127 protein-coding genes, 1 tRNA gene and 1 pseudogene (1 of these 129 cut by a window edge) are annotated in these 110,311 nt (G+C 58.6%); 60 read left to right on the top strand and 69 right to left on the bottom strand.

The window, feature by feature from the left end; translation table 11 throughout:
* The 21 genes from PMI41_RS12160 to PMI41_RS12055 all read left to right on the top strand — a co-directional run.
* Positions 1-3,966, top strand: partial view of a strawberry notch family protein gene (locus PMI41_RS12160; RefSeq protein WP_008125155.1) — the 3' portion only. It extends 357 nt beyond the left edge of the window; the window shows 3,966 of its 4,323 coding nt (coding positions 358-4,323); its start codon lies beyond the left edge, outside the window; the stop codon is at positions 3,964-3,966.
* On the top strand, positions 3,966-5,003 hold the full coding sequence (locus tag PMI41_RS12155; protein WP_008125153.1) for a toprim domain-containing protein: 1,038 nt from the start codon (positions 3,966-3,968) through the stop codon (positions 5,001-5,003). Before PMI41_RS12160 ends, PMI41_RS12155 begins: the two co-directional genes overlap by 1 nt.
* Positions 5,004-5,297: 294 nt before the next feature.
* Positions 5,298-6,221, top strand: coding sequence for a DUF2493 domain-containing protein (locus PMI41_RS12150; protein WP_008125150.1), 924 nt, complete (start codon positions 5,298-5,300; stop codon positions 6,219-6,221).
* An 84-nt stretch (positions 6,222-6,305) separates the two neighbouring features.
* On the top strand, positions 6,306-6,884 hold the full coding sequence (locus tag PMI41_RS12145) for a hypothetical protein (protein WP_008125148.1): 579 nt from the start codon (positions 6,306-6,308) through the stop codon (positions 6,882-6,884).
* Between the two features lie 224 nt (positions 6,885-7,108).
* The gene (locus tag PMI41_RS25245) at positions 7,109-7,276 is read left to right on the top strand and encodes a hypothetical protein (RefSeq protein ID WP_008125146.1); all 168 of its coding nucleotides are present in this window, start codon (positions 7,109-7,111) and stop codon (positions 7,274-7,276) included.
* A gap of 141 nt (positions 7,277-7,417) precedes the next feature.
* Positions 7,418-7,861, top strand: a complete 444-nt coding sequence (locus tag PMI41_RS12140) for a hypothetical protein (protein WP_008125145.1) — start codon at positions 7,418-7,420, stop codon at positions 7,859-7,861.
* Between the two features lie 564 nt (positions 7,862-8,425).
* Complete coding sequence (locus PMI41_RS12125; RefSeq protein WP_008125143.1) at positions 8,426-8,752, top strand: DUF736 domain-containing protein; 327 nt, start codon at positions 8,426-8,428, stop codon at positions 8,750-8,752.
* 186 nt (positions 8,753-8,938) lie between these two features.
* Positions 8,939-9,196, top strand: a complete 258-nt coding sequence (locus PMI41_RS12120; protein ID WP_008125141.1) for a hypothetical protein — start codon at positions 8,939-8,941, stop codon at positions 9,194-9,196.
* Positions 9,197-9,289: 93 nt separating this feature from the next.
* Positions 9,290-9,556 carry a DUF2285 domain-containing protein gene (locus PMI41_RS12115; protein WP_008125138.1) on the top strand — a complete coding sequence of 89 codons (267 nt, stop codon included), beginning with the start codon at positions 9,290-9,292 and terminating at the stop codon, positions 9,554-9,556.
* Positions 9,557-9,944: 388 nt separating this feature from the next.
* Positions 9,945-10,442, top strand: coding sequence for a DUF2285 domain-containing protein (locus tag PMI41_RS12110; protein WP_008125135.1), 498 nt, complete (start codon positions 9,945-9,947; stop codon positions 10,440-10,442).
* A gap of 136 nt (positions 10,443-10,578) precedes the next feature.
* Positions 10,579-10,860, top strand: coding sequence for a helix-turn-helix domain-containing protein (locus PMI41_RS12105; protein WP_008125131.1), 282 nt, complete (start codon positions 10,579-10,581; stop codon positions 10,858-10,860).
* An 11-nt stretch (positions 10,861-10,871) separates the two neighbouring features.
* Positions 10,872-11,756, top strand: a complete 885-nt coding sequence (locus PMI41_RS12100) for a replication initiator protein A (RefSeq protein WP_040854668.1) — start codon at positions 10,872-10,874, stop codon at positions 11,754-11,756.
* A gap of 208 nt (positions 11,757-11,964) precedes the next feature.
* Positions 11,965-12,603: a ParA family partition ATPase gene (parA, locus tag PMI41_RS12095; RefSeq protein WP_008125128.1), complete on the top strand. Its 639-nt coding sequence runs from the start codon at positions 11,965-11,967 to the stop codon at positions 12,601-12,603.
* Complete coding sequence (locus tag PMI41_RS12090; protein WP_008125126.1) at positions 12,600-12,854, top strand: hypothetical protein; 255 nt, start codon at positions 12,600-12,602, stop codon at positions 12,852-12,854. Before parA ends, PMI41_RS12090 begins: the two co-directional genes overlap by 4 nt.
* Positions 12,851-13,372 (top strand): DUF2840 domain-containing protein, encoded by a 522-nt coding sequence (locus tag PMI41_RS12085; RefSeq protein WP_008125123.1) that lies wholly within the window; start codon positions 12,851-12,853, stop codon positions 13,370-13,372. The genes PMI41_RS12090 and PMI41_RS12085 overlap by 4 nt, the downstream gene beginning before the upstream one ends.
* Positions 13,369-13,914 carry a S26 family signal peptidase gene (locus tag PMI41_RS12080; protein ID WP_008125121.1) on the top strand — a complete coding sequence of 182 codons (546 nt, stop codon included), beginning with the start codon at positions 13,369-13,371 and terminating at the stop codon, positions 13,912-13,914. Before PMI41_RS12085 ends, PMI41_RS12080 begins: the two co-directional genes overlap by 4 nt.
* A gap of 36 nt (positions 13,915-13,950) precedes the next feature.
* Positions 13,951-14,286 (top strand): DUF736 domain-containing protein, encoded by a 336-nt coding sequence (locus PMI41_RS12075; RefSeq protein WP_008125119.1) that lies wholly within the window; start codon positions 13,951-13,953, stop codon positions 14,284-14,286.
* Between the two features lie 114 nt (positions 14,287-14,400).
* On the top strand, positions 14,401-15,066 hold the full coding sequence (locus tag PMI41_RS12070; protein WP_086003525.1) for a lytic transglycosylase domain-containing protein: 666 nt from the start codon (positions 14,401-14,403) through the stop codon (positions 15,064-15,066).
* A 244-nt stretch (positions 15,067-15,310) separates the two neighbouring features.
* Entirely contained in the window at positions 15,311-17,047 is a 1,737-nt protein-coding gene (locus tag PMI41_RS12065) for a VirD2 family relaxase/mobilization nuclease (protein WP_008125115.1), read from the top strand.
* Positions 17,048-17,075: 28 nt separating this feature from the next.
* Positions 17,076-19,070 (top strand): conjugal transfer protein TraG, encoded by a 1,995-nt coding sequence (locus PMI41_RS12060; RefSeq protein WP_008125113.1) that lies wholly within the window; start codon positions 17,076-17,078, stop codon positions 19,068-19,070.
* A gap of 7 nt (positions 19,071-19,077) precedes the next feature.
* Positions 19,078-19,512 carry a ribbon-helix-helix domain-containing protein gene (locus tag PMI41_RS12055; RefSeq protein WP_008125110.1) on the top strand — a complete coding sequence of 145 codons (435 nt, stop codon included), beginning with the start codon at positions 19,078-19,080 and terminating at the stop codon, positions 19,510-19,512.
* A 14-nt stretch (positions 19,513-19,526) separates the two neighbouring features.
* On the opposite strand, the gene PMI41_RS12050 is transcribed toward PMI41_RS12055, so the two are convergent.
* Complete coding sequence (locus PMI41_RS12050) at positions 19,527-20,090, bottom strand: TetR/AcrR family transcriptional regulator (RefSeq protein ID WP_008125109.1); 564 nt, start codon at positions 20,088-20,090, stop codon at positions 19,527-19,529.
* 113 nt (positions 20,091-20,203) lie between these two features.
* On the opposite strand from PMI41_RS12050, the gene PMI41_RS12045 reads away from it, so the two are divergent.
* The 12 genes from PMI41_RS12045 to PMI41_RS11990 all read left to right on the top strand — a co-directional run bounded on the left by PMI41_RS12045 (position 20,204) and on the right by PMI41_RS11990 (position 30,843).
* Positions 20,204-20,860 (top strand): glutathione S-transferase, encoded by a 657-nt coding sequence (locus tag PMI41_RS12045; RefSeq protein WP_008125108.1) that lies wholly within the window; start codon positions 20,204-20,206, stop codon positions 20,858-20,860.
* Between the two features lie 283 nt (positions 20,861-21,143).
* Positions 21,144-22,127 carry a P-type conjugative transfer ATPase TrbB gene (trbB, locus tag PMI41_RS12040; protein WP_008125107.1) on the top strand — a complete coding sequence of 328 codons (984 nt, stop codon included), beginning with the start codon at positions 21,144-21,146 and terminating at the stop codon, positions 22,125-22,127.
* On the top strand, positions 22,124-22,456 hold the full coding sequence (locus tag PMI41_RS12035) for a TrbC/VirB2 family protein (protein WP_008125106.1): 333 nt from the start codon (positions 22,124-22,126) through the stop codon (positions 22,454-22,456). Before trbB ends, PMI41_RS12035 begins: the two co-directional genes overlap by 4 nt.
* On the top strand, positions 22,456-22,737 hold the full coding sequence (locus PMI41_RS12030; RefSeq protein ID WP_008125099.1) for a VirB3 family type IV secretion system protein: 282 nt from the start codon (positions 22,456-22,458) through the stop codon (positions 22,735-22,737). Before PMI41_RS12035 ends, PMI41_RS12030 begins: the two co-directional genes overlap by 1 nt.
* Positions 22,738-22,747: 10 nt before the next feature.
* Positions 22,748-25,186, top strand: a complete 2,439-nt coding sequence (trbE, locus tag PMI41_RS12025) for a conjugal transfer protein TrbE (protein ID WP_008125098.1) — start codon at positions 22,748-22,750, stop codon at positions 25,184-25,186.
* The gene (gene trbJ, locus PMI41_RS12020; RefSeq protein WP_008125097.1) at positions 25,183-25,947 is read left to right on the top strand and encodes a P-type conjugative transfer protein TrbJ; all 765 of its coding nucleotides are present in this window, start codon (positions 25,183-25,185) and stop codon (positions 25,945-25,947) included. Before trbE ends, trbJ begins: the two co-directional genes overlap by 4 nt.
* 10 nt (positions 25,948-25,957) lie before the next feature.
* A complete protein-coding gene (gene trbK-alt, locus PMI41_RS24735) occupies positions 25,958-26,344 on the top strand; it encodes a putative entry exclusion protein TrbK-alt (protein ID WP_008125096.1) in 387 nt (128 codons plus the stop codon).
* 4 nt (positions 26,345-26,348) lie between these two features.
* The gene (trbL, locus tag PMI41_RS12010) at positions 26,349-27,707 is read left to right on the top strand and encodes a P-type conjugative transfer protein TrbL (RefSeq protein ID WP_008125095.1); all 1,359 of its coding nucleotides are present in this window, start codon (positions 26,349-26,351) and stop codon (positions 27,705-27,707) included.
* Positions 27,707-28,390, top strand: a complete 684-nt coding sequence (trbF, locus tag PMI41_RS12005; RefSeq protein WP_008125093.1) for a conjugal transfer protein TrbF — start codon at positions 27,707-27,709, stop codon at positions 28,388-28,390. The genes trbL and trbF overlap by 1 nt, the downstream gene beginning before the upstream one ends.
* Before the next feature lie 2 nt (positions 28,391-28,392).
* A complete protein-coding gene (gene trbG, locus PMI41_RS12000; protein WP_244423934.1) occupies positions 28,393-29,415 on the top strand; it encodes a P-type conjugative transfer protein TrbG in 1,023 nt (340 codons plus the stop codon).
* Positions 29,412-30,620: a TrbI/VirB10 family protein gene (locus PMI41_RS11995; RefSeq protein WP_008125089.1), complete on the top strand. Its 1,209-nt coding sequence runs from the start codon at positions 29,412-29,414 to the stop codon at positions 30,618-30,620. Before trbG ends, PMI41_RS11995 begins: the two co-directional genes overlap by 4 nt.
* 1 nt (position 30,621) lies before the next feature.
* Positions 30,622-30,843 (top strand): DUF2274 domain-containing protein, encoded by a 222-nt coding sequence (locus PMI41_RS11990; protein WP_008125087.1) that lies wholly within the window; start codon positions 30,622-30,624, stop codon positions 30,841-30,843.
* Between the two features lie 38 nt (positions 30,844-30,881).
* Here the strand turns inward: PMI41_RS11990 and PMI41_RS11985 are convergent, their stop codons facing one another.
* The 11 genes from PMI41_RS11985 to PMI41_RS11935 form a co-directional block, all read right to left on the bottom strand.
* Positions 30,882-31,790 (bottom strand): LysR family transcriptional regulator, encoded by a 909-nt coding sequence (locus PMI41_RS11985; RefSeq protein WP_008125084.1) that lies wholly within the window; start codon positions 31,788-31,790, stop codon positions 30,882-30,884.
* Between the two features lie 132 nt (positions 31,791-31,922).
* Entirely contained in the window at positions 31,923-32,483 is a 561-nt protein-coding gene (locus PMI41_RS11980) for a DUF2867 domain-containing protein (protein WP_081497132.1), read from the bottom strand.
* Between the two features lie 7 nt (positions 32,484-32,490).
* Entirely contained in the window at positions 32,491-33,297 is an 807-nt protein-coding gene (locus PMI41_RS11975) for an SDR family NAD(P)-dependent oxidoreductase (RefSeq protein ID WP_008125081.1), read from the bottom strand.
* 90 nt (positions 33,298-33,387) lie between these two features.
* Positions 33,388-34,173 (bottom strand): acetoin reductase, encoded by a 786-nt coding sequence (locus PMI41_RS11970; protein ID WP_008125079.1) that lies wholly within the window; start codon positions 34,171-34,173, stop codon positions 33,388-33,390.
* A gap of 8 nt (positions 34,174-34,181) precedes the next feature.
* Positions 34,182-34,868 carry an NAD(P)-binding domain-containing protein gene (locus PMI41_RS11965; protein ID WP_008125078.1) on the bottom strand — a complete coding sequence of 229 codons (687 nt, stop codon included), beginning with the start codon at positions 34,866-34,868 and terminating at the stop codon, positions 34,182-34,184.
* Between the two features lie 106 nt (positions 34,869-34,974).
* Positions 34,975-35,742: an SDR family oxidoreductase gene (locus PMI41_RS11960; RefSeq protein WP_008125075.1), complete on the bottom strand. Its 768-nt coding sequence runs from the start codon at positions 35,740-35,742 to the stop codon at positions 34,975-34,977.
* 63 nt (positions 35,743-35,805) lie between these two features.
* Complete coding sequence (locus tag PMI41_RS11955) at positions 35,806-36,504, bottom strand: NAD(P)-binding domain-containing protein (protein ID WP_008125073.1); 699 nt, start codon at positions 36,502-36,504, stop codon at positions 35,806-35,808.
* 188 nt (positions 36,505-36,692) lie between these two features.
* Positions 36,693-37,604, bottom strand: a complete 912-nt coding sequence (locus PMI41_RS11950; RefSeq protein ID WP_040854712.1) for a LysR family transcriptional regulator — start codon at positions 37,602-37,604, stop codon at positions 36,693-36,695.
* A 143-nt stretch (positions 37,605-37,747) separates the two neighbouring features.
* Positions 37,748-38,119 carry a DUF427 domain-containing protein gene (locus tag PMI41_RS11945; protein ID WP_008125068.1) on the bottom strand — a complete coding sequence of 124 codons (372 nt, stop codon included), beginning with the start codon at positions 38,117-38,119 and terminating at the stop codon, positions 37,748-37,750.
* Between the two features lie 113 nt (positions 38,120-38,232).
* Complete coding sequence (locus PMI41_RS11940) at positions 38,233-38,643, bottom strand: nuclear transport factor 2 family protein (protein ID WP_008125066.1); 411 nt, start codon at positions 38,641-38,643, stop codon at positions 38,233-38,235.
* Between the two features lie 95 nt (positions 38,644-38,738).
* A complete protein-coding gene (locus tag PMI41_RS11935; RefSeq protein WP_008125065.1) occupies positions 38,739-39,536 on the bottom strand; it encodes an NADPH-dependent F420 reductase in 798 nt (265 codons plus the stop codon).
* A 290-nt stretch (positions 39,537-39,826) separates the two neighbouring features.
* Here PMI41_RS11935 and PMI41_RS11930 point away from each other — a divergent pair, with 290 nt between their 5' ends.
* The gene (locus PMI41_RS11930; RefSeq protein WP_008125063.1) at positions 39,827-41,023 is read left to right on the top strand and encodes an MFS transporter; all 1,197 of its coding nucleotides are present in this window, start codon (positions 39,827-39,829) and stop codon (positions 41,021-41,023) included.
* Between the two features lie 80 nt (positions 41,024-41,103).
* Here PMI41_RS11930 and PMI41_RS11925 read toward each other — a convergent pair whose 3' ends face one another.
* Both PMI41_RS11925 and PMI41_RS11920 read right to left on the bottom strand, forming a co-directional pair.
* On the bottom strand, positions 41,104-42,012 hold the full coding sequence (locus PMI41_RS11925; protein WP_008125062.1) for a LysR family transcriptional regulator: 909 nt from the start codon (positions 42,010-42,012) through the stop codon (positions 41,104-41,106).
* Between the two features lie 49 nt (positions 42,013-42,061).
* Positions 42,062-42,250, bottom strand: coding sequence for a hypothetical protein (locus tag PMI41_RS11920; protein WP_040854660.1), 189 nt, complete (start codon positions 42,248-42,250; stop codon positions 42,062-42,064).
* On the opposite strand from PMI41_RS11920, the gene PMI41_RS11915 reads away from it, so the two are divergent.
* On the top strand, positions 42,249-42,677 hold the full coding sequence (locus PMI41_RS11915) for a nuclear transport factor 2 family protein (RefSeq protein ID WP_008125059.1): 429 nt from the start codon (positions 42,249-42,251) through the stop codon (positions 42,675-42,677). The two genes, PMI41_RS11920 and PMI41_RS11915, sit on opposite strands and share 2 nt — an antisense overlap.
* Positions 42,678-43,452: 775 nt before the next feature.
* Positions 43,453-43,683, top strand: coding sequence for a helix-turn-helix domain-containing protein (locus PMI41_RS11910; protein ID WP_008125056.1), 231 nt, complete (start codon positions 43,453-43,455; stop codon positions 43,681-43,683).
* 358 nt (positions 43,684-44,041) lie between these two features.
* Here PMI41_RS11910 and PMI41_RS11905 read toward each other — a convergent pair whose 3' ends face one another.
* The 3 genes from PMI41_RS11905 to PMI41_RS11895 are packed head-to-tail and all read right to left on the bottom strand — an operon-like array spanning position 44,042 to position 46,349.
* Positions 44,042-45,463 (bottom strand): exonuclease domain-containing protein, encoded by a 1,422-nt coding sequence (locus tag PMI41_RS11905; RefSeq protein ID WP_008125053.1) that lies wholly within the window; start codon positions 45,461-45,463, stop codon positions 44,042-44,044.
* Positions 45,464-45,477: 14 nt separating this feature from the next.
* Positions 45,478-45,999 (bottom strand): ImmA/IrrE family metallo-endopeptidase, encoded by a 522-nt coding sequence (locus PMI41_RS11900; protein ID WP_008125051.1) that lies wholly within the window; start codon positions 45,997-45,999, stop codon positions 45,478-45,480.
* Complete coding sequence (locus tag PMI41_RS11895) at positions 45,996-46,349, bottom strand: helix-turn-helix transcriptional regulator (protein WP_008125050.1); 354 nt, start codon at positions 46,347-46,349, stop codon at positions 45,996-45,998. Before PMI41_RS11895 ends, PMI41_RS11900 begins: the two co-directional genes overlap by 4 nt.
* A gap of 164 nt (positions 46,350-46,513) precedes the next feature.
* Between PMI41_RS11895 and PMI41_RS11890 the strand changes: the two genes are divergently transcribed.
* The 8 genes from PMI41_RS11890 to PMI41_RS25430 all read left to right on the top strand — a co-directional run bounded on the left by PMI41_RS11890 (position 46,514) and on the right by PMI41_RS25430 (position 53,399).
* Positions 46,514-46,735: a DUF2188 domain-containing protein gene (locus PMI41_RS11890; RefSeq protein WP_008125048.1), complete on the top strand. Its 222-nt coding sequence runs from the start codon at positions 46,514-46,516 to the stop codon at positions 46,733-46,735.
* Between the two features lie 83 nt (positions 46,736-46,818).
* Positions 46,819-47,742, top strand: a complete 924-nt coding sequence (locus tag PMI41_RS11885) for an AAA family ATPase (protein WP_008125046.1) — start codon at positions 46,819-46,821, stop codon at positions 47,740-47,742.
* A complete protein-coding gene (locus PMI41_RS11880) occupies positions 47,739-48,215 on the top strand; it encodes a hypothetical protein (protein WP_008125043.1) in 477 nt (158 codons plus the stop codon). The genes PMI41_RS11885 and PMI41_RS11880 overlap by 4 nt, the downstream gene beginning before the upstream one ends.
* On the top strand, positions 48,212-48,712 hold the full coding sequence (locus PMI41_RS11875; RefSeq protein WP_008125041.1) for a hypothetical protein: 501 nt from the start codon (positions 48,212-48,214) through the stop codon (positions 48,710-48,712). The genes PMI41_RS11880 and PMI41_RS11875 overlap by 4 nt, the downstream gene beginning before the upstream one ends.
* On the top strand, positions 48,712-49,608 hold the full coding sequence (locus PMI41_RS11870) for a CBASS oligonucleotide cyclase (protein ID WP_008125039.1): 897 nt from the start codon (positions 48,712-48,714) through the stop codon (positions 49,606-49,608). The genes PMI41_RS11875 and PMI41_RS11870 overlap by 1 nt, the downstream gene beginning before the upstream one ends.
* Before the next feature lie 32 nt (positions 49,609-49,640).
* Entirely contained in the window at positions 49,641-50,366 is a 726-nt protein-coding gene (nucC, locus tag PMI41_RS11865) for a CBASS effector endonuclease NucC (RefSeq protein ID WP_008125037.1), read from the top strand.
* A 28-nt stretch (positions 50,367-50,394) separates the two neighbouring features.
* Entirely contained in the window at positions 50,395-51,585 is a 1,191-nt protein-coding gene (locus PMI41_RS11860) for a DUF2235 domain-containing protein (protein WP_008125035.1), read from the top strand.
* Positions 51,582-53,399 carry a hypothetical protein gene (locus tag PMI41_RS25430; protein ID WP_008125033.1) on the top strand — a complete coding sequence of 606 codons (1,818 nt, stop codon included), beginning with the start codon at positions 51,582-51,584 and terminating at the stop codon, positions 53,397-53,399. The genes PMI41_RS11860 and PMI41_RS25430 overlap by 4 nt, the downstream gene beginning before the upstream one ends.
* 56 nt (positions 53,400-53,455) lie before the next feature.
* On the opposite strand, the gene PMI41_RS11850 is transcribed toward PMI41_RS25430, so the two are convergent.
* The 4 genes from PMI41_RS11850 to PMI41_RS11835 form a co-directional block, all read right to left on the bottom strand.
* Positions 53,456-54,379, bottom strand: coding sequence for an HNH endonuclease (locus PMI41_RS11850; protein WP_008125032.1), 924 nt, complete (start codon positions 54,377-54,379; stop codon positions 53,456-53,458).
* Between the two features lie 45 nt (positions 54,380-54,424).
* The gene (locus PMI41_RS11845) at positions 54,425-55,357 is read right to left on the bottom strand and encodes an HNH endonuclease (RefSeq protein WP_008125030.1); all 933 of its coding nucleotides are present in this window, start codon (positions 55,355-55,357) and stop codon (positions 54,425-54,427) included.
* A 158-nt stretch (positions 55,358-55,515) separates the two neighbouring features.
* Positions 55,516-56,433, bottom strand: coding sequence for a nucleotidyl transferase AbiEii/AbiGii toxin family protein (locus PMI41_RS11840; protein WP_008125028.1), 918 nt, complete (start codon positions 56,431-56,433; stop codon positions 55,516-55,518).
* The gene (locus PMI41_RS11835; RefSeq protein WP_348225800.1) at positions 56,420-57,250 is read right to left on the bottom strand and encodes a type IV toxin-antitoxin system AbiEi family antitoxin domain-containing protein; all 831 of its coding nucleotides are present in this window, start codon (positions 57,248-57,250) and stop codon (positions 56,420-56,422) included. The genes PMI41_RS11840 and PMI41_RS11835 overlap by 14 nt, the downstream gene beginning before the upstream one ends.
* 89 nt (positions 57,251-57,339) lie before the next feature.
* On the opposite strand from PMI41_RS11835, the gene PMI41_RS11830 reads away from it, so the two are divergent.
* Entirely contained in the window at positions 57,340-57,585 is a 246-nt protein-coding gene (locus PMI41_RS11830; RefSeq protein ID WP_008125023.1) for a DUF2188 domain-containing protein, read from the top strand.
* Between the two features lie 40 nt (positions 57,586-57,625).
* Entirely contained in the window at positions 57,626-57,799 is a 174-nt protein-coding gene (locus tag PMI41_RS25050; RefSeq protein ID WP_157179377.1) for a hypothetical protein, read from the top strand.
* Positions 57,800-57,828: 29 nt separating this feature from the next.
* Here PMI41_RS25050 and PMI41_RS11825 read toward each other — a convergent pair whose 3' ends face one another.
* A complete protein-coding gene (locus tag PMI41_RS11825; RefSeq protein ID WP_202949297.1) occupies positions 57,829-59,127 on the bottom strand; it encodes a hypothetical protein in 1,299 nt (432 codons plus the stop codon).
* A 99-nt stretch (positions 59,128-59,226) separates the two neighbouring features.
* Here PMI41_RS11825 and PMI41_RS11820 point away from each other — a divergent pair, with 99 nt between their 5' ends.
* Both PMI41_RS11820 and PMI41_RS24725 read left to right on the top strand, forming a co-directional pair.
* Positions 59,227-59,469 carry a helix-turn-helix domain-containing protein gene (locus PMI41_RS11820; protein WP_040854657.1) on the top strand — a complete coding sequence of 81 codons (243 nt, stop codon included), beginning with the start codon at positions 59,227-59,229 and terminating at the stop codon, positions 59,467-59,469.
* 275 nt (positions 59,470-59,744) lie between these two features.
* Positions 59,745-59,921, top strand: a pseudogene (locus PMI41_RS24725) (JAB domain-containing protein); the annotation flags it as partial.
* Positions 59,922-59,923: 2 nt separating this feature from the next.
* Here PMI41_RS24725 and PMI41_RS11815 read toward each other — a convergent pair.
* The gene (locus tag PMI41_RS11815; RefSeq protein ID WP_008125016.1) at positions 59,924-60,610 is read right to left on the bottom strand and encodes a 50S ribosomal protein L11 methyltransferase; all 687 of its coding nucleotides are present in this window, start codon (positions 60,608-60,610) and stop codon (positions 59,924-59,926) included.
* Positions 60,611-60,761: 151 nt separating this feature from the next.
* Between PMI41_RS11815 and PMI41_RS11810 the strand changes: the two genes are divergently transcribed.
* Entirely contained in the window at positions 60,762-61,472 is a 711-nt protein-coding gene (locus PMI41_RS11810; RefSeq protein WP_008125014.1) for a 3-keto-5-aminohexanoate cleavage protein, read from the top strand.
* An 80-nt stretch (positions 61,473-61,552) separates the two neighbouring features.
* Here PMI41_RS11810 and tig read toward each other — a convergent pair whose 3' ends face one another.
* Positions 61,553-62,977: a trigger factor gene (gene tig, locus PMI41_RS11805; RefSeq protein ID WP_008125012.1), complete on the bottom strand. Its 1,425-nt coding sequence runs from the start codon at positions 62,975-62,977 to the stop codon at positions 61,553-61,555.
* Between the two features lie 610 nt (positions 62,978-63,587).
* On the opposite strand from tig, the gene PMI41_RS11800 reads away from it, so the two are divergent.
* Positions 63,588-64,733, top strand: coding sequence for an efflux RND transporter periplasmic adaptor subunit (locus PMI41_RS11800; protein ID WP_052025888.1), 1,146 nt, complete (start codon positions 63,588-63,590; stop codon positions 64,731-64,733).
* The gene (locus tag PMI41_RS11795; protein ID WP_008125008.1) at positions 64,730-67,894 is read left to right on the top strand and encodes a multidrug efflux RND transporter permease subunit; all 3,165 of its coding nucleotides are present in this window, start codon (positions 64,730-64,732) and stop codon (positions 67,892-67,894) included. Before PMI41_RS11800 ends, PMI41_RS11795 begins: the two co-directional genes overlap by 4 nt.
* A gap of 54 nt (positions 67,895-67,948) precedes the next feature.
* Here PMI41_RS11795 and PMI41_RS11790 read toward each other — a convergent pair whose 3' ends face one another.
* Positions 67,949-68,155 (bottom strand): hypothetical protein, encoded by a 207-nt coding sequence (locus tag PMI41_RS11790; RefSeq protein ID WP_008125006.1) that lies wholly within the window; start codon positions 68,153-68,155, stop codon positions 67,949-67,951.
* A 115-nt stretch (positions 68,156-68,270) separates the two neighbouring features.
* Between PMI41_RS11790 and PMI41_RS11785 the strand changes: the two genes are divergently transcribed.
* Complete coding sequence (locus tag PMI41_RS11785; RefSeq protein ID WP_008125004.1) at positions 68,271-69,155, top strand: LysR substrate-binding domain-containing protein; 885 nt, start codon at positions 68,271-68,273, stop codon at positions 69,153-69,155.
* A 3-nt stretch (positions 69,156-69,158) separates the two neighbouring features.
* Here PMI41_RS11785 and PMI41_RS11780 read toward each other — a convergent pair whose 3' ends face one another.
* The 4 genes from PMI41_RS11780 to PMI41_RS11765 form a co-directional block, all read right to left on the bottom strand.
* Entirely contained in the window at positions 69,159-69,680 is a 522-nt protein-coding gene (locus tag PMI41_RS11780; protein WP_008125002.1) for a GNAT family N-acetyltransferase, read from the bottom strand.
* 73 nt (positions 69,681-69,753) lie between these two features.
* Positions 69,754-69,836 (bottom strand) — tRNA-Leu (locus tag PMI41_RS11775).
* Positions 69,837-69,956: 120 nt separating this feature from the next.
* Positions 69,957-70,532: a GDYXXLXY domain-containing protein gene (locus tag PMI41_RS11770; RefSeq protein ID WP_008125000.1), complete on the bottom strand. Its 576-nt coding sequence runs from the start codon at positions 70,530-70,532 to the stop codon at positions 69,957-69,959.
* Positions 70,529-71,638, bottom strand: a complete 1,110-nt coding sequence (locus tag PMI41_RS11765) for a DUF2157 domain-containing protein (protein WP_008124998.1) — start codon at positions 71,636-71,638, stop codon at positions 70,529-70,531. Before PMI41_RS11765 ends, PMI41_RS11770 begins: the two co-directional genes overlap by 4 nt.
* Positions 71,639-71,892: 254 nt before the next feature.
* On the opposite strand from PMI41_RS11765, the gene PMI41_RS24720 reads away from it, so the two are divergent.
* Positions 71,893-72,039: a DUF1127 domain-containing protein gene (locus PMI41_RS24720; protein WP_081497128.1), complete on the top strand. Its 147-nt coding sequence runs from the start codon at positions 71,893-71,895 to the stop codon at positions 72,037-72,039.
* A gap of 149 nt (positions 72,040-72,188) precedes the next feature.
* Here PMI41_RS24720 and PMI41_RS11760 read toward each other — a convergent pair whose 3' ends face one another.
* The gene (locus PMI41_RS11760; protein ID WP_008124996.1) at positions 72,189-72,752 is read right to left on the bottom strand and encodes a hypothetical protein; all 564 of its coding nucleotides are present in this window, start codon (positions 72,750-72,752) and stop codon (positions 72,189-72,191) included.
* A gap of 132 nt (positions 72,753-72,884) precedes the next feature.
* On the opposite strand from PMI41_RS11760, the gene PMI41_RS11755 reads away from it, so the two are divergent.
* A complete protein-coding gene (locus PMI41_RS11755; protein WP_008124994.1) occupies positions 72,885-73,832 on the top strand; it encodes an aldo/keto reductase in 948 nt (315 codons plus the stop codon).
* Between the two features lie 87 nt (positions 73,833-73,919).
* Positions 73,920-75,365, top strand: coding sequence for a methylenetetrahydrofolate--tRNA-(uracil(54)-C(5))-methyltransferase (FADH(2)-oxidizing) TrmFO (gene trmFO / locus PMI41_RS11750; RefSeq protein WP_040854690.1), 1,446 nt, complete (start codon positions 73,920-73,922; stop codon positions 75,363-75,365).
* A 226-nt stretch (positions 75,366-75,591) separates the two neighbouring features.
* Here trmFO and lpdA read toward each other — a convergent pair whose 3' ends face one another.
* The 5 genes from lpdA to PMI41_RS11725 all read right to left on the bottom strand — a co-directional run bounded on the left by lpdA (position 75,592) and on the right by PMI41_RS11725 (position 82,008).
* Positions 75,592-76,989: a dihydrolipoyl dehydrogenase gene (lpdA, locus tag PMI41_RS11745; RefSeq protein WP_008124990.1), complete on the bottom strand. Its 1,398-nt coding sequence runs from the start codon at positions 76,987-76,989 to the stop codon at positions 75,592-75,594.
* Between the two features lie 5 nt (positions 76,990-76,994).
* Entirely contained in the window at positions 76,995-78,296 is a 1,302-nt protein-coding gene (locus tag PMI41_RS11740) for a dihydrolipoamide acetyltransferase family protein (protein WP_008124988.1), read from the bottom strand.
* Position 78,297: 1 nt separating this feature from the next.
* On the bottom strand, positions 78,298-79,314 hold the full coding sequence (locus PMI41_RS11735; RefSeq protein WP_008124985.1) for an alpha-ketoacid dehydrogenase subunit beta: 1,017 nt from the start codon (positions 79,312-79,314) through the stop codon (positions 78,298-78,300).
* A gap of 3 nt (positions 79,315-79,317) precedes the next feature.
* Complete coding sequence (locus PMI41_RS11730; RefSeq protein ID WP_008124984.1) at positions 79,318-80,568, bottom strand: 3-methyl-2-oxobutanoate dehydrogenase (2-methylpropanoyl-transferring) subunit alpha; 1,251 nt, start codon at positions 80,566-80,568, stop codon at positions 79,318-79,320.
* A 291-nt stretch (positions 80,569-80,859) separates the two neighbouring features.
* Positions 80,860-82,008 (bottom strand): DUF2336 domain-containing protein, encoded by a 1,149-nt coding sequence (locus PMI41_RS11725; protein WP_008124980.1) that lies wholly within the window; start codon positions 82,006-82,008, stop codon positions 80,860-80,862.
* 161 nt (positions 82,009-82,169) lie between these two features.
* Here PMI41_RS11725 and PMI41_RS11720 point away from each other — a divergent pair, with 161 nt between their 5' ends.
* Together PMI41_RS11720 and PMI41_RS11715 are read left to right on the top strand one after the other, a co-directional pair.
* Positions 82,170-82,625 (top strand): MaoC family dehydratase, encoded by a 456-nt coding sequence (locus PMI41_RS11720; RefSeq protein ID WP_008124978.1) that lies wholly within the window; start codon positions 82,170-82,172, stop codon positions 82,623-82,625.
* Positions 82,625-83,494, top strand: a complete 870-nt coding sequence (locus PMI41_RS11715) for a CoA ester lyase (RefSeq protein WP_008124976.1) — start codon at positions 82,625-82,627, stop codon at positions 83,492-83,494. Before PMI41_RS11720 ends, PMI41_RS11715 begins: the two co-directional genes overlap by 1 nt.
* On the opposite strand, the gene PMI41_RS11710 is transcribed toward PMI41_RS11715, so the two are convergent.
* Together PMI41_RS11710 and PMI41_RS11705 are read right to left on the bottom strand one after the other, a co-directional pair.
* A complete protein-coding gene (locus PMI41_RS11710) occupies positions 83,486-84,097 on the bottom strand; it encodes a flavin reductase family protein (RefSeq protein WP_008124974.1) in 612 nt (203 codons plus the stop codon). The genes PMI41_RS11715 and PMI41_RS11710 overlap by 9 nt on opposite strands.
* A gap of 8 nt (positions 84,098-84,105) precedes the next feature.
* Complete coding sequence (locus tag PMI41_RS11705) at positions 84,106-84,699, bottom strand: nitroreductase (RefSeq protein WP_008124972.1); 594 nt, start codon at positions 84,697-84,699, stop codon at positions 84,106-84,108.
* A gap of 123 nt (positions 84,700-84,822) precedes the next feature.
* On the opposite strand from PMI41_RS11705, the gene PMI41_RS11700 reads away from it, so the two are divergent.
* Entirely contained in the window at positions 84,823-85,893 is a 1,071-nt protein-coding gene (locus tag PMI41_RS11700; RefSeq protein WP_008124971.1) for a hypothetical protein, read from the top strand.
* Positions 85,894-86,054: 161 nt separating this feature from the next.
* Here PMI41_RS11700 and PMI41_RS11695 read toward each other — a convergent pair whose 3' ends face one another.
* The 4 genes from PMI41_RS11695 to PMI41_RS11680 form a co-directional block, all read right to left on the bottom strand.
* Entirely contained in the window at positions 86,055-86,897 is an 843-nt protein-coding gene (locus PMI41_RS11695; RefSeq protein ID WP_008124969.1) for a lysophospholipid acyltransferase family protein, read from the bottom strand.
* A gap of 68 nt (positions 86,898-86,965) precedes the next feature.
* Entirely contained in the window at positions 86,966-88,948 is a 1,983-nt protein-coding gene (gene thrS / locus PMI41_RS11690) for a threonine--tRNA ligase (protein WP_008124967.1), read from the bottom strand.
* Positions 88,949-89,223: 275 nt separating this feature from the next.
* Positions 89,224-90,537, bottom strand: a complete 1,314-nt coding sequence (locus PMI41_RS11685) for a replication-associated recombination protein A (RefSeq protein ID WP_008124964.1) — start codon at positions 90,535-90,537, stop codon at positions 89,224-89,226.
* Between the two features lie 20 nt (positions 90,538-90,557).
* Entirely contained in the window at positions 90,558-91,997 is a 1,440-nt protein-coding gene (locus PMI41_RS11680) for a DegQ family serine endoprotease (protein WP_008124961.1), read from the bottom strand.
* Positions 91,998-92,192: 195 nt separating this feature from the next.
* Here PMI41_RS11680 and PMI41_RS11675 point away from each other — a divergent pair, with 195 nt between their 5' ends.
* Together PMI41_RS11675 and PMI41_RS11670 are read left to right on the top strand one after the other, a co-directional pair.
* Positions 92,193-92,987, top strand: a complete 795-nt coding sequence (locus PMI41_RS11675) for an AraC family transcriptional regulator (protein ID WP_040854682.1) — start codon at positions 92,193-92,195, stop codon at positions 92,985-92,987.
* A 75-nt stretch (positions 92,988-93,062) separates the two neighbouring features.
* Positions 93,063-93,674 (top strand): LysE family translocator, encoded by a 612-nt coding sequence (locus PMI41_RS11670; protein ID WP_008124958.1) that lies wholly within the window; start codon positions 93,063-93,065, stop codon positions 93,672-93,674.
* A gap of 46 nt (positions 93,675-93,720) precedes the next feature.
* Here PMI41_RS11670 and PMI41_RS11665 read toward each other — a convergent pair whose 3' ends face one another.
* The 28 genes from PMI41_RS11665 to rpsJ all read right to left on the bottom strand — a co-directional run bounded on the left by PMI41_RS11665 (position 93,721) and on the right by rpsJ (position 110,226).
* A complete protein-coding gene (locus tag PMI41_RS11665; RefSeq protein WP_052025884.1) occupies positions 93,721-94,971 on the bottom strand; it encodes a GGDEF domain-containing protein in 1,251 nt (416 codons plus the stop codon).
* A 627-nt stretch (positions 94,972-95,598) separates the two neighbouring features.
* Positions 95,599-96,027, bottom strand: coding sequence for a 50S ribosomal protein L17 (rplQ, locus tag PMI41_RS11660; RefSeq protein WP_008124955.1), 429 nt, complete (start codon positions 96,025-96,027; stop codon positions 95,599-95,601).
* A 98-nt stretch (positions 96,028-96,125) separates the two neighbouring features.
* Positions 96,126-97,139, bottom strand: coding sequence for a DNA-directed RNA polymerase subunit alpha (locus tag PMI41_RS11655; protein WP_008124954.1), 1,014 nt, complete (start codon positions 97,137-97,139; stop codon positions 96,126-96,128).
* 124 nt (positions 97,140-97,263) lie between these two features.
* The gene (rpsK, locus tag PMI41_RS11650; RefSeq protein ID WP_008124952.1) at positions 97,264-97,653 is read right to left on the bottom strand and encodes a 30S ribosomal protein S11; all 390 of its coding nucleotides are present in this window, start codon (positions 97,651-97,653) and stop codon (positions 97,264-97,266) included.
* 130 nt (positions 97,654-97,783) lie between these two features.
* Positions 97,784-98,152 carry a 30S ribosomal protein S13 gene (rpsM, locus tag PMI41_RS11645; RefSeq protein ID WP_008124949.1) on the bottom strand — a complete coding sequence of 123 codons (369 nt, stop codon included), beginning with the start codon at positions 98,150-98,152 and terminating at the stop codon, positions 97,784-97,786.
* 211 nt (positions 98,153-98,363) lie between these two features.
* Positions 98,364-99,014, bottom strand: a complete 651-nt coding sequence (locus tag PMI41_RS11640; RefSeq protein ID WP_008124947.1) for an adenylate kinase — start codon at positions 99,012-99,014, stop codon at positions 98,364-98,366.
* Positions 99,011-100,351, bottom strand: coding sequence for a preprotein translocase subunit SecY (secY, locus tag PMI41_RS11635; protein WP_008124944.1), 1,341 nt, complete (start codon positions 100,349-100,351; stop codon positions 99,011-99,013). Before secY ends, PMI41_RS11640 begins: the two co-directional genes overlap by 4 nt.
* Positions 100,352-100,564: 213 nt before the next feature.
* On the bottom strand, positions 100,565-101,041 hold the full coding sequence (rplO, locus tag PMI41_RS11630; RefSeq protein ID WP_008124942.1) for a 50S ribosomal protein L15: 477 nt from the start codon (positions 101,039-101,041) through the stop codon (positions 100,565-100,567).
* A 17-nt stretch (positions 101,042-101,058) separates the two neighbouring features.
* Positions 101,059-101,259: a 50S ribosomal protein L30 gene (gene rpmD, locus PMI41_RS11625; RefSeq protein WP_008124941.1), complete on the bottom strand. Its 201-nt coding sequence runs from the start codon at positions 101,257-101,259 to the stop codon at positions 101,059-101,061.
* A 67-nt stretch (positions 101,260-101,326) separates the two neighbouring features.
* Complete coding sequence (gene rpsE, locus PMI41_RS11620; protein ID WP_008124939.1) at positions 101,327-101,893, bottom strand: 30S ribosomal protein S5; 567 nt, start codon at positions 101,891-101,893, stop codon at positions 101,327-101,329.
* A 167-nt stretch (positions 101,894-102,060) separates the two neighbouring features.
* Positions 102,061-102,423, bottom strand: coding sequence for a 50S ribosomal protein L18 (gene rplR, locus PMI41_RS11615; protein ID WP_008124937.1), 363 nt, complete (start codon positions 102,421-102,423; stop codon positions 102,061-102,063).
* A gap of 12 nt (positions 102,424-102,435) precedes the next feature.
* A complete protein-coding gene (rplF, locus tag PMI41_RS11610; RefSeq protein ID WP_008124935.1) occupies positions 102,436-102,969 on the bottom strand; it encodes a 50S ribosomal protein L6 in 534 nt (177 codons plus the stop codon).
* Between the two features lie 25 nt (positions 102,970-102,994).
* Positions 102,995-103,393, bottom strand: a complete 399-nt coding sequence (gene rpsH / locus PMI41_RS11605) for a 30S ribosomal protein S8 (RefSeq protein ID WP_008124933.1) — start codon at positions 103,391-103,393, stop codon at positions 102,995-102,997.
* A gap of 12 nt (positions 103,394-103,405) precedes the next feature.
* The gene (gene rpsN / locus PMI41_RS11600) at positions 103,406-103,711 is read right to left on the bottom strand and encodes a 30S ribosomal protein S14 (protein ID WP_008124931.1); all 306 of its coding nucleotides are present in this window, start codon (positions 103,709-103,711) and stop codon (positions 103,406-103,408) included.
* A gap of 25 nt (positions 103,712-103,736) precedes the next feature.
* On the bottom strand, positions 103,737-104,294 hold the full coding sequence (gene rplE / locus PMI41_RS11595; RefSeq protein ID WP_008124928.1) for a 50S ribosomal protein L5: 558 nt from the start codon (positions 104,292-104,294) through the stop codon (positions 103,737-103,739).
* Positions 104,287-104,598 carry a 50S ribosomal protein L24 gene (gene rplX, locus PMI41_RS11590; protein WP_008124927.1) on the bottom strand — a complete coding sequence of 104 codons (312 nt, stop codon included), beginning with the start codon at positions 104,596-104,598 and terminating at the stop codon, positions 104,287-104,289. The genes rplE and rplX overlap by 8 nt, the downstream gene beginning before the upstream one ends.
* A 10-nt stretch (positions 104,599-104,608) precedes the next feature.
* Positions 104,609-104,977 carry a 50S ribosomal protein L14 gene (gene rplN, locus PMI41_RS11585; RefSeq protein ID WP_008124924.1) on the bottom strand — a complete coding sequence of 123 codons (369 nt, stop codon included), beginning with the start codon at positions 104,975-104,977 and terminating at the stop codon, positions 104,609-104,611.
* An 83-nt stretch (positions 104,978-105,060) separates the two neighbouring features.
* Positions 105,061-105,303 carry a 30S ribosomal protein S17 gene (gene rpsQ / locus PMI41_RS11580; protein WP_008124922.1) on the bottom strand — a complete coding sequence of 81 codons (243 nt, stop codon included), beginning with the start codon at positions 105,301-105,303 and terminating at the stop codon, positions 105,061-105,063.
* Positions 105,304-105,314: 11 nt separating this feature from the next.
* Positions 105,315-105,515 carry a 50S ribosomal protein L29 gene (gene rpmC / locus PMI41_RS11575; protein WP_008124920.1) on the bottom strand — a complete coding sequence of 67 codons (201 nt, stop codon included), beginning with the start codon at positions 105,513-105,515 and terminating at the stop codon, positions 105,315-105,317.
* A gap of 12 nt (positions 105,516-105,527) precedes the next feature.
* Positions 105,528-105,941, bottom strand: coding sequence for a 50S ribosomal protein L16 (gene rplP, locus PMI41_RS11570; RefSeq protein ID WP_008124918.1), 414 nt, complete (start codon positions 105,939-105,941; stop codon positions 105,528-105,530).
* 41 nt (positions 105,942-105,982) lie between these two features.
* The gene (rpsC, locus tag PMI41_RS11565) at positions 105,983-106,693 is read right to left on the bottom strand and encodes a 30S ribosomal protein S3 (RefSeq protein WP_008124916.1); all 711 of its coding nucleotides are present in this window, start codon (positions 106,691-106,693) and stop codon (positions 105,983-105,985) included.
* A complete protein-coding gene (gene rplV, locus PMI41_RS11560; protein ID WP_008124914.1) occupies positions 106,693-107,082 on the bottom strand; it encodes a 50S ribosomal protein L22 in 390 nt (129 codons plus the stop codon). Before rplV ends, rpsC begins: the two co-directional genes overlap by 1 nt.
* A 2-nt stretch (positions 107,083-107,084) precedes the next feature.
* Positions 107,085-107,363 (bottom strand): 30S ribosomal protein S19, encoded by a 279-nt coding sequence (gene rpsS, locus PMI41_RS11555; protein WP_008124912.1) that lies wholly within the window; start codon positions 107,361-107,363, stop codon positions 107,085-107,087.
* A 15-nt stretch (positions 107,364-107,378) separates the two neighbouring features.
* Positions 107,379-108,212: a 50S ribosomal protein L2 gene (gene rplB, locus PMI41_RS11550; RefSeq protein ID WP_008124910.1), complete on the bottom strand. Its 834-nt coding sequence runs from the start codon at positions 108,210-108,212 to the stop codon at positions 107,379-107,381.
* Positions 108,213-108,232: 20 nt separating this feature from the next.
* Positions 108,233-108,526, bottom strand: coding sequence for a 50S ribosomal protein L23 (locus PMI41_RS11545; protein WP_008124907.1), 294 nt, complete (start codon positions 108,524-108,526; stop codon positions 108,233-108,235).
* The gene (gene rplD / locus PMI41_RS11540) at positions 108,523-109,143 is read right to left on the bottom strand and encodes a 50S ribosomal protein L4 (protein ID WP_008124905.1); all 621 of its coding nucleotides are present in this window, start codon (positions 109,141-109,143) and stop codon (positions 108,523-108,525) included. The genes PMI41_RS11545 and rplD overlap by 4 nt, the downstream gene beginning before the upstream one ends.
* On the bottom strand, positions 109,143-109,892 hold the full coding sequence (gene rplC / locus PMI41_RS11535; RefSeq protein ID WP_008124903.1) for a 50S ribosomal protein L3: 750 nt from the start codon (positions 109,890-109,892) through the stop codon (positions 109,143-109,145). The genes rplD and rplC overlap by 1 nt, the downstream gene beginning before the upstream one ends.
* A 25-nt stretch (positions 109,893-109,917) precedes the next feature.
* A complete protein-coding gene (gene rpsJ, locus PMI41_RS11530; protein WP_008124902.1) occupies positions 109,918-110,226 on the bottom strand; it encodes a 30S ribosomal protein S10 in 309 nt (102 codons plus the stop codon).
* Positions 110,227-110,311 lie beyond the last annotated feature (85 nt).

The following is a 110,311-nucleotide window of genomic DNA, read 5'->3' as shown; positions in this document are numbered from 1 at the left end:
GAAGCTGAGACCTTCCAGCAGTTCTCGACGCCGGCCCCGCTCGGCCTGGCCGCATTAACCGCCGGATCGCTCACACCCGCCGACCGGGTCCTGGAGCCCTCGGCCGGCACGGGCCTGCTCGCCGTCCTCGCGGAGATCGCCGGTTCCGATCTCATCCTGAACGAACTGGCCGAGACCCGCGCCGATCTTCTCGCATCTCTCTTTCCAGGCGTCCCCGTCACGCGCTTCGACGCCGCCCAGATCGACGATCATCTCGATCCCACCACCATCCCCAGCGTCGTCATCATGAACCCGCCGTTCTCCGTCATGGCGAACGTCTCCGGTCGCGTGGCCGACGCCGCCTATCGCCACATCGCCTCGGCGCTGGCGCGACTTGCGCCGGGCGGCCGGCTGGTGACGATCACCGGCGCGAAATTCTCGCCCGAGCTGCCGGCCTGGCGGGACAGTTTCGCACGGCTGCAGGAGCGCGGCCGCGTCGTGTTCACCGCGGCGGTCGCGGGCTCGGTCTATGCCAAGCACGGCACGGCCATTGAAACGCGCCTGACCGTCATCGACAAGGCGCCGGCCGAGGACGCCGCTCGTTTCCCCAAATCTCCCGGTGTCGCGCCGGACGTGGCAACGCTCCTCGCCTGGATCGAACGGGGTGTCCCGCCGCGGATGGATGTTTCGCTGCCGAAGGCCGCGCCCGACGCCGCGCCGCGCAGCGAGCGCGGCTATCATGCCCGTGCCGCAGCTACCACGCCCGCCCAGCGCGCGGCTGAGATCGAAGGCGTGTCGCTCGACTATGAGACCGTGGACTGGACGCCGCTCGAGGGTGGCCGCCTGTCGGACTCGATCTACGAGGCCTATGCCCTCCAGTCGATCCGCATCCCGGGCGCGCAGCCCCACCCCACCAAATTGGTGCAATCGGCCGCCATGGCGTCGGTCGCTCCGCCGAAGCCGAGCTATCGCCCGACGCTTCCGGCGCCGATCCTTACCGATGGTCTGCTGTCCGACGCCCAGCTCGAGACGGTGATCTATGCCGGCGAGGCCCATTCCGAGTATCTCGCCGGCGCTTGGACCGTGGACGAGACCGGCGATCTCGTCACCGCCGCGCCGGACGATGCCCCAAACGCCATCCGTTTCCGCCGTGGCTTCATGCTCGGCGATGGCACCGGCGCCGGCAAGGGCCGCCAGTCCGCCGGCATCATCCTCGATAACTGGCTACAGGGTCGCCGCAAGGCCGTCTGGATTTCGAAGTCGGACAAGCTGCTGGAGGACGCGCAACGAGACTGGTCGGCGCTCGGCATGGAGCGCCTGCTGGTCACACCGCTGTCGCGCTTCCCGCAGGGCACGCCGATCCGGCTGAACGAAGGCGTCCTATTTCTAACCTACGCTACGCTACGGTCCGATGACCGTGGGGAGAAGCTTTCGCGGGTCAAGCAGATCGTCGAATGGTTGGGCTCCGACTTTGATGGAGTGGTCATTTTCGACGAGTCCCACGCGATGCAGAACGCCGGTGGCGGCAAGGGAGAACGGGGCGACGTGGCCCCGTCGCAGCAAGGCCGTGCGGGGCTCCGGCTCCAGCACGAGCTGCCGGGCGCCCGCGTCGTATACGTCTCGGCGACTGGCGCGACGACCGTCCACAATCTCGCCTATGCCCAGCGGCTCGGCCTGTGGGGCGGCAACGATTTTCCCTTCGCCAATCGCGCCGAATTCGTCGAGGCCGTTGAGAATGGCGGCGTCGCGGCCATGGAGGTGCTCGCCCGCGACCTGCGCGCGCTCGGCCTCTACACGGCCCGGTCGCTCTCCTATGACGGCGTCGAATATGAGCTGGTCGAGCATCAGCTCACGCCCGAGCAGACCCGCATCTACGATGCCTATGCCGGCGCCTTCGCCATCATCCACAATCATCTCGATGCGGCGATGCAGGCCGCCAACATCACCGGCTCGACGGGGACGCTGAACCGGCAGGCGAAGTCCGCCGCCCGCTCGGCTTTCGAGAGCGCCAAACAGCGCTTCTTCGGTCATCTCTTGACCAGCATGAAAACCCCGACGCTGATCCGCTCGATCGAGCAGGACCTGGCCGATGGGCACACAGCCGTCATCCAGATCGTCTCGACCGGCGAAGCCCTGATGGAACGGCGCCTGGCCGAGATCCCGACCGAGGAATGGAACGATGTGCGCGTAGACATCACACCGCGCGAATATGTCCTCGACTATCTTGCCCATTCCTTCCCAGTGCAGCTCTACGAGCCGTTCTCCGACAGCGAGGGCAAACTGTCGTCGCGGCCGGTCTATCGGGACGGCCAACCCGTGGAGAGCCTGGAAGCCGTCGCCCGGCGCGACGAACTGATCGAGCGGCTCGCATCGCTTGAGCCCGTGCCCGGCGCTCTCGACCAGATCGTCCAGCGTTTCGGCACCGATGTCGTCGCCGAGGTCACCGGCCGGTCGCGGCGGGTGGTGCGCAAAGGCGAGCGCCTCGCCGTCGAGAACCGGGCGGGATCAGCCAATCTCTCCGAGGCGGCTGCCTTCATGGACGACCAGAAGCGCGTCCTCGTCTTCTCCGACGCCGGCGGCACGGGGCGCAGCTATCACGCCGATCTCGCCGCCAAGAACCAGCGCCTGCGTATTCACTATCTCCTGGAGCCGGGCTGGAAGGCTGACGCCGCGATCCAAGGACTCGGTCGCACCAACCGCACCAACCAGGCACAGCCGCCGCTCTTCCGGCCGATCGCCAGCGACGTGAAGGCCGAGAAGCGCTTCCTCTCGACGATCGCGCGCCGGCTTGACACACTGGGCGCCATCACGCGCGGGCAGCGCCAAACCGGCGGCCAGGGCTTGTTCCGGCCCGAGGACAATTTGGAAAGCCCATACGCCCGCGATGCGCTCCGCCAACTCTTCCTGTTGCTCGTCCGCGGCAAGGTCGAAGGTTGCTCGCTCGACCGCTTCGAGTCCGCCACCGGCCTCAAGCTCATGGATGACAACGGCATCAAGGATGAGCTGCCGCCGATCACCACCTTCCTGAACCGGCTCCTGGCGCTGACGATCGACCTGCAGGGCGTGCTCTTCACAGCGTTCGAACAGCTCCTCACCGCCAAGGTCGAGGGCGCGATCCGCAGCGGCGTTTACGACATCGGACTCGAGACGCTGCAGGCGGAGAGCTTCGTTGTTACCGCCAGCCAAGTGATCCACACCCATCCGGGCACCGGCGCGCAAACGCGGCTGCTCACCATCACCCGCCGCGAGCGCAATCGACCGACGAGCCTGGCCGACGCGCTCGACCATCTCTCCGATCCACGCGCGCGGCTCCTGGTCAACGGCCGCTCGGGGCGCGCCGCCGTGCAGATTCCCGCACCGTCGATGATGCTCGACGATGGCGAGATCGAGCGCCGCGTCTGCCTGATCCGGCCGATGGAGCAGCATCACGCGCCGCTGCGCATGATGGACGAAAGTCATTGGGAGGAAGCCGATCGCGCCGCCTTCGCTGCCGCGTGGTGGGCCGAACTGAATGATGTGCCGGAGTTCTCCGACAGCACGATCCATATCGTCGGCGGCCTGCTGTTGCCGATCTGGAAGCGGCTGCCCAACGATTCGACCCGCATCTACCGGCTCCAGACCGATGCCGGCGAGCGGATCATCGGTCGCCGCGTCTCGCCGGCCTGGGCGGCCAATGCCGTCACCACCGGCGCCGCGTCGCTGACCCCGGATCAGGCCTTCGTCGCGCTAATGGACGGCAACACGATCCTCGATCTAGCAGACGGCCTTCAGCTTCGCCGAGCGCGCGTCATGACCGCCCAGCGACTAGAGCTGACCGGCTTCACCGAGGCGATGCGGGACCGGCTGCGGGCATACGGCCTGTTCAGCGAGATCATCTCGTGGAAGCTCCGCTTCTTCGTGCCGGTCGATGCCACCGGGCCGGGCGTCCTCGCCAAGCTGCTCGACACCTTCCCGGTGGCGCGCATCTCCGAGCGGGAGGCTGCGTGATGGCACGTCAGGACGCTTCCGATCTCGCGCACAGTCTCGGCCGGCAGGCCGAGGCGGTGTGCCGGCATTACCTCTCCAGCGGCCGCCGCGAGGGCGGCTACTGGCTGGTGGGCGACGCGCGCAACACGCCCGGCCGCTCGATGTATGTCCGGCTCAAGGACACGCCGAAAGGACCAGCCGGCAAATGGACCGATGCGGCGACCGGCGAGCATGGCGACCTCCTCGACGTCATCCGCGAAAGCTGCGGCCTGATCGACTTCAAGGACGTCGCCGACGAGGCCCGATCCTTCCTCTCGATGCCGTTGCCGGAGCTGGAACCTCGTGAGCACCAGCGGCAAAGCCCGGCGCCGCATGGCTCGCCCGAAGCGGCGCGCCGACTGGTTCGCATGTCGCAGCCGATCCACGGCACGCTCGTACAGGCGTATCTGCAGCAACGCGGCATTACGGATGTGCGCGGAACCGGAAGCCTGAATTTCCACCCGCGGTGCTACTATCGCCCCGACGAGCATTCGCCGACGGAGACCTGGCCGGCGATGGTCGCGGCCGTCACCGACCTCGGCGGCAAGATCACCGGAGCGCATCGCACCTGGCTCGATCCCCACCGCCGTGACAAGGCGCCGATCGACACGCCGAGGCGGGCAATGGGCGATCTTCTCGGCAACGCTGTGCGTTTCGGCATGGGTGGCGAGGTGATGGCGGCCGGAGAAGGCATCGAGACCGTCCTGTCGCTCCGGCAGGTCCTGCCCGACATGCCGATGCTGGCAGCACTCTCTGCAGCCCATCTCGCCGCCATCCTGTTCCCCGACACGCTGCGGCGGCTCTACATCGTCCGCGACAATGATCCCGCCGGCGATGGTGCGCGTGACAGCCTGATCGAACGGGCCAACGGGGTCGGGATCGAGGCGATCGTCATCTCGCCGGAACTGGGCGATTTCAACGAGGATCTCCGCACTCTCGGCCTGGACGCTCTGAGGACGGAAGCCCGGCTGCAGGTCGCGCCGCAGGACGTGGCCCGCTTCATAGCGCTGGCGGCATAGCCGGCAGGAGAACGGGGCTACGGGACGCCGCCGTGCTCGGCGGATGCATCGATCCGTCGGAGTGGGACCGCGCCTCGGCCTTCGAGAGGGCGATCGGCCCACAAGCCGGCCAGCCGGGCAATGGCGGCGGCCGACTATTTTCCGGCGGCCCTGCGGGCCTTTCCATCGCGAGGCAAAATAGCCGGCCTTAGCCATCGAGCCCTGCGCTTGCGCTCTGGGTGCCCAGCCGTCCGGCCCGTGGGCTTCGTCGCCATGAAGGCCGCGACGGTCGCGGTCCAACCGACGGAGCATCCCATGCGCGATCACGACGACTACGAACCGCACCACGAATCCTCGCCCACCAACCATGTCCTCAACGAACTGCAGCTCCACGGCTATCGCCCCTTCGCCGACGAGCCTGACCAGCGGCTTCTGCCCGACGGCAACCAGGTCGCGGGCGCCGTCGCCGACATCTTCGACGCCCTGATCGGCACCCTGGAGGACACACGCCTCGAACCCGACCTCGACGATCTCCTCTGGTCGATCGTCAACGTCTTCCACCGCGCCACCGACCGGATCGGCCGGGAACTGGACGATAACGAGCAGGCCCAGAAGCGGGCGCAGCGCGAACAGGACGGCAGCGAGGTGAAGTCGGTCGAACTGGAGCACCTGACCGCGGAGGGCATGACGCTGATCGAGCGGCAGAACGCCTTCGAGCTGATGCGCGACCAGGCCGCCGAACACTACGAGCGCAATGTCGGCAAGCCCTGGCTCCCGCGCAGCGGATCGAAGGTCAACCATCGCAATCTGACCTCGGCGATGATCGACAGCCGCGATTTCCTGATGGCGAAGAAGCGCGCCGACCAGGAGGTGCTCCTGCCGCCGGGCCCGAAGATCGTCATCACCGGCGGGCTCGACTATGACGACCACCGGCTGATCTGGGCCAAGCTCGACCAAGTCCACGAGAAGCATCCCGACATGGTACTCATCCATGGCAAGTCGCCGAAAGGCGCCGAGAAGATCGCCTCGCTCTGGGCCAAGAACCGAGATGTGCCGCAGATCGGCTTCGCGCCCGACTGGACGAAGCACGGCCGGGCCGCGCCGTTCAAGCGCAATGACGAGATCCTGGAGATCGTGCCCAAGGGCGTGATGCACTTCCCGGGCACCGGCATCCACGACAACCTCGCCGACAAGGCCAAGAGGCTCGGCATCCCGGTCTGGAAGTTCGGCGGCGCGTGAGCGCCGCCCCTACCAGGCGGGCGCAATACTGGAACGCGGCCGACGGCGTTTCTACTTACCTAGGGAACGGAAGGCGGGGCTTCGATGAGCACAATCACGGACGACGACTACAAAACACATATGGCGCCCATCCTCGCCGAGGGCTTCACGCTCGATCCCCCCGGATTTGAGCGTCTTTCGGCGTGGACGCACATGCTGATGCACCTCGTCAACGCACGAACCAACTTCGAGTGGGTGCGTGACCACCCGGTCGAACTCGGCGAAATGGAAAACTCGCTCCGCCAACAGGCGTTCTTCGTCGCCGGGATCATGGCCTATTGCCGGTGCTATGCGTCCTCTGGCCCCGGCATTCCGATGCTCGACGCCAAAAAGGTCTATGAGGGGTCAGATGACGGAAAGCAGGTCCATGAACGCCTGATCGCGCTTCGCAATTCGATTGCCGCACACACGGACGCATCGGACATCGTCCGCCTCACGCTCGCAGTCAAGGACGAACCCGGACGGCTCATCATCCGACATCTCTGGACGATGGCTGTGCCGGTCAATGAGATCGACGATTTTCTGGAAGCCGTCGCTCACACGGAGCATTTCGTCACGATCAGCCTGAACAAGTACCTGAACCGGCTTGAGAAGGAACAAGGCAAGACGATCGAACTGGACTGAGTGTCTCGCGGCATTGACCGGCTCTGACGCGAAAAGCCGTCCCCGCTTCATTTGCGCTGATCCTTGGTCAGACTGATCGCCTGACGCCATCAACCCATAAAGGGTCGGCTATGCGAGCATGCCGCCGCTGCGGCTACGCCTACGCGGTGATTGCAGCGCTCAGTCCGACACTTCGGGCGCCTGTCAGCGGGGGATGGTCCTCCGCTCGAACAGGAGCCGGATCGATGTCCCTCAACGACGCTCACGCCTTCGCCTTCAGCCTCGCCACCACGCTGATGGCCGCCATCATCATCTTCCAGGCCGGCGACGGCACGCTGTCGGTCACGCCCGCCAGCGAATACGACGGCGACACCGCCGCCATCGTCCATGAGATCGACCCTTTCGCCCCCTGACCGGGGCGACCCGGTCGCAGGAGCGGAAATCGCCGCCGATTTCCGCTCCCGGCACGCGCGCTCCTGCGCTATACTTCAGCCGCGCCGTGGTGGTGGTGGAAGGCGCGACCGTCAGACCTTGTCCACACGGAGGCCACCACCATGATCATCCTCGCAATACTTGCATCCCTCGCGGCGATAGGCCTGCTTTGCTGGCTGCTGTTCACGCTGGCCGTCTTCGCGCTGCCGGCGTTCATCGGCGTGACGGCGGGCGCTTGGGCGCACGGCACGGGCGCCGGCATTCCTGGCGCCATCCTCGTCGGCGCCGTCGCGGCGGCGATCACGCTCGCCGCCGGGCATCTGCTCATTACCTTCGTCCGGCCCATGTGGCTGAAGCTGATCGTGGCCGCGGCCTTCGTCGCGCCGGCGGCGATCGCCGGCTTCCATACCACCCATGGCATCGTGAAGCACCTCATGCCGTCCGACGCGTGGCAGATCATGTTCTCCGTCATCGGCGCGGTCGCGGTCGGCATCACCGCCTTCGTGCGGGTCGCGGGAATGGCGGCGGCTCCGGCCCCGTCCGGCCGGGACCTTTCGCGCGCCTGATCTTCGTCAACGCCGTCAGGAGGATCAGGGCAGCCGTGGTCGTGGTCGTCCCATCGTCTCATGTCGGAGCGATGGGCGCGTGCGGTGCGGATCCACGCTGGCCCGGAAAAGCGGTCCTCGCTGGAGCGCTGCAGGGGCAGACCCATGTCTCGGCGGGGCACCGGACATCCGGCGCGGGGATCTCCGTGGTGGCGGCGGAAGGCCAGGATGCAGCAGCGTCAGCCTGGCGGGAGGAGACGAAGCCGGTGAGCATGTCGTGACGCCGGTTTGCCGATGTAGGACGGCCGCCATCTTCTCCGTTATCTGACCGTGCCTCGACCGCTCCAAACGGCCTCTTCAATGGCCTGATCTGGCCGAAGGCCGGCTGCGCCTCGATCGCCTATGACGCAACAGCCGCGTCAAACTTTCTTCCCCTGCCGGCTGCGCCGCCATTCCTCGCGAGACAAGAAAGCCCCTCCTTGGCTGTCAGGCCCCTTCGGGGTGCGCCGTCGATCGCCTCCGGCCAAGCGATCGCCATCGAGGCCGCAATGGTGCGGGCTCGGGAACGGAAAACGGAGACTTACAATGGCGACCATCGGCACCTTCAAGAAGACCGGCTCGAACGAGTTCACCGGCGACATCGTCACCCTCAGCGTCCAGGCCAAGAATGTGCGCATCGTCCCCGACCAGCGCGCCACCGGCGAGAACGCTCCCAGCCACCGGGTCCTGGTCGGCCGCGCCGAAATCGGCGCCGCCTGGTCCAAGCGCTCCAACGAAGGCCGCGACTATCTGGGCCTCAAGCTAGACGATCCGAGCTTCAACGCCCCGATCTACGCCAACCTCTTCGACGACGAAGGCGAAGACACCTTCTCGCTGATCTGGTCCCGCCCCAACGGGCGGCGCGGCGACTGAGGCCCCGCGCAATGCCCCGGCCGGAAGGCCGGGGCCTTCGGCGCCCAGGGCGACCGAATGAGTTCGCCCGGTGAAGCTGCGGGCATCGGGTCGAAGAGCAGCTTTCGGCTCGCCAAACCAGTCAAGGACGACTATTATAGTCGTTTTCGTGGCGTGCGGAGTCCGAACTGTAGGAGGTGGTCATGCATGATCACCGCCCGACAGTCACGGGCCGCCCGCGCGTTACTTGGTTGGAATCAGGAGACGCTCGCTGACAAGGCCCTGGTATCGTTGACCGCTCTGAAGCGCGTGGAGTCCGAGAACGGGCTCCCCGTGCATGAGTCGACGCGCGACCAGGTCCGCCGAGCGCTTGAGGAGAACGGTATCGTCTTCCTCAACTCCGATCAGGGCGAAGGAGTGATGATTGTTCGGCAAGACCGCCTGCGGCCAGCTCGGCGCGCCTGAACTCAACAATGCCGCATTGCGCCGCCGTTTCTACGCTATCACCGTCGTGCAAACTCCATCCGTTTCGGATATGACGCGGTGGGGACGTTAACTATGAGCGGAAAATCCGACTTTCTCGACCAACCGCCGACGGATACGCGGCTCACTGACTATGACCGCGCGCATCTGGCCACCTACTTGCGCCTGCTTGATGCGGAAAGCGAAGGCGCGCCTTGGGAAGAAGTGGCCAAGATCATCTTCGGCATCGATCCGAAGACCGATCAGTCGCGCGCCGAAGCTGTATACCAAAACCATCTGGCGAGGGCGCATTGGATGACCAACAATGGTTTCCGCGACCTTATACGAGCCAGTTTTCATTAACCTTTTTCATCCCAGTGATGCGGACTTTGCATCACCCGCACACGCCTTCGGGCTTCCCAAATTGCCACTCAACCGAGAATCGTTGGGGCTTGCAGTTCTCGCGTTGAGCGACGCAATGGGAGGCCAAGGATGCCGGAGCAAGGCACATGGCGGATCTCAACCGCCTATGACTATGTAAATGAATTGGACGCTCCGGACCTGGCCTGGGAATTTCTGAGGCGTAATCCCGAGTATCAACAAGACTACAATCGGCTGAAGCAAAGAGGTCTTGGAGAAGATCAGGCCGCTGCAGCTCTCTCGACCAAATGGGGGTTATCCTTTCGCGGCCGACCCCGAACTTCCGGCGCCAGGCGCGAACCCAGCATGGTCGCCGACAGCCGATCCCTGGATGCTGATCCTGCAGGGGCTCCCGACTTGGGTTGCACCTGCACCTGCTGCTGAGGGGGAACCGCTGCCCACATCCCAGGACGTCGCCGATACGCGCATCCGCGTCGGCGAGGAGGTGATGCGCGCGCGCAGTCTCGGCGTGAACGGCGCGCAGCCGCCTGCCGTGGCGATCGTCTTGCTCGACGAGTCCACACCCGATCGGCTCGACGCGCTCGCCCGCTATTGGCGCGGCCTGCGCGCGCCGCCGGCGCCGCCGGACCCGCGCGTAACGCCGCAGCGGCGGCAGCGCCTGCGCCAGATGCTGCGCGCCGTCGATGCCCGACTCGAACAGGAAAGCTATCGCGCCATCGCGACCGTGCTCTTTCCAAGTCACCACATCGAGGCGGCCTCCTGGGCGGGCGACGCGCTCCGCGAGACGACCATCCGTCTCGTCCGTGACGGCATGAAGCTCATCCACGGCGGCTACCGCGATCTTCTGAAACGCGCGCGCAAACCCTAGCCGCACCGGCGCCCGCAAGGGGTGTCGATTATTCCCGCAAATCTTCGACATCGTGGATCGCGCCCGAGCGAGCGACCGTGCGCTGGAACCGCCGCCGACATCCGGCAGCCCCCCAGCACCACACGGAGCTTCGATCATGGCTGAAAGTGCGACTGTCCACGTTCCCCCGCGCTTCTTGCGCACGCCCGAGGCGGCGCGGTTCCTCGGCCTGTCGGGTCGCACGCTGGAGAAGCATCGCACCTACGGCACCGGACCAGCCTTCAAGAAGCTCGGCGGGCGCGTCGTCTATGCGATCGCCGACCTGCAGGCCTGGGCCAATCGCGGCACCAAGAACTCGACCGCCGACACCGACACCGTCCTGCCGGCGAAGCGTCACGAAACGAACGGCGCGGCAGGCAACTCCGCGCCGCAGCGCTGAGCGACCAGCGGATGTCGGCGCGCCATCACAGCAGCGAACGCGAGCAGCTCGATCTCTTCCGGGCGCTGCCCGGCGATCTCGCGCCGCGCGACGCGCAGGACCTGATGGCGTACCCGTTCTTCGCGCTCGGCAAGTCGAAGCGACTGGCGCCGATCAACTTCAAGGCCGGCTCCGTCGTTATCCGTGTGGAGGCCGTTCCCGAACACGGCATGGCCACCATCTGGGACGCCGACGTCCTGATCTGGGCGGCCTCCCAGATCGTCGAGGCGCGAGACGCCGGCCTGCGGCCATCGCGTCTGATGGCGACCACGCCCTACGAAATTCTGCAGTTCATCGGCCGTGGCGTGTCCTTGCGCGACTACGACCGTTTGAAGGCCGCGCTCGACCGTCTCCAGTCGACGACGGTGGCGACGTCGATCCGCCAGCCGACCGAACGGCGGATGCACCGCTTCTCCTGGATCAACGAGTGGAAGGAGCGCGCCGATGCGCGCGGCCGGCCGCTGGGCCTCGAACTGATCGTGCCGGACTGGTTCTACGCCGCCGTTCTCGACGACGCGCTCGTGCTGACCATCGACCGCGACTATTTCGGCCTGACGGGCGGCCTGGAGCGCTGGCTCTATCGCCTGGTGCGCAAGCATGGCGGCAAGCAGGAGTTCGGCTGGAGCTTCGATTTCCCGCATCTCCACGCCAAGTCCGGCTCGCTCTCGCCGCTCAAGCACTTCGCCTACGACCTGCGCGACATCGTCCGCCGCCAACCGCTGCCGGGCTATCGCCTGACCATCGAGCAGTGCCTCGGCGGCCCCGAAATCCTCTCCTTCAAACCGATCGATCCGAACGCGCTCGGCATCCCCCGCCAGCGCCGCCGCTCGACCAAGCGCCCTGGGGATAAGCTGTGAATCGTCTCGTGCTATCAGGGACCGGACCCATCGTGCCATCGAGGACCCGATCCTCGTGCTATCGGGGACCGGAATCGTCGAATCCGCTCGCTGAATCAGCGACTTGCGAGCCCCGTAACTTCTCTAACCTAGATTCCTTCGGAATCTTTCTAACGCAAACCGCATTTTCGCGGCGTGTGGACGAGTCCCCGATCGCCGGGAGGCCGTCATGATCATCGCGCTGCTCAACCAGAAGGGCGGCGTAGGCAAGACGACGATCGCGCTCCATCTTGCCGGCGAATGGGCGAAGCGTGGTCAGCGAGTCACCGTCATCGACGCGGACCCGCAAGGCTCGGCGCTCGACTGGTCGCAGCAGAGGGCGCGGGAAAGCCTGCCTCGGCTCTTCGGCGTCGTCGGCCTGGCGCGCGACACCCTGCATCGCGAGGCCCCAGAGATCGCCCGCGATGTCGACCACGTCATCATCGACGGGCCGCCACGCGTCGCCGGGCTGATGCGCTCGGCGCTGCTTGCCGCCGACCTGGTGCTGATCCCGGTGCAGCCGTCGCCCTTCGACGGTTGGGCCTCAGCCGAGATGCTGTCGCTGCTCGCCGAGGCCCGCATCTACCGCCCGCAGCTCGCGGCGCGCTTCGTCCTCAATCGCTGCGCCGCGCGCACCGTCATCGCCCGCGACACCGCCGAAACGCTCGCCGACCATGACCCGCCGCTGCTCGCGGCGAGGATCGGTCAGCGCGTCGCCTTCGCCGACACCGCGCAGACCGGCCGGCTTGTCGGCGAACTCGATCACGACAGCGCCGCCGCGCGCGAGATCGCCGCGCTGGTCACCGAGATCGGGAGGATCGCGCCATGACCGCGACGCCTCCGAAGCGCGGTTTCGCCACCCGGCCGGGCGATGCGGAGACCTGGATCAGGGCTGCCGACACGCCTGTGCCCCGTGCGCCCGACGCCGCCATCTACACCGCACGGCTGACGATCGACGTTACGCCGGACCAGCGCGCCCGGATCAAGATCGCCGCCTTCCAGCGCGGCATTACCGTCGCCGAGATGCTGCGCCAGCTGCTCGCGCGCGAATTCCCTCAGACTAACGGAGACGCGACATGACCGGCGCCGCCGCCATCCATGCGCGCGGCGTGCCGACACCGGCCGCGCCGCCGCCTCACGACCTGACCGAAGTCGAGCTCACCTGGATCGAGAAGCGCGTTGAGAACTGGATCAGGTTCGGCCGCGAGGTCGGCGAACAGGTCCTCGACCGCCGTCGGCGCGTGCTGCGCTTTGCGCCGGACAGCGTTTTCGGCTTCGTGCGCTGGGCCGCCAACGACTACGGCACCATCGCCTCGCATCTCGACGTGCTACACACGGTTCGCGCCGGCGAGCCGCAGCAGACCGTGCCCTTCGTGCGCCCGGGCGGCGACATCCTGCTGAAGGTCGAAGGCTGGCCGAAGGTCGAGCGCGTGCTGCAGATGATCGATGCGATCGAGGCGATCGGCATCGATCCTGGCGACGTCTCGCCTGATCATTGGCGGCACGTCCACAACAGGATGAGCGCCGGCGAACAGCCGCGATCCTACACGGCCCAGCACCACAAGGCCTTCCTGCTGCGTCGGAGGGCCGGATCATGAGCCGCTTCGGCTACGTCATGGTCACCTACCTCCTGACCATGGGTATGGCGGCCGCCGCCTTCGTCGATTTCCCGAAGAAGCTGATCTGGAACGCGTCGGCGAGCACGCCGATCGGGCTCTACAGCATCGCGCCGGCCGACCGGTTCGAGATCACCGATCTCGTCGCCGTTCGCGCGCCCGAACCGCTCGCCGCCTTCATGGTCGAGCGCGGCTATATCGGCCGCGGCGTGCCCCTGATGAAGCGGGTCGCGGGCATTGCCGGCCAACAGGTCTGCCGCTGCGATCACGCCATCACCGTCGACGGCGTGCCGATGGGCGATGCGCTCGACCGCGATCACCTCGGCCGATCGCTGCCCGTCTGGCAGGGCTGCCGCCGCATCGCCGCGGGCGAGCTTTTCCTGATGAATTGGTTGGTCCGCGACAGCCTCGACGGGCGCTATTTCGGGCCGCTGCCGACCAGCGACGTGATTGGCCGGGCGACGCCGCTCTGGACCGATGAGCACGGCGACGGCCGCTACGTCTGGCGCGCGCCGACCCGCTGAACTGCCGCTTCCAACCCCAACCCAAAGGAGACGACCATGACCCAGATCGGCCAATTCACCCGCACCAAGTCCGGTTATTCCGGCCGGCTCACCGCGCTCGGCATCGACGCCGAACTCGCCTTCGTTCCGGCCGAGCCGTCCGAAGCCGAGAACGCGCCGGAATACCGTGTCCTGCTCGGCGGGGAAGACGGCATCGAGATCGGCGCCGGCTGGAAGCATGTCGGCGAGCGTGCCGGCGACTACGTCTCCGTGCAGCTCGATAGCCCGCTGTTTCCGCGTCCGCTGCGCGCCAACCTCTTCCGTTCGGGCGACGACAATGCCGCCTGGGGTCTGCACTGGTCGCGGCCCGCCAAGCCGCGCACGGAGGACTGATCGGTGCGCGCCCCGCGTCGATCGCAGCATCATCGGGACGGCACGGGGAAGTCCCGTGCCGCCTCCCGGCTGCTCCTCCTTCTCCTTTCCGGCCTGCCGCTCCCCGCCGCGCCCATGTCACCGGTGCAGGCTCAGACCGTGCCGCCGGTACCGGCCGAGACGAGCTCACCACTTGCTGCTTTCGTCGCGGAGGCCTCGCAGCGGTTTGGCATTCCGGTCGCCTGGATTCGCGCGCTCATGCGTGTCGAGAGCGCCAACGATGTGCGCGCCGTCTCGCCCAAGGGCGCGATTGGCCTGATGCAGATCATGCCCGACACCTGGGCCTATCTGCGCGCTCGCTATCGCCTCGGCAGCGATCCGTTCGATCCCCGCGACAACATCATCGCGGGCACGGCCTATATGCGCGAACTCTGCGATCGCTACGGCGCACCCGGCTTTCTCGCGGCCTACAATGCGGGGCCCGGACGGTACGATGACTACCTCGCGAATGGCCGCCCGTTGCCGGCGGAGACGCGCGCCTATGTCGCCCAGCTCGCGCCCCTTATCGGTGGTGAGGCACCTCCGTCCGTCGTCACTGTGGCAGCCACCGACGCGCTGGCGTGGACGCGCGCGCCGCTCTTCATCGGCGCCACTGATCGCGGTCCGGGCGCAGGTCCAGTGCAGGCGGATGTGACATCTCGTGACGGCGACACTGCGCCGCCACCGCGCGATCCTGCAACCGATGCGAACCCGACCGGCGGCCTGTTCGTCTCCCGGCGAGAGCCTGCAGGCTCGCGATGACCGCCCCACCCGTCCATCGCAGCACGGCGAACCCCAGCGCAGATTGGAGGGCGTTGGGAGGGAGAACCGCAAGCACAACCGCACGATGGCAGGATAAAGGGGCGCGATGTGCGCCTTGGTTCGGTTGTGCTTTTTCAAGGGGTTATGCAGCGATTTCGCGAGGTGCGCCTGATCGGCGCAGCCTGCGCATCGGCGCATTTTTCAAGAATATCATCGCGTTGGCGCGATGTGCGGGACGCCGGCGATGACCGACGAGCACGAATTCCGCATCCGGCCAGGCCGTATCCGTTCGACCAGCGCGCAGCGGGCGCGGCCCTTCATCGCCCAGGCGCTGGCGGCCGCCCAGCGCGCCGGCGGTAGCGTCTCCCGGCAAGGGAAGATCGGGTCCGGCGCGCGGTCCCGGTTCGGGCGCGGCCAGCGCGCCTCGATCCAGGCGAACCGCCTCATCACCGCCCGCTCGCGCGGTGCGGTCATCAAGGCGCGGGTCGTCCGTCATGGTGGGCGGTCCGCGCCGCTCTCGACGCATCTCGATTATCTTCGCCGCGACGGCGTTACCCGCGACGGGGAGAAGGCCCGGCTGTTCGGTCCGGGCGGCAACGACGTCGACGCGAAGGGTTTCGCGGAGCGGTCCGAAGATGACCGCCACCATTTCCGCTTCATCGTCTCGCCCGACGACGCGCTGGAAATGTCCGACCTGAAGGGCTTCACCCGTGAGCTGGTCGGCCAGATGGAGAAGGATCTCGGCACGCGGCTCGAATGGGTCGCGGTCGATCACTGGAACACCGAGCATCCGCATGTCCATCTGATCGTGCGCGGCGTGCGCGATGACGGCGAGAACCTGGTCATCTCGCGCGATTATATAAAGGAGGGCATGCGTGATCGGGCGCGCGACCTGATCACCCAGGAGCTGGGGCCGCGCACCGATCAGGAAATCCGGCAGACGCTGGAGCGCCAGGTCGACGCCGATCGCTGGACCAACCTCGATCGCCAGCTCGCCCGTGACGCCTATCGCACCGGCGTCATCGACCTCGCGCCGCATGCCGATCGGCAGCCCGACGAATTCCATGCCTTGAAGGTCGGGCGGCTGCGCAAGCTCGAGGGCCTTGGGCTCGCCGACGAGATTGGTCCGGGACAGTGGACGATCTCGGACAAGGCCGAGGCGACGCTGCGCGAACTCGGCGAGCGCGGCGATATCATCAAGCGCATCCATCACGGCCTGAACGAGCGCGGCATCGAGCGGGGCGCGGCGAGCTATGTGCTGGCGTCCGAAAGCCTCAACGATCCGGTCATCGGCCGCCTGGTCGCCCGCGGCCTCGACGACGAGCTGAAGGGCACGGCCTTCGCCGTCGTCGATGGGGTCGACGGCCGCACTCACCACATCAAGCTGCCCGACCTCGACGCGGCCGGCGACAGCGCCCCGGGTTCGATCGTCGAGCTTCGGAAATTCGATGACGCGCGCGGCCAGCGCCGTGTCGCGATCGCAGTGCGCTCCGACCTCGACATCGAGCGGCAGGTCACCGCGACCGGCGCCACCTGGCTCGACCGGCAGAATATCGCCCGCGAGCCGACGGCGCTCGGCGGCGGTTTCGGCGCCGAGGTGCGCGACGCCATGGACCGGCGGGCTGAGCACCTTGTCGGCCAGGGCCTCGCCGAACGCCAGAAGCGCGGCGTCAGCTTCCAAGCCGGCCTGGTTGACACGCTCCGACGTCGTGAGCTGGAGGCCGTTGCCAAACGCATCGCCGCCGAGACGGGACGGCCGCAGGTCAAACCTGAATCCGGCGAATATGTCACCGGCACCTACCAGCGGCGGCTGACCCTCGCGAGCGGCCGCTTCGCCATGATCGACGACGGGGTCGGCTTCAGCCTCGTGCCCTGGACGCCGTCACTCGAAAAGCAGCTCGGCCGTCACGTCTCCGGCGTCGCCCGAAGCGACGGCGGCGTCGACTGGAGCTTCGGCCGCCAGCGGGGGCTCGGCCTTTGACCACCATCCCAAGCGAAAGGACCCCGCCATGGCCGCCACCAAGATCCTCTGGGGCCAGATCCTCACCGTCTTCGCCATCGTCCTGTTGACGACATGGGCCGCCACGCAATGGACGGCCTACAGACTCGGCTTCCAGCCGCAGCTCGGACCGCCATGGTTCATGCTCGGTCATTGGCCGATCTACTATCCGTGGTCCTTCTTTCCCTGGTGGTACTTCTACGACGCCTATGCGCCGCCGATCTTTGTCGAGGGCGCCTATATCGCGGCGTCCGGCGGCTTCGTGTCGATCGCCGTCGCCATAGGCATGTCGGTGTGGCGGGCACGCGAGGCGAAGAACGCCGAGACCTTCGGCTCGGCGCGCTGGGCCCGCCATGACGAAGTGCGCGGTGCGGGTCTGCTCGGCGAGGACGGCGTGGTGCTCGGCAAGATCGACCACGCCTATCTTCGGCACGACGGACCCGAGCATGTGCTGTGCTTCGCGCCGACCCGATCCGGCAAGGGCGTCGGCCTGGTCGTGCCGTCGCTGCTCACCTGGCCGGGCTCGGCGATCGTCCATGACATCAAGGGCGAAAACTGGACACTGACCGCCGGCTTCCGAGCCTGCCACGGCCGGGTGCTGCTCTTCGATCCGACCAATGCGAGGTCGGCGGCCTACAATCCGCTACTTGAGGTGCGCCGCGGCGAGTGGGAGGTCCGCGACGTGCAGAACATCGCCGACATCCTGGTCGACCCGGAAGGCAGCCTTGAGAAACGGAACCACTGGGAGAAGACCAGTCACGCGCTCCTGGTCGGCGCGATCCTCCATGTCCTCTACGCCGAGGAGGACAAGACGCTGGCCGGCGTCGCCGCCTTCCTCTCCGACCCGAAGCGGCCGATCGAGTCGACCTTGGCGGCGATGATGAAGACCGCCCATCTAGGCGAGGCTGGGCCGCATCCGGTCATCGCGTCGGCTGCGCGCGAGCTGCTCAACAAATCCGACAACGAGCGCTCCGGCGTGCTCTCGACCGCCATGTCGTTCCTCGGCCTCTATCGCGACCCCGTCGTCGCCGAGGTGACGCGCCGCTGCGACTGGCGCATCGCCGACATCGTCGGAGCTCGGCAGCCGACCAGCCTTTACCTTGTAGTGCCGCCGTCGGACATCGCTCGAACCAAGCCGCTCATCCGGCTCATCCTCAACCAGATCGGCCGGCGCCTGGCCGAGGACCTCAACGCCAAAGGCAACCGGCATCGGCTGCTGCTGATGCTCGACGAGTTTCCGGCGCTTGGCCGCCTCGACTTCTTCGAATCCGCGCTCGCCTTCATGGCCGGCTACGGGTTGAAGGCATTCCTGATCGCGCAGTCGCTGAACCAGATCGAGAAGGCCTATGGGCCGAACAACTCGATCCTCGACAACTGCCACGTCCGCGTCAGCTTCGCGACCAACGACGAGCGAACCGCCAAGCGCGTCTCCGATGCGCTCGGCACCGCGACCGAGATGCGCGCCATGCGCAACTATGCCGGCCATCGTCTCTCGCCATGGCTCGGCCACCTGATGGTGTCGCGCTCGGAGACGGCCAGGCCGCTGCTCACGCCCGGCGAGATCATGCAGCTCCCTCCGGCCGACGAGATCGTCATGGTGGCAGGCACCCCTCCGATCCGGGCGAAGAAGGCGCGCTACTACGAGGACCGCCGCTTCAAGGATCGGATCATGGCGCCGCCGGCGCTCACCAGGCCGACGCAGCCGGGAAAGGACGATTGGAGCCGGCTGCCGCTTCCGGCCCCGCCGGCGAGCATCATGTCGGCCAGCGCGGCCGCTGCTACGGACGCCGGAGATGAAGATCCGACGGGATCGGAACGGCGTCACCAGCCCGAGCTGAACCGCGCCACACCCGTCGAAAAGAAGGCGCCGATCGAGAACGAGTTCGAGACCGGACTCGACGATGACGCCGAAGAGGACACGGCCCGGATCAGCCGCGCCAACCAGATCATGCAGGGCGTGGCGCGCCAGGTCTCGCTCGATCCGAACGACGGCATGGAGCTGTGAGGCGCCCATGGCCAATCAGTCGAAGAAACAGCGCCTGTCGGTCTATCTCGAACCCGAGGTGATGAAGGCGCTCGCCGCTCATGCCGCTCGCCGCGATCAGTCGCGGTCGCTGATCGCGGAAGCCGCGATCGCATCCTTCCTGTCGCCGGATGCAGCCGAGCGCCAGGAGGCGGCGACAACGAAACGCCTCGACCAGCTCGACCGGCGCATGACGCGGATGGAGCGCGACCTCGGCATCTCGATCGAGATGCTCGCCGTCTTCGTCCGCTTCTGGCTCACCACCAATCCGCCGCTGCCCGAGCCGGCGCAGGCAGCAGCTCGCGCCCAGGCCGGCGAGCGCTACGACGCCTTCGTCGCAGCGCTCGGGCGCAGACTCGCCAAGGGGCCGAAGCTGCGGCAGGAGATTTCCGAAGAGGTACACCCGCCTCAGCCCGCAGATTGATTTCCTTGCCTGCTTTAGGCCGGCAAAAGGCCCGACGCACGATAGCTGTCGATCAACGCGTCAAACATGGAGATGTCCGAGCGGCTCCTCGCGATGAGCTGTGCGCCGGCGACGGCGGCAAAAATGGCGCGGGCTCGCGACTCGCTCTGATCGCGATCGGCAATACCTGCCGCGGAAAGAACCCTGCTCAGCCAGGCGACATTCACGTCAGCAAAGGTCTGGACTTCCTTTTTCACCGAATCCGGCAAGTCATCGTGCTCGGCAGCCATGAAGCTGCAGAGGCACATCCGGTTGTCGCTTTCCAGCGACTGGCGAAAAATCCCGGGATATCGACGCAAACAACCGAGTGGGTCGGCGTTTTCGGTCAACATAGACTCGAGAACAGCGGCCGTGTCCTCCCAATAACGCTTCGCAACAGCTGCGCCCAGATCGGCTTTGCTCGGGAAGTGATAGTGGATGCTCGCCGCCTTGATACCAACCTGAGCCGCGAGATCACGGAAATTCAAGCCGCTATAGCCATGTGCCTGTGCGGTCGTTCGGGCAACCGCCAAGATGGCTTCCCGAGAGCTTGAACTCATTTCGTCACCTTTCAACCGCCGCCACCTATCAAGTGACAGATAGGCATTGACCGGGCAAATGTGAAGGCCCTATAACTTGTCTATCAAGTGGCAGGTAGAGAAAGGCCCCCCCCATGAAGATTTACGACTGGCCCACTGGCCCTTATCCGGCGCGCGTCCGGATCGCCCTCGGCGAAAAAAGCCTGCAATCGCAGGTCCAGTTTGTGACGATCGATTTATGGAAGGGCGAACACAAGCAGCCCGAGTTCCTCGCCAAGAACTACTCGGGCACGTTGCCGGTGCTCGAACTCGACGACGGCACCTTCATCGCGGAATGCACGGCCATTACTGAATATTTGGACGCGCTCGATGGCGCTCCGATACTCACCGGCAGGACAGCACGCGAGAAGGGCGTAATCCACATGATGAGCAAGCGTGCCGAACTCGAGCTGCTTGATGCGGTCAGCGTCTACTTCCACCACGCTACGCCTGGGCTTGGGCCCGACGTTGAGCTCTACCAGAACCCGGAGTGGGGATTTCGCCAACGCGACAAGGCCGTGAGGGGCATGCGCTACTTCGACGGTGTTCTCCGAAGACAGCCGTTTGTCGCCGGTGAATACTTCTCAATGGCCGACATCACGGTCATAGGCGGCCTGATCTTTGCGGAACTTGTGGAATTGCCGGTACCGGCCGAATGCGATGCTCTCCTCTCTTGGTACGCAAGGATGCAGGAGCGTTCCAGCGTCAAGAACCGGCTGGCGATATCAGAACCAGCCGCCGCACTCGCCTGAAGCCATTGTCATCCCTGCCCCCAGGAGATGCTCCGCTCCTGTGGGCTCATGACGCGTTACCTGCAAACGGCGATAAAAGGGACGGACATCGACCCCGCGCGCGACGCGCAATAAGCATCGAATGCGGCAACTCAAGTAATCGTCGGTTCCGCCGAACACCTGTCTTTGTACGCTAGGCTACTACTACCCCACGACACCTGTTGCGAAGAGCCGATCTCCTGTTCTCTTAATCATCCCCGATCCAGGGACGGCCTGACGCGGTCCCGCAAAGAACGGGGACAACGTGGCCGGTTCTTCCGAAAAATCTGAGGCGATACTTCGCGGGGCCCGCATGCTGCGGACCGCCCTCGGCCCTGCGATCGCCGGATTCCTCGGGGACGCCAGCGTAGTCGAGGTGATGCTCAACCCCGACGGCCGTCTCTGGGTCGACCGACTCTCCGAAGGCTTGTCGGACACGGGCGAGCGGCTCTCGGCGGCCGACGGGGAGCGCATCGTGCGCCTGGTCGCCCACCATGTCGGCGCCGAGGTCCATGCCGGCAATCCGCGGGTCTCGGCCGAGCTGCCGGAAACCGGGGAGCGGTTCGAGGGGCTTCTGCCGCCAGTGGTGGCGGCGCCGGCTTTCGCGATCCGCAAGCCCGCCGTCGCTGTCTTCACGCTGCAGGACTATGTCGCCGCCGGCACCATGACCGCCGAGCAGGCCGAGATCCTGCGCCAGGCCGTCGCCGATCGCCGCAACATTCTCGTGGCCGGGGGCACCTCGACCGGCAAGACGACGCTCACCAACGCGCTGCTCGCCGAGGTCTCGAAGACCTCCGACCGCGTGGTGCTCATCGAGGACACCCGCGAGCTGCAATGCGCCGCGCCGAACCTCGTCGCCATGCGCACGAAGGACGGCGTCGCCACGCTCTCCGATCTCGTCCGCTCCTCGCTGCGCCTTCGTCCCGACCGCATCCCGATCGGCGAGGTACGCGGCGCCGAGGCACTCGACCTGCTCAAGGCCTGGGGCACCGGACACCCCGGCGGGATCGGCACCATCCACGCCGGCACCGCGCTCGGCGCACTGCGCCGCCTCGAGCAGCTCATCCAGGAAGCCGTCGTCACCGTCCCGCGCGCCCTGATCGCCGAGACGATCGATCTCGTCGCCGTCCTCTCGGGCCGCGGCTCGAACCGGCGCCTGGCCGAACTCGGCCGCGTCGAAGGGCTCAGCCCCGACGGCGACTACCGCGTCCGCCCCGCAACCCAGCCCCCCGAAGGAGAACCCGCATGATCCGCCGTGCCCTGCATTTTCGTCGCCATGTCGCGACAACCGCGCCCGTCCTCCTGGCCAGTGTCCTGCTGGCCCCGGCCGCCCACGCTTCCGGCTCCTCGATGCCGTGGGAGGCGCCGCTGCAATCGATCCTCGAATCCATCGAGGGACCGGTCGCAAAGATCATCGCGGTGATCATCATCATCGTCACCGGCCTGACACTCGCCTTCGGCGACACCTCGGGCGGCTTCCGTCGCCTGATCCAGATCGTCTTCGGCCTGTCGATCGCCTTCGCAGCGTCGAGCTTCTTCCTGTCGTTCTTCTCGTTCGGCGGCGGGGCGCTCGTCTGATGGCGGGCCTGATCGAGAGCGGCGGCGACGTCCCGGGCTACACCGTCCCGGTCCATCGGGCACTGACCGAGCACATCCTGCTCGGCGGCGCACCTCGCGCCATAGCCATCCTCAACGGCACGCTCGCCGCCGCTCTCGGTCTCGGTCTTCGCCTCTGGCTGGTCGGTCTCGGTCTCTGGGCCATCGGCCATTTCGCCGCCGTCTGGGCCGCCAAGCGCGACCCGCAGTTCGTCGACGTCGGCCGCCGGCACCTCCGCATCCCCGGTCACCTGAACGTCTGAGGCGCACCCCATGATGAACCTCGCCGAGTATCGCCGCACCTCGACCCGGCTCGCGGATTTCCTGCCCTGGGCGGCGCTCGTCGCTCCTGGCGTCGTCCTCAACAAGGACGGCTCGTTCCAACGCAGCGCGCGTTTCCGCGGCCCCGATCTCGATTCCGCGGTGCAGGCGGAGCTGGTCGCCGTCGCGGGCCGCCTCAACAGCGCCTTCCGCCGCCTCGGGAGCGGCTGGGCGATCTTCGTCGAGGCGCAACGCCATGCCGTTGGCGCTTATCCAGCGAGCCGCTTTCCCGATCCGGCCTCGGCGATGGTCGATGCCGAGCGCAAGGCTGACTTCGAGGAGGACGCGGTTCACTACGAGTCGAGCTACTTCCTGACCTTCACCTTCCTGCCGCCGGCCGAGGATGCCGCGCGCGCCGAGAGCTGGCTTTACGAAGGCAAGGCCGAGCGCGGTGTCGACGCCTGGGAGGCTCTTCGCGGCTTCGTCGACCGTACCGATCGCATTCTGCAGCTCGTCGAAGCCTTCATGCCGGAATGCGCGTGGCTCGATGATGTCGAGACGCTGACCTATCTGCACTCGACCGTCTCGACGAAGCGCTACCGCGTGCGCGTTCCCGAGACGCCGATGTATCTCGACGCGCTGGTCGCCGATCAGCCGCTCACCGGAGGGCTGGAGCCGCGTCTTGCCGACGCGCATCTGCGCATTCTGACGATCGTCGGATTTCCGACCGCGACGACGCCCGGCATCCTCGACGATCTCAACCGGCTCGCCTTTCCGTATCGCTGGTCGACCCGGGCGATCCTGCTCGACAAGACCGACGCGACCAAACTGCTAACCAAGATCCGCCGGCAGTGGTTCTCCAAGCGCAAGTCGATCGCCGCGATCCTCAAGGAGGTGATGACCAACGAGGCGAGCGCCCTGGTCGATACCGACGCCGCCAACAAGGCCGCCGATGCCGATCTGGCGCTGCAGGAACTCGGCGCCGACTATGCCGGCCAAGCCTATGTCACCGCGACGATCGCCGTCTGGGACAACGATCCCCGCGTCGCGTCCGAGAAGCTCCGTCTGGTCGAGAAAGTGATCCAGGGCCGCGACTTCACCGCGATGCCCGAGACGATCAACGCGGCTGACGCCTGGCTCGGATCGCTGCCGGGCCACGTCTACGCCAATGTCCGTCAGCCGCCGATCTCGACGCTCAATCTCGCCCACATGATCCCGCTTTCGGCGGTGTGGGCGGGGCCGGAACGGGATGAGCACTTTGGTGCGCCCCCCTTGCTGTACGGCAAGACCGAAGGGTCCACCCCGTTCCGGTTCTCCATTCACGTCGGCGACGTCGGCCACACCCTGGTGGTCGGCCCGACCGGCGCGGGCAAGTCGGTGCTGCTGGCGCTGATGGCACTGCAGTTTCGCCGCTACGCCGGCGCCCAGGTCTTCGCCTTCGACTTCGGCGGCTCGATCCGCGCCGCCGCCATCGCTATGGGCGGCGACTGGCACGATCTCGGCGGCGGCCTGACCGAGGGCTCGGCCGACAGCGTCGCGCTTCAGCCGCTGTCGCGGATCGACGAGGCGGCAGAGCGTGCCTGGGCCGCCGACTGGATCGTCGCGATTCTGATGCGCGAGAGCATCCAGGTGACGCCCGAGGTCAAAGAACTGATCTGGACCGCGTTGTCGTCGCTGGCGAGCGCGCCGATCGGCGAACGGACCCTGACGGGCCTGTCGGTGCTGCTGCAGTCGAACGACCTGAAGCAGGCGCTGCGGCCATATTGCGTCGGCGGACCCTATGGCCGGCTGCTCGACGCCGAGAGTGAGCATCTCGGCGTCGCCACCGTGCAGGCCTTCGAGACGGAAGGCTTGATCGGGACGGCCGCGGCTCCGGCGGTCCTCTCCTATCTCTTCCACCGCATCGAGGACCGGCTGAACGGTGAGCCCACCCTGATCATCGTCGACGAAGGCTGGCTTGCCCTCGACGACGAGGGCTTTGCCGGCCAGCTCCGCGAGTGGCTGAAGACGCTGCGCAAGAAGAACGCTAGCGTCGTGTTCGCCACCCAGTCGCTCTCCGACATCGACGGCTCGGCGATCGCGCCCGCCATCATCGAGAGCTGCCAGACCCGGCTCCTGCTGCCGAACGAACGGGCGATCGAGCCGCAGATCACAGCGATCTACCGCCGCTTCGGCCTCAACGACCGGCAGATCGAGATCCTCGCCAGGGCCATGCCCAAGCGGGACTATTATTGCCAGAGCCGCCGCGGCAATCGCCTCTTCGAGCTGGGCCTCGCCGACGTCGCGCTCGCGCTCTGCGCGGCGTCCTCCAAGACCGACCAGGCCGCCATCGACCGCATCGTCACCGAGCACGGGCGCGAAGGCTTCCTCGCGGCGTGGCTGCGCCATCGAGGCGTCGACTGGGCGGCCGACCTCATCCCCAACCTCACCAACCTGGAGAGCCAGCCATGAAACTGCGTGTCCCCCGCGCGGCGTTCGCCGCCGCCATTCTCGCCGCGCCGCTATCAATATCGCCGGTGCTGATTCCGCCGGCCTCGGCTCAATGGATTGTCTACGATCCCACCAACTACGCCCAAAACCTGCTGTCGGCGACCCGCGCGCTGCAGCAGATCAACAACCAGATCACGTCGCTTCAGAATGAAGCGACGATGCTGATCAACCAGGCGCGCAACCTCACGAGCCTGCCGTTCTCTTCGCTCCAGCAGCTTCAGCAGTCAGTTCAGCGGACCCAGCAGCTCCTCGGCGAGGCGCAGCGCATCGCCTACAACGTCCAGAACATCGACCAGGCCTTCCGCACCAACTACAGCGCCGGAAGCGCTTCGATGAGCGCGTCCGACCAGCAACTCGTCGCCCAGGCGAAGGAACGCTGGAACAACACGGTCTCGGGCCTCCAGGACGCGATGCGCGTCCAGGCCGGTGTCGTCGGCAACATCGACACCAACCGCACGCAGACGTCGGCGCTCGTCGGCCAGAGTCAGGGCGCGACCGGCGCCTTGCAGGCGGCGCAGGCCGGCAATCAGCTTCTCGCGCTTCAGGCCCAGCAGCTCGCCGATCTCACCGCCGTCGTCTCCGCCAATGGCCGCGCCCAGGCGCTCGCCGAGGCCGAGCGGTCGGCGGCCGCCGAACAGGGCCGCGAGCAGCGCCGCCGTTTCCTGACGCCGGGCGCCGGCTACCAGCCCGGCAACGCGCAGATGTTCCCAGGCAGCAACTGAGGGCGCGGCGATGGACGGAAAGATTCTCGCGCGTGTCGGCGCCATCGGCTTCGTGACCTTTGCGATCACGGCGACGGCCATCGAACTCTCCCGTAAGGACGAGCCGCCGCTCTATCGCAGCGTCGCCGCGGCGACCGAAACGGGCGTCGACCCGCTGAAGACCGAGCTGCGGCGCTGCCAGCAGCTCGGCGAGGTCGGGATCCGTGATCCCGCTTGTCTCCAGGCCTGGGCCGACAACCGCGACCGCTTCTTGAAGCCTTCGCAGGCCTTGCAACAACAGCCGGCGCCGCAAGCGCCGGGACCGCAAGGCACACCGCAGAACCTGCCAACCGTGCGCGAGCCGGGCATCAACGAGACCGCACCGGTGATCGATTCCCACACCAACGAGGCGCGTTGAGATCATGGGCGGCACGGGCGTCATCGATCATTTCCTCGAGGTCTTCACCCGCTACATCGATAGCGGTTTCGGCCTGCTCAGCGGTGAAGTGGCGTTCATCGCCACCACGCTGATCGTGATCGACGTGACGCTCGCAGCCCTTTTTTGGAGCTGGGGCGCCGACGACGACATCATGGCGCGCCTGGTCAAGAAGACGCTGTTCGTCGGCGTCTTCGCCTATCTGATCGGCAACTGGAACAATCTGGCCCGCATCATCTTCGAAAGCTTCGCCGGACTGGGGCTGAAGGCCTCCGGCACCGGCTTCACCGTCGCCGACATGATGCGACCCGGCCGCGTCGCGCAGACTGGCCTCGACGCCGGGCGGCCGCTGCTCGATTCGATCTCCGATCTCATGGGTTATTGGAGTTTCTTCGAGAACTTCATTCAGATCGCGGTGATGCTGCTCGCCTGGGCGCTGGTGCTGCTCGCCTTCTTCATCCTCGCGATCCAGCTCTTCGTCACCCTGATCGAATTCAAGCTGACGACGCTCGCCGGCTTCGTGCTCATTCCCTTCGGCCTCTTCGGCAAGAGCGCCTTCATGGCTGAGCGCGTGCTGGGCAACGTCATCTCCTCCGGCATCAAGGTGCTGGTCCTCGGCGTCATCATCGGCATCGGATCGAGCCTCTTCTCCGAATTCACTGCCGGCTTCGGCGGCCGCACGCCGACGATCGACGAAGCGATGGCGATCGTGCTCGCGGCGTTGACCCTGCTCGGCCTCGGCATCTTCGGCCCCGGCATCGCCAACGGCCTCGTGTCGGGAGGCCCGCAGCTCGGCGCCGGCGCTGCGGTGGGAACGGGGCTCGCCGCTGGCGGCATGGTCGCCGCCGGCGCCGCGACGGTCGGCGCGGTCGCTTCCGGAGGCGCGGCGCTTGCAGGAGGCGCCGCTGCCGCCGCCCGCGGGGGCGCAGCCCTCACAGGCGGAGCTTCCACCGCTTACAGCCTGGGCGCCCCAGGGCAGACGGGCGCCTCGGGCGTGGCCAGCGGTCTGGGCGGCGTCGCCCGGGCCGCCGGTTCCGCAGCCACATCGCCGCTCCGCCGCGCTGCGGAGCGCGCGTCGTCGAGCATGCGCTCCAGCTTCGCCGACGGAGCCCGATCCGCTTTCGAGTCGACCGGGGGCTCCTCGACAATGGGCACCGTTGGCGAAGCGGCGAACGACGCCGCACCGACCCCATCCAGTAGCGGCGATCAACCGCCCGCCTGGGCCCGCCGCATGAAGCGCTCCCAACAGATGAGCCATGCCGTCTCCACCACCGTCCATGCGGTGCGCAGCGGCGACAGCCACGGCGGCGGCTCTTCCATCAATCTCTCCGAAGGTGACCGCTGATGTTTCGACGACCCTCGACGCACTATGGAAAAGCTCCCGAACCCGAAACGCCGTATCAGCGCGCCGCGCAGGCCTGGGACGACCGCATCGGCTCGGCCCGCGTCCAGGCGCGCAACTGGCGCACCATGGCGTTCGGCTCTCTTTTCCTGTCGGCGGGATTCGCGGCGGCCCTGGTCTGGCAATCCGCCCGCGGGACCGTGGTTCCCTGGGTCGTTCAGACCGACCGGCTCGGCCAGGCGCAGGCGATCGCACCAGCAACGGCCGACTATCAGCCGACCGACCCGCAGATCGCGTTCCACCTGGCGCGCTTCATCGAGCAGGTCCGCTCGATTCCGGCCGACGCGATCATCGTCCGTCAGAACTGGCTACGCGCCTATGATTTCACGACGGACCGGGGAGCGGCGACGCTGAACGACTACGCGCGATCCAATGATCCCTTCACCAAGGTTGGTCGCCAGCAGATCGCCATCGACGTCTCGAGCGTGATCCGCGCGTCTCCCGACAGCTTCCGTGTCGCATGGACCGAGCGCCGCTACGAGAACGGCCAGCTCGCCGACACGACCCGATGGACGGCGATCCTGACGATCGTCGTCCAGATTCCGCGCAACGCCGACCGGCTTCGCGCCAATCCGCTGGGAATCTACGTCAACGCAATTTCATGGTCACGGGAGCTGGGGCAATGACGATGCCGATTTTCCGTAAAGCCGGAGAACCGGCTTTCCGTACACACACATTGGCGGCTTTGCTGCTTTCCGCCACGGCGCTCGCCGGCTGCGCCACGACGCAGAAGCCGCCTGAGATCAGCTATGACGACGCGCCCGCTGCCGTACAGACCGTCGATCCACCGGCGCCGGTCACGGTGGTCGAGCTGCCGCGTCCGCTGCCGCTGCCCGGCCAGATGAAGCCGGTCGAGGCATCACGGCGCACGCCAGAACCGACCGATCCCACGGCGCGCGTCAACCAGGCGAACGCCGCCGCCCGCATCCAGCCGGCGCGTGACGGCTTCATCAACTCGATGCAGGTCTATCCGTTCACGCAAGGGGCACTTTATCAGGTTTACACTGCCGTCGGGCAGATCACCGACATCGCACTCCAGCCCGGGGAGCAGCTCGTCGGCTCCGGGCCGGTGGCCGCCGGCGACACGGTGCGCTGGATCATCGGCGACACGCAGAGCGGTTCCGGCGCAACGCTGCAGGTCCATATCCTGGTGAAGCCCACCCGCGCCGAGCTGATGACGAACTTGGTCATCAACACCAATCTGCGCACCTATCACATGGAGCTGCGCTCGACCGAGCGCACCTATATGGCCTCGGTCTCCTGGCAGTATCCGCAGGACCAGCTCATCGCGCTCCGGCGTCAGAACGCCGAGGCGCAGGCGACCCAGCCGGTGGCGACCGGCGTCGATCTCTCGCGCATCAACTTCCGCTATGAGGTGACCGGCGACCGAGCGGCATGGCGTCCGCTGCGCGCTTATGACGACGGCCGACAGGTCTTCATCGAGTTTCCGAGAGGGATCGGCCAAGGCGAGATGCCGCCGCTCTTCGTCGTCGGCGCCGAAGGCACTACCTCCGAACTCGTCAACTACCGGGTGCGCAACAACTACATGATCGTCGACCGGCTGTTCGCGGCCGCCGAGCTGCGCTTCGGCTCCGGCGACACCCAGAAGCGCATCCGGATCACCCGCACCGACGGGAGGCCCGCGTCGTGAGCGATGACCGGAACGAGGAAGAGGAGGCCGGTGCGCCGCTGACGGGATCGGTGCCGGAAGCGGCCGCGCCGATGCGGCTGCGCGCGGACTCGCCGCGCGTCACGCGGCTGTCGCGCAAGGTGCTCGCCGGGCTCGGACTGGTGGCGAGCCTCGGCCTCGGCGGCGCGCTGGTCTATGCGCTCCAGACCCGCAACGGCGGCCGCCCGCCCGAAGAACTCTATTCGACCGACAACCGCTCGACGGCGGACGGCCTTCAGGGCCTGCCGCGCGACTATACCGGCGTCCCCCAGCTTGGGCCGCCGTTGCCTGGCGATCTCGGCCGGCCGATCGTCAGCGCCCAGAACCGGGGCCAGCCCGTGCCAACGCCCGTAGTCGCGCCTGCGCAACCGGGCATCAGCCCGGAGGAACAGCGCCGCCTGCAGGAGATCGAGACGGCCCGCACCAGCCGGCTGTTTGCAGCCTCGGAAGCCCGCAACGCCGCGCCCGCCGCGACCAATACGCCGACCCTCGCGCAGCCCGACCTCACGAGCCTGGGCCTCGCGCCGCCGGCGGCGACGCCCACGGCGCAGGAACGGCAGCAGGCCTTCCTCAACGCGCCGGTCGACCGGCGCACGGTTGCGGCCGACCGGGTCGCCGCGCCGGCGTCGCCGAACATCCTGCAAGCGGGCGCGGTCATATCGGCGGCGCTGATCACCGGCATCCGGTCCGACCTGCCTGGTCAGATCACGGCCCAGGTCACGGAGAACATCTATGACGGCCCGACCGGCCTCATCCTGCTCGTGCCCCAGGGAACGCGCGTCGTCGGCCAGTACGACAACAACGTCCAGTTCGGGCAGAGCCGCGTGCTGCTGGTGTGGAACCGCCTGATCTTCCCGAATGGTCGGAGCATCGTGCTGGAGCGGCAGCCTGGCGCCGATAGCGAGGGCTATGCCGGCCTGCAGGACGGTGTCGACTATCACTGGTGGGATCTCGCCAAGGCGGCAGGGCTTTCGACGCTGCTCAGCGTCGGCGCCGAGCTCGCCACCAACGACGACGACCGCCTGATCCAGGCGATCCGCAACGGTGGTCAGGACACTATCAATGACGCCGGCCAACAGATCATTCGACGCCAGCTCAACATCGCCCCGACGTTGACGATTCGACCCGGATTTCCGGTGCGGGTCATCGTCACCCGCGATCTGGTGCTCGAACCTTACGGAGGCTGAGATGACCAAGCTCAAGCTCGGCGCGATTGCCGACGATAAGCCAATCAAGGTGACGGTCGAGCTGCCGGCGCCGCTGCACCGGGATCTCGTCGCCTACGCGGAGGTCCTGGCCCGCGAGACGGGACAACCAGTCACCGATCCAGCTAAGCTCATCGCCCCGATGGTTCAGCGCTTTATCGCCACGGATCGCGGTTGCGCAAAGGCGCGCCGCCAATCCTCCTGAGTTCCGATCTGCGCTCTCGCTCGGCTGGTCAACAAGTCTCAGCGCTTCGCTTTCATGCGCCTTTCGATACTCATGTCGATCAAGAACTTGAGCGCCGGATTCAGATTGGTTGCAGACCAAACGGCGCTGAACGAGAACCTCTCTTTGCCGCCGGCGATCGGGACGAAGCGGACTCCGGGATATGCGATGCCGACGATCGAGTTCGTAGAGAGCGTGATCCCGAACCCCAGCGCGACGATACTCAGTAGATTCTCACAGCCGATGTGCTGAACGGAAATCTTGGGGCTCAATCCGGATACGCCCAGATGCCGCCTGAGATAGTCTTCTATCTCTGGCCTTGTTGCATCCGCCTTCACGAGGAACGTCTCGTGGCTCACGTCCTCCCAGCTGACCGCATCCAAGGAAGCGGTCTGATGGGACGTAGGAACCGCGAGAAAAATTGTCTCATCCCACAGCCTCTCGGCTCGGCATCCCGGTAGTTGTGGATCTCCAGGCATGAAGGCGACGTCGAGCCGACCATCCAGCAAAGCGCTGGCATTTATTTGAGAGGTCGCCTCTTCGAAAATCACCTCGATAGCTGGAAAGCGGCGGTGATAAGCCGCAAGCAACTCTCCCAGAAAGCCGTTCGCCAGGCAGGCCATCAGGCCGATGCGCAGCAGTCCTATGGAGCCGCGCTTGGATTGCGCGATTGTATCGACAGCTTGGTTGAGATGCTTCGCGCCAACCGCAGCCTCTCTAAGGAAACGCTCGCCTGCCATTGTTGCGCGGGCGCCTGATCGATGCCTATCAAACAGCAGAATACCAACACGGCGTTCCAGTATCTGTATCCGTCGGCTAACGGTAGATTGTGATACCGAGAGTATTTCTGCTGCCCGTCGAAAGCTACCTTGCTCGGCAGCAAGGATGGCGTATCTCAGATAGCGCAAATCAAAGGCGATATCCGGCACCGCCGACTCCTTTCGGAGAACTCTGCGTTGGCAGCATTTCTAAATCTCCTCAGCGGCCTAGCACCGGACATTTTTTGCAAAGCGGCACCACGCGGTGAAAATGATGCGTGCGGATCGCACGGGGATGGGTGCCTATGGCGAGGTCAAGCTGCTCTGCAATTCTCCATTTCTCGCTTGAACAGTGCGGCTTAAATTCGATCGGACAACAAGGACGTGAATAGGCTTGATTAGGGCTAAGTAAGCGCGGCCAAATGTATTGTGACAATGAACGACAGTCGTTACGACGACTTCAAAAGCGTCCTCGTCATTCAACGCCCCCAGCAGTATCGACGCCCTGAAATCAAGGTGTCGATCATCCACACCAAGCACCAGTTCGCTTTCCGATCGTGCGAGCACTGGGAAAAAGGCGATGGACTTCCTGTCGGGCGCGTTTCGTTGAAGTTCACCCGTCGTTTTCAAGCCAAATCGAGCTACGGTCATATCGCGTATCGCGAGGAGCCCGCGGACCCACCAGGCAGGACGGCCGAGGATAGCGTGCGCTACAGCTTCCGGGTCACGCGAGATTCCAGCACCGAAGGTCGTGGCAAAAGAATCAACCACGTCGGCTCCGCTGTACCAGCCCGCTATGCTGCTTTGAGCGGGCGGCGCCACCGATCTCACGCCGCCGACCGCGTTGCACAGACTTCCCGCCATGGCGCCGCTAGATCGCCATCACCGAGCCGCCATCAACCCGAAGATTTGTCCCGGTGATGAAGCTCGCTTGTTCCGACGCCAGAAAGACGACCGCAGCGGCGACGTCCTCCGGATTGCCCGGGCGGCCGACCCCGATATTAGGACGGAGGACCGGTAAGAAATGAGCGGCCAGATCGTCACGCGAGAGATGCTCTGCACCGTCCTGCTGCTCCAGCAAATCGCGGACAATGGGGGTGTCCACATAGGCTGGCGACACCACGTTCACGAGTACCCCGCGGCTCGCGTACGTCTTTGAGAGCCCTTTTGTCAGGATGTTGAGCGCGCTTTTGGCCGAGGCATATTCGATCGCGACCGCGTCGGGCTGGATGCCGCTTTCCGACGAGATGTTGATGATCCGTCCCCATCCGCGTTCTGCCATCGTCGGCGCCAATGCCCGGGTCACACGCACCACGGAAAGGACGTTGAACTCCCACGTCTCGAGCCAATCAACGTCGGGAACTTGCTCGAAAGGTCGGAACAGTCCGCCCGTCGAGGATCTTAGGCCACCCGCATTGTTAACGACGATGTCGATCGGTCCGAGCTTTGCTTCTATCGCGGCAAGCGCGCGCCCCAAGCTCTCCTCATTCGTGACGTCACCACCGACCGCGAAGGCTCTGTCTCCCAGATGGTCGGCAATCGCCGCTAACTTCTCTTCACTGCGCGCAAAAAGCGCCACCTTGGCGCCCTCGGCGTGCAGTGCTCTAGCGATCGCCTCGCCGATACCTTGGCTGGCTCCAGTTACCAGCGCGGTTCGCTTCGAAAGCTGCGTGTCCATTTCTGTCTCCTATATTACGACGCAGTTTCTCTAGGTGGAGTGCTCTCCGCGCCTCCTTCCTGGCCGCATCGGACGTTAGTGGAGCTGCGATCAGCGATACACGAGCCCACCATCGGTCAGGATCGCCTGACCGGTGATGTAGTCGGAATCGTCGCTACAGAGGAATGCGACGAGCGCCGCTACGTCTTCGGGCGTCTGGGCACGACCGAGCGCAATGCCCTCGACATACTTCTTGTAGGTTTCGCCTTTCGGTGTGCCCGTGAGCTGTGAAAAGCGCTCGTCGATCTCGATCCACATGTCAGTTCCGACGATGCCGGGGCAATAGGCGTTCACCGTAATGCCGGCGCTCGCATACTCCTTGGCAGCAGCCTGCGTCAGCGCCCGAACGGCAAACTTTGTTGCGGAGTAGACGCCAACCATCGGAAAGCCTTCGTGGCCAGCGGCGGAGGATGCGTTGACGATCTTACCTTTGATGCCCCGAGCCTTGAACTTGGCCGCAGCGGCTTGAATGCCCCATACCACGCTATCGACATTCACTCGGAAGATGCGATCCATATCGTCCGGAAGCACGTCGGCGAGTGGCTTGACCTGCGCAATGCCTGCATTGTTGACGATGGCGTGGAAGCCACCAAGCTCCCTCTCGACCTGATGTACCGCCGCAAACACCTCATCGCGCTTGCTGACATCGGCGACAAATGACGTGGCGCTCGCTCCGAGGGCCTCAACTTCCTTTTTTACCTCAGCGAGCTTCTCTTCCTTTAGATCTACCAGTCCGACCTTTGCGCCGTCTCTCGCGAGGCGCAACGCAATAGCCCGGCCGATGCCCTGGCTCGCCCCTGTCACGAGGACGACCCGTCCCTTTGGCTGCGTATCCATTGGACCTCCTAAGGTTTGCCGATGCTGCTGTTGGGCGCAGCACGAAATCCCGGCTTTCGCTCAGGACTGGCTTCGATAAGTGCTCTACGGACGCCTTCTGCATCGAGATTAGCGGCGTATACCGGCGTGCCGGGCTGCTGACGCCAGGACTCGTCAAGCTGGCCGGCGTCGACACCGTCGTATCCCAGCTCGTCGAATAGCCGAATGACCCTGGCTTTATGGGCCTCATTATCGCCCGACACCGGCAACGCGATGCGTCCCGGCGTTCCCGCAGGCTTGCCGCCATCAAGAAGGCTGCGCCAGTGCAGGTTGTTGATGGCCTTCAGCACCGGCCGTCCGAGCTGATTTGCCACCCAGCGGCTTTCGGCCATGCCCTGTTCGATCGGATCGATGCGGCCATCCCGCTCCTGGGGATAGTAATTTCCCGTCTCCACGACGGCGACATCGGCATCCACACCGTCGAAGAGATCCTTCGGTAGATCGGCGATCCTGAAGGCAGGGATCGCGACAAAGACGACCTCGCCGCTGCGCGCCGCCTCATGGACGGTCACCGCCTTGGCGCCGGTCTCGGCGGCGAGATCTGCAAGCGAGTCAGGACCGCGCGAGTTGGCGACAGATACTTCATGGCCCAGCTTCGCGAGCCGTCGGGCCAGCGAGCCGCCAATTTCCCCTGATCCTATGATTCCAATCTTCATCACCGGCTCTCCCAAGCTATCGAATGGTATAAATGCCGCTTGCGTGGCGGCGGGTCGAAGCCGGCGCCGACGCCTGCGGGCGTCGACGCTGGCACATTTCAGCCGATCAGAGCCTGTAGCCGCCGCTCGCTTCGATGACCTGACCGGTCACCCACCGGGCTTCGTCCGACGCGAGGAAGGCAACCACCGCGGCGATGTCTGACGTCTCACCGAAGCGGCCGAACGCGGTGTCGGCCTCAATGGCCTTCACGGTGTTGGCATCCTCTCGGACGGCAGCGTTCATGTCCGTTCGCGTCCAGCCCGGTGCCACCGCGTTCACCGCAATCCCGCGCGGACCAAGCTCCATCGCAAGCGCATGGGTAAGGTTGTTGATCGCCGCCTTGGCCATCGAATAGATCGGCACCATCGGCTGCGGGCGCGTGGAGAGGCCCGACGAGATGTTGATGATCCGCCCGCCATCGGACAGACGGCTGAGCGCCGACTGGACCATGAAGAACGGCGCGCGGGCATGGACCGCGATCATGGTGTCCCAGGCCTCCGGCGTGGCATCGGAGAGACCGCCCCAACCCGAATTTCCCGCGTTGTTGACGAGAATGTCGAGCTTCTTGCTGCCATTCCGCTCCGTCAGCTCGCGATCGAGCTCATCGTACAAGCCAGGGATCGACGCGGCGTCGGAGAGATCGGCGTGCAGCGCGAAGGCGGTGCCGCCCGCCTTCTCGATGGCTGCGACGGTTTCTTCTGCGCCAGCACTGCTGGCATTGTACGTGATCGCCACGGTCGCGCCGTCAGCCGCGAGCCGCTCAGCGATGGTCCTGCCGATGCCCCGGCCGGCTCCGGTCACGAGGGCAGTTTTGCCATTCAATGTCTGCGCCATTGGAGATTTCCTTCGTAAAGCGATCTGTGATTCTTGAATTTGCGGACGAGCTGGCGCGCTCGATCAGGCGATGCGTTGGCGCGTGATCGGGCCAGGATTGGCTTCGACGACCGCGAGCGCCAAGCGGATCAGGTCAGCGTCGCCGCCATATTCATTGTCTGCGACGTGATGCAGAAGCACGCCGACCTGTTCGAGCTGCCGGGCACCCTTGAGGTTGCCGGCGTTGACGGGCTTGAAGCCCGCGTCGGCGATGAGGCTCCGCGTTACGTCTCCGGCGGCACTGTCGTCGGTTGCGTAGAAGACGTTGGCCTGCACCGGCGCCGCAGCCCACGCCGCCGCTTCAAGCGACGGAGCCGCTATCAGGTTGAACCCCTTGACGATGCGCGCCTTCGGCAAGCGCCTTTGCAGGTCTTCCGAAGTCGAGCTGTCACGCATGAACTCCAGATCGTGGAAGTGCACGAAATCGGCGGTAACGCCGAGCGGGTTCATGGTCTCGATCACGACCTTGCCGTCGAGCGCGTCGCCGACCTGGCTCACGATCGCCTCGACCCGCGGCCAGTAAATCGAGAAAAGTACGACTTCACCGAACTCCGCCGCCTCGCGGATCGTGCCGAGCCGAGCCTTGTCGCCCAGTTCCGCAAGCAGTGGTTCGATCTTCCGGTCCTCACCATCCTTGGCGATGACGAGTTCATGACCTGCGGCTGCCCAGGCGCGGGCCAAACGACTGCCGATATTGCCGGCGCTCAAAATTCCGATCTTCATTGGATATCCTATTCACTTCAACGTTCGCGCTTCCTCTCGGAGCGGTTCGGTTGGAAGGTAGGATATCGCTCAGGAATAGATTAGATGCCCGACGAACCCCAGTCTGTTGTTCGTGCGAGCAACAATGGGTGAACCGACGCGCGGTCGCGGAGATGCTCTGGCGCGCAATTCTGCGCGTCGGCAGGTCCTCAGCTCAGGCTGGTGTCACTACCATCCCCGAAAGCCTCGCGGCAAAGATCAACGAAACCACGTACCTTCGGATCCATGTAGCGCGTGGAGGCAAAAACGGCGTGTACCGGCATCGGTATGCTTGCCCAACCCGGCAAAACCCTGACCAAGCTTCCCTCCGCCACATATGGTTCAGCCATGAACCGCGGAAGCTGCGCCACTCCCAAACCGGAGACGGTCAGGTTCTTGGCGGCAACGATGTTATCGAGCGCGCAGCGTGGAGCCAGCGAAACCTTCTCTGTTGCTTGGCCATTGACAAGCGTCCAGCTCGCACGGCCGCTGGACGTTTTCATAATAAGGTCGTGGCGCTTCAAATCGTCGACGGTCCGGAGCGCCGCACCTTCCTTCAGATATCCAGGCGCGGCATAGAGACCGTAAGTGATCTCTCCAAGCTTGCGGGCCGACAGATCAGAATCTTGCAAGGTGCCAATGCGGATCGCGACATCAATTCCCTCATGAATGATATCGACGAACCGAATGGAGTATACCGCTTCCACCGTGACCTTCGGCCACTTGGACAAATAGGCGGCGATCCAGCTGTCGACCCGCGTGGTGCCGAACTCTGGTGTCGCTGTAATCTTAAGACGGCCCTTGGGCTCCTGGCTCTGCTGGGCGACTGCGGCTTGGGCCGCCTCCGCGGCGGCGAGGATCGAAGACGCGCGTTCGAAATAGTCCCTTCCGACTTCCGTCACGCTGAGCCGGCGCGTCGACCTATTCAGCAACCTTGCTCCGAGCTTTTCCTCGATACGCTGCACGATGCGGCTCACCCGAGCCTTGTCAGTCTCAAGGCGGTCGGCCGCAGCGGTGAAAGATTCCTCCATCACCACTGCGACGAAGACCTGCATTTCGGAAAATCCGATTGTTGATGTCATGGACAACATTCTGTCACGCGCCGCTTGAACTATCAATCAGCGCGGGACCCGTACCTCCGACATTAATGAGCAAAATATGGATGCGCTGTTGTCATCTGAACAACAACGGATTCGGCTGATTTGTAGGTTCGATGATTCAGCTTTCAATCGCGGGGCGTGGTTTCGATAGCATCGACGCGGTCCGGGTAAAACGCGAGGTACCCCTTAATGATCAGCATATGGTCGAAAGGTTCCTCGTAAGACCAGGCGACATCTTTCGCGGCGCCGTCGCGCGCGCTGAAATAGCTGGCGTCACCTTTGTACGGGCAGTGGGTGCTGGTGTCGCTCGGGCTGAGTTCGTCCAACACGACGTCGGCGCGCGGGATGTAATAGACCGGATTAAGGCTCGCCTCTTTGAGCAGGAGGGCATCGCGGCTGTCGGCGAGGACAGTATTATCCAGCTTGACGACGACCCTTTTCCCCGCCGGAGCGATGCTGATCGGATGGTCGGGGCCTGGCTTTCTTCCACCTTGCATGTCGTGTTCCTTCCTGTTTCATCGCGGCGCGCAAGTGACGCGCCGCCCCTGCTTGCCGCGGGTGCACACCGGGCGCTCGCCCGGCCGCGGCCCGTGGAATGGATCTGGTGTGCCTACTGTTCTACCGGAACAAGGCGCATCGCCGTTCCACCGAGCTTCGGGACGAGCCGCTGCTGGACCGCGACGACGGCGGGCAGCGGGCGCCATGCGATGGTCATGGTCTCGATACGGCCGTCCGGGCCGAGGCGGACGTGGTCGAAGGCGTCGATCACATGGTCCTCGAACCGGATCGTGAGGACGGCGATGACGTCGGCACCGTCGCGCATCATCATCCGCGGCTCGAAAGCGTCGATCGTGGAGAGCAGCTCGGCGAGGACGGCGACCACACTGGCTCGTCCCTTGAATGGCGTGGGAAGGATTGGGCTGTTGAGCTCGACGGTTTCCGACAGATGCTCGCTCGCGCGTGCAATATCGCCCTCGTGCATCGCCTCAAGGAAAGGGGTGAGATGGTCTTCGCTCGGCATCGCTGCGGCTCCTGAATATGTGCGGCCCGGGCGAGCCCCTCAGGGCCTCCCACAACCGAATGCCGGACGCCCTTGGAGGAGCGTCCGGCAGGGAGTTACTTCGCTGTGGTCGCGGCGCTGGCCTGCGCCATGAAGAGGTCGACGTGGACCTGCGGCATGCCCTCGAACGTGCCGCCGATCGGCGACGGGCGCTTTGCCTCGTCGATCAGGCGCTGAGCATCTTCGCGCGACACGGGCGTACCGGGCTGCGTGTAGGCGCGCTCGGCTTCCGGACCCGTCGCCTGCAAGTCTACCGTTGGAGCGTAGGCCCAGAAGTAGATCGGCGTGCTCGGTTCAATGCGCCAGCTTTCTGCGAGCGAGCCCGCGTCGATGGTATCGAAGCCGATCTTGTCGAAGAACTCGGTCACCGCCTGCTTCGCTCCGGCGTCGTCGCCCGCGATCGGCAGCGTCGTGCGGTTCGCCGAACCCTTCGGCGTCGCGTTGGCCTTCATGTGGAGCCAGCTGAGGTTGTGAAAGCCCTTGACGACCTTTGCTCCCGGCAAACGCCGCTGGATCAACTCACTGGAGGTCAGCTCCGCCTTGTCGAGGACGTCATTGTTGCCGAATGCGGGATAGTAGTTCGTCTGGTCGAGTACGACCTTGCCCGCGAACTTGTCGGCGGGCAGCTGCTCTGAGGCGGCGATCGGAATCGAGAGCGTGACGATGTCACCCGCCGCGATGGCCTCCTCGGTGGTGCCGGCGCTCGCCAGCGGACCAAGCTCCTCAATCAGGTTCTTGATGGTGTCCGCGCCGCGGGAGTTGCTGATCACCACCTTGTAGCCAGCTGCGGTCGCGAGGCGCGCGACTGCCTTGCCAACGAGGCCGGAGCCGATAATTCCGATAGTTTGTGCCATGAACTTTGTCTTTCTTCATAGGGGGCGGTAGCCGCCGACAGGATTCCTGCGCCGGTGCTGTCCCGCGCGCCCTTCGAAGGACGAGCGCTGCAGCAAGCGACACAGCGAAAATATTGATTTGACCAAAGAGTTAACAGTCCAGCGGCGGGCAACAGACTGTTGTCCCTCGAACTGACAATCGTGCGGTGGCAAAGTGCTATCCAGTGGCGATGTAGGCGACCGTTCAAAACAGGCTTCAGACGCCACCCCTCATCGAAGCCGTTCATCACAGGATATAGCAAAGATTTCAGATGGCCACAAACGAGCAGAAGACCGCATATGCTCTTTTCACGGTCCTCTCCTTCGGCCTGGTGGGGGTCGGGATTGTCTTGCCGTCATGGATCGCTTTTCAGGTTGGCGGATCAAAGCTCGTCGGCCTGGTTCTGCTAACGTCCAGTTTCGCGGGAGTTCTTCTCGCACCAGCGGCAGGTCATCTCGTCGATAAATACGACCGAAGAGTAATGTCAGCTATAGGACAGGCGACGCGAGCCAGTGCAATGCTTCTGGTGGGATTCGCCGACGGTTCCTCTGCTCTCGTGGGGGAGATACTGCTGATAGTCTCCGGAGTTGGAGGAGCATTCGGATTTGCCATCCTATCCGGCTCTCTAGCCGGCCTTCTTCAGCGCCTGGTGCCCACGGAGGAGCGGGCGAGTTTCTCCCTGAGAATGTCGGTAGCCAAGCAGATAGGCATTGCATGTGGCACAGGGGCGGCCGGGATCGCTCTCTATTATCTTGGAAGTAGCTCGGCCGCATATCTGTTTAGTGCGATCAGCTTCGTCTGCATGGGTCTCTTGCGCACGCTGCCTACCTCTCAGTCTCACTCGCGTGGAACAGCCACGGAAGGCTTCCTTGCATCGAACCTGGAGGCCCTCCGTTACTTCCTGCGACATCCGGAATGCTTTGCCGCCGTCCTCTTCACAGGGCTATCTTATGCGATAATACAGGTGACCAACCTTCTCTTGCCTGGGTTTGTGACCAACAACCTCCACGGTGACAGCTCGCTCTTTGGGACGTTGGAGATGGCTGCGGCATTGGCAGGCGCTGCCTCCGCACTGCTTCTCTCAGGTAGGCGTGTAGCTGAGCTATTGCGGCAACGGATGGCCCCAATTCTCGTGATATCAGCCCTCTCGCTAATTGCGTTCTCCTTCTCGCAGACGCCGCTGGTAGCTGTGATCACATATTGCGCTTCTGGGATGCTCTGGAGCGTCAGCAGGTCTCTGGCTAATGCAAACTTCCTGATCGTCATCGACACCCAGATGGTCGGCAGGGCGCAAGGCTTCAGCACCCTGCTTAGCAGCGCTTTCGGTGGGATAATCTATCTTGTACCAGTCACACTTCCCGCAGCTAGAGAGGCTGACCTTTACGTCGGTTGTGGCCTCGCGATCATCTTCTGCGTTGTGCTGGTAAGATTGTTGGCGACGTCCAGAAGCATAGCCGCGGATGAATAGATCATGCTTTGTGGAACTTGCGCGTGGCCTGAATGAACGCCGGGGTTTCAGAGCCCGAAGCATGGGCGCAACGGATCGCCTCAACTCAAGCCTTCGACATCACTCCTGAAGCCATCGCGGCAGACGTCGACAAACCCCCGCACCTTTGGGTCCATATAGCGCGTCGAAGCAAAGACAGCGTGGACGGGCACGGGGATACGCGCCCAACCCGGCAAGACGCCGGCAAGACCGCCTTCGGCCACATGCGGCTCAGCCATGTATCTTGGAAGCTGCACGATCCCCAATCCCGACAGCGCCATGTTTCTGGCGGCCATGGTGTTATCAAGGGCGCAACGTGGTGCGTGCCACACCTTCTCCGTCTTCTCTCCATTCACCAACGTCCAGCCCGGACGGCCTCGCGGCGCATGCATGATGAGATCGTGCCGCTTCAGATCGTCGACCGTGTGGATAGGCGCTGCGCTCCTCAGATACTCGGGTGAAGCATACAAACCGTAGGTCAATTCTCCCAACCTGCGAGCTGAAAGCTCCGAATCCTCCAACGGACCGATCCGAATCGCCACATCGACACCTTCATGGATGATATCGACGAGACGGTTTGTGTATTCCGTTTCTACTGTGACCTTCGGCCACTCACGCAAGAATGCAGCAATCCAGCCATCGACCCGCATCGTTCCAAATTCAGCCCCAGCCGTTATTTTCAGGCGGCCCTTCGGTTCTTGTGTCCGTTGCGCGACAGCGGATTCAGCGGCTTCGGCAGCCGCGAGGATCGATGAAGCACGCTCGAAATAGTCACGCCCTACCTCCGTCACGCTAAGATGTCGCGTAGACCGGTTCAAAAGTCGCGCGCCGAGTTTCTCTTCCATTCGCCGCACAATGCGGCTCACCCGCGCCTTATCCGTTTCGAGGCGTTCCGCGGCTGCGGTGAAAGACCCTTCGGTCACCACGGCGATAAAGGCCTGCATCTCCAGGAAATCGATTGTTGTCGTCATTACAACAGTCTGTCATTTTTTGCCAGAATTATCAATGCTCAAACAACTGTCATTCTATGTCATAGGCGGCGACGAGCCGCAGATACAAACCAGCTTGAGGACGAGCATCCAGATGGCGGCGAAGATGCGCAGCGAGGGGTTCGACGGCATCCTCTATCGGCACTGTCATGCGCGTCGTAGCCAAGCCGGACGCCTGACCACCGGACAATCCGTGATGATACAAAGGCGCTGACACCATGCCCGACACGCCAAACATCATCGCCGCCAAGGGCTTTTTCAGCACGCAGCACTGCGGCGATCTGGACGACGCCTTTTGCGACTACGTGCACCCCGATTTCCGGTTCGTGGTCTCCAGCGCGTACAACGACGAACTGCGCGCCGCCATACCGTGGGCAGGCTATGAGCATAAGGGCCGCGAGGGGTATCGACGCCTGACCACTCTTCTCTTCTCAGAGTACGAGCTGCTTGCGTACGAGACCACGCGATTCACCGACGCCGGCAGCCAGGTCTTCGTCGAGGGTCATTTCCGCTTGCGACACCGCGAAACCGCGAGGATCGCCGATAGTGATTTCCTAGCCCGATTCGATATGCGCAACGGAAAGATCGTCAGCGGACAGGTTTACGAGAACACCGCCGCTGTGGCTGCCGCACGCCGCATCGACTGAATAGTCTTTCCAGACCGGCGGCGGCTTGGGCTTCCGCAGTACGGATCGATTCGCCACCGAGCGAGGATCACGCTGTATCAGAGTTTAGCGGCCGATCGACAACCTCGCCTTTTTCTGCGCCGGAGCACTTAATCCTACGAAGGCTCGCAGCAGTGTCTTGCACCACTGCGCGCTTTTCATACCATGCTCAGGCGGCTCTTTGGAGTGCAGCCCGATAGCGGCCGTAGCCCGCCTTAATGAGCAAACCCTCGGCGACCATGCGGGCAAGGTAGCAACGATGAACGCCGATGTCCGTCAGGTCTTTTGTTCGAACTTCACCCTTCTCCAAGGCGAGGGCGACCGCGCGTTCTCTCAGGGTTGGCTTGGGACCACCCGCCAGTCGAATCGCTCTGCGCGGTCGCGATCACGCTTGCGAATCCGCTTAGAGGGCTCTGGTGTAGGTTTGAGGGGAATCGGCGACTCAAAGTTCGCAGTTTCATTCAGCCCCGCCCTTGGGCCTGCTGCAGAGATCTGACCGCTACCCCTTCCTTCAACGTCGAGGTGTTCGACGAACGCCGTGCATCCAAACCCTCCTATGTGCCGCCTATGGTATCCGTTTCTTCGACATCCGACGTGGCCATCTTTCGCGACGGTAAATTACGCAGCATGTATCTCCCTGCGGATGCGTGAGGCACCGGGCAGCGAACAAGCCAGTGCGCGCCTCGTCCGAGCATCGCAACGATCAGGACAACTAAACGGCGACTCGGCCTGGGTCGTGCTGCGAAAGGAGGCCGGAATGGCAGATAGCAAATTCCTCACACCCGACGAGGTAGCTGAACGCTACCGAGGTGGAGTTTCGGTTGGGACGCTTCGAAATTGGCGCGCGATGCGGCTCGGCCCGTCCTTCGTTAAAATTGGAAAGGCTGTCCTCTACCCACTCGATGAACTTGATGCGTGGGATGAAAAGAATAGGGTGCAATGCCGTGCGCCAAATGGACCTAACGGTCATAGGGGTGATCAGGCGTGATGGTCACAGTCCGACATCATGAACCGATCCCAATCCCCGGCACCTCATTGCAGCCTAGCCTAAAATATCCTTTCTGAATCAACTTCTTAGCGAGACGCCAAGTATGGTGCACAACAATCCCGCTCGATACCCCACGGGCATCTTGAAGCACGCATAGTACCGGCCAGTCACGGAAATGAAGTGTTTTCAATAACTTTGCTGTGGCGGGTGTTCATCGGAGTGGGATAGTAAATTGCCAGCTTTTGCTCGAAACAGCAGATTCAACTGATTTCTGAAGTTCGCTGATTAAAAACAATATCTTAAATGATTTTTTAAGAGATAATTGCATACGTGCCAGCATACCCATGACTGGCATAATCTAACCTATCTCCGCCGCAAATTCTTTGGCGCGGAACTCTGTCACGCGACTAATTCGATCGATAAGATAAGTACGGTAACCGGGCAAAATGCCATCGGCATCAACCCCATCGCCATTCGAGAGTTTTTCCGTCTCTTCAAGCGCTTGCTGTAGCGTGAAATTACCTGCAGCGCTGTCAACTAGCCGGTCTGTTAGGTCGCGCTCGACGACAAGCCTTAGTTCATTCGGCAAGACCGAACGTCCACCGAAATAAATCAATCGACGGCCAAATATTCGAAGGCGCTCATCGTCCAGGTCTCGAACAATGGAAAGGGCTTCCGACCAACTCACGTCATGGAAGTCTGCTATGCGACGTTGGTCGTCAGGTCCGACAAAGCCGTCATAGATCTGCCCTTCTACATGTAGGGATGGTGCGTAGGGCTCTCGTACCGATGCGTAAAGCGATATAATTCGGGAGCGGAATGCAGCATCCTCCTTAAGACGACGAGCACGATCTTCCAATTCATCGATGTCGGCACCATTCAGCATTAAGTCAGGAGCATCATAGAAAGCCGTCAGTGTTGGCGAGGCGTTGATCCTGAGTCGGCGGACTGGACTCGGCTTTGCCGCCAAATATACCTGCAATGCCTCGTCGGACATTGCGGCAAGCTCTTCAGGAGGCACGTCCAGCCGTAAGCATAACCGGCCGTTGGGCTGATCCGGGTCGGGGCCGAGGCATACGACGGGCGCGTGATACGCCTGGTTGCTGAAAAACTCTGTGAGGAAAAAACCGTCCTCGGACTCAACAAAATCGCCAACAGTCGCCTTCTTCGAGAAACGAATGAAACGCTGCCACAGTTCAGGAGCGCGTTCTCGCACCAATCTGCAGAGACCAAGCGTCGCAGCAACATCGGCCATGGCATCGTGAGCTTGATCGTGTGTCAGGTCATTTGCCGATGCAAGGTGATCCAGGCGGAAAATTGGACGCCCCTCCGGTCCGAGGGGAACCAGCAAGCAAGCCGGCGACAGAGTCGCGGCCGCCATCATTAAGCCCAATGCGTCAGCACGGCAGTTGCCGTTGTTGCTGGTGAGATACGCCGGGTGAAGCGTCTGAAACAATGCATGCCTCAGCATCTCCTCATCAAAACGGATGGAATTGTACCCTACAAAAATAGAAGGAGACCAGGTCAGTAACGTTCGCTGAACGGCTCTGACCATGTCGTAGTGAGATGGGAGCGTACTATCAGTGAGCCGCTCAATCGGCAGCCGGTTTGTTAGCAGTGCCGAAGGGTGGGGAACAACGTGCGGCAAAAGGCGCGAACGCACCTCAAATCGATCAGTCTCGTTGAGGTCGTTATCTGTGCGGATAGCCGCGAAATGCACTATCTGGTCGAAGCCGTGCCTGAGCCCCGTCGTCTCCGTGTCGAAGAATACGAAGCCCATTCACATCCCCTACCCTAGAAATTTCCAGCCAGGCGGAACCGCATGGCCGACGCACTCACGCGGAATTTCTTGGCCAGCACCTCGATCCCCGCGTCATCCTCCATGTCCAATCCACTTGCGTCCAGCGCACTTGCAAGGAATTCTCGCGGCATAAGTAGCTCCGAAGCAAATGCGTTGGCCTCGATCTCCAGAGGGTCAATGCCCTGGGACGACACATCGTCGCGCAACAAAACCCGAAACCCCTTGTCCACATGCACGGCCTTCTGGATATCCGCAGCATGCAACACATGATGTCCAAGTTCATGTGCGGCCGTAAACCGTTGCCGGTTCGGGTGATGCAAGGCGTTCACGCCGATGATACCGATACCTTCCTTTATGAACGCCATGCCGGAGAGATCATCCTCCAGCGGCGCGTATTGAAGCACCACGTTCCTAGCCTTGATAATGCGCTCAATGGGAACCGGGGCTCCCTTCACTCCGAATTCCCGTAAAATCGTGCGAGCGGCCTCTCGCGCCATTTCGGGTTTGGCAGTCACAACCCGGTCCTTCCGGAACCATGGCGTGCAAGCGCATCTGCGATCAGATCATTGATTTGCGCCTTGCCGCGAGCGGTTACGGTTTCGTCTGACAAAATCATCTGCAAGTCCTCCCGGGGCTGGGGTTTTGGCGCGGCGGGCAGCAAATCGGCGGGCTTTGAAAATTCCAATGCCGACGCGAGACCGTAGACGTGATGCAGCAACACGTTCTGCCGGCCGCTCTCAATGTTTGCCACTGACGCACGCGACATGCCCACCCTAGCCGCCAACTCGGCCTGGGTGAGTTCAAGTGTCTTTCGTCTCGCGGCCACAAGCCGCCCAAACGCTACATAGATCGACTCGTCTGACATGACTGATGTTTGCTCTCCGCACCGCGCGATGTCAACGACGCAAACATTTTGTGCTTATTAATATCATTTCATTTGTGCTTATTGACAACAATCCAGCGCCATGAAATTAGTTAACCGTCGGTGAATGTCGAATTCGGCCGGCGGCTAACTGAAAGGAATTCGGAATGTCAAAACGCATCCATGTCGTTCCCCACGATTCCGGTTGGGCGACGCGCCGAGAAGGAGCTTCCCGCGTTGGATCGACCCACGGCACCCAGGCGGAGGCTACCGAAGCGGCGCGCAATACCGCGATCCGCGAACGTGGCGAGGTGGTGATCCACCGCCCCGATGGCCGTATTCGGGACGCCAATTCCTACGGCAACGATCCCTTCCCTCCGAAGGGATGAGTCTAGCGGCCGCGCCCGCCCGGGCGCGGCTCTCCCCATTTTCGCATTCAACCCGCCAGCTAGGCGAAGCGAGGACGATCAAGATGCAGAAGCTGACGGCGGTGCAGAACGAGGATTTCAATCAACCTAAGGGCATCCAGCGCGCACGCCGGCTTCCCGATCCCACGCTCGGAGCGCTCTGGAATTCGATCATCCTGGACGAGCGCCTGAAGGCCCAGCTCCTCTCGCAGGCGATGCTGAACTTCACGATGCGCGGCAAGGTCGACCGCAGCGTCATTCCGCTCCACGGCGTCATTCTGCTGGTCGGACCGCCCGGGACCGGCAAGACCTCGCTTGCTCGCGGGTTGGCGCATCGTACCGCCGAGACATTTCCGGGCGGCGGGTTCCGCCTGCTCGAGGTCGAGCCGCACGCTCTTACCAGTTCGGCGATGGGCAAGACCCAGCGTGCGGTATCGGAGCTGTTTTCACAGTCGATAGCCGAAGCCGCCGCCGCGGGACCGACGATTGTGCTTCTCGATGAAGTCGAGACGCTTGCCGCCGACCGGTCAAAAATGAGCCTGGAGGCCAATCCGATCGATATCCACCGCGCGACCGATGCCGTACTCGTTCAACTCGATGCGCTGGCCGAGCGGCATCCGAACCTGTTGTTCCTTGCCACCAGCAACTTTCCCCAGGCGGTCGATGCGGCCTTCACCTCGCGCTGTGACCTGGTCGTCCATGTGCCGCTGCCTGATCGTGAAGCTTGCGGGCTTATCCTGAAGGACTGCCTGACCGGCCTCGGCAAGACCTATCCGGCCATCGCGAAACTGCCCGCCTCCCAGGGATTCGACCGCTGCGCGGCCGAATGCGTCGGGCTCGACGGACGCGCCATCCGCAAGATGGTGGCCAACGCCTTGGCCAGCAGCCCGCAAACGGCCATGAATCCCGAACGCATGACGGTCGAAGATCTGTTTGCCGCGGCGCGCGCCGCCAAGGCGGGCCGTATGTCGGGAGGCAAGGCGTCATGAGCACCGTCGCCAGCCGTACATTCAAGAGCACGCCGGAACGTGAAGCCTCAAGGACCTGGACGGCGATAGTCGATCTGTTGACCCAGGGCAAAACCGGTGATGCACGGACGGAGCTTCTTGCCGTCACCGGTGTCGCCGCCAGTGTGATCGCCGATCAGGCGCCCAAGGGTGCCGCCATCACAGTAACCTGCGATGGTCCGCGCACGCGCATTTATTGCCTCTATGACGATGACGCCATCGAGGGCTCCGACGCCAACGAAGACGCCCTTGGCTTTGACCCGCTGAAAGGGGACTGGCGGGTTTCGCTGCCTTGCCTGGCGGATGATCTCGCCTGGGTTCAGGGCGCGCTCAAGAAACACAGCACCCGGATTACGGCGCGCGATCTCGACGCGGCTGTCTCGAGCGCCGACGAGGCAGCGACCACGAAATCACAGACCCTTGTGTTTGATCCGAAAGGGTTTCTGGGCTCATGACCAACGTCGCCGTTAACACCTATACCCATTCTGTCACCTATGTGGCGGACAACATCCTCAAAAGCTTGAAGGATATCATCCGCCTTGTGGGCCTCGATCCAACCGAATTTGTCGGCGACTGGGAATTGCACATGCGCGGTGTCCAGACTTGGTTGAACACTGGTGATCTCGAAACCGTAAAGCTGGAAATCTACAATCCGAAAACGGACGCGCTGATTTTCCGGTGGGACATCGACATCGCCTATGGCTGGTCGGGCGGCGACGGCAGCTTCTGGACGGATACCGAACAGCTCAAATACGCCATCAGAAAGGCGGGGCTGGTTCCGAGCGAGGCACGGTATCGGTTGCTTCTGCAAAACAAGCCCGGCCGCCCGGACGTGGCAGGCTGGAGCAAGGCCAGTGGGCGTTCGACAGAAGGCATGGTTCGCCAAAGCCTCGGAACGACCGTCGAGCACAGCGGCCTCGGCGCCAGCACGTCATATTTGAGGAGAGCCTGATGCTCACAATCGACGAAGCATTCCGTAAATTTAAAACCCGTCTCGAACTGAATGACAAGGAGCAGAAAAATGCTTCCGCGCGACAAACGGAAGTTCGAGACTATCTCGACACCAAGTTCAAGATCGACCGAAGCTTCCTTACCGGTTCGTACGCGCGCTGGACTAAGACGAAGCCGTTGAAAGATGTCGACATTTTCTTCGTATTGAAATCCTCCGAAGATCACTATCGCTCGAAAGCTCCGTCTGTCGTGCTGACCGATTTTCACAACGCGTTGGTCGCGAAGTACGGCGACAAAACTAAGAAGCAAAATCGCTCGATCAACGTGGACTTCGGCGTGAAGGCTGACGCCGACGACAATACCGACTATCGCGTCATCAGCGTCGATGTCGTCCCGGCTTTCGACAAGGACGGCGATTTCGAGATACCCGACAATGATTTGGGCAGGTGGATCAAGACGAACCCGAAGATTCACGCTGAAAAGGCCACGGCGGCGCATCAAGCCTATTCCAGTGAATGGAAGGGCTTGGTTCGGATGGTTAAGTACTGGAACAATAACCCAAGGCACGGTGAGAAGCCGATCAAGCCATCATTCCTGATCGAGGTTATGGCGCTGCAATGCCTTTACGGGGGCTGGGGTGGCAGCTTCGATCGAGAGATGCAAAGCCTTTTCGCAACACTGGCTGACCGTATTTTGGATGAATGGCCCGATCCTGCTGGCCTCGGACCGCCGATCAGCAACGGGATGGATACCGCACGCAAAAATCGAGCGCGCGAGTTGTTGCTTGCCGCCGGTCGCGAAGCAACCCTCGCTATCGACCATGTTCGTCGCGGTCGAAACGGCGAGGCCTTGCGGGCTTGGCGCGAGCTGTTCGGTCCAAAATTTCCCTTGTCCTGACCTCCAGCCGTTAAACCCAGCGAGATCTTCCAATGTCAGAATGGTCCCTATCCCAGCTTCTCTCCTCCCTGCATGAGGATATCCAGCAACGCCTAGCGACAGTTCGAAAATCGTTCAGCCATCCGGGCACGAAGGGCGACGCGAGCGAGAACGTCTGGATCAGTATGCTGGAAACGTATCTGCCGAAGCGCTACCAGGCCGCGAAGGCACATGTGGTGGACAGTCTTGGCAACTTCAGCCAGCAGATCGACGTCGTGATCTTCGACCGCCAATATTCGCCGTTTATTTTCACCTACGAGAACGAGACGATTATCCCTGCCGAGAGCGTTTACGCCGTTTTCGAGGCGAAGCAGACGGCGGACGCTAGCCTGGTCGCTTACGCACAGCAGAAGGTCGCAAGCGTCCGGCGCCTGCATCGCACGAGCCTCCCCATCCCCTACGCCAAGGGCGTATATCCGGCGAAACCGTTGATCCCGATTTTGGGCGGCCTGCTGACCTTTGAAAGCGAGTGGAGCCCCGCGCTCGGGCCGTCGTTCGAAAGAGCTCTGGTTACCGACCTCGGCGACGGGCGGCTCGATATCGGCTGCGTCGCGTCGCATGGCCATTTCTCCTTCGACCAGGCGGCCGCGAGCTACAGCTTCGTCAACGAAAATAAACCGGCGACGGCGTTTCTGTTTAAGCTGATATCACAGCTTCAGTTTAGTGGAACCGTGCCGATGATCGATGTTGAAGCATACGGTCAGTGGCTGACCAAGTAGTGAGGAACAGGGGTACTTGGGGGCTAGAATGACTACCATGCCGCGCAATCTAGTGCTTCTGCTCGATGGCACGAGCAACGAGGTGAAGAACGATCTCACCAATGTTTTGAAGCTCTACCGTTGCGCTGAGCGGAATGACACACAGCGCGTCTTCTACCATCCGGGCATTGGAACCATACCGTTGGTGTCCGACTGGACTCCAGCCGCGCAAAGCGCGATCGCGACCTTCGGCCTAGCCACCGGCTGGGGGCTCGATGCCAACATCCTTTCGGCGTATTGCTATCTAGCCGCAACCTATCGGCAGGGCGACCGCATCTTTCTATTCGGTTTCAGTCGAGGCGCTTATACAGCCCGTGCAGTTGCCGGTTTAATTCATCTACTTGGTCTACTTGAACCAGATCAGTTGAATCTCGCGCGTTATTCACTCAAGGCCTTCAAGAACGCTTATCGCGAGGACCGTCTCGAGATTGCCTGGCAGTTCCGCCGCGTTATCGGGGGGCGCCGCATTCCTATTCATTTTCTAGGCGTGTGGGACACCGTCGCATCGGTGTTCGTTCGGCCGGGACTATTACGACTGCCCAGCCAATCATTCCTCCCCTACACTAGGACTAACCCAAGTGTACGGGCATTTCGCCAAGCCGCAGCGATTGACGAGCGCCGGCGCATGTTCCGACTCTACGACTGGGCTTCCAGCCAACCATTCCAGCCCAACCCGTTCGAGGCAGCCGAGGACGCGCAAGATCAACAAACCGTATGGTTTGCAGGTGAACACTCTGACGTCGGTGGCGGCTGGGCAGAAGAAGAGAGCCATATCGCTAAGTTTCCACTGATCTGGATGGCCCGAGAAGCCGAGAAGTATGGGCTTCAAATCAACGAAGCGATGTTCAGCCACCTCGCGGAAGGAAAGCCTCTTCCGGGAGGAAAGCGGATGTACGTCCCACCGAGCGCCAACGGCGTTATTCACGATTCGATGTCTGCAGTCTGGTGGCCGCTCGAATATTTTCCTAAAAGCCTTAAGTGGAAGCGTTTTCCGGAGAACAAGTCAGGCTGGGGGTATTACTTGCCACACGCGGAACCACGCAAAATCAAGGAGCGCGCATTGCTCCACTACTCTGTAGTTGAGCGGATGGCGACAGGTTACAAACCGGTCAACCTGCCAACTACTTATGAGACCGTTAGCGCTGACTCGACGCTACCTTCGGCAAAGATCCAGTTATGATCGAAAATCTTGAGATCGGCCGCTCGGGCTATTTCTATCAGCGCAAGCGGCCTCTCTCTAACGAGGCCATTGAGCAGCTTTTCCGCAACTTGCGTGCGCAGACGCGTCACCCTTCGCAGAATCTGTTTCGCATCGTTCGTATGCAACTCGGCGAGGCGCGGTATTCCACGATCTCCTTCTCTTATGAGCGCGCGCCTTCCTTTCTTGCCCCTGAAGCCGGTGTGTCGGAGCGCGTGTTCGGCTATCTGCTGATCGTCGAACACGGTCTACACATTGCCTTATTCAAGTCGGGGTTGGATCTCACCTCGTCATTCAAAAGCGCGTTCCTCGGAAAGATCGCGAGCGAGCGCGTCGAGCGCGCAATCGCACGGCACGATGCAGTTTTTGAGAAGCTTCGGCTACGCAATATGTCGATCTCACCTTTGGCGCTGCGCTCAAAAACACTGGAGGCACGCGATCTAGAAAATGCGGTCGCGACGAGCAGTGCCAGCCGCTTCATCCCGCAGGGCTACAGTGTGCGGCGGCCTGACGGTGTCTATTCGGCGACGCCGACCACCGGTCGCATTGCGGTGCGCTCGGATCGGGCCGACGTCGAAGCCGCGGTTGCCTGGGTGGCCGAGATCTCGACGCTGCTTAGGCTCGAGGACGGCGCCGTTTCAGGCTTTATTCGCAACTTCGCCCGTCCCTTGGAGCTCACCGCAATCCCGCCCGACGTACGACCAACCTTCATCGGCATCGACATCATGGGCCTCTCCGACGTCCTCTTCAGTGCCGATGATGGTGTCCGCTTGGTCCGCACGGGCGGTGACGCTACAGAGGCACTGTCACATACGGAAGCCGAGGCGGTGCTTGCCTCATTGGATCAGCCGTTTCCGATTGTGACCGAAGGCGGAGTTGACCAGGTTCGGCTCGACGGTGGCGATGCACAGGTAACCACGCTGCGCATAGGCAGCACCCGAATTGCCCTGCGTGGACTCGAGCTGCCGGCGCTCGTCGGCATATCCGTAGAACGCCGAGACCTTCCTCTGGGAGAAGATCCTAATGCAATGCCGCTCGCACGGTACATAGATCGCGAGAATCTCTTCACGGTGCTCTTCAGCGACTTGGCTCTTGCGTATATCGACGGCTCGCTCTTTCGAGATGAGGCGCTTGCTGGAGGCGGCGAAGCGTTTCTCGCGCATCTGCACGTCGAGGCTTCGCTTGCAACCGCCGACAGCGAAAAGGGCGCATTCGCGGCTGACCAAGTCGCCTTCGCTCCGAACTCCGTCTTTCGCTCAGTCGTCGATGCAGTAGCGAATGATGATGTCTTGCTTTGCGACGACTTGGGCGATGAATGGGCGGATTTCATTGGAGTGAGTACGGCCACGAGTCCGACGATGATCAGCTTCTATCATGCCAAGCATGGCAACCAGTCGCTGAGTGCGTCGGCGTTCCACGATTCCGTGGGCCAAGCCATCAAGAATCTAGGCCGCATGAGTTTGCCGGGGAGTATGCTACCCAACAAACTTGCGAGTTGGAACGACCGATATCGCAACAATGGCGTGCAAACTGAGATCGCCAGAATGATCCGGGGCGGATCGCCTGATGAGATCGCCGCGAAACTTGATGCCGTGAGATCCGCACCGGACGTGCTTCAACGCGTCTTCATCGTGACATCATCGTTGAGCCGTGCGCAGGTTGAAGAGGTGCTTGCGGCCGCTTCGCACGGAACACCGCCCACACCGCACTTCGTTCAGCTCTACTGGTTGTTGATGAGCTATTTTTCCGCCTGCACTGAGATGGGCGTGCGTGGTTATGTGGTGTGTCGTCCGTAGACCGCATAGCGCCGTTTCCTACCGCCGCCGGAAAGAGCGATGTGAATTGAGCGCTACTAAGTCCGAAACTGTGCAAACCTTTCCTCAAGACGGCCTTTGTCGGGATAGTCCTGGCCACGGGTCGGCAGCTTGATAAGCTGCCCCGCCATAGCTTTAAGCCCATACTCAAACATGGGACCGTCGTTTATCGAAAGCAGCGCGTCGCTCACATGAATCCGGTAATCTGCATCGATACCAATCAAATTGGCATCAAACGCCGCATGATGAATTTTCGAAAGCGGAAGGCCGTTTTGGACGATCGGTTGTCCGAGTTCTTCGTCTTTGTCTGGGATGATGTGGGCAGCGTCAAGCAGTCGTGCTTCCGGCAATCCGGTGATCGCGCATCTATTGCCGTAGGCGCTTAAAATGGCCTCACGGAACGTCGCTTGATGAAGACGCTGCCGAACCAGCCGCAAACCGTATCGTCGCTCCGGCGCATCTGGAATGGACCAATCCTTATTCGTTGTGGCTGGAGCGCCGAAGGCAAGGCGTACCTTCAAATCCGGTGCTGACCATTCGGCGACATAAGTGGGCCAGATGAATGTGTAGCGCTGAGGCGCGACACCAAGGAAGTAGAGGATGGGAATTTGACCATCTCGTGCTTCGCGCAGCCACCGATTGTCAGCAGCACCTGCGTCCGTACCCATGAACGCATAGTCAATGAGCTCATCGCCACGCTCAATTTGTGCATGAACCTTACGCTGATCGTCATACCAAACACGCGCGCCAGTTCGCGGATAGACGGTTCGCACACTGAGCAAATACTTCATGGACGCCGGCTTGAATATTCCTCGCTGGGGGTTGATCAGCGGAACTCGCTGCCCATCGACAAGAAATCCCGCCCGTAAGTCGTCTGCCGTGATTACCCCACCAGCGCTGGCACGTTTGATGTGCTCGACGGCGGCCAATCGGATGCGCGCATCTATCGGAGCGTCACTCATGGCGTCGTCCAGTCGGCAGCAAAAGCCCGGTTATGAGAGAAGCGTTCATCCCAGATACCTGTGCTCTCGATGCCACGACAACGCGTCGGCTGACGGCGCAGCATATCGGTTATTGGGAGCGCGAATGGGAGTTCCGTGAAGGTCATAGTAGTGCCGACCGTTATCGAAATCAGCTTTCAGACGGCCACTGACCTCGAACCGGTGATCCGGTGAGACAGTCACATATCCGAGGTCGAAAAGCCGATGGATGTCAGTGCGAAGGAGCAAACCGTTCGAAGCTGCGTGCTCTCCACCAGCCTCGAAAGCGCGGATGTGGGCCGCATCCAAAATCGGCAGGGTCTTTTCACCCGAGACGGCGCAACGGCGTTCATAGCTATCAGTGATCGTCAGGCGAAACGCGCCCTGCCCTAATCTCGGCTTGATCAGCGTCGGCTTGCCGAAGCGCTCAGCCATGACAGGCTCTGTATTTCGTATCTCAGGAACCGAGTTCAATCGCTCTGTGACTGCGGACCATAGATATTGCCCATCCCCTTCCTCTGCGCTGAATCCCTTGCCGGTCACGATGTTTGGCGACCAGCTCTCCGGAACAGGCAGCCAGAGCTCCCTCGGCCAAAAGAACGGTTGGGTCAGTATCCGACAACCAATGACGGGATCCTGTTTATCATCCAGAGCAATTGGATCCCGGCGATAGCTCGCAATTCGCGCCCGCATTTCAGAGCGACTGGAAACGCCGTTCTTAAGGCCAAAGGCTTCCCACGCCAGAGACAGCGGCGCGATTGACGCGTGACCGAAAATGCCACCGCCAACGATGAAGTTGTTTGGCGCATGCAGCTTGAAGAGGAATATTTCGCCGGGCTGAAGCGCGCGAAACTGCGTCGTCCCACTGGGCTGCCAGAAATTGACTTCGTCATGGGGAACAGAGGCGCTCAACTGATCGAACCAGGCTTTGTCCGTAACGCCGACGAAGAGACGGACCATGGTCTAGCCTCTCAACTCGGCTGTGTTTTGAAGCACCGACGCTCTAGCAATCCACATCGTCAGCGCCGCAGCCCGAGAGCCAACTACTGCCGAGCATAGCCTGCAGATCGTCGTCTTGTTCCTTTTCACTTCGGCGCTCCCCACGCCTCCTCTGTATCTCATGTCGCGAGCACCCGCCCGAGATCAGACAACAGCTTTTCGCGTCGGCCCTCCGAAAGTTTGGCCAAGTTGTCGACCTTCCAGCGTACCGCCGGCAAGTCCGCGGCTCCAGGCACTCCTAGCAAGTCCCACTCTGGCTCGCCGGCCTTGAAGGACAGAAGAAAGCGCCGGTGCTCGGCAGGCATCTTGCCAACGACATCGGCGATTAGAGCTTCACGAGCATCGTACAACGCCTCCAGGGTCACGGGGTCTTCCGTCATGCCGGCAAACCCCGCGTCAAACTCATGGCGTAAGTCTTTGCGCGTCGGCGCCAAGACTTCGCCCATCGGCCTGTTGTGGCTCAGGATGTAGACAATGAAGGCGCGCCGTAGCTCATCGGATATTCCCTCATTCGCGAGCAGATCCCTGACGTCGAACAGATCTCGCGGATGCTGCCGATCCAAGGCGGCAACGATCTTGCCGGCGTAGAGGTCCGGGAAGGACACAACAGGCACCTCGGCATAGCCGAAGAGCTCTTCGACCTGGTCGCAAACCGCCCGTGCCTCGGGAGAGTAGACGCAGCCACGAATGACGGGCGTCACCTCGATCTTGATCTGCACGCCGTCGGAGGCAACCAGCACCTTTGTGGCTGCGCCTTCGCTGTGCAGCGGCACGGCCTGGGTGCGGCTACGCGGTACACTCTCCGCTATTCGAGCAGCAATCCGTCGTATGGCGGCATCGATATTGGCGAGGGACTTCGCACGATCCTCGACCGGCAGATAGGTCAGATCGATATCGACCGACAGGCGTGGAAGGTCTCTGACAAAGAGATTGATGGCCGTGCCGCCCTTCAATGCGAAGACATCCTCCTCAGCAACGAGTGGCAGAACCCGAACGAGGAGACTGACTTGCGCGCGGTAAGCTTCAGACGCCGGCATCGAGTGTCTCCGGCACAGTGATCTGATACTTGCTGTCCAGCCGACCGCCGACCACGATCTGACGCTTGCCGCGACCAAGGTCGATACGCTTGAGATCAAGTCGGCCGAACCATGGATGAGCATGCCGTTCGGCGAACCAGAGAAACAGCCTCTTCACCTTCACGCTCCGACACGCTTCCAGCACGGCCTGAACCCGCTTCGGGCTCAGCGTGCGAACCGACTCCATTAGGACGTCGGCCTGATGGAACGTCTCCCGGGACGGGAGCAGGTCAAGAAGTTCGCAAAGCGCGCGCTCCGGCGCGGAGACATCGAGCTCCCACCCCCAGTGTCCCCATGCCAGGCGCGTCCTTCCAGGTGCGTCGGCATCGAAGAGCTTGTCTGCCTTATGTTCGACGAACTGAGCGTCGGTCGGTATCCGATCTACCCAGCCAGGCAGACTGCCGTAGGCATACAGATGGATTTCTGGCTTGCCCGAAAAGCGGAGGTAGTGCGTCAGGCCTTGTAGCTCGAGAGCGCTGCGGCCGCCGACGTGCACGGATTTGTCCAGAAGTCGCTGGAGCGAGATGATCACGCGCTGCCAGGCTATCGCCTGATCAACGTTGCCGGTCGGTCGCTGATAGACGCCACGAACGACACCTTCGAGCCAGCCCTGCGCCACGTATTTTTCGCGCCACTGCCGACGATAGCCGTGTTTTTCCAGCCAAGCGGTGTCAACCACCAGCCCCTCGGGGAGCAGGCGATGAAGTTGGTTTATCTTTTCGTTCTTTTGACCTACCATTAGTGGGTGAAAATAGCATGAGTCTAAACCGAAGGACAAGTTCGGGATTCCGCATTTTCGACCCATCAATGGTAGGCATAAAAGCGCAATATTCAAACCAAGGAGATGGAACGCTTCTGGAGGAGGAAATGGCCAAGCTGCCGAAATTCACGCTTACGCATAACGAGAAGAAAGATCGCTGGGATTTGACCAAAGACGGCGCGAGTCGTCCTGCGGCGAGCTTCGACACCAAATCCGATGCGACCAAAGGCGGCGCCCTCGAGAAGGCTGTCGGCAAGGACGGAGGATCGGTCAAGATCCAGAAGGTCGATGGTCAATTTCAAGAAGAGCGGACTTATCCGCGTGCTGCCGATCCCAAGAAATCGCCGGGCTAATTCGTATCCACCTCCCGGCACTTCAACGAAAGCAACCCACATGCCTCGCACGATCGACGAAGTCATGGCCGATCTTCCACCGGCCCAGCAGAAAGAAATCGAGAGGCGATATCACGCGTTGCGTCGAACTGTGCCGTTCCCTCAGCGCGACAAAGCGCCAGACGACCAGCCCTCGGCCAAAAGCATCGGCCCTCGCCTGCCGCGCCGTCAATAACCTATCGAGACTTCCTCACTCTCGCCAGCCTACCACCGCGAGGGCGTGAAGCCGTGATCGTCATCGTCGCCGAATAAGCGCTCCGCTTCGAAACGCTCCTCCATCGCCCGCGGTGATAGGCGAGCCTCACGCTTCGCCAAATGCTCCATCGCCCAGGCCAGAAACGCCGATAATCTTGGGCTCGGCTCGGCCGGAATCTCCTCGGTGAGCATAACGATGAGACGACGAAGCCGATCCAGTTCGTCAAGTTCGGCGAGAACCGTGCTCAGTCCGGCGGTGCGGCGATCCTCAACATGTTTGATACGCGCCGCCAGTTCGCGGCGACGACGCTCTTCCTCGATCCTTCGCTGCTCTGCTTCCCGCCTGAGCCGATCTTCAGTTTTCGCTGCGGCAAGCACCGCAAGACCGACAGCGATGTCACTGGCCATATTCTCCAGTCGCTGGACCTTGGCGTCGCGGAAGCTCCGGCGCGGCGCAGAGCCCCGGAAAACATATACCTGCTCGAACTCAAACGAGAGCTGGCCGGTTGGATGGTAGTCCCACTCTGGAAAGCGAGGCTTATCAAAGAAAACGTTGTCCCAGGAGTTGCGGTGCGCCGCGCGATCTCTCTTTCGTTCCCAAGCCTCCTCTTTGGCCCGCTCGGCATCGGTTAGTACATGTTTCTCCCGCCTGATTGTTTCTGTGATCGAGAAGCCAACCGTCTCGTTTTCGGATTTGAATTTCGCTAAGCCCTCGCCTGCGACGAGTTCGAAGCCTTGAAGTTCTGCTGCCCGGACAATCCGCTGCAGGGCGATGGCAAGACGGTCGATTGACGCCGACGCCACCTCACACTTGATGAGTCCAGGCCTGTCAGCAGCGACGATACCGATATCGGATGGCTTCGCCTTTCTGAGCCCGGCGAGCGTCCGCTCGATAACCGCGTGCGGCGGGGCTGATTGACTATCATCGCCTTCAGACGCGAGGATACGTGCCTGTTCGCGCACGCCGGCAAGCGCGGCAGCTTCACGGCTGAGGTCCGCATTTGCAATTGTGATCCTGTCAGCACTCCCCGCCTTAGCCTTCGGCAGGGGCGCTTGCTTAACCTTCTTCCCGGCTGCCTTCTTCGCCCACCAGCCAAGCGGTGGATTAGGGATGTCATGCTTCCTACAGATCTTGTGAAGCGCGACATCGGAGATCGCGAACTCCTTTGCCAAATGCGTCAACGGCTTGGACCAGACGAGTTCGTAAAATTCTTCGCGCGTAAAAACCCTTGCCACAGTGATTCCTTCGATGGTCTCCCGTCTGCCTCCTCGGACGGCCAATGCGACCGCAGGATTGTTGAGCCCCAATCGCCCACAGGATCCTCTTAGGCATCGCCTCGTGTGATCGCCCGCCATGGTGCAACAACCTGTTGCACTATAACGGATAACGGAAGCCTGGGAAAATTTGTGTCTGCTCCTCTTTACCTGACGCTCGACGAAGTCATTAAGCGCTATCGCAACCAGATCAGCGAGGGCACGTTGCGCAACTGGCGATCGAAGAGGATCGGGCCTTCGTTCATTAAAATCGGCAAAGCGGTTCTGTACCCAGTCAACGAGCTAGATCGCTGGGATCGTTCAAACCTCGTCCTATGCCAACGGACGCGGCATCTCCCTTTTGATACCGTTGGCACCGAGACCAGCGAGATTTGAGCGTCGGCATGAGCCCCCGTCCAGTTGGCGGGGGCAAAGCATGCTGCAGCGAGCAAGCCCGAACACCGCTTTCAGTACGGCTCTTGTCGCGATCTGCGTTCTCTCGTAATTGTGGTTGCCACAGAAACTCGTGATCCTGCATGCGTTTCCGGAAGCGGGAAGGATCGGGCGGAATGATGCGGGATGGTCAGAGAACGTCATTTGTTCCAGACACCAAACCTATACCCCAGTTCATCCGAGAGTATACATAACACGCTGATAAACAACGACTTATTTCGTTGGCTGTTTTGATCCACAATCACCCGTCCGGCGACCCGACACCCTCAAAGGCGGATATCGACATGACCAAGACAATCGTCAACATTGGCAATCAGATGGGCATAATAGTCCACGATCATATTATCATTGGCAAAAACAGTCATGCCAGTTTGAAAGGGCTTGGTCTTTTTTAGGTTCATGGCTTTGATTTAAAGAAATACACCGCACTTTCGTCCGTCGAGCTGGTTTTGCCGTCGCCAAAATCTGGCACGGGATATTTCGACAGTTTCTGCAGCCGCTCCCGTGGCAAATAATCTCTCCCGGGGTCGCCAACGATAACCGTTAGCCCCACAGCAATGCATTTATCGAGATAGGCTGTCACCTTCGCTGCAAGGTTTGCATCGTAGAACAGATCGCCTACCGCGATAATATCAGTTTCTGGCGGTTCGTTATCGAGGATGTCCTGGCAGATAACGGTTACCTGCGCTTCATTGACAGCCGCGTTCAAGCGATTTGCTATCGACGCATGAGGATCAATATCCACGGAAACTACCACTTTTGCGCCTGCTTTGGCGGCTGCAATCCCCACAATTCCGGAACCCGAACCTAAGTCCAGCAAACGCCGACCTGCAACCATTTTCTGGTGATCGAGAATATGCCGTGCCAGCACTGTCCCTCCAGCCCAGCGATAGGCCCAATAAGGTGGATGGTCATCACCATATATGTCCTTGTTGCCAAGCTTGCTCAACCCGCTCGCTGGGTGGGCAGTATAAAGGGATATCTCCGGTACTGACGGAACGGGAACAAGATGCAGGTTCGCTGTTATAAAGTCCTGCAAGTTTACTGTATCGTCCGCTGCACTAACCAGTTTGGTCTTTTTCAATTTTATCTTTCCCGATCAGTGCCGCAAATGCGAATTTCTATCGCCGGTAGCCACTAAATGAAACGATAAAAAGCTGCCTTCAGCCATCCTGACAGAATGCTGTCAGGATGGCTGAAGGTATCATGATCTTATGATGAGTGGAGGTGCAAAGATGTTGCAAGCTTGCCTCAATGGTGCACGCATGCGTGACTATCACCCCGCTGTGCCGTTTTCAGCTGCCGAACTTGCGAAAGACGCGCGGCTGGTCGTTGCGGCGGGCGCACGGGAACTGCACATTCATCCACGCGGACCGGACGGGAGGGAGACTCTCGATCGCGTCATTGTCGCACACACACTGCAAACAATTCGCAAAGCGGTGCCGTCGATTCCAATCGGACTGTCCACACAATGGAGTATAAAACCCACGGGCAAAGCCCGGCACGAGCCAATCCGCCGTTGGAATGTCCTGCCGGATTATGTCTCAATCAATCTTACAGAAGAAGATGCCGACGACTTGATGTCGCTGATTTTGAGCAAAGGTATCGGTGTGGAGGCCGGCCTCTGGTCCATCAGTGATGCTGAGCGCTTCGTAAGGCTGAACGATGCAAAAAGCTGCCTGCGTGTTCTTATCGAAATCCTTGAGCAAGACATCGAAGAAGGGCTCAAGGTATCCAATGGCATTCAGAACGTTCTGAAGAATGCCGGTATCAACTTGCCCATATTGCTCCATGGCGATGAAGCAAGCGTCTGGCCAATCTATCGGGAGGCCGTGGCAAAAGGTTTTGACAGCCGCATTGGTCTGGAAGATTGCAATCGCCTTCCCTCCGGTCAAATCGCCAGCGGCAACGCTGAATTGATTCAGGCTACATCAAATCTCGTGTAGCATTTCGACATAAAGAAAAACGGCCCCGCATTGCGGAGCCGTTTTTCAGTATTACTTTTGCGAAACCGTTGACGAGAAGCTTATGCCTCGTCTTCAGTCTTCTTCTTGGCTGCCTTTTTTGGCGCTGCCTTCTTTGCAGGCTTCTTGGCTTCGCCAGACTTTTCTTCCGACTCATCATCAGCCATCAGCTCTTCTTTCGTTACCTTCTTGTCGGTAACGTTGATGCTGGCGAGCAGGTGATCAACAACCTTCTCTTCAAAGATTGGAGCGCGCAGATTGTTGATTGCTTCCGGAGTCTTGCGGAAGAATTCATAGATCTGCTGTTCCTGACCTGGATACTGGCGAACCTGGTCATAAACAGCGCGCTGCATTTCTTCTTCGGTCACTTCGATACCGGCCTTGTTGCCGATTTCGGAAAGAACGAGACCAAGACGTACGCGGCGCTCAGCAAGCTTGCGGTATTCAGCGCGAGCTTCTTCTTCTGTCGTGTCTTCGTCTTCAAAAGTCTTGCCAGCCTGTGCAAGGTCCTGACCGATCTGGGCCCAGATGTTGTTGAACTCGGCATTGATCAGACGTTCTGGCGATTCGAACTGGTACTCGCCGTCCAGCGCATCGAGAATCTGACGCTTGACCTTCTGACGTGTGAATGAACCATACTGGCTCTCGATCTGCTCGCGGATAACCTGACGAAGACGATCGGCGCTTTCGATGCCGAGCTTCTTTGCGGTTTCGTCATTGATTTCGAGTTCGCCTGGCTTTGCTACTTCCTTAACAGTGATGTCGAAGGTTGCATCTTTGCCTGCAAGGTGAGCAGCCTGATATTCAGCCGGGAAAGTGACCTTGATCTGTTTTTCATCGCCAGCCTTGACGCCGATCAGCTGATCTTCGAAGCCCGGAATGAACTGGCCGGAGCCGAGAACCAGCGTCGCATCGCTATCTGCGCCGCCGTCGAAAGGAACATCATCGACCTTGCCGAGATAGTCCATGGTAACGCGGTCGCCGCTTTCAGCTTTGCCCTTCTTGGTTTCGAAGGTCTGTGCAGAGCTTGCAACGCGCTTGACCTGCTCTTCTACTTCCTCATCGGACACATCAACGATCTCGCGGGTGATGCTGATCTTTGAAGAGTCTTTGATTTCGATGGCTGGCAGAACTTCGTAGTTCAGCGAGAATTCGAAATCGGCCTCGCCGGAAAGAACCTTGTCAGCTTCTTTTTCGTCTTCAGTCATGACGACTTCCGGCTGGGTAGCCGACTTTTCATTGCGATCCGAAAGAATGGTGCGCGAAGAATCGCTCAGGATTTCGTTGACGACTTCAGCCATGAACGACTTACCGTACATCTTGCGAAGGTGGCTCATTGGCACCTTGCCGGGACGGAAGCCATTGATGCGCGCCTTTGCACTGGCACCCTGGAGGCGTTCGGAAAGCTTTGCTTCCAGATCCTTGGCCGGAACAACGACCTTGATCTCGCGCTTCAGCCCTTCATTGAGCGTTTCAGTAACCTGCATGTCCAAACCTTCACTTTTTTAACATTTGTCCCGCCGTCACCGGCTCGTTCGCCAAATTGCGGGAGAAAAACTGTTGCCTATGTGGCTCCGGGTGCGGATGATCGAGCCTTGGCTTCGCCATCCACGTTGATTTTACTGCCGTATTTCCAACCCAACTCTCGATTTATGCCACGCATTGTATCACAGACTGTGGCACAAAGTTGGGTGAGAAATCGCACCTTCACCGACTGGTCGCTCCCTTTACTCGGCTCAGGTATAAAAATCAATGGCAGAGCAGTATGGGTGGGCAAAATAGCATAGCGCAGCGCCGCCACAGCCGGAGATTGCAAGGTGACAAGGAATTGGAACTGTGCAAATCTACTCGGGTGGGGACTTTTCTGGATAATTAATTATGGCTGCACTGTGTTAAAATTGTGCAGCGCCCTCTCGTAAACGTTCCCCGCCGCTATTATCTGACTTTGCTCTACTCGACCTGATCGTCCGCAAAGATGGTATTGATTTTGTTTCTTTCAGCTGAATTTGCTGCATCTTTGCGACACGCACGGGACGTCTTACAGTCATGGAGGCCTACCCTTTGTCACGATCGCTTTTAACTACACTCAAGTTCGGTTTGACAGCCGCTCTCCTCTCGTCAGGTGCTGCATTCGCACAGGAAGCAGCAGCGCCGCCGCCTCCCCCGGTATCGGTTGCAAAGCCAGTCGTTCGCGACGTTGTAGACAGTGACGAGTTCATTGGCCGCTTCGAAGCCGTCGATGAAGTGTCCATTCGCTCGCGCGTTGCCGGTTATCTCGACAAGATCGAGTTCACAGATGGTGCACTGGTGAAGAAAGGCGATCCGCTATTTACGATCGATCAGCGCCCGTTTGAAACAGCGCTATCGCAGGCTCAGGCTTCGCTGGAAGTTGCCAAGACGACACTGGTATATGCTGAGGCCCAATTCAAACGCACGGAATCGCTTGCTGCAAACGGCACGCTCTCAGCATCGCAGCTGGATGACCGGCGGCGCGACTTCGTATCCGGCCAGGCCAATGTCCGCGGCGCAGAGGCAGCTCTGGCCCGCGCACAGCTCGATCTCGAATATACGAAGATCACCGCTCCACTTAGCGGGCGCATTGATCGCCGCCTGATTTCGGTTGGCAACCTCGTCCAGCCGGACCAGACAATCTTGACGACCATCGTCTCGCTCGATCCGATTGATTTCTATTTCAATGTCGATGAGCGCAACCTGCTCTCCTATGCGCGTACTGCACGTGAAAACGGCAGCACATTGCAGGAAGGCGCAGCTGGACTGGAAGTAACTGTCCGGCTTACCGACTCTGCTGAGCCACCAGTGAAGGGCAAAGTCGACTTTGCTGAAAATCGTCTGGACGACCAAACGGGAACGATGCGGGTGCGTGCCCGCTTCGACAATCCAAAGTTTGTTTTGCAACCCGGCCTTTTTGGCCGCGTCGATGTTGCTGCATCCAATAGCTATAAGGGTATTTTGATCCCCGACGAAGCTATCGGGTCCGATCAAAACGAGCGCATCGTCTTCACGGTCAGCGAAGATGGCACAGTGACACCGAAGCCGGTTCGTCTTGGACCGAAGCTTTATGGCTACCGCGTCATCCGCTCCGGTATGACCGGCGATGAAACCATTGTCGTAAATGGTCTTATGCGCATCCGCCCAGGGGTGAAGGTCAAGCCCGAACTGGTCGTTCTGCCGCCAGAAGCCCCAACGGCTGAGACGACAAAAGCGCAAGGGGCTGCGCAATGAGATTCGCGCATTTTTTCGTCGACCGGCCAATCTTTGCGAGCGTTCTATCGATCGTCTTGCTGATCGTCGGCGGCATTGCCTATACACAGCTGCCAGTGGCGCAGTATCCTGAAATCGCACCTCCAACCATCGTTATCCGCACCTCTTACCCGGGCGCCGATGCCGAAACCATTGCCAACACGGTGGCAACGCCTATCGAACAGGAAATCAACGGCGTCGAGGACATGTTGTACATGTCCTCCTATTCGACTGCTGATGGTTCCATGGCTCTGACAGTCACTTTCAAGCTTGGAACTGATCTCGATAAAGCACAGGTTCTGGTGCAGAATCGCGTTTCCATTGCTGAGCCGCGACTTCCGGAAGAAGTCCGGCGCCTTGGTATCACCACCACCAAAAGTTCGCCTGACCTGATGATGGTCGTGCATATTCTCTCACCAAATGGGCGTTACGATCAGCTTTATGCGTCCAACTATGCGCGATCCCGCGTGCGCGACGTATTGTTGCGTTTGGACGGCGTTGGCGATCTGATCATCTTCGGTGAGCGCGAATACTCGCTGCGTATCTGGCTCGACCCTGAAAAGCTCTCAGCCTATGGCATGACATCGAGTGACGTTGTTCAGTCACTACGGGATCAGAACGTGCAGGTTTCCGGCGGTTCCATTGGCGGGCCACCTTCTTCGGGCACCAATGCGTTTCAATATACGGTCACGACGGAAGGGCGTTTCAGTGATGCCCGTCAGTTCCGTTATGTCATCGTCAAGGCCACGGAAAGCGGACGCCTTGTGCAGTTGCAGGACGTGGCCCGCATTGAGCTTGGTGCAAAAGACTATGTTACCAACTCCTATCTGAATGGCAGCCCGGCTGTGGCTTTGGGTATTTTCAGCCGTCCGGGTACCAACGCCCTCGCCGCTGCGGCATCAATTCGCAGCACAATGGAAGAGCTCAAGAAGGATTTTCCTGACGGGCTGACCTACGACATCGTCTACAATCCAACCGAGTTCATCGCTGAATCGATCAATGAGGTGTACAAGACGATCATCGAGGCCGTTATCCTCGTAGCACTCGTCGTGCTCGTCTTCCTCCAGTCCTGGCGTACAGCTATTATCCCGATTGTGGCAATTCCGGTCTCCCTTATCGGAACACTGGCATTGCTGCTTGCCTTCGGTTTCTCGCTCAATATGTTGACCCTGTTCGGATTGGTTCTTGCCATCGGCATTGTCGTTGACGACGCGATTGTCGTCGTCGAAAACGTTGAGCGAAACCTTGCAACCGGCATGACGCCGAAGGAAGCGTCGCATGTAACTATGGATGAGGTCGGCACTGCCGTCATTGCCATTTCGCTGGTTCTGATCGCTGTGTTCGTGCCGACTGCGTTCATCCCCGGCATTACAGGGCAATTCTACCTGCAGTTTGCCATAACCATCGCAGTCGCAACTGCAATTTCAGCCCTCAACTCGCTGACACTTTCGCCAGCCTTGGCTGCGATTGTGCTGCGACCTCACAACCACAAGGAATCGAACAATCCTGTTGCCCGTTTTGGCCGGACATTGGCCAATGGCTTCAATACCGGTTTCGACAAGATGGCAAATGGCTATTCCTGGATTGTCCGCCACCTTGTCAGTTCATTTGTCGGTATCGCGGCATCCCTGCTGGTCTTCGTCGGGCTGCTCTTTGCCACCTGGTACATGGCTACATCCATTCCACGCGGCTTCATCCCGACCATGGATCAGGGTTATGCCATCGTTGTTGTACAGTTGCCGGACGGCGCTTCGCTCAATCGTACGGATGCCGTGATTGAAAAGGTATCGAAGATCGTTCGGGACGTGCCGGGCGTAAAAAATGCTGTGGCATTCTCTGGCTTTAACGGCGCTACCTTCACCAATGCGTCAAACTCCGGTGTGGTGTTCGCAGCATTCGACTCTTTCGAAAACCGTCTTGAGGAAGGCCATAACGCCAACCAGATTATCGGTCAGCTTTACGGAAGCCTGCAGAGCATTCAGGAAGCCTTCATCATCGCCGTACCACCACCAGCGATCAGCGGTATCGGCAATTCCGGCGGCTTCAAGATGCAGCTACTGGATCGTGATAGCTCGGATATGCGCCGCGTTCTGGCTCTCGCCTATCAGATGATGGGTGAAGCAGCCCAGACACCTGGCGTGACCGGCGTTTTCACAACCTTCTCAGCTTCCAGCCCGCAATACTTCCTTGAAGTGGACCGGGACAAGGCTCGGGCGTTGAATGTTCCAATTCCAAATATCTTTGAAACACTTTCAACGAACCTTGGCACGTCATACGTCAATGATTTCAATGCTTTCGGACGCGTTTATCAGGTGCGTGCGCAAGCAGATCAGCAGTTCCGTCTTGATCGGCAGGATATCCTTGCCCTGAAAGTAAGATCCGCCACCGGAGCACTTGTTCCACTTGGCACGCTGATTGAAATCAAAGACACGACGGGCCCATCGCTAGTGCAACGATACAATATGTACGTATCCGTACCGTTGCAGGGCAATGCTGCCCCGGGTGTCTCAACGGGTGCTGCACTCGATCAGATGGAAGCACTGGCAGCCAAAACGCTACCTCAGGGTACATCCTTCAACTGGACAGAACTTGCCTTTCAAGAGCGTTCTACCGGCAACACGGCAGTGTTCATCTTCGCACTGTCGGTCATCTTCGTCTTCCTTGCCCTTTCGGCTCAGTATGAAAGCTGGGTGTTGCCTCTGGCAATTATCCTGATCGTTCCGCTGGCCGTACTTGCGGCACTGATAGGCGTGGCATTGCGAGGCATGGATAACAACATCCTCACGCAAATTGGTCTCGTGGTGCTGATTGGTCTGGCGGCGAAAAACGCGATCCTGATTGTCGAGTTTGCCCGACAGCATGAGAACGAAGGCGCTACGCCGGTTGAAGCTGCCATCGAAGCCAGCCGTCTGCGCCTGCGTCCAATCCTGATGACTGCCTTTGCTTTTATCTTCGGTGTGGTACCGTTGATGATTGCAAGCGGCCCCGGCGCGGAAATGCGTCAGTCACTGGGAACAGCAGTGTTCTCCGGCATGCTTGGTGTCACATTCTTCGGTCTGTTCCTGACCCCGGTCTTCTACGTTGTGCTGCGATCATTCCGGCGCAAAAAAAAGCCTGTGGCTGAGCAAGCTGCAGCGCATTAACAAAAAAGCGCGGGGCCATAACAGCCCCGCGCTTTTTTCTTTGGTCTGCGAGTTTTAAGGCAGGCGATATCTGTAGGAGGGCGAAAGCATGTCGCGGCTCTTGTAGGAAAATGCCGCCCGTTGTCTCGCTGTCAGATTGATATCGCGTAGCATATAGGCATTCAAATCGGCCGGATCGCCTGCTGGTCTTGGTGTCTGACGGGCAAAACCTGCCCACAAAATCGCAAGCGAACTCAACCCGAAAAATCGCAATTCGGTCATCACACTCTCCATCGAGCTATTAATTGTCTTGTTGTGTTATGTGATTTAGTACCTTATTGATTGCTGTACCAACGCGAATTGAGCGGCAAGCCATCAGAAAATTTAATGGGTTACCATGTCATCACTACCGCTGGGCGCCATCCGGGTCTTTGATTGTGTAGCGCGGCTGCAAAACTTCACCAAAGCAGCCGAAGAACTCAACATGACCCAATCGGCCGTCAGCTATCAGATCAAGTTACTGGAGGATTTTGCAGGTACGCCCTTGTTCCAGCGGCGCGCACGCGGTGTTGTGCTGACGCCGAAAGGCGAGACCATCGCACCTGTCATACGCCGTTCGCTGGCTGACATCGGCGACACCTTCCGCGATATTCGCGAGGAACAGAACTCTGTGCTGGTTGTCGCGGTCATCCATACTTTTGCGAGCAACTGGCTCGCACCGCGCATCACCGACTTTCAGGATCTGCATCCGGAACTCTCGGTCCGCTTCGATATTTCATCACGGCTGCTGGACTATGAGGCGGAGGGTATCGATTGCGGCATCAGAAGCGGCAATGGTACTTGGCCCGGCATGACATCGCATTGGCTTTTGTCCGGCGGTTTTACACCCCTCGCCAGCCCCGCTTATTTAGAGCGTCATGGCCGACCGGAAAAACCAGCCGACCTTCTCAATTACCATCTCATAACGCCCAATGATGATTGGTGGCCGACCTGGTTTCGGGCTGCTGGTGTTGAAGGGCCTTTGACGATGACGAAACCCGGTGTGGATATTGATACCCAGCAAATTATCGGCGGCCTTGCTTTGTCGGGCGGCGGCGTCGGCCTGGTATCGTCAGCCTTTTTTCAGGATGAGATTGCGTCAGGAACATTGGTCAGGCTGTTCGACATCGATGCTTCGACAGGCTCCAACTACTATCTGGTTTATTCGGCGACCAAGCAATTGCCGAATAAAGTTAAACTCTTTCGCGATTGGATTATTGGCGGCGCCTGCACGCCGGCATAACTGCTAATCAGCGACGAAACGCTCAAGCAGCAAAACATCATTGCCTTTGTAGGTAGCCTCCGAAAATGTCTTGAAACCGAGCTTTCGTGCCACTTTAAGTGAAGCTTGATTCCAATGATCTATCATGCAGACCGTACGCGCCGATATGTGCTGCCGGTCGATCCAGTCAAAAGCGGCTTGGGTAGCCTCGCCCGCCACACCTTGACCGTGCCTTGTATATTTTATTCGCCACAGCGCTTCTGGTAGGCCATCGAAAGATGGCCCGTTACAGCGATGAAACCGCGCCACCCCCGTCTCACCAATCAATTCCCCGGTTTCACGATCCACCACCAGCAATGGACCGTAGCCAAAGATCGTCCAATGCCCGATCCAGCGTATAAGCCTGTCCCATATTTGCTCTTCGGTCAGACCGGGTAATATTTCTACGTCTTCAGCTATGTTCGGGTCATTCACCCAGATAGCCTTATAGGCTTCAAAATCGCCAATGCGCTGCGGCCGCAATAGGAGACGGCTTGTTATGATCATGATCAGGATTTCCCCCACACGGACGCGATGTTACCGAAACAAAGCCGTATTTTCAATGTGTTAGGAAGTAGAGTGGTGCGGATAGAGGGACTCGAACCCCCACGGTCTCCCGCCAGAACCTAAATCTGGTGCGTCTACCAATTTCGCCATATCCGCATCCGAGGCACGTAGCCGAACCTCAAGCGCGCGTCTCTATAGCACCGTCTTTCCAAGGGTCAAAGGAAAAAGCCGGGTATTCGACACTTATATTTTCAGTGTCGGTTTATGTTCCAAACGCTAATAGAGCGGCTCCTCATAAAGAACCTTTCCATCACTCCGCAGCGAGCGTATCTGCGCTTGCCCTTCATCCGAGACGGCAATTACGACATCTATATTGCGCTTACGCTGCTGGTCCTCGATAGCGATTCCCTGACCTTCAGGAACGTAATAACGCTCTATGCCGTAACTCACACGATACGTGCCGTCAGGAGCCAAATAGCCATAGTTCTGCATGTTCCCACGGATTTGCACTTCCTCAGGATTAAGGTCCGTTCGTGGCTCCCAGGAAGCCGCAACGAATATCCAGCGCTCATCTGAACCTTTGGCCAGTGTCACATAGATATTAACAAGGCCGGAGGATGTCGGACGAGTGCCGCTCACTTTGCCAGCTATGATAGTGGAAATGTCGTAGGATAATGTCACATAATCCCCGCGTAAAAAATCGCGAGGATCAACCGGTTCACTCAACAGAATCACGTCTTTGCCATGGCGCAGGATGGATGCCCGTTGCTCGACCATGGCATACAGGGCACCGGATTGCAGAAGCGCTACAATGATTCCCAGCCAGATAATGCGCTTGCCTGTGAACATCATGCTGCTCCCTCCGCCTGCGCAATCTTCTTTTGCAACCGGCGTTCCATTCGAACCACAAAGGCGGCAAGCAGCAAAACCAGCACTCCGGCGCACAGGAAGAAGCTTGCTGTTCCGATGAGCGTGCCGACGGTCTTGAATGCCAAATAAAGCACTTCAAGCGAAAAGACGGTATACGCCATCCACCTGACAGCCAGATTGCGATAGCCGGAAAGGACGAGACCGGCGATCGTACAGGCCAATATGCCAAAGCCGATGATAACCTGATCTTGCACTTCACCATCGAAGCGCTCAAACTGGAAATAGCTCACTACCAGAAGCAGCATCAGGAACCCGTACGCGCCAATTGCTTTGCTCCAGCCTATCAGCCGTTGCAGCGTTGGCGTTGCCAGCGCGTCTGTCAGGAACAGCACTCCGCCAGCAGCCGCAGCGAGCCAGAGAATCCAATCATCATCGAATTCCTCGTGAATGGCAAAAACATACGCGATAAGTACGAGCGCGATGAAATGACGTGCGACTTCTGCCTTGGTATACCAGACAAGGCCAGCACTGACGAAAAGCAGAACGGGAAGCAGCCAGGCATAATTTTGTGCGTCATTGCCTCCATCCAAAGCCAAGAAGAGATAGAGCGCCACTATCGCAACGCCGGTAGCGACCAGCACGGGAGAACGAAGGCAAAGCGCTGCAATCATAGTCCCAGCCGCCCATAGCAGAGCGGCCTCTGTCGCCTCGCCCGACAAATGGTACATCTGGCCAATGAGCGCGATACCAGCACCGAAGGTTATAGCTGCAATCAGATAAAGCGCCTGACTGAGCATCTTTTCGCCAAGGCTGGCACGCCACGCACCACCGACATAGCCTATCCACAGCACTGAAATGATCATGACCACGCGAACAAGCCGTGGCATGGCTTCCCAATTCGCGGCAACAAGCGAAATGATTGCCGCACCAAGCAGCACAGCGCCAAGCACGGCCAGAATGCCGCCAAGACCGAAGCCGGAGCGGGTTTTCTCCACGTCCTTGCGCAGGAGATCAGCCGTCCCCTCGTCAATCAGGCCGGCCTGCTGCCAACGAGCAATGTGCTTTTTAATACCAATCGAAAATGCCACGAAGCGCTCCTGAGTCTTGCGTGGCTTCAAATAACGCCAGCAACAGGAAAAACGCAATTACTACGCCGTTTTGCCCCAATAGCCGCAATGATGACTTTTGTGCGTCGCAGCAATTAAAATCGATTAATGATGCAATGCAGCATTTGCATAGCTGATCTGCAATCTTGTCTCTGCAAATATCGACGGCCCTGCACTATCTTCAGTTCAACGATCAAGAGTGATCAACAAAATAACAAACCGAAGTGGTGATTGAAATGAACCTTATCCGCTCTTACAGCAACTGGCGCCGTTATCGCGACACGGTTACTGAATTGAACCGCCTGTCGACACGTGAACTTAGCGATCTGGGCATTGCCCGTTCGGACATCCCGTTCGTCGCCAAGAAGTCTGCAGTACGCTAATAGCGTAAAAAGAATATCGCCGGGGCTTTACCTCCTCCCAAAGCCTCCGCGATCAAAGTCCGGCACTCCTCCTCCCAGCCGGTCTTTAATTAACGACACCCACCGCACCTCCTCCCGCGGTGGGTGTTGTTGTTTGTGGGGTACGCTACTCAGCGCTGCCCGTCATACCCTCGCTCCTGCCATTCCGATAATCGCATCACATCTGGCGGCCCGCCTGCGGGTTCGTACCAGGAATCGACCGCCCATGACGTGCCTGTGCGGTCTCGCAACACGGCTGTGAAATGCGGATAGCGGCCATCTACGAAATTTCCACGCGAATCCCGGTTGCCAACTGTGTGGTAGTGTAACTGGCCCGCACGTTGCAGATAACTCAGAAAACTGCCCGTATTGGCTGCCTCATCAACACAATCCATCTGGCCTTTTTCGCGCCCTTTGCCGAAATCCATCTTCGGACGATCCCTGATCCCGATCACATCGGTGCTGCGGCGCTCAAATACTTGCACTGCCTTTCGCACGGCTGCGCGCTCTGCCTCCGCAGATTTGCGACCGCCAGCCATTATGGATGCAATTTTGCTGCGTTCGGCAGGCGTCAGAGTCACAGATGTTTTGAATGTGCAGCCATAGCCATGGCAGACACTGAAACTTTGGGCATGTGCATCCGATATGGAGGTACATGCCATTGCCGTTAGCAGAATAAGAAAAGCCCGTCTCATAGCCCTAGAATACACCCCAAATGCTTATCAACCTCCTGACGAAATCGTGGGGTAAGCAATGACGGGGTGGAAACCCGCATCTCCCAGCCCTACATTGGAACTCCCATCTCAAATGATCCCCGGGAGTTCATCATGGAAAAACGTCGCCTTGGCCGAACAGGCCTCACGATTGCACCATTGGTCTTTGGCGGAAACGTCTTTGGCTGGACCGCAGACAAGAAAACCTCGTTTGATCTACTCGACCGGTTTGTCGATGCCGGCCTCAACGCCATTGATACGGCAGACGCTTACTCCCGTTGGGTTCCCGGCAATGAAGGCGGCGAATCCGAGACCATCATTGGTGAATGGGTTAAAGAGCGGAAAGCCCGTGACAAGGTGGTCATCATTACCAAGGTCGGTTCGGATATGGGCCAAGGCAAGAAGGATCTGTCTCCCGCCTATATTACAAAAGCCGCCGAAGCATCCTTGAAGCGGCTGCAAGTTGATGCAATCGACCTTTATTTGTCCCACTGGCCTGATCCCGAAACACCATATGAAGAAACACTTGCCGCCCACGAAAAACTGCTGAAAGCAGGTAAAATCAAATCGATGGGCTGCTCCAATCTCGATGCGGGTCAATTGCGGGAATCGCTCGATGTAGCAAAGAGCAAGGGCCTGCATCGCTACGACGTGCTGCAGCCTGAGTACAATCTCTATGATCGGGCGAGTTATGATGGTCCGTTGCGTGACCTTTGCATCGCAGAAGATATCGGCGTCATCACCTATTTCAGTCTGGCGAAGGGTTTTCTCTCCGGCAAATACCGCAGCGAAGCAGACCTTGGCAAAAGCCCACGTGGCGGCGGAGTTAAGGAATATCTCAACCCTCGCGGAAATCGCATTCTCGCAGCGCTTGATGATGTATCCGCCAAACACAAGGCGAAGCAGGCTGAAGTTGCACTGGCCTGGATCATCCACCGCGAAGGCGTTACCGCGCCAATTGCCAGCGCTACATCGCTTGAACAGATCGACAGCCTTATCAAAGCGGCGACTCTGGAACTCAGCAAAGATGATCTGGCAACGCTCGACACTGCAAGCGTCTGATCTGCCGAACCCATAATGAAAGCCGCCCGGGCCATCTGTGGCGGCTTTTTCATTGAAGCCAGCAACCAAAAAGACTATTGGTGCGCCATGTCACACAAACCCGTACACATTATTGGCGGCGGTCTCGCCGGTTCCGAAGCTTCATGGCAGCTTGCAGAGGCTGGCATTCCTGTCATCCTGCATGAAATGCGCCCCATACGCGGCACAGATGCTCACAAAACACAGGACTTCGCCGAACTGGTATGCTCCAACTCCTTCCGTTCGGACGATGCAGAAACCAACGCCGTTGGTGTACTTCATGCCGAAATGCGCCTTGCGAATTCGCTGATCATTGCTTCCGCCGACGCGCATCAGGTTCCCGCAGGCAGTGCGCTTGCAGTGGATCGCGATGGATTTGCGCAAGCCGTTACAGCAAAGATCGAAGCTCATCCGCTTATCACCATCGAACGTGAGGAAATCACCGGCTTGCCGCCCGCAGATTGGGACAAGGTGATTATCGCTACCGGCCCGCTGACAGCACCTTCGTTGGCGGAGGCCATCGGCAATGAGACTGGCGCAGACTCCCTCGCCTTTTTCGATGCCATAGCCCCTATCGTGCACTTCGACTCCATCGACATGAACACTTGCTGGTTTCAGTCGCGCTACGACAAAGTCGGCCCCGGCGGTAACGGCAAGGATTATATCAACTGCCCCATGTCGAAGGAGCAGTATGAGGCATTCATTCAGGCTTTGATTGCGGGCGATAAGACCGAATTCAAGGAATGGGAGGGGACTCCCTATTTTGATGGCTGCCTGCCTATTGAAGTCATGGCCGAGCGCGGACCAGAGACATTGCGGCATGGTCCGATGAAGCCGATGGGCTTGACCAATGCCCACAATCCGACCGTGAAGGCCTATGCGGTGGTGCAACTGCGTCAGGATAATGCGCTTGGCACGCTCTACAATATGGTCGGTTTCCAGACAAAACTGAAATACGGCGCGCAGACCGATATTTTCCGAATGATTCCCGGCCTTGAGAATGCAGAATTTGCCCGCCTCGGTGGTTTGCATCGCAACACCTATCTGAATTCACCGCTTCTGCTTGATCCAACTTTGCAGCTGAAATCCCGGAAGGGGTTGCGTTTCGCCGGACAGATCACGGGATGCGAAGGTTATGTCGAGTCAGCCGCCATCGGCCTTCTGGCAGGTCGCTTCATGATTGCGGAACGTCTTGACCATCCGGTAACACCGCCTCCGGCAACCACTGCTTTTGGGGCTTTGCTCGGCCACATTACCGGCGGACACATTGTTTCGGACGAAGAACCCGGCAAACGCTCTTTCCAACCCATGAATGTCAATTACGGGCTGTTTCCGCCAATTGAAGCGCCGAAATCCGAAGGCAAGCGCCTTCGCGGCAAGGATAAGACAAATGCCAAGAAGCGCGCCATGAGTGCAAGAGCATTGGCGGATTGTCGCGCTTGGCTGGGCCTGCCTGCTGTTGCGCAGGCTTCTATCTCCCCCCTTGAGGGGGAGAATGTGATTTCAGCTGCTTAGCTCTTGCTAAGTGCTAGAAATCACAAGAGAGGGGAAAATGCTCCCATATTTGAGTGCAATCTCCTGAAAACCATCGCTTAATGTTGTGCGTGCTTCGACAAGCTCAGCATGAGGAAGGTGGTCTGGTGGCAGCGCGTTAAACCGTGCAACGTTTATGGTCATCCTGCAAAGCAAAAAGATCCTCATGCTGAGCTTGTCAAAGCACGCACAGAGCATTTGCAACAGCTTAAATATGCAGTGCGTGTCCTAACGCTTTCAGTGCGGCTTCTTGGAAGCCTTCGCTCTGTGTTGGATGTGCATGAATAGTTCCTGCAATATCCTCAAGACGCGCACCCATTTCCAAGGCTAGCGCAAACGAAGCTGAAAGTTCCGAAACGCCAGTCCCAACGGCCTGAATGCCTAGCACGAGATGATTGCCGGCGGCGGCGACCACGCGCACGAAACCTTCTTCGCCTTCTTGCGTCATGGCGCGGCCATTAGCAGCAAACGGGAACAGGCCAATTTTGACCTCGTGCCCCGCCTGTTTCGCTTCTTCCGGCGAAAGGCCGACGGTCACGATCTCGGGATCGGTAAAGCACACGGCTGCAATCGCCCGCTTGTCCCAGCTGCGATTATGTCCTGCGACGATCTCCGCAACCATTTCACCCTGCGCCATTGCACGATGCGCCAGCATGGGTTCACCCGTCACATCGCCAATGGCATAGACACCCCGCATTGACGTGCGGCACTTGTCATCGATCCGCACAAACTTGCCGTCCATGTCGAGATCAACTTCCTCAAGGCCCCAACCTGTCGTCACTGGTTTGCGCCCAACAGTCACCAGCACCTTGTCGGCGGCAATCTTGTCGTCATTGCCGTCAGCCGTTTCAATGAGGAGCGCATCACCTTTTGCGCTCATGCCCTTTGCTTTAACGCCTGTAAGAACAGTAACACCCAAAGCATTGAGATTCTTGACAATTGGCCTTGTCAGTTCAGCATCATATTGCGGTAGGATTTTCGATTGAGCTTCGACTACTGTTACCTTGGAACCCAGTTTGGCATAGGCCGTGCCCAGCTCAAGGCCGATATAACCACCACCAACGACAACCAGTTTTTCCGGCACGCTCTCAAGTGAAAGCGCCTCGGTGGACGAAATCACATTGCCGCCGAATGGCAGCGAAGGTACTTCCACCGGTGCGGAACCAGTTGCGATGACGATATTTTCAGCGCGGATAATCTGCTGACCCGTCAGGGTTTCGACTTCAACAGTCTTTCCGTCTCGAAATTTTGCCCTGCCCGTGACGATCTTCACATTGGCCTTCTTCAAGAGCCCGGCCACACCGTTGTTGAGGCGGCTGACAATGCCATCCTTCCAGGCGATTGTTTGCGTGAAATCGATTGCCGGATCGCTCACCGATATGCCGAGCGGCGTCTGCTTTGCCGCAAAATGCGCAACCTTGGCAAATTCGTCCGCCGCATGGATCAGCGCCTTGGAAGGAATGCAACCAACCATCAGGCAGGTGCCACCCACTTTGGCAGCTTCAACGATCACCGTATCAACATTAAGCTGCCCAGCGCGAATAGCGCAGATATAGCCACCCGGACCAGCGCCAATAACCAGCAATTTGCAGGTAATATCCTTCATGGGTCTCAGTCCTCAACAAATATCATGGCTGGCGTTTCGAGAAGCGCCTTGATGCGCTGGATGAACACGGCTGCATCCCAGCCGTCGATAACCCGGTGATCAAAGCTCGAGGAAAGGTTCATCATCTTGCGCGGTATGAAAGCAGTACCATCCCACATCGGGCGGATCATGATCTTGTTCACACCAATGATTGCAACTTCCGGATGGTTGATGACGGGCGTGGTTACAACGCCGCCCATGCTACCCAGTGATGTGATGGTGATGGTCGAACCGCTAAGTTGTTCGCGTGTAGCTGTGCCGGTCTTTGCCGCATCCGCAAGCAAATTGACCTCAGCTGCACAATCCCAAAGCGTCCTTGCTTCCGCATGTTTGACGACCGGCACCACAAGTCCGCCCGGCGTCTGTGCAGCAATACCGATATGCACGCCACCATGCTGATGGATAATATTCGCCTCGTCATCATATAGCGCATTGAGTTGCGGCTGGTCGGCAATCGCTTTCACCATTGCGCGCATAAGGAATGGCAAAATGGTCAGCTTGGCCTGATCAGGACGCTTTTTGCTGTTAAGCGCTGCACGCAGCTCTTCCAGCGACGTTACATCGATCTCCTCGACGTAAGTAATGTGCGGTATGCGCGACTTTGCGATCGCCATCTTCTCGGCAATCTTGCGGCGAAGTCCGACGACCTTGATCTCCTTGACGGAATTATCCGGGCTCAATGCCGCGACACCCGGCTTTTGCGCACCGCGCAAAAAGAAACCATCAAGGTCTTCATGGGTAATTCGGCCAGCCGGACCCGTGCCACTGACCTGACGCAGATCAACACCATTATCACGGGCGCGCTGCCTTACGGCGGGAGAAGCCAGAGGTTTTTCACCTTCGCTGCGTGGCGCACTCGTGTTGAAAACGGTTTTCGCAGCAGGTTTTACAGCTTCTTGCGGCTTGGGCGCTGGAGCTGTTGCTTTGCTCTCTGGCTTTGCTGCTTCAGCAGGCTTTTCTGCGGGCACTGGCTCTTCAGCCTTCACAGGCTTGGCTGGCTCAACGGCGGCAGGTGCGTGACCCTCACCTTCGATTTTGAGGCGAATGATTGGCGAGCCGATTGGAATAACCTCACCGATCTCGCCGCCCAGCCAGATGATTTCACCATCGACTGGCGAAGGAATCTCCACGGTTGCCTTGTCAGTCATGACGGCAGCAAGAACCATGTCCTCGCGTACCAGATCACCGACCTTCACATTCCATTCGACCAGTTCAGCTTCCGCAACGCCTTCGCCGACATCCGGCAGTTTGATGACATACTCACCCATTTCAGAGTCCTTCCAGCGTTTCAACAAGCGCGCGTCCAACGCGCGACGGACCGGGGAAATAGTCCCACTCCTGCGCATGCGGATAAGGCGTATCCCAGCCAGCAACGCGCGCTACAGGCGCTTCAAGCTTGTAGAAGCAATGCTCCTGCACCAGCGCCGCAAGTTCGGCACCAAATCCGGAAGTTAGTGTTGCCTCATGCACAACAATGCAGCGCCCGGTTTTTGATACGGACTCGATGATTGTTTCGAGATCAAGCGGCAGCAAGGTGCGCAGGTCGATGATTTCCGCATCAATATTGTGCTCAGCCGCTGCGGCCTCGGCCACATAGACCATGGTGCCATAGGTCAGGATCGTCAGCTGCGAGCCTTCACGGCGCTTGATCGCCTTTCCAAGAGGCACGGTATAATGGCCGTCCGGCACCTCGCCAAGATCATGCTTGGACCACGGCGTAACTGGCCGATCGTGATGTCCGTCGAATGGACCATTGTAAATGCGCTTGGGTTCCAGGAAGATCACCGGGTCCGGGTCTTCGATTGCCGAGATCAGCAATCCCTTGGCGTCATATGGATTGGATGGCACGACAACCTTCAGGCCGGAAACATGTGTGAACAGCGCTTCCGGGCTCTGACTGTGGGTCTGACCACCAAAGATACCGCCACCGACCGGCATGCGTACGACCATAGGACAGGTGAAATCGCCATTGGAGCGATAGCGCAGGCGCGCAGCTTCCGAAACGATCTGGTCATAGGCCGGATAAACATAATCAGCGAACTGGATTTCAACGCATGGCTTCAAGCCATAAGAAGCCATTCCGATTGCAGCGCCAACAATGCCAGCTTCGTTGATTGGGGCATCAAAACAGCGCGTCTTGCCGTATTTCGCCTGCAACCCTTGCGTGCAGCGGAAAACACCGCCGAAAAAGCCGACATCCTCACCGAACACGACCACATTCTCGTCGCGTTCCATCATTGTATCCATCGCATCGCGAATGGATTCGATCATCGTTTTACGTGGCATTGATTAAACCCCCGCCTGCTGGCGTTGACGGCGGAGATGCGGAGGCATTTCCTCATAGACACCTTCGAACATATCGCGTGCCGATGGTTTGCCACCCGCATGCAAGGTTCCAAAGCTTTCAGCTTCCTTCTGTGCGGCGATAACCGTATCGAGTATTTCCGCTTCGGTTTGCGTGTGCCGCTCTTCCGACCAAGCACCTCGTGCAATCAGATGGTTTTTCAAACGCATGATCGGGTCGCCGAGCGGCCAGGCCTCGGATTCCATCTTTGGCCGGTAAGCCGATGGATCGTCCGATGTGGAATGTGCACCGGCGCGATAGGTCACATACTCAACCAGCGTTGGCCCGAGATTGCGGCGGGCGCGTTCAGTTGCCCACTGGGCAACGGCAAAAACCGCGAGGTAATCATTGCCATCGACGCGCAGCGCCGGAATGCCGAAACCGAGGCCACGTGCTGCAAAAGTGCCCGAACCGCCGCGCGCAATGCCCTGAAATGTCGAGATCGCCCATTGGTTGTTGACGATATTGAGAACGACTGGCGCCTTGTAGGTGGACGCAAAGACCAGCGCAGCGTGAAAATCCGATTCAGCAGTCGAGCCGTCGCCGATCCATGCCGCGGCAATCTTGCTATCCTTCTTGATCGCCGAAGCCATGGCCCAGCCAACAGCCTGAATATATTGGGTCGCCAGATTGCCGGATATCGAAAAGAAGCCGTGTTCCTTCGATGAATACATGATTGGCAGCTGCCTGCCCTTTAATGGATCGCGCTCGTTGGAATAGATCTGGCACATCATTTCGACCATCGGGTATTCACCCGCGATCAAAAGACCAGCCTGACGATAGGTCGGGAAATTCATGTCACCCTGCACCAGCGCCTTGCGGAAGGCACAGCTGACTGCCTCTTCGCCCAGATGCTGCATGTAGAACGAGGTCTTGCCCTGCCGTTGTGCAATCTGCATGCGCGCATCAAAGGTGCGCAGCGTCATCATATGGCGCAGCCCCTCGACCAATTGATCATCGGTCAGCAGATTGGCCCAAGGGCCGACAGCTTCACCTTCAGGATTGAGCACGCGGATGATCGAGAATGCCAGATCGCGCATATCTTCAGGGTTGGTGTCGACATCCGGCCGTCTTACCGAGCCTGCATCGGGAAATGTTACGTTGGAGAAATCCGGTTCACCGCCCGGACGCACCGCCGGTTCCGGTACGTGCAGACTTAGCGGTCCAAACTCAACAGCAATACCATCGTCCGACATTACGCAGACCTCCCAATCGTTTTATGCCTTTTGCCCATAGTAGCATAAAAGATCAGCGTAGCGGCAACGGGCCGTTTACTTGCGGTAGCTTGGAACAACTAAGAAACTGAATCAGAAATCAATGCTAAGCCAATGATATGATTTATTTAATTTGGTTGACTGCCAGAAAGCAGGGTTTTCCGGCTCAATAAAAAAGCAATGATGCGCCGGTTCGGGCACGGCGCATCGATTATTTCATTCAAAGAGCCACGGTTTTTTGTAATGAAATGTTCAATCCGTGCAGCAAAATCCCTAGGCTGCTGCGATCAAAAGCATATCGCGGCGGGCGTTCTCCCGTATTGCATCACGATAAATGCCATTGAGCAGTGAAAGCATATCGTCATTGGCGGCCGCCGGAATTGCCTCTGTGCCGAGTTCGGGCGCGGCAATCTGTTCGATCATATTGCGGACCACATCATGCAAACCAAGTTTGCGCTTGCCATTGGCGATGTCGCGCCAGTTCTGAATGGCGATGCACAAAGAGCCATGTGTACTCTCGGCTAATCCTGCAGCGCTGAACAGTGCACTCAACACATGCGGGCGGCCATCAATAAGCAGACTGCGGACACGGCTGTGCTTGTAACCCGACAGTGCCACAAGAATAGCACCGAAGAAATCGATCTTTCCTGTTGCGACCACCCGAATGACAAATGCTGTCGTAATGTCACCGCGCAGTTGCAAATGCTCGATCAGAGCAGGATATTCTTCCATGGGCGTTGCCGCTACCAGATCAATGGAAGCTTTGACACAGGCATCCTGTGTGATCCGCTCCGCCCTGCGCGTTCCCATTAATGCCTGAACAATATCCATCTGGCATAGCGCTTCCGCTGTTTTAACAGCCAGCATGTGACGGCAATCGGCTGGAATCCGGTCATCATCAACCAGCAGAGATCTCACTTCTGCAAGATGCCCCAGACGTTCGAGCACACGCCGGTAGCTTACAGGCATGATTTTTGCCTGAGTATTGGCGAGCAGTTCAAGAACAGCTGCTGTTTCGCCCACTTCGATAATCGCAGCGCAAACAGTTGGCGACACCCTCGCCCGCCCGGCGATTACGCGTTGCGCCTCACCACAACCGCCCGCAACACAATCAATCAGATCACTGTCACTTAACAACACTGAGCGACCCAGAATGTAGGTGGCGATTTCGATCTGGTCACGCGCAAGGCTGGCAACAATATGGGCCGGTGCACGCACGCTCGTTGAAAAAGCATCCGCCAGCGCAAGCCGTACTTTTGGCGAAGGATCATCAAGGAGCAGCGTAAGCACAGCTTCTGTGGCGCAATGCTCATCATGCTCAAGTTCGGAGTGCAGATAAATATGTGCCAGGGCAGCCGTGGCATGACAACGTTGCGCCACCGAAGCGTTCTCGATCATCCTGAGATAGTGTTGTATCGGCATCTCTTATCGCCCCCGATTTTTCTTCTGGATCGAGATTAGGGGAAAAAGGTTTACGATCGGTTCACCATATTCATTAACCACGATGGACGATGTAGCCCTGTTGCGATCTGCCCAATGCCGTCATAGTCTCCCGCAAAATCATTGCGGAGGTTCAAAATATTATGGCTGGCTTGTATCTGGAAGAGTTTGAGGTTGGGCACGTCTTTAATCATGCGCTTCGCAAGACAATCACCGAAAGCGACAACATGCTGTTTTCGGTCATGACCTTGAACACCCAGCCGCTTCACATCGATTTTGACTTCGCCAGCAAGACCGAATGGGGAAAACCTCTCGTCAACTCATTGTTTACATTGGGTTTAATGATCGGAATTTCTGTAAATGATACCACAATCGGCACGACAATCGCCAATCTCGGCATGACCGATGTGACATTTCCTTCACCGTTGTTCCATGGCGATACGGTGCGCGTGGAAACACAGGTCATCTCCACCCGCCCGTCCAGATCCAAGCCCGATCGTGGCATCGTTGAGTTTGAGCATCGCGCCTTTAACCAGCACGGCGTTCTCGTTGCAAAATGCACGCGGCAGGCCATGATGAAATCGAAGAGTGCCTCCTGATGCGCTCCCTCCTGTTCATCCCGGGCGATTCGGAGAAAAAACTGGAAAAGGGCCTGACCAGCGAAGCTGACGTTTTGCTGATTGACCTTGAAGATTCCGTCAGTGCGGAGCGCAAAGCAGCCGCCCGGCAAATTACCGCTGATTTTCTGAAATCAAACCACGGCAGGTCCTCACCTCGCCTGTTTGTGCGCATTAACGATCTGGCCAGCGGCCTTGCCGATGACGACCTTGCCGCAGTCATGCCATCCCTGCCTGTTGGTATTCTTCTTCCCAAATCCAATAGCGGTAAGGATGTAACGCAGCTCTCGACCAAACTGAATGTGCATGAGGCACTGACGGGACTTGCTGAAGGCGTTACGCAGATCATTGCAATCATCACCGAAACCGCAATCGGGACTCTATCCGCAGGAACCTATCCGGACGCGTCGAAACGATTGATCGGCGTCAGCTGGGGTGCAGAAGATCTCTCTGCCGTTATCGGCGCAACAGCTGTACGAAACGAGGCAGGCGTTTACACCGACGTGTTTCGCATGGCGCGCGCTGTTACAATTCTCGGTGCCTCTGCTGCGGATGTTGCCGCTATTGATACTGTCTACATTGATTATCGCAACGAAGAGGGCCTCGCCCGTGAATGCGTGGAGGCTGCTCGCGATGGATTCACGGCCAAACTGGCAATACACCCGGCGCAAATTGCGACCATCAATAAGGTGTTCACGCCTTCGGCTGAAGCAATCGAGCAGGCAGAACGGATAATTGCAGCATTTGCAGCGGACCCTTCTGCCGGCGTTATAGGTATTGACGGTAAAATGTTCGACCGGCCGCATCTGAAGCGAGCGGAGCGGCTTATTACCAGAGCAAGATCACTTTGATTCGCCCCATTTGGGCCTGAACATCTGGTAGGTTACCTCAGTGGTGGCGAAATCCATGTAGCCGAGCCGGGAAACCGGCTTGGACTTGGTAATATCAACGAGGCCATCGGTCAGAACATCTTCGCTGATGTGAACACCGACCACTTCGCCTATGACCATAATTGCAGCAACAGGATTGCCGTTGCGGTCTTTCGGTCGACGAACCTCTGTCACCACACATTCAAGCGAGGCAAAGGCTTCTGTTACACGCGGCGCGGTGATCAATTCACAGTCTGCCGGTGTCAGTCCCGCATAAACGAATTCACTGGTGCCGCGTGGCGCATTCACCGAACTTGCATTCATTGCAACAGCCAGGTGGCTGCTGACCAGATTGGCAGCAAACTCTCCTGTCTCTTCAACAAAGGCAACGCTGTCCTTGTAGCCCTCCGAACAGAACATGACGAGACACGGCTTTGTGCTGATCATGTTGAAGAAAGAGAAAGGCGCAAGGTTGATCGCGCCGGTCTTCGACCGGCTTGAAATCCAGCCTATTGGCCGCGGTGCAACGATTGCCTTCAATGGATCGTGCGGTAATCCGTGCCCGTCAGCATATTTGTAGAACATTGCCGTACTCAGCCTTTCCAAGGCCCAGAATATTCAGAAAGCACCGCATCAACTTCCGGACGGGGACGTTCAGGCACTTTTTGTTCACAAGTTCCTATATGGATGAAACCTGTAACCCGTTCATGTGGCGCAAGACCCAGCAGCGCCCGGCCCTTCTCGTCAGATGAATACCAATTGCTGATCCAGTTCGTGACATATCCGAGCGCATTGGCAGCGAGGCACAGTTTCATGGCCGCTGCACCGGAGGACAGGAACTGTTCCCATTCAGGAATGTGATGTTCAACGGGAGAGAAGACAACACCGATAACCAGCGGAGCACGGGCGAAACGCTTCAATTCCTGTTCGCGCCGTTGCTCTGTCAGCGGACCTTCACGCTCTTCGCAAAGCTCTGCGAGATATTTCCCAACCTCAACGCGCGCATCTCCCCGATAAAGAATGAACCGCCAAGGTGTCAGACGGCCGTGGTCCGGCACTCGCGAAGCAATGGTGATGATCTTGCGAATCTCTTCGTCCGATGGCGCTGGAAGACCAATGGCGGAGATCGGTGTGGAGCTTCTTGTCGATAGAAAATCGAGCACTGACGTGGATGCAGATGTGTTCATGGAGTAATCGAAACGACCCTGTTGTAATACTGCGCGGACAATGGCTTCGTTTTATCAGCCAAGTAAAGACACGAGATTGAGAAAAGCCTTGAAATTGCCACCGGCTTCGGATCAAAAGCTTGCATGGGCGTATTCCAGACAATTGCCACAGGCAGCATTCTCCGCAAACCTTTGTTTGCTGTTGTAGCATTTATCTGTCTGTCGCTGGCAACACCCATCGCATTTGCTCAGTCGCTGACTCAGGACCTACCGGAAACAGCTCCGCTTGATCTGCCAGCTATTGTTCCCCCTGCGGGCAAAGGCGATTTGCCGAAGATTCCCAATTTGAACGAATACGCCAATCCGAAAGCCCCGCAAAATAGCCCGCTGGTCAATGAGCCTGAACTTATCCTTACAGCCAAGCTGTCAGATGACAGTGAAGCGATTGGCCGTGGTCTGGTGTGGCGAGTATTTTCGCCCGACCCCGGGCCTGATGGCAAGCTTAGCTTACTCGCGACAGCAAAGGGTGGCACGACTTCGTTCAACCTCGCTCCCGGCAGCTATCTGATCCATGTTGCTTTCGGTCGTGCCGGCGCTACAAAGCGCATTTCCATGACCCGCGCCAAGCGCAGTGAGACAATGATTCTCGATGCGGGCGGGATCAAGCTGAACGCCGTTCTCTCCGGTGGCGGACGTATTCCGCCTGATCGCTTGAGATTTGCCATCTATGAGGATCACGAAGATGCCAACGGCGAGCGTGCTCTGATCATTCCCGATGTCAAACCGGACAGCGTGGTGCGGTTGAATACCGGCACCTATCAGATCGTGTCCAATTACGGCACTGCCAATGCCGTCATCCGCTCGGATATCCGTGTTGAGGCTGGCAAGATCACCGAGGCGAATGTTGAACATCGTGCTGCGCTGATGACCATGAAGCTGGTCCGTGAGGCTGGCGGCGAAGCGCTCGCCGACACGGCTTGGTCCGTACTGACGACATCAGGCGATATAGTTCGGGAAAGCGTTGGCGCTTTCGCATCCATGGTTCTTGCGGAAGGCGAATATGTCATCATCGCCAAGAACAAGGACAAGATTTACCAGCGTGATTTCAAGGTTGTGGCTGGACGCAACGAGGATGTCGAAGTGATCGCTTCCAACGGCGCGAGCACCGCAGCCCAACCGAATCAACCCGCCGAGGGTGAAGAGCCGCTGGACTGACGGGGCAATGGAACACAGTGTTTTGCGTGGTTCGACGGGGCTCACCATGAGGAGACTGTTTATACTGCAGAGCCGCTCTAGCAACTCTTGATGGTTCTCGCAAACAAACCACCTTCCTCATGGTGAGCTTGTCGAACCACGCACTACAAGACCTGCAATCTCTATCTTTTTGTTGAAACAGGCTGCAACGCAAACACTGCATTATACAAATATTGCAATAGCGTCTGACGGTCTTCCATCGCCTTCAGCTCTTCCCAGCTGATGATATTGCCGATCCGGACATTAATGGATTTGCCGGAAAGACGGCGAAACTCGCGGATCAGCAGGGATATGCGCAATGTCATCGAAACCTTGCTAGCAAGGTGAAACAATCGTCCATTCTGTCCACCGAAGTAAACCGGAATAACAGAGGCCTGAGCCTGCCGGATGAGTTTGGCGGGAAAGATTTTCCACGGCAAATCTTCTGCACGGCCAAAACCTTTGCGTGCCGTCGCAACGCCTCCAGCAGGGAACACAACAATGGTCACGCCTTCCTTGAGAAGCCGCACCGCTTCGTGCCTCGTCGCCATGTTCATCGCCATGGCTTCCTTGGTTTCGTCGAAACAGACGGGCAAGGCATAGGGCCGAATTTCCGGCACTTTCAAAAGATCATTGTTGATCAGAACACGGAACGGGCGACCCAATTGCTCAGCCAGCGCAAGCGCAGCAATACCATCACCAATGCCAAACGGGTGGTTGGCGATAAGCACCAGCGGGGTATTGGGCAAGTTCTGCGGCGGCCACTGATCCGGCCCTTCGAGTCTGATATTGATCAGCTCCATCATGCGGCAGAATACATCTATTCCAGCCGGAACAATCTCGGTTCGCCACGTATTGTAAAGCCCGACATAATGATTGCGGCCAGAGATCGCTTCAATGGAGCGGATCAGCCATTGCGTCAAACGCGTCTGGGTGTCGTTGGCATAGGAAAGTTCGGAAAAATGCAACTTGGCGCGCCCCGGCATTCATTTCGGGGATTATCCCGAATATTTGTGACAGCGCGATGAAACCCACCGCGCTGTCAGCAACACTATTATTCAGCTGCCAGACGAAGCAGATCGGGCGGTGTCGCCTCATGCTTTAACTGCTGGATAGCTTCATCCAGTGATAGCGATGTCTGGTTCTGAGAACCGAGACGGCGCATGTTGACTGAGCGTTCTTCTGCTTCACGCATACCGCAAACGAGAATGACCGGAACCTTCTGCAAGGAATGCTCGCGCACCTTGTAGTTGATCTTCTCGTTGCGGAAATCAGTGATGACCTGCAGACCTGCAGCCTTCAGCTCTTTGGCAACCTGACGGCCATAATCGTCGGCTTCCGTGGTGATCGTGGCAACCACAACCTGCACAGGCGCGAACCATAGCGGCATGTGACCGGCGAAATTTTCGATCAATATACCAAGGAAACGCTCCATCGAGCCGCAGATGGCGCGATGGATCATGACCGGCTGCTTCTTTTCGGAAGTCGAGTCGATGTAGAAAGCGCCAAAACGCTCCGGCAGGTTGAAGTCCACCTGCGTCGTGCCGCACTGCCACTCGCGGCCAATGGCATCCTTCAGCGTATACTCGAACTTCGGACCGTAGAACGCACCCTCACCGGGCAGAATACCGGTTTTGATATCGTTCGACTGCTGCTGGATCTTATCCAGAACACCCATCATGACTGCTTCGGCACGGTCCCACAATTCGTCTGAACCGACACGCTTTTCGGGACGGGTCGACAGCTTGATCGTAATACCCTCGAAGCCGAAATCCTTGTAGACGGAGAGGATCAGGTCATTGATACGCAGACATTCCGCCGCCATCTGTTCGTCGGTACAGAAGACGTGTGCATCATCCTGAGTGAACCCGCGAACCCGCATCAGCCCATGCAAAGCGCCCGATGGTTCATAACGATGAACATTGCCGAATTCCGCAAGACGCACCGGCAGGTCGCGATAAGACTTCAGGCCGTGCTTGAAAATCTGAACATGGCCCGGGCAATTCATCGGCTTGAGCGCAAAAATGCGCTCATCATCCGTCTCATCGCCCGCAACCGTGACCTTGAACATGTTGTCACGATACCAGCCCCAGTGTCCGGAAGTCTCCCAGAGCGACTTGTCGAGCACCTGAGGGGCATTCACTTCCTGATACACACCCTCCAGCCTGCGGCGCATATAATTGACCAGCGACTGGAACATACGCCAGCCCTTGGAATGCCAGAACACGACGCCCGGGCCTTCCTCCTGGAAATGGAAAAGGTCCATCTCACGGCCAAGCTTGCGGTGATCGCGCTTCTCTGCCTCTTCGAGCATGTGAAGATAGGCATTGAGGTCGTTATCGTTAGCAAAAGCCGTGCCATAGATGCGGCTCAGCATGGGGTTGTTGCTGTCACCGCGCCAATAAGCCCCGGCAACCTTCATCAGCTTGAAGGAATTTCCGATCTGCCCGGTTGAAGCCATATGCGGGCCGCGGCAAAGATCATACCAGTCGCCCTGCGCATAGATTTTAAGGTCCTGCCCTTCGGCAATCGCATCAACGAGCTCAACCTTGTAAACCTCGCCCTTCTCGGCAAAGACCTGACGCGCTTTTTCACGTGACCAGATTTCCTTGGTGAACGGCTTGTTGCGGGCAATGATTTCCCGCATCTTTTTTTCGATTAGCGGCAAGTCTTCCGGCGTAAATGGTTCGTTCTTGGCAAAGTCGTAGTAGAAACCGTTCTCGATGACGGGTCCGATAGTGACCTGTGTTCCGGGAAATAGTTCCTGCACAGCTTCTGCAAGAACGTGCGCGCAATCATGGCGGATCAGTTCCAGGGAGCGCGGATCGTCGCGGGTCAGGATTTCGATCGCACCGGAGGCACCAAGCGGGTCGGACAAATCACGGACAGTGCCATCGACAGCGTAGGCAACGGCTTTTTTGGCCAGTGATTTTGAAATTGATTCTGCAAGTTCTGCGCCGGTCATGGCAGCGTCATAGTCACGCTTGGAGCCATCGGGGAATTGCATGGATACAGTTTTTGCAACTGCTTGCGACATAAGATTTCTCCTATCCAGTCCCGCCAACGATTGCGGGTGGTTTTCTAAGCTACCGGATTCTTATCCGGTCGCGGACTTCTAAATGCAGATTGGTTTCAGGTAAAGGGCTTCGAATATAAAAGACTGCAGAGTGCTTATGCGTGGTTCGACAAGCTCACCATGAGGAAAATCTGCAAAATGCACGATGTTCATCGACGGTCCGAATTTTCCTTCATGCAACGCAACACCATTCCTCATGGTGAGCCCCGTCGAACCACGCAAAACCGTCCTGCAGATTACGTTTCGCCGCGCTCCTGGCGCAGTTTGTTCCAGTAATCCATGCGTTTGCGAATTTCCCGTTCGAAGCCTCGTTCTGGCGGATCGTAAAAGCTTTGACGTCCCAGCGCTTCGGGAAAATAATTCTGACCCGAGAATGCGTCAGGCTGGTCGTGGTCATAGGCATAGCCTTTTCCGTACCCTTCGCCCTTCATCAGCTTTGTCGGCGCGTTGAGAATATGCTTGGGCGGCAGCAGCGAGCCATTGGCCTTGGCAGCTCCCATGGCAGCCTTGTAAGCGGTGTATACGGCATTGGATTTGGGGGCCGTGGCGAGATAGACGCAGGCTTGCGCCAGCGCCAGCTCACCTTCGGGCGATCCCAGATAATCATACGCGTCTTTTGCGGCGTTGCAGATGACCAATGCCTGAGGATCGGCAAGTCCGATATCTTCACTTGCCATTCGCACCAGCCGCCGTCCGAGATAAAGTGGATCTTCGCCCGCATCAAACATGCGACACAGATAGTACAAAGCTGCATCGGGATCAGAACCGCGCACGGATTTATGTAAAGCTGAAATCAGGTTGTAATGGCCATCCTGTCCCTTGTCGTAAACGGGAGCTCGACGCTGCACGATCTGTTGCACCCGTTCGGCATCAAAAACCTCGCCTTCGCGTGCGGCTCGCCATACTTCTTCCGCCAGGGTCAGTATTGCACGACCATCGCCATCGGCCATACGCACAAGACTGGCGCGCGCATCGTCGTTCAATGGCAGCGGCTTGCCTTCGTGGCTTTCGGCACGCTCAAGAAGTGCGGCAAGGCTGGTTTCATCATGCGGCTGAAACACCAGAACCCTCGCACGCGAAAGCAAAGCCGCATTGAGTTCAAAGGAAGGATTTTCCGTTGTTGCACCAACAAGCACAATGGTGCCATCTTCCATAACTGGCAAAAATGAATCCTGCTGCGCGCGATTGAATCGATGAATCTCATCCACAAAAAGCAGCGTCTGGCGGCCGGACATTTTACGCGACCGTGCCATCTCGAATACTTTTTTGAGGTCCGCCACGCCCGAAAAGATTGCAGAAATCTGTTCGAAGGCAAGGTTTGTTTCATTGGCCAACAGCCGCGCAACGGTTGTTTTTCCTGTGCCCGGTGGGCCCCAGAAAATCATTGAGCCAAGCGACCCGGAATCGATCATCCGGGTCAACGCACCTTCAGGCCCGGTCAGTTGGGTTTGACCGGTTACCTCGCTGAGATTGCGCGGGCGCAGACGGTCGGCAAGCGGCCGACTCCGGTCAGAAGCCGGATCATCGCCTACCGAAAACAAATCCGCCATATTCTATCCTGTTGAGCTGCTTATCGAATGATCTGGCGCACTATGGCACCGCCACGTTCAAATTCGAAGCGCCAAAGCACAGGATTGGCAGACATGGCCTTGCTGAGGTCAGCAATACTGTCGATCTCGGCTCCATTGATACCGCGAATAATATCACCCGGCTGTAGCCCTATGCGAGCGGCGGGCGAATTCGGATAAACCTTATCGACAGCAATGCCGTCTGTGTCTTCCGGCAATTTCAAACGTGCAATGCTGGCAGGGCTCAGCTTGAGTACGAGCGCGCCTGAAAGCGGATTCTTGCCTTGGATCATCAACTGATTATCTGGCGAGTCGGGATCGGGCTTTTGCAAAGCCACCATGACCGACTTTTCCTTCGACTTGCTCAATATATCGAGCTTGACTGTTTTACCAATACCGGCTGTCGAAATGCGATATCCAAGCCCATCCGGATTCTCGATACGCACACCATCGACATTCAACACCACATCGCCAACCCGCAAACCGCCCTTCTCTGCCGGACCGCCCTTGGTGACATTCGTTACCAAAGCGCCATAGGGCTGTTTCATTCCCAGACTTTCGGCGACGTCTGGAGTGACGTTCTGAAATGCAGCGCCAATATAGGGACGTTCAAACGTATCGGCTCCGCCCTTGGCGGTATCAACCACAGCTTTCACCATATTGGCGGGGATGGCAAAACCTATACCGACAGAGCCGCCGGACTTGGAGAAAATCGCCGTGTTGACGCCGACCAGATCACCATCCATACCAATCAACGCACCGCCGGAATTACCCGGATTAATGGCAGCATCAGTCTGGATAAAGAAGTCGAAATCGGAAATGCCAACCCTTGTCCGTGCTTGAGCTGAGACGATGCCGCTCGTCACGGTCTGACCGACACCGAATGGGTTACCGATTGCCAGAACCAGATCTCCCACTTCCACCTTGTCGGAATCGGCGAGCTTCAGGGCTGGCAGAGGCTCACCGGCATCGATCTTCAAGATGGCAAGATCGGTCGATTCATCCTTCAGCAAAACTTTCGATTCAAATTCACGTCCATCCGACAGCGCCACCTTTACCGTATCGGCATCGCGGATAACGTGATTATTGGTGACGATGATGCCGGTTCCATCAACAATTACCCCTGATCCCAGCGAAGACTGAACGCGTGGCGGCCCACTAAACTGCCGCCCACCGAAGAACTGTTCAAAGAACGGGTCACCGGCAAAGGGCGAACGCTGCTGCACCGAGTGGGCGGCATAGACATTGACCACGGCACCTGCTGTCTGTTTAACGAGAGGCGCGTAGGACAATTGCACTTCGGATCGGTTTTCCGGCAGCTGCTTTGTCGTATCAGCCGTCTGCGCGTAAGCCGGAAGAGCGGCAGCAGTAAAAACAACTGCACCGAGTAAAATTGCCCGCGCTGAAGCGCCCACTACCGAGCTTCGCAAAACAGAACCCATATCAATCTCCGATAGCTAAATGAATCAGTCAAACTGCTTCGACCAATGTGGTGATTTCGAGCTGGGATACCAGCCAATAAGTTAAGCAAATTTGAGACATATCGTTCCAGACACAGCCGTTTTCACAAGGCTTTCTCGGCAATCTGCTTTGAGTTAGTATCAAGCCACATGTCGCTGGTGGATAAATTGGGCAAGATGCGAGGTCATTTCAGGATTTATCCCAGCGGCAACCCTGGCGTGCAAATCGTCGAGGCCGCCAGCCACCATCAGTTCGCCCGTCACACACATGATCAGTATGGGATCGGTGTTATTCATCAGGGTGCTCAAAAATCGATTAGCGGACGCGGTATGGTGGAAGCCGGACCGGGTCACCTCATCACAGTTAACCCCGGAGAGGTTCATGATGGCATTCCCATCGGAGAAGCCGGGCGCTCGTGGCGTATGATCTATTTCGACCCGGAAATCATTCAGCTTGTTGAGAATGATATGCGCGAAGACGTTGCTTCTATAATGGAGTTTACTGAGCCAGCATCAATCAACGCCCTCGCAGCAAAACAGTTTCAGCATTTGTTCAATGCCTTGACCAGCCCGAATTGCCAGCCATTGCTGCAAGATGAAATGCTGATTGATTTGCTTTCTCAAACGCAAAAAAACACTCGAGAGCAAAAACACATGCCCAGCGCCATCCGTATCATCAAGCAACTCATCGACGATGAACCGACAGCGACTTTAACATTGGCTGATTTGGCCAAGGCCAGCGGCCTCAGCCGTTTTCAGGTTTTACGAAGCTTTGCAACTGCAACCGGCTTTACGCCTCACTCATACCTCATGCAGCGCCGTGCAGACTTGGCACGCCGCATGATACTGCAGGGGGCGGCTTTGGCAGAAACTGCTGCCGCCAGCGGGTTTTCCGATCAAAGTCACATGAATCGCGTCTTTGTACACAAGTATGGAATTTCTCCTGGCATTTATGCTGCGTCCGTTATTTAAATTGCTGCAATCCTGTCCAATACCTTGTGAAAAACCTTTGCTCTAGTCCCTTCATCGGAACACGGAGCATGCATCATGAGTCTTGAATTTCTCATCACATCAATGATTATCGTCATTTCGCCCGGCACAGGCGTTGTTTACACGCTGGCAACGGGACTGACCCGCGGAGCCAAAGCCAGTGTAGCAGCCTCGCTCGGTTGCACGATTGGCATTATTCCTCACATAGCAGCGGCAATTGGCGGGCTAGCGGCAATCATGCACACCAGTGCCCTTGCCTTTCAAACGCTTAAATATCTTGGCGTTATTTACCTGCTGTTCATGGCCTGGAATGCTTTGCGCGAAAATGGATCGTTGCGTATTGATCAGCAAGGCACTGAAAGTTCGCTTGAGCGTGTCACCCTCACCGCTATTCTTATCAATATTCTCAATCCCAAACTGTCTATCTTCTTCCTAGCCTTCCTGCCTCAGTTCGTCAGCAGTAGCGAGAGCCAGCCGGTCTTGAGAATGCTCAGCCTGAGCGGCGTATTCATGGCAATGACTTTTATTGTCTTTGCGATCTATGGGCTATTCGCGGCATCAGTCCGCGACAAGATAATTTCACGACCGAACGTCCTCGTCTGGATGCGCCGTTCATTTGCAGCTGCCTTTGTTGGCCTCGGTTTAAAGCTGGCCCTAACGCAGCGCTGATATCCCAAATAAATGACTTCCGGCACGAAAATTCTGACGCGAGATTTCAACCAGCAGAGGCAGTCCAGCGTATAATCTGCGGCGTTTCAGTCGCATGCATGGTATTGCGGCCTTTGGCTTTCGCCAGGTAAAGCGCCCGATCTGCACGCAGGAGCAATACATCCAGCGTTTCATATTGCTCCTGCGTAACCACAATTCCACCACTCACTGTGATGGGTACGCTGTCTGTCGACGGTAAGGATATTTCCGTTTCTTCCACTGCCTGGCGAATTTTTTCGGCTATTTCTGACCCTTCAAGGAAACCCGTCTCCGGTAGAAGCACCGCGAATTCTTCGCCCCCCAACCTGCCAAAAAGATCGCTATCGCGCAGCACATTTGAAACTCTTGCTGCAAACTCGACCAAAACGGAATCGCCTGCCGCATGACCGAATTTATCATTCACCCGCTTGAAGTGGTCGATATCAAGCATGATGATCGTCGTTGGGTGGCCATTGGACCTATTCGCTTCAAGCACGTCCTGACCTCTGCTGATGAGCCCGCTTCGGGAAAACGCATCTGTCAGGGAGTCGTGACTCGCCGCATATCGCAATTTGCGTATGAGTTCATTGCGTGTGGTGTTCATGCTGGCAACGGCCAGAGGACCAAGCGCAATCAATCCGATCGCCAGTCTGAGAGAAGTCACTTCCCCGATATTGATCGTGTGTTGATCTGCGGCATGAAAGCCGCCCGAGACAGAAATAATCTTCCAGATGCTAAACAGGAAAGTCAGGATCGTAACACTAAACAGATCATAGCGCAGGGCGCACCATAAAAGCGCGGGAACCGGATAGGCAAACGCTCCCGGACCTTCAACAACCACACTCACCAATATTGTTAAGGCCAATGCTAAAATCGGCAAGATATCGTAGATTTCCGGCCTGGCCCAAATTTTCTTCGCGACATCTTTCAGGGCCACAACCAAGCTTGAAGGTGCTGCAAGTATCATCGGCAGCATGATCACGCTATCTGTGAACTCACTGATGAAGCAGAACTGAGTTTTGGTTTGAACACTGGTTTGCGCCAGCACGATAGCAAGCCCGCTATCTACGGCGCCTGCAACCGCAGCGCCTGTGATACAGGCCAAACATAGATAAACGATGGAAAAAGGGCGGCGTAGACGGCGATCATCGGCCGATAATCTGATGAGAAAAATATACCCGCCAACAACGAAGGAAATATGAGCCGCAGCGAGCCACGCCGAAATCAGCAAATCAAAGTTTGTCATGCCAGCAGCCAGATAGCCGGCAAATGCGCTCAACCAGCTTGCCGGAGTAGACAAAGCAGGGTTACGTATCATAAGACCAAGTAAAACCGCATTGACGGGGCAAAAAGAAAGCAAAATACTCGCCGCCCCCTTGCTAAATGCAAAGTATACGCAGAGGAATACAATTATAAAAACAAATAATGATTTAATTATATTTGCTATATGAATATTTCTGGATACTCTAGTTAAATAAACTCCTGACAAAAGACTCTCCTGAAAAATTCAATTAAAGTATATTATTAAAATGACTTAAATACATCGACATAATAGAATTTTCTGGTGGCTATATATTACCTATTTTCTACGTGCAACCAATCAAGCACCTCGCATCGGTTGTAATGAAACGAAATAACGTACCTCACGAGCAGAGAACGTCATTCTCAATGAGATGACAGATCGTCCTGTTTATGCCCTAGCCGGACACCTAAAGTAGAAGCAGTGGCCAATAATACAGTTCGCCACTAACATTAATACTGTGCCCTGACCTCTTGCGCGAACTTGTCCGGTTAGGGCAGATTGCCGACAAGTGAATGCCGGTTAATCCGGGAAACGTCTTTAAAATATACAAAGAAAAAGGGAGCCGAAGCTCCCTTTTTAAACCCTCAGCCTATCAAGCGTTGATTACGCTGCTTCAGCTTCGTTTGCGCGTTCTTCTTCAACGCGAGCCAAATCCTTGGCGCCCTTTGCGTTGACATCACGATCAACGAATTCGACTACTGCAAGCGGTGCATTGTCACCGGTGCGGAAGCCTGCCTTCATGATGCGGATGTAGCCGCCATTGCGCTGGCCATAACGTGTTGCAAGCGTATCGAACAGCTTGGCAACCAGCTTGGCATCGCGGATAGCCGAAATGGCCTGACGACGAGCGTGCAGATCGCCGCGCTTACCGAGCGTGACAAGCTTTTCTACGATTGGACGAATTTCCTTGGCCTTGGGCAGCGTTGTCACGATCTGCTCATGTTCGATCAAAGATGCAGCCATATTGGCAAACATCGCCTTACGATGGCTGGCAGTCCGGTTAAGCTTGCGGCCTGAATTACCGTGGCGCATGAGCCTTCTCCTTCAGTTTTCTTTTCGGGCTCATTGCCCGGGCTAAATTTCTCAGTTCGGGCTCATTGCCCGGGCTTATGTGTCGGGCAAAGCCCGGATTAGTACTGGTCTTCGTAACGCTTGGCGAGATCTTCGATGTTCTCTGGCGGCCAGGCTGGAACTTCCATACCAAGATGGAGGCCCATGGAAGCCAGAACTTCCTTGATTTCGTTTAACGACTTGCGACCGAAGTTCGGTGTACGCAGCATTTCTGCTTCTGTCTTCTGAATGAGATCGCCAATGTAGACGATATTATCATTCTTCAGGCAGTTTGCCGAGCGAACCGAAAGTTCGAGTTCATCGACCTTCTTGAGCAGAGCAGGATTGAACGCGAGTTCAGTGACCTGTTCCTGCTGAACTTCTTTCTGCGGCTCGTCAAAGTTGACGAAGATCGCCAGCTGGTCCTGAAGGATGCGTGCTGCATAGGCAACAGCATCTTCGCCGGAAATCGAACCATCGGTCTCGATCTGCAAGATCAGCTTATCATAATCAAGAACCTGACCTTCGCGGGTGTTCTCGATCTTGTAGGAAACCTTGCGGACCGGTGAATAAAGGCTATCGACCGGAATGAGGCCAATCGGAGCATCTTCCGCGCGGTTGCGGTCAGCAGGAACGTAGCCCTTGCCGGTGTTGACAGTGAATTCCATACGGATTTCAGCGCCTTCATCGAGCGTGCAGATTACATGTTCCGGGTTCAGAATTTCGATATCGCCAACAGTCTGGATATCGCCAGCTGTGACAACGCCCGGGCCTTCCTTGCGGACGACCATGCGCTTTGGACCATCGCTTTCCATGTGGATAGCAATTTCCTTGATGTTGAGGACGATGTCCGTAACATCTTCGCGAACGCCAGGGATCGACGAGAATTCGTGCAGAACGCCGTCAATCTGAACCGCAGTCACGGCAGCGCCGCGCAGCGAGGACAGAAGCACGCGACGCAAGGCATTGCCCAGCGTCAAGCCGTAGCCACGCTCAAGCGGCTCAGCGACGACAGTTGCCTTGGTCTTCGAGCCTGAGGTCTGAAACTCGACCTTGTTCGGCTTGATCAATTCTTGCCAGTTTTTCTGGATCATCTATGTTTTCCTTATCCTTGCCAGTGCCACCATCCAATCGTGGCCTTGAAGCGTGGAAACCCCATAAGGGGCTTGAAGCCGATGAGCTGAAAGCAACCCACCGGCCAAATCCTAGAGCAAAAGACTAGACGCGACGACGCTTGCGCGGGCGGCAGCCATTGTGTGGGATCGGTGTCACATCGCGGATCGATGTGATTGTGAAACCGGCAGCCTGCAAAGCGCGCAAAGCGGATTCACGACCGGAACCAGGTCCGCAAACTTCAACTTCCAAAGAACGCATGCCGTGTTCCTGCGCCTTCTTGGCACAATCTTCAGCAGCCATCTGAGCAGCAAATGGTGTGGACTTGCGCGAGCCCTTGAAGCCCTGCGCACCAGCCGACGACCAGGCAATCGCATTGCCCTGCGCATCAGTGATAGTGATCATTGTATTGTTGAATGTAGAATTAACGTGAGCAACGCCCGATGAAATGTTTTTCCGCTCGCGGCGGCGAACGCGTGTGGCTTCCTTGGCCATAGTAGTCCTTTCAATTGATCTCGACGCCTCCGTATTTCCAGAGGCTCCACCGTGGTTCCAGTTAACGTGCGGAACCAGCACAATCTACCCCGAAAGGCAGAACCGGCGCAGCGAACCGCGCCGGAGAATATTACTTCTTCTTGCCGGCAATTGCCTTGGCAGGTCCCTTGCGGGTGCGCGCATTCGTGTGCGTGCGCTGACCGCGAACCGGAAGCGAGCGGCGATGACGAAGCCCGCGATAGCAGCCCAGATCCATCAGACGCTTGATGTTCATGGAAACTTCACGACGCAGATCACCCTCAACGTGGTAATCGCGATCGATTGTTTCACGAATCTGCAGCACTTCGGCATCGGTCAACTGATTGACGCGACGCTCTGCAGGAATGCCGACTTTCTCGACGATTTCCTGTGCAAATTTTTGACCGATCCCGTGAATGTACTGAAGCGCGATAACAACGCGCTTGTTCGTCGGGATGTTGACGCCAGCGATACGAGCCACGTCTGTTCTCCTTGTTAACCGGCAGAGCTGGATTACCGATACGGCAGCCAGATGACGGGATGAAAATTAATATTCGAGGACAAACATAAACGATCAGCCCCGAACCTTTATTACCGGATCGGCGCCGACCGCTCTATATCCAAGCGAATTTGCGCCGTACTTGAAGGAATCGCTTCGAAAAGTCAACTCCTTCAAGAAAATTAAGTCAGCCCTACAGTTCTGACAGAATTTTTTCGATTGATGCCGTGACCTCTTCAAAGTCGGCCATACCATCAACCTTCTTCAACTTGCCCTTGGCGTAGTAGTAGCCGATGAGGGGCGAAGTCTGCTTGTAATATGCTTCAAGGCGCGTGCGCACCGTTTCGGCATTGTCGTCCGGACGGCGTTTGAATTCCGTCGATCCGCATTTATCGCAGACACCCGCGACTTTCGGCTTCTTGTTTGTATCGTGATAACCAGTCCCGCATTTAGCGCAGGTATAGCGACCCGATATGCGCTCGACGAGGACGTTATCGTCCACTTCAAGCTCGATCACGCAATCCAGTTCCAGATCCTTGTCGGCGAGCATCTGCTCAACTGCGTCGGCCTGAACCAATGTGCGCGGATAGCCGTCAAGAATAAATCCCTTGGCTGCATCCGGCTGATCAATGCGTTCCGAAACGATCGCATTGACAATCTCGTCGGAAACCAGATTGCCGGCATCCATGACGGCTTTGGCTTTGAGGCCTACATCTGTTCCGGCATTCACGGCCTCGCGCAACATGTCCCCCGTGGAGAGTTGCGGTATGCCCAACTTTTCGACCAAGCGCTGAGATTGAGTTCCCTTACCTGCCCCCGGTGGTCCGAGAAGTATTAATCTCATCTGTTGCGTTTCCCCCCACGGAGCTTCGACTTCTTGATAAGCCCCTCATATTGATGCGCGATCAGGTGACCCTGGATCTGTGCAACCGTATCGAGCGTCACGCTCACGACGATCAGCAGTGATGTACCGCCGAGATAGAAAGGAACACCAGCCCAGGAGATCAGGAATTCTGGCAGCATGCAGATCAAAACCAGATAAGCAGCACCAAGGACCGTGATACGGGTCAGCACATAGTCGATATACTCGGCCGTACGCTCACCGGGACGAATGCCGGGAATGAAGCCGGAATGCTTCTTCAGCTGGTCGGCGGTGTCCTTCGGATTGAAGACAAGCGCCGTATAGAAGAACGCGAAGAACACGATCATCGCCGCATAAAGGAACATATAGGCGGGCTGGCCATGTCCGAGCGAAGAAAGAATGCTTGTCGCCCATGCAGGCATTTGTCCGCTTTGAGCAAAACCGGCAACTGTTGCTGGCAAAAGCAGCAGCGAAGAAGCGAAGATCGGCGGAATAACACCGGCTGTGTTCAGCTTCAAAGGCAGGTGCGAAGTATCGCCCTGAAACATGCGGTTGCCTACCTGGCGCTTCGGATACTGGATCAGGAGCCGGCGCTGCGCACGTTCAACGAAAACGATGATACCGATAACGGCAATCGTTAGCACGATGATCGCCAGAATGACACCTGTTGAAAGAGCGCCGGTACGACCAAGTTCCAATGTGCCGGAAATTGCCTGTGGCAGATTGGCGACGATGCCGGAGAAGATGATGAGCGAAATACCGTTACCGATGCCGCGTGCAGTGATCTGCTCGCCAAGCCACATCAGGAACATTGTACCACCGACAAGTGTAATCACTGTGGAGAACAGGAAGAACGGGCCCGGATCGGTAACGATACCCTGGCTGCCCTGCAGGCCCACAGCAATCGCATAGGCTTGAACCGTGGCAAGAAGCACAGTGCCGTAGCGTGTATATTGGTTGATGACCTTACGGCCCTGCTCGCCATCCTTCTTCAACTGCTCAAGAGCAGGAATGACGGATGTCATGAGCTGGACGATGATCGATGCCGAGATATAAGGCATGATGCCAAGCGCAAAGATCGCCATGCGTTCAACAGCGCCACCTGCGAACATGTTGAACATGCCGAGGATGCCTTGCGCCTGATTGTTGAATGCCTGGGCGAATGCGCCAAGGTTGATACCCGGCAGCGGGATATATGTACCTAGCCGGTAAACCAGCAATGCGCCAAGTGTAAACCAAATGCGCTTCTTGAGCTCACTGGCTTTCGAAAAAGCTGAGAAATTGAGATTTGACGCGAGCTGTTCAGCGGCTGAAGCCATTATAGTCTCCGGTCTGTGCCGTCAGAGCGATACTGCGCCCCAACTTTTGTTCTTTCGCAATATCGAACGGAAAACCGGCAGGCACTTTTCCTGAAATTGCGTTAGAGCCCCGTTTTTCACCCGGTATGGAGAATCGACGGTCTACCCCCAGATATGATGCCGGGAGAAAAGGTACAAGCGGCGATCATAAAGATCGCCGCTTGCCTGTCCGTATTATTCTGCTGCTGCAGGTGCAGCTGGCAGATTGACTTTGCCGCCGGCCTTTTCGATCTTTTCGATCGCAGCCTTGGAAGCGCCGGAAACTTCAAAAGTTACCGCAGTCTTGATTTCTCCGTCAGCAAGAAGACGAACGCCATCCTTGGCGCGGCGAATGATGCCGGCAGCCTTGAGGGTTTCGATCGTGACAGCTGCCTTCGGATCGAGCTTCTTGGCATCAATTGCAGTCTGCACGCGGCCGACTGAAACAGTGTTGAAGTTCTTCGAAAAGATGTTGGTGAAACCGCGCTTTGGCAAGCGACGGTAAACTGGCATCTGTCCGCCTTCGAAGCCGTTGATGGCAACGCCGGAACGGGACTTCTGACCCTTGACACCACGGCCGGCTGTCTTGCCAGAACCAGAACCGATACCACGACCGACGCGCTTGCGGGCCTTGGTTGCGCCTGGATTTTCACTCAGATCATTGAGTTTCATTTGTCTAATCTCCGGTATCAAGCCTCGTCCACGACGCGGACGAGATGTTGAACCTTGGCAATCATGCCGCGAATTGAAGGCGTATCTTCAAGTGTGCGACGACGATGCATTTTATTGAGGCCCAGACCAACAAGCGTTGCACGCTGTTCTGCCGGACGGCGGATAGGGCTGCCGATCTGTTCGACCGTAACCGTCTTACCCTTCTTCTTCTCAACCATGACTTTGTCCTTTAGTCTCTACAGTGAGCAAAGCGCGAGGCCCTGCCCTGCTGCGCCACTTTATGGCCTATTCTTCCGAACCGACCACATCGCGGCGGCGAGCCTGCAGTGTCGAATACTTGATACCGCGCTGTGCAGCGATGTCCTTCGGATGCATCTGATGCTTGAGGGCATCGAATGTCGCACGAACCATGTTGTATGGGTTCGACGAACCGAGCGACTTGGCAACAACGTCCTGTACGCCGAGAGTCTCGAAGACTGCGCGCATTGGACCACCGGCAATGATACCGGTACCAGCTGTGGCTGCACGAAGCAGAACCTTGCCGGCGCCATGACGGCCATGCACATCGTGGTGCAAAGTACGGCCCGAACGCAGCGGAACGAAAATCATTTCGCGCTTGGCAGCTTCAGTTGCCTTGCGGATAGCTTCCGGCACTTCGCGCGCCTTGCCATGACCGAAGCCAACGCGGCCCTTCTGATCGCCAACAACGACGAGAGCAGCAAAACCGAAACGACGGCCGCCCTTTACGACTTTGGCAACACGGTTGATGTGTACAAGCTTGTCAACGAATTCGCTATCGCGCTCTTCGTTACGGCCACCACGATCGTCGCGGCCTCTCTTTTCCTGTGCCATGCTCCTAATTCCTTTTTCTTTTCCGGTAGCACGAATGACATTACAGCGCCGTGGATATGGTTGGTCCACATAGATCGCGGTAACAGTTTTAGTACGCGAAGTCCGGCTTACAAGAGACGAGCCCTTGCAGTCCCGGACTTCGAAAGTCTTACCCTGATATCAGGATCTTAGAAACTAAGACCTGCTTCCCGGGCTGCTTCAGCAAGTGCCTTTACACGGCCGTGGTAAATATAGGCGCCACGATCGAAGACAACTTCCTTGATGCCGGCCTTGACGGCGCGCTCTGCAACGAGCTTGCCAACCAGTGCCGCTGCATCCGAATCTGCACCGGTCTTCAGCTTGCCCTTAAGGTCAGCTTCAAGAGTGGATGCGGATGCAATAGTGTGACCATGCGCGTCATCAATGATCTGCGCATAGATATTCTTTGAAGAACGGTGGACGCTGAGCCGCGGACGGTCACCGGCAACCGCCTTGAGCTGGCGGCGAACACGCGAAGCGCGACGCTGAATGATTTCTTTCGGCGATGCCATGACACGAGTTCCTTACTTCTTCTTACCTTCTTTGCGAACGATCTTCTCGCCCGCATACTTCACACCCTTGCCCTTGTAAGGCTCCGGGCTACGATATTCGCGAATCTCAGCCGCGACCTGGCCTACCTGCTGCTTGTTGATGCCGGTGACGACGATTTCGGTCGGCTTTGGAACTGCAACAGTGATGCCTTCCGGCACCTGATAGACAACTTCGTGGCTGAAGCCAAGTGACAGCTGCAGGTTCTTGCCCTGCATGGCTGCACGATAGCCGACGCCGCTGATTTCAAGACGCTTTTCAAAGCCGTCCTTAACACCTGTGAAGATGTTGACGACCATGGTGCGACTCATGCCCCACTTTGAACGAGCAACTTTGGAGTCGTCACGCGGATTAACGCTGACGGCACCATCTTCGAACTTGACCACAACGTCGTCATTGGCAACGAAGGACAATTCACCCTTCGGGCCTTTGGCCTTGATGGTCTGGCCGTCTACGCTGGCTGTTACGCCTTGCGGGACTGCCACTGGTTTTTTACCGATACGAGACATTTTTCAAACCTTTTCAAGCCGGTGCTTAGAATATACGGCAGAGCAGTTCGCCGCCGACATTCTGTTCACGTGCCTCGTGGTCTGCCATAACGCCCTTAGGCGTCGACAGGATCGAAATACCAAGACCGTTCGCAACCTGCGGGATCGACTTGACCGACACGTAAACGCGGCGACCGGGCTTCGAAATACGGGTAATTTCACGAATTACCGGTACATTCTCAAAATACTTCAGTTCGATTTCGATTTCGGACTTGCCGTTGTCGAAGTCTACCTGGCTGTATCCACGGATATAGCCTTCAGACTGAAGAACATCCAGAACGCGAGCGCGAAGCTTGGAGGCTGGTGTTGAAACCTTGCCCTTCTTGCGCATGATTGCGTTACGGATACGTGTCAGCATATCGCCGAGAGGATCTGTCATAGACATCGCGTTCTCTCCTTACCAGCTCGATTTCACGATGCCAGGCACCTGGCCGAGCGAACCCAGCTGGCGCAATGCGATACGCGACATTTTGATCTTGCGGTAATAACCGCGCGGACGACCCGATACTTCGCAACGATTGCGAATGCGGACCTTGGTGGAATTGCGTGGCAGTTCTGCCAGCTGGATGGTTGCGCGGAAGCGCTCATCCAGTGGAAGCGACTGATTCATCACGACAGCCTTCAGGCGCGCACGCTTTGCAGCAAAACGCTTTACCAGAAGACCGCGGCGCTTGTTCTTTTCGACTGCGCTCGTCTTTGCCATTTCAAATACCTCGCTACGCTTGCCGTTACTGGCGGAAAGGGAAGTTGAAGGCGCGCAGAAGAGCGCGGGCTTCATCATCCGTTTTTGCAGTCGTGCAAACGATGATGTCCATGCCCCAGATCTGATCAACCTTATCGTAGTTGATTTCCGGGAACACAATGTGTTCCTTGATGCCCATGGCGAAGTTGCCACGACCGTCAAAGCTCTTTGGATTCAGGCCGCGGAAATCTCGAACGCGTGGAAGCGCGATCGTGATCAGACGGTCGATGAATTCGTACATGCGCTCTTTACGAAGAGTTACCTTCGTTCCGATCGGCATATTCTCACGTACCTTGAAGGTAGCGATCGAATTGCGCGCACGGGTAATAACCGGCTTCTGGCCAGCAATCAATGCCAGATCTTCAGCTGCGACAGTTGGCTTCTTCGAGTCAGCTGTTGCTTCGCCTACACCCATGTTGAGAACAACCTTGGTGATGCGCGGGATCTGCATTTCGTTTTCGTATTTGAACTCTTCGAGAAGAGCTTTACGAACCACGTCGAGATATTGCTTCTTCAGACGAGGTTGAATGTTTGCATCAGCCATCGATCAGATCTCCTGAACGCTTTGCTACACGTACCTTCTTGCCGTCTTCAAGAACCTTGAAACCAACGCGTGTCGGCTTTCCGTCCTTGTCAGCAATAGCGATGTTCGACAGATGGAGCGGCGCTTCTTTCGAAATGATGCCGGCTTCCTGGCTCTGTGTCTGCTTCTGGTGACGCTTTACAAGATTAACGCCGCGAACGAGCGCCTGCTCATCCTTCGGCAAAACTTTGATTACTTCGCCGGTACGGCCCTTGTCCTTACCAGCTAGAACGACAACGCGGTCGCCTTTACGGATCTTCTGCATCGTCTGCTCCTTACAAAACTTCTGGAGCCAGCGAGATGATCTTCATGTGGCTCTTTGCGCGAAGTTCGCGCGGAACCGGTCCGAAGATACGCGTGCCGATAGGCTCTTTCTTATTGTCGATCAAAACAGCAGCGTTCTTGTCGAAACGAATTACGCTACCATCTGCGCGACGGATGTCCTTAGCTGTGCGAACTACCACAGCCTTCATCACGTCACCCTTTTTAACGCGGCCGCGCGGAATTGCTTCCTTGATCGAAACGACAATAATGTCGCCGACCGAAGCATATTTCCGCTTCGAGCCGCCCAGCACCTTGATGCACATGACACGACGTGCGCCGGAATTATCCGCCACGTCGAGGTTTGTTTGCATCTGAATCATGACTAGCCGCCTTCTTCTTGTTCAACCGGACTGGGCTTTCCTTGCCCCTCGCGATTGTGCGTACTTACATACAGATATTAATATTAGCTTGCCGGGGCGTCAGTTACGACAACCCAACACTTGTCTTTCGAAATTGGCTTGGATTCCTCAATGGAAACCAGATCGCCAACCTTGAACTGGTTGCTCTCATCATGCGCCTTGTACTTCTTGGACTGGCGCACAGTCTTCTGGAGGAGCGGGTGCGAATAGCGCCGCTCGACCTTGACCACAATGGTCTTGTCGTTTTTGTCGCTCACGACAACGCCCTGCAGAATGCGTTTAGGCATGGTTTTCTTCCTTAAGCCTTGCTCTCGACCGCTTTTTGGCGGGCGACAGTTTTAATGCGCGCAATATCACGGCGGATCTGCCGAACGCGAGCGGTTTTTTCCAACTGACCGGTTGCTTTCTGGAAGCGCAGGTTGAACTGCTCTTTCTTCAGCGAACCAAGTTCTTCATTCAACTGATCAAGGCTCAAGGCCCGGACTTCTGCGGATTTCATAACATCCACCCCTTATTCTGCGATGCGCTGAATAAAGCGCGTCTTTACCGACAGTTTTGCTGCTCCGAGGCGAAGTGCCTCACGGGCGATTTCTTCCGAAACGCCGTCGAGCTCGAACATGATGCGGCCTGGTGCGACACGGGATGCCCAATAATCAACCGAACCCTTACCTTTACCCATGCGGACTTCAGTAGGCTTCGATGTGACCGGCACATCCGGGAAAATCCGGATCCACACGCGACCGGCACGTTTCATGTGACGGGTAATTGCACGGCGAGCGGCCTCGATCTCACGCGCAGTAACGCGGTTCGGCTCGAGGGCCTTCAGGCCGAAAGCACCAAAATTCAGATCCGTACCGCCCTTCGACGCGCCGTGGATACGGCCCTTGAACTGCTTGCGGAACTTTGTGCGCTTAGGCTGCAGCATTGTTCTCTACTCCAAAATTCTCGTTTCCGAAAGACGCTATTTTAAGCGTTTTCGCGGCGACGGCCTGAACCCTGATGGCTGGCATCACCTTCAACAGCACGGCGTTCCGAAGCCATTGGGTCATGCTCAAGGATTTCGCCCTTGAATACCCAGACCTTGACGCCGCAAATGCCATAGGCAGTCTGCGCTTCAGCAGTTCCGTAATCGATATCGGCACGAAGGGTATGCAGAGGCACGCGGCCTTCACGGTACCATTCCATACGTGCAATTTCCGCGCCGCCAAGGCGACCCGAGCAATTGATACGAATGCCTTCTGCACCAAGACGCATTGCCGACTGAACGGCACGCTTCATGGCACGGCGGAAAGCGACGCGGCGTTCAAGCTGCTGCGCGATCGACTGTGCAACCAGAGTTGCATCTGTCTCCGGCTTGCGGACTTCAACGATATTAAGAGTTGTATCCGCATTGGTCATTTCTGACAGCTTCTTGCGCAACTTCTCGATATCGGCGCCCTTCTTGCCGATGATCAGACCCGGACGGGCAGCATGGATCGTAACGCGGCACTTCTTGTGCGGACGCTCGATAACTACCTTGGAAATGGCAGCCTGCTTCAGTTCGTCCATCAGATACTTGCGGATCTTCAGGTCTTCGTGCAGCAACTTGCCATATTCACCTGTGTTCGCGTACCAACGCGAGTCCCAGGTGCGATTGATGCCCAGGCGGAAACCAATCGGATTAATCTTCTGGCCCATTATGCGGCCTCCCCTTTTTCCTCAGCTTCGCGAACAACGATCGTCAGATGCGAGAATGGCTTCTCGATCCGGCTTGCACGACCGCGGCCACGAACGTGGAAACGCTTCATCACGATTGACTTGCCTACATAGGCTTCAGCAACAACCAGAGCATCAACATCCAGATCGTGGTTGTTCTCTGCGTTGGCGATAGCTGATTCGAGAGTCTTTTTCACCGTTCCTGCAATGCGCTTGCGCGAAAATTCCAGGTCGGCAAGAGCGGCATTAACCTTCTTGCCACGGATCAGAGCAGCCACCAGATTAAGCTTCTGAGGGCTGATGCGGAGCGTACGGGCAACGGCTTTCGCCTCGTTGTCCTTTAGCTGGCGCGGAGCCTTAGCCTTGCCCATCGTTATTTCCTCTTCGCTTTCTTGTCCGCGCCATGACCGTAATAGGTACGCGTCGGAGCGAATTCACCAAACTTGTGTCCGATCATCTCTTCGTTGACCGAAACCGGCACATGCTTGTTACCGTTGTACACACCGAAGGTCAGACCGACGAACTGTGGCAGGATCGTGGAGCGACGGCTCCAGATCTTGATAACTTCACTGCGACCGCCCTCACGTACCTTCTCAGCCTTCTTGAGAAGATAGCCATCGATGAACGGGCCTTTCCAAACTGAACGAGCCATTTCAGACTACCTCTCTTACTTCTTGCGCTGATGACGCGAACGAGCGATGAACTTGTCCGTCGACTTATTGGAGCGCGTCTTCTTGCCCTTCGTAGGCTTGCCCCACGGAGTAACCGGATGACGTCCACCTGACGTACGGCCTTCACCACCACCATGGGGGTGATCGACCGGGTTCATGGTAACACCACGGTTGTGAGGCTTGCGACCGAGCCAACGGCTGCGACCTGCCTTACCGAGATTGATGTTGCCATGGTCGGGGTTCGATACTGCACCAACCGTTGCAAAGCAAGAACCATGTACAAGACGCTGTTCGCCCGAGTTCAGGCGAAGGATCGCCATTCCCTGGTCGCGGCCAACGAGCTGCGCATATGTACCTGCCGAACGGGCAATCTGACCGCCCTTGCCTGGCTTCATTTCCACATTGTGGATGATGGTGCCGACCGGCATTGCTGACAATGGCATCGCATTGCCTGGCTTCACGTCTGTCTGTGCGCCAGCAATAACGCTGTCGCCAACTGCCAGACGTTGTGGAGCCAGGATGTAGCTCAGTTCGCCATCTTCGTAGCGGATAAGCGCAATGAACGCGGTCCGGTTTGGATCGTATTCAAGGCGTTCAACCTTGGCAGCCACATCATGCTTGCGGCGCTTGAAATCAACGAAGCGGTATGTGCGCTTGTGACCGCCACCCTGGAAACGCACGGTAATGCGACCAGTGTTGTTACGACCACCCTTCGACGACAGACCTTCGGTCAAAGCCTTGACAGGCTTGCCCTTGTAAAGCTCCGAACGGTCCACGATGACCAGCTGGCGCTGGCTTGGCGTGGTTGGATTATAATGTTTGAGTGCCATTGTCTTTACTCCACGGCCCCTCAGAGACCAGTCGAAATGTCGATTGACTGGCCTTCGGCCAACGTCACGACTGCTTTCTTGACATCACTCTGGCGTCCGACGATGCCGCGAAAACGCTTCACCTTGCCTTTGCGCACAGAAGTATTGACTGCAGTAACCTTCACGCGGAACAGCGCTTCGACTGCGGCCTTGATTTCCGGCTTCGTCGCCTTCTTGGCTACGTTGAAAACAACCTGGTTGTTTTCCGAAACCATGGTCGACTTTTCAGTGATAACCGGGCTGACGATCACGTCGTAGTGGCGAAGATCGGTCATTTGAAACGCTCCTCGAGAGCTTCAACTGCAGCCTTGGAAAGCACGAGCTTGCCGCGACGCAGAATGTCGTAAACATTGATGCCCTGAATTGGCAGGACGTCGATGTTCGGGATGTTCGAAGCTGCACGAGCAAAATTCACATCAATCTCGGCACCGCCGATAAGAAGCGCATTCTGCAAGCCGAGCTTGGCGAACTGCGAAACAAGTGTCTTTGTCTTGGCTTCTGTCGCGAGCAGATCATCAACGATGATCAGATCAGATGCCTTGACCTTGGCGGACAGGGCATGACGAAGTGCAAGAGCGCGAACCTTCTTCGGCAGGTCATGGGCGTGGCTGTGAACAACCGGGCCATGAGCCTTACCACCACCACGGAACTGCGGTGCACGGGCTGAATGGTGACGAGCGCGGCCCGTACCCTTCTGCTTGTACATCTTGGCGCCGGTCCGTGCGATTTCCGAACGGGTCTTTGCCTTGTGCGTGCCCTGCTGCTTGCGGGCAAGCTGATAGCGGACCATGCGCTGAAGGATATCGTCGCGTGGCTCAAGACCAAAAATCTCTTCGGAGAGTTTCAGCTTACCGGCGTCCGCGCCTTCAAGTGTTGTAATCGTGAGATCCATTATTCGGCCCCCTCAGTTGTCTGCGCTACTTCTGCATCAGACACAGCTGCTGCGGCGTTTGCGGCATCGTCGATCAATGCGCGAAGGCCAGCTGGCTTCGGAGCATTGTCTGGAAGCGCTACCTTGACGGCATCGCGTACCAGTATCCATGCACCCTTCGAACCAGGAACAGCACCACGAACCAGAATAAGGCCGCGATCCAGATCAGTCGAAACAACTTCGATGTTCTGGGTGGTGATACGGGTTGAACCCATATGACCGGCCATCTTCTTGCCCTTGAACACTTTACCCGGGTCCTGACGCTGACCGGTAGAACCGTGAGCGCGGTGAGTAACCGAGTTACCGTGTGTTGCGCGGTGACCGCCGAAGTTATGGCGCTTCATCGAACCGGCAAAACCTTTACCGATTGAAGTACCAGTCACATCGACCTTCTGGCCTGCAACGTAATGTTCGGCGGTGATCTCGACGCCGACATCAAGAAGATTGTCAGCAGAGACGCGGAATTCCGCTACTTTCGCCTTTGGCTCGACCGAAGCTGTCGCGAAATGACCGCGCAAGCTCTTCGTCGTATTCTTTACCTTGGCCAGACCAACACCGAGCTGAACGGCAGTGTAGCCATTCTTCTCGACTGTACGCTGAGCCACAACCTGGCAGTTCTCCATGCGAAGAACTGTTACCGGCACATGCTCGCCAGCGTCGTTGTAGACGCGAGTCATGCCCAGTTTCTGTGCAATTACACCTGAACGCATCGGTTCATCCTTCCGTCCTCAAGCCTTACAGCTTGATCTCGACATCAACACCAGCAGACAGATCGAGCTTCATCAGCGCGTCCACAGTCTGGGGGGTCGGGTCTACGATATCGAGAAGACGCTTATGTGTGCGCATCTCGAACTGCTCGCGGCTCTTCTTGTCGATGTGCGGCGAGCGGTTAACCGTGAACTTCTCGATCCGTGTAGGTAGCGGGATCGGTCCGCGCACATTGGCACCGGTACGCTTGGCAGTCGACACGATTTCCCGCGTCGAATCGTCAAGGATCCGATGATCAAACGCCTTGAGGCGAATGCGGATGTTTTGACCGTTCATTTCATCTTTTCCTTGTTTAGCGGAGACGCCCTATAGCAGGCGTCTTCCGCATAAAACCTTAATTTACTCAATGATCGAAGCGACG

The organism is Phyllobacterium sp. YR531 (assembly GCF_000282595.1).
Taxonomy (GTDB): domain Bacteria; phylum Pseudomonadota; class Alphaproteobacteria; order Rhizobiales; family Rhizobiaceae; genus Phyllobacterium.
This window is presented reverse-complemented; position numbering and strand designations above follow the sequence as displayed.

Excerpts from the sequence above, each read along its gene's own strand:
- PMI41_RS12155 (WP_008125153.1), top strand. The coding sequence starts at position 3,966 with ATGGCACGTCAGGACGCTTCCGATCTCGCGCACAGTCTCGGCCGGCAG.
- PMI41_RS12150 (WP_008125150.1), top strand. The coding sequence starts at position 5,298 with ATGCGCGATCACGACGACTACGAACCGCACCACGAATCCTCGCCCACC.
- PMI41_RS12145 (WP_008125148.1), top strand. The coding sequence starts at position 6,306 with ATGAGCACAATCACGGACGACGACTACAAAACACATATGGCGCCCATC.
- PMI41_RS25245 (WP_008125146.1), top strand. The coding sequence starts at position 7,109 with ATGTCCCTCAACGACGCTCACGCCTTCGCCTTCAGCCTCGCCACCACG.
- PMI41_RS12140 (WP_008125145.1), top strand. The coding sequence starts at position 7,418 with ATGATCATCCTCGCAATACTTGCATCCCTCGCGGCGATAGGCCTGCTT.
- PMI41_RS12125 (WP_008125143.1), top strand. The coding sequence starts at position 8,426 with ATGGCGACCATCGGCACCTTCAAGAAGACCGGCTCGAACGAGTTCACC.
- PMI41_RS12120 (WP_008125141.1), top strand. The coding sequence starts at position 8,939 with ATGATCACCGCCCGACAGTCACGGGCCGCCCGCGCGTTACTTGGTTGG.
- PMI41_RS12115 (WP_008125138.1), top strand. The coding sequence starts at position 9,290 with ATGAGCGGAAAATCCGACTTTCTCGACCAACCGCCGACGGATACGCGG.
- PMI41_RS12110 (WP_008125135.1), top strand. The coding sequence starts at position 9,945 with ATGCTGATCCTGCAGGGGCTCCCGACTTGGGTTGCACCTGCACCTGCT.
- PMI41_RS12105 (WP_008125131.1), top strand. The coding sequence starts at position 10,579 with ATGGCTGAAAGTGCGACTGTCCACGTTCCCCCGCGCTTCTTGCGCACG.
- PMI41_RS12100 (WP_040854668.1), top strand. The coding sequence starts at position 10,872 with ATGTCGGCGCGCCATCACAGCAGCGAACGCGAGCAGCTCGATCTCTTC.
- parA (WP_008125128.1), top strand. The coding sequence starts at position 11,965 with ATGATCATCGCGCTGCTCAACCAGAAGGGCGGCGTAGGCAAGACGACG.
- PMI41_RS12090 (WP_008125126.1), top strand. The coding sequence starts at position 12,600 with ATGACCGCGACGCCTCCGAAGCGCGGTTTCGCCACCCGGCCGGGCGAT.
- PMI41_RS12085 (WP_008125123.1), top strand. The coding sequence starts at position 12,851 with ATGACCGGCGCCGCCGCCATCCATGCGCGCGGCGTGCCGACACCGGCC.
- PMI41_RS12080 (WP_008125121.1), top strand. The coding sequence starts at position 13,369 with ATGAGCCGCTTCGGCTACGTCATGGTCACCTACCTCCTGACCATGGGT.
- PMI41_RS12075 (WP_008125119.1), top strand. The coding sequence starts at position 13,951 with ATGACCCAGATCGGCCAATTCACCCGCACCAAGTCCGGTTATTCCGGC.
- PMI41_RS12070 (WP_086003525.1), top strand. The coding sequence starts at position 14,401 with ATGTCACCGGTGCAGGCTCAGACCGTGCCGCCGGTACCGGCCGAGACG.
- PMI41_RS12065 (WP_008125115.1), top strand. The coding sequence starts at position 15,311 with ATGACCGACGAGCACGAATTCCGCATCCGGCCAGGCCGTATCCGTTCG.
- PMI41_RS12060 (WP_008125113.1), top strand. The coding sequence starts at position 17,076 with ATGGCCGCCACCAAGATCCTCTGGGGCCAGATCCTCACCGTCTTCGCC.
- PMI41_RS12055 (WP_008125110.1), top strand. The coding sequence starts at position 19,078 with ATGGCCAATCAGTCGAAGAAACAGCGCCTGTCGGTCTATCTCGAACCC.
- PMI41_RS12050 (WP_008125109.1), bottom strand. The coding sequence starts at position 20,090 with ATGAGTTCAAGCTCTCGGGAAGCCATCTTGGCGGTTGCCCGAACGACC.
- PMI41_RS12045 (WP_008125108.1), top strand. The coding sequence starts at position 20,204 with ATGAAGATTTACGACTGGCCCACTGGCCCTTATCCGGCGCGCGTCCGG.
- PMI41_RS12035 (WP_008125106.1), top strand. The coding sequence starts at position 22,124 with ATGATCCGCCGTGCCCTGCATTTTCGTCGCCATGTCGCGACAACCGCG.
- PMI41_RS12030 (WP_008125099.1), top strand. The coding sequence starts at position 22,456 with ATGGCGGGCCTGATCGAGAGCGGCGGCGACGTCCCGGGCTACACCGTC.
- trbE (WP_008125098.1), top strand. The coding sequence starts at position 22,748 with ATGATGAACCTCGCCGAGTATCGCCGCACCTCGACCCGGCTCGCGGAT.
- trbJ (WP_008125097.1), top strand. The coding sequence starts at position 25,183 with ATGAAACTGCGTGTCCCCCGCGCGGCGTTCGCCGCCGCCATTCTCGCC.
- trbK-alt (WP_008125096.1), top strand. The coding sequence starts at position 25,958 with ATGGACGGAAAGATTCTCGCGCGTGTCGGCGCCATCGGCTTCGTGACC.
- trbL (WP_008125095.1), top strand. The coding sequence starts at position 26,349 with ATGGGCGGCACGGGCGTCATCGATCATTTCCTCGAGGTCTTCACCCGC.
- trbF (WP_008125093.1), top strand. The coding sequence starts at position 27,707 with ATGTTTCGACGACCCTCGACGCACTATGGAAAAGCTCCCGAACCCGAA.
- trbG (WP_244423934.1), top strand. The coding sequence starts at position 28,393 with ATGCCGATTTTCCGTAAAGCCGGAGAACCGGCTTTCCGTACACACACA.
- PMI41_RS11990 (WP_008125087.1), top strand. The coding sequence starts at position 30,622 with ATGACCAAGCTCAAGCTCGGCGCGATTGCCGACGATAAGCCAATCAAG.
- PMI41_RS11980 (WP_081497132.1), bottom strand. The coding sequence starts at position 32,483 with ATGGCGGGAAGTCTGTGCAACGCGGTCGGCGGCGTGAGATCGGTGGCG.
- PMI41_RS11975 (WP_008125081.1), bottom strand. The coding sequence starts at position 33,297 with ATGGACACGCAGCTTTCGAAGCGAACCGCGCTGGTAACTGGAGCCAGC.
- PMI41_RS11970 (WP_008125079.1), bottom strand. The coding sequence starts at position 34,173 with ATGGATACGCAGCCAAAGGGACGGGTCGTCCTCGTGACAGGGGCGAGC.
- PMI41_RS11965 (WP_008125078.1), bottom strand. The coding sequence starts at position 34,868 with ATGAAGATTGGAATCATAGGATCAGGGGAAATTGGCGGCTCGCTGGCC.
- PMI41_RS11960 (WP_008125075.1), bottom strand. The coding sequence starts at position 35,742 with ATGGCGCAGACATTGAATGGCAAAACTGCCCTCGTGACCGGAGCCGGC.
- PMI41_RS11955 (WP_008125073.1), bottom strand. The coding sequence starts at position 36,504 with ATGAAGATCGGAATTTTGAGCGCCGGCAATATCGGCAGTCGTTTGGCC.
- PMI41_RS11950 (WP_040854712.1), bottom strand. The coding sequence starts at position 37,604 with ATGACATCAACAATCGGATTTTCCGAAATGCAGGTCTTCGTCGCAGTG.
- PMI41_RS11945 (WP_008125068.1), bottom strand. The coding sequence starts at position 38,119 with ATGCAAGGTGGAAGAAAGCCAGGCCCCGACCATCCGATCAGCATCGCT.
- PMI41_RS11940 (WP_008125066.1), bottom strand. The coding sequence starts at position 38,643 with ATGCCGAGCGAAGACCATCTCACCCCTTTCCTTGAGGCGATGCACGAG.
- PMI41_RS11935 (WP_008125065.1), bottom strand. The coding sequence starts at position 39,536 with ATGGCACAAACTATCGGAATTATCGGCTCCGGCCTCGTTGGCAAGGCA.
- PMI41_RS11930 (WP_008125063.1), top strand. The coding sequence starts at position 39,827 with ATGGCCACAAACGAGCAGAAGACCGCATATGCTCTTTTCACGGTCCTC.
- PMI41_RS11925 (WP_008125062.1), bottom strand. The coding sequence starts at position 42,012 with ATGACGACAACAATCGATTTCCTGGAGATGCAGGCCTTTATCGCCGTG.
- PMI41_RS11915 (WP_008125059.1), top strand. The coding sequence starts at position 42,249 with ATGCCCGACACGCCAAACATCATCGCCGCCAAGGGCTTTTTCAGCACG.
- PMI41_RS11920 (WP_040854660.1), bottom strand. The coding sequence starts at position 42,250 with ATGGTGTCAGCGCCTTTGTATCATCACGGATTGTCCGGTGGTCAGGCG.
- PMI41_RS11910 (WP_008125056.1), top strand. The coding sequence starts at position 43,453 with ATGGCAGATAGCAAATTCCTCACACCCGACGAGGTAGCTGAACGCTAC.
- PMI41_RS11905 (WP_008125053.1), bottom strand. The coding sequence starts at position 45,463 with ATGGGCTTCGTATTCTTCGACACGGAGACGACGGGGCTCAGGCACGGC.
- PMI41_RS11895 (WP_008125050.1), bottom strand. The coding sequence starts at position 46,349 with ATGTCAGACGAGTCGATCTATGTAGCGTTTGGGCGGCTTGTGGCCGCG.
- PMI41_RS11890 (WP_008125048.1), top strand. The coding sequence starts at position 46,514 with ATGTCAAAACGCATCCATGTCGTTCCCCACGATTCCGGTTGGGCGACG.
- PMI41_RS11885 (WP_008125046.1), top strand. The coding sequence starts at position 46,819 with ATGCAGAAGCTGACGGCGGTGCAGAACGAGGATTTCAATCAACCTAAG.
- PMI41_RS11880 (WP_008125043.1), top strand. The coding sequence starts at position 47,739 with ATGAGCACCGTCGCCAGCCGTACATTCAAGAGCACGCCGGAACGTGAA.
- PMI41_RS11875 (WP_008125041.1), top strand. The coding sequence starts at position 48,212 with ATGACCAACGTCGCCGTTAACACCTATACCCATTCTGTCACCTATGTG.
- PMI41_RS11870 (WP_008125039.1), top strand. The coding sequence starts at position 48,712 with ATGCTCACAATCGACGAAGCATTCCGTAAATTTAAAACCCGTCTCGAA.
- nucC (WP_008125037.1), top strand. The coding sequence starts at position 49,641 with ATGTCAGAATGGTCCCTATCCCAGCTTCTCTCCTCCCTGCATGAGGAT.
- PMI41_RS11860 (WP_008125035.1), top strand. The coding sequence starts at position 50,395 with ATGACTACCATGCCGCGCAATCTAGTGCTTCTGCTCGATGGCACGAGC.
- PMI41_RS25430 (WP_008125033.1), top strand. The coding sequence starts at position 51,582 with ATGATCGAAAATCTTGAGATCGGCCGCTCGGGCTATTTCTATCAGCGC.
- PMI41_RS11850 (WP_008125032.1), bottom strand. The coding sequence starts at position 54,379 with ATGAGTGACGCTCCGATAGATGCGCGCATCCGATTGGCCGCCGTCGAG.
- PMI41_RS11845 (WP_008125030.1), bottom strand. The coding sequence starts at position 55,357 with ATGGTCCGTCTCTTCGTCGGCGTTACGGACAAAGCCTGGTTCGATCAG.
- PMI41_RS11840 (WP_008125028.1), bottom strand. The coding sequence starts at position 56,433 with ATGCCGGCGTCTGAAGCTTACCGCGCGCAAGTCAGTCTCCTCGTTCGG.
- PMI41_RS11830 (WP_008125023.1), top strand. The coding sequence starts at position 57,340 with ATGGCCAAGCTGCCGAAATTCACGCTTACGCATAACGAGAAGAAAGAT.
- PMI41_RS25050 (WP_157179377.1), top strand. The coding sequence starts at position 57,626 with ATGCCTCGCACGATCGACGAAGTCATGGCCGATCTTCCACCGGCCCAG.
- PMI41_RS11810 (WP_008125014.1), top strand. The coding sequence starts at position 60,762 with ATGTTGCAAGCTTGCCTCAATGGTGCACGCATGCGTGACTATCACCCC.
- tig (WP_008125012.1), bottom strand. The coding sequence starts at position 62,977 with ATGCAGGTTACTGAAACGCTCAATGAAGGGCTGAAGCGCGAGATCAAG.
- PMI41_RS11795 (WP_008125008.1), top strand. The coding sequence starts at position 64,730 with ATGAGATTCGCGCATTTTTTCGTCGACCGGCCAATCTTTGCGAGCGTT.
- PMI41_RS11790 (WP_008125006.1), bottom strand. The coding sequence starts at position 68,155 with ATGACCGAATTGCGATTTTTCGGGTTGAGTTCGCTTGCGATTTTGTGG.
- PMI41_RS11785 (WP_008125004.1), top strand. The coding sequence starts at position 68,271 with ATGTCATCACTACCGCTGGGCGCCATCCGGGTCTTTGATTGTGTAGCG.
- PMI41_RS11780 (WP_008125002.1), bottom strand. The coding sequence starts at position 69,680 with ATGATCATAACAAGCCGTCTCCTATTGCGGCCGCAGCGCATTGGCGAT.
- PMI41_RS11770 (WP_008125000.1), bottom strand. The coding sequence starts at position 70,532 with ATGATGTTCACAGGCAAGCGCATTATCTGGCTGGGAATCATTGTAGCG.
- PMI41_RS24720 (WP_081497128.1), top strand. The coding sequence starts at position 71,893 with ATGAACCTTATCCGCTCTTACAGCAACTGGCGCCGTTATCGCGACACG.
- PMI41_RS11760 (WP_008124996.1), bottom strand. The coding sequence starts at position 72,752 with ATGAGACGGGCTTTTCTTATTCTGCTAACGGCAATGGCATGTACCTCC.
- PMI41_RS11755 (WP_008124994.1), top strand. The coding sequence starts at position 72,885 with ATGGAAAAACGTCGCCTTGGCCGAACAGGCCTCACGATTGCACCATTG.
- trmFO (WP_040854690.1), top strand. The coding sequence starts at position 73,920 with ATGTCACACAAACCCGTACACATTATTGGCGGCGGTCTCGCCGGTTCC.
- lpdA (WP_008124990.1), bottom strand. The coding sequence starts at position 76,989 with ATGAAGGATATTACCTGCAAATTGCTGGTTATTGGCGCTGGTCCGGGT.
- PMI41_RS11740 (WP_008124988.1), bottom strand. The coding sequence starts at position 78,296 with ATGGGTGAGTATGTCATCAAACTGCCGGATGTCGGCGAAGGCGTTGCG.
- PMI41_RS11735 (WP_008124985.1), bottom strand. The coding sequence starts at position 79,314 with ATGCCACGTAAAACGATGATCGAATCCATTCGCGATGCGATGGATACA.
- PMI41_RS11730 (WP_008124984.1), bottom strand. The coding sequence starts at position 80,568 with ATGTCGGACGATGGTATTGCTGTTGAGTTTGGACCGCTAAGTCTGCAC.
- PMI41_RS11725 (WP_008124980.1), bottom strand. The coding sequence starts at position 82,008 with ATGCCGATACAACACTATCTCAGGATGATCGAGAACGCTTCGGTGGCG.
- PMI41_RS11720 (WP_008124978.1), top strand. The coding sequence starts at position 82,170 with ATGGCTGGCTTGTATCTGGAAGAGTTTGAGGTTGGGCACGTCTTTAAT.
- PMI41_RS11715 (WP_008124976.1), top strand. The coding sequence starts at position 82,625 with ATGCGCTCCCTCCTGTTCATCCCGGGCGATTCGGAGAAAAAACTGGAA.
- PMI41_RS11710 (WP_008124974.1), bottom strand. The coding sequence starts at position 84,097 with ATGTTCTACAAATATGCTGACGGGCACGGATTACCGCACGATCCATTG.
- PMI41_RS11705 (WP_008124972.1), bottom strand. The coding sequence starts at position 84,699 with ATGAACACATCTGCATCCACGTCAGTGCTCGATTTTCTATCGACAAGA.
- PMI41_RS11700 (WP_008124971.1), top strand. The coding sequence starts at position 84,823 with ATGGGCGTATTCCAGACAATTGCCACAGGCAGCATTCTCCGCAAACCT.
- PMI41_RS11695 (WP_008124969.1), bottom strand. The coding sequence starts at position 86,897 with ATGCCGGGGCGCGCCAAGTTGCATTTTTCCGAACTTTCCTATGCCAAC.
- thrS (WP_008124967.1), bottom strand. The coding sequence starts at position 88,948 with ATGTCGCAAGCAGTTGCAAAAACTGTATCCATGCAATTCCCCGATGGC.
- PMI41_RS11685 (WP_008124964.1), bottom strand. The coding sequence starts at position 90,537 with ATGGCGGATTTGTTTTCGGTAGGCGATGATCCGGCTTCTGACCGGAGT.
- PMI41_RS11680 (WP_008124961.1), bottom strand. The coding sequence starts at position 91,997 with ATGGGTTCTGTTTTGCGAAGCTCGGTAGTGGGCGCTTCAGCGCGGGCA.
- PMI41_RS11675 (WP_040854682.1), top strand. The coding sequence starts at position 92,193 with ATGCGAGGTCATTTCAGGATTTATCCCAGCGGCAACCCTGGCGTGCAA.
- PMI41_RS11670 (WP_008124958.1), top strand. The coding sequence starts at position 93,063 with ATGAGTCTTGAATTTCTCATCACATCAATGATTATCGTCATTTCGCCC.
- rplQ (WP_008124955.1), bottom strand. The coding sequence starts at position 96,027 with ATGCGCCACGGTAATTCAGGCCGCAAGCTTAACCGGACTGCCAGCCAT.
- PMI41_RS11655 (WP_008124954.1), bottom strand. The coding sequence starts at position 97,139 with ATGATCCAGAAAAACTGGCAAGAATTGATCAAGCCGAACAAGGTCGAG.
- rpsK (WP_008124952.1), bottom strand. The coding sequence starts at position 97,653 with ATGGCCAAGGAAGCCACACGCGTTCGCCGCCGCGAGCGGAAAAACATT.
- PMI41_RS11640 (WP_008124947.1), bottom strand. The coding sequence starts at position 99,014 with ATGAGATTAATACTTCTCGGACCACCGGGGGCAGGTAAGGGAACTCAA.
- secY (WP_008124944.1), bottom strand. The coding sequence starts at position 100,351 with ATGGCTTCAGCCGCTGAACAGCTCGCGTCAAATCTCAATTTCTCAGCT.
- rplO (WP_008124942.1), bottom strand. The coding sequence starts at position 101,041 with ATGAAACTCAATGATCTGAGTGAAAATCCAGGCGCAACCAAGGCCCGC.
- rpmD (WP_008124941.1), bottom strand. The coding sequence starts at position 101,259 with ATGGTTGAGAAGAAGAAGGGTAAGACGGTTACGGTCGAACAGATCGGC.
- rpsE (WP_008124939.1), bottom strand. The coding sequence starts at position 101,893 with ATGGCACAGGAAAAGAGAGGCCGCGACGATCGTGGTGGCCGTAACGAA.
- rplR (WP_008124937.1), bottom strand. The coding sequence starts at position 102,423 with ATGGCATCGCCGAAAGAAATCATTCAGCGTCGCGCTTCGCGTGTTCGC.
- rplF (WP_008124935.1), bottom strand. The coding sequence starts at position 102,969 with ATGTCTCGTATCGGTAAAAAACCAGTGGCAGTCCCGCAAGGCGTAACA.
- rpsH (WP_008124933.1), bottom strand. The coding sequence starts at position 103,393 with ATGTCTATGACAGATCCTCTCGGCGATATGCTGACACGTATCCGTAAC.
- rpsN (WP_008124931.1), bottom strand. The coding sequence starts at position 103,711 with ATGGCAAAGACGAGCGCAGTCGAAAAGAACAAGCGCCGCGGTCTTCTG.
- rplE (WP_008124928.1), bottom strand. The coding sequence starts at position 104,294 with ATGGCTGATGCAAACATTCAACCTCGTCTGAAGAAGCAATATCTCGAC.
- rplX (WP_008124927.1), bottom strand. The coding sequence starts at position 104,598 with ATGCAGAAGATCCGTAAAGGCGACCGCGTTGTCGTTCTAGCTGGTAAG.
- rplN (WP_008124924.1), bottom strand. The coding sequence starts at position 104,977 with ATGATTCAGATGCAAACAAACCTCGACGTGGCGGATAATTCCGGCGCA.
- rpsQ (WP_008124922.1), bottom strand. The coding sequence starts at position 105,303 with ATGCCTAAACGCATTCTGCAGGGCGTTGTCGTGAGCGACAAAAACGAC.
- rpmC (WP_008124920.1), bottom strand. The coding sequence starts at position 105,515 with ATGAAATCCGCAGAAGTCCGGGCCTTGAGCCTTGATCAGTTGAATGAA.
- rplP (WP_008124918.1), bottom strand. The coding sequence starts at position 105,941 with ATGCTGCAGCCTAAGCGCACAAAGTTCCGCAAGCAGTTCAAGGGCCGT.
- rpsC (WP_008124916.1), bottom strand. The coding sequence starts at position 106,693 with ATGGGCCAGAAGATTAATCCGATTGGTTTCCGCCTGGGCATCAATCGC.
- rplV (WP_008124914.1), bottom strand. The coding sequence starts at position 107,082 with ATGGGCAAGGCTAAGGCTCCGCGCCAGCTAAAGGACAACGAGGCGAAA.
- rpsS (WP_008124912.1), bottom strand. The coding sequence starts at position 107,363 with ATGGCTCGTTCAGTTTGGAAAGGCCCGTTCATCGATGGCTATCTTCTC.
- rplB (WP_008124910.1), bottom strand. The coding sequence starts at position 108,212 with ATGGCACTCAAACATTATAATCCAACCACGCCAAGCCAGCGCCAGCTG.
- PMI41_RS11545 (WP_008124907.1), bottom strand. The coding sequence starts at position 108,526 with ATGACCGATCTTCGCCACTACGACGTGATCGTCAGCCCGGTTATCACT.
- rplD (WP_008124905.1), bottom strand. The coding sequence starts at position 109,143 with ATGGATCTCACGATTACAACACTTGAAGGCGCGGACGCCGGTAAGCTG.
- rplC (WP_008124903.1), bottom strand. The coding sequence starts at position 109,892 with ATGCGTTCAGGTGTAATTGCACAGAAACTGGGCATGACTCGCGTCTAC.
- rpsJ (WP_008124902.1), bottom strand. The coding sequence starts at position 110,226 with ATGAACGGTCAAAACATCCGCATTCGCCTCAAGGCGTTTGATCATCGG.